The sequence below is a fragment of the Ochrobactrum sp. PL_is501 genome, assembly GCF_055816895.1.
In genome coordinates this window covers 1-87845 of sequence record NZ_JBVPGR010000028.1, presented here as the reverse complement: position 1 = coordinate 87845, position 87845 = coordinate 1, and the positions used below count along the sequence as shown (strand labels likewise).

At 57.0% G+C, this 87845-nt stretch carries 83 protein-coding genes, 3 tRNA genes and 1 pseudogene; 46 read left to right on the top strand and 41 right to left on the bottom strand.

Annotation, left to right across the window (positions count from 1 at the left end):
• The 4 genes from AC0TOF_RS03910 to AC0TOF_RS03895 all read left to right on the top strand — a co-directional run.
• On the top strand, positions 1-502 hold a 502-nt coding region (locus AC0TOF_RS03910), incomplete at its 5' end, for an ATP-binding protein (protein WP_473767292.1).
• Between the two features lie 507 nt (positions 503-1009).
• Positions 1010-1086 (top strand) — tRNA-Pro (locus AC0TOF_RS03905).
• Positions 1087-1238: 152 nt separating this feature from the next.
• Positions 1239-1544 carry an ETC complex I subunit gene (locus AC0TOF_RS03900; RefSeq protein WP_114215733.1) on the top strand — a complete coding sequence of 102 codons (306 nt, stop codon included), beginning with the start codon at positions 1239-1241 and terminating at the stop codon, positions 1542-1544.
• Between the two features lie 113 nt (positions 1545-1657).
• Positions 1658-1734: transfer RNA gene (locus AC0TOF_RS03895), tRNA-Arg, on the top strand.
• Between the two features lie 133 nt (positions 1735-1867).
• Here AC0TOF_RS03895 and AC0TOF_RS03890 read toward each other — a convergent pair.
• Both AC0TOF_RS03890 and AC0TOF_RS03885 read right to left on the bottom strand, forming a co-directional pair.
• The gene (locus AC0TOF_RS03890; RefSeq protein WP_473767291.1) at positions 1868-2371 is read right to left on the bottom strand and encodes an SH3 domain-containing protein; all 504 of its coding nucleotides are present in this window, start codon (positions 2369-2371) and stop codon (positions 1868-1870) included.
• Positions 2372-2511: 140 nt separating this feature from the next.
• Positions 2512-2760 (bottom strand): YMGG-like glycine zipper-containing protein, encoded by a 249-nt coding sequence (locus AC0TOF_RS03885; RefSeq protein WP_122003481.1) that lies wholly within the window; start codon positions 2758-2760, stop codon positions 2512-2514.
• A 408-nt stretch (positions 2761-3168) separates the two neighbouring features.
• On the opposite strand from AC0TOF_RS03885, the gene AC0TOF_RS03880 reads away from it, so the two are divergent.
• The gene (locus AC0TOF_RS03880) at positions 3169-3507 is read left to right on the top strand and encodes an RcnB family protein (protein WP_473767290.1); all 339 of its coding nucleotides are present in this window, start codon (positions 3169-3171) and stop codon (positions 3505-3507) included.
• A gap of 57 nt (positions 3508-3564) precedes the next feature.
• Here the strand turns inward: AC0TOF_RS03880 and AC0TOF_RS03875 are convergent, their stop codons facing one another.
• On the bottom strand, positions 3565-4542 hold the full coding sequence (locus AC0TOF_RS03875; RefSeq protein WP_473767289.1) for a transporter substrate-binding domain-containing protein: 978 nt from the start codon (positions 4540-4542) through the stop codon (positions 3565-3567).
• 349 nt (positions 4543-4891) lie between these two features.
• On the opposite strand from AC0TOF_RS03875, the gene AC0TOF_RS03870 reads away from it, so the two are divergent.
• Positions 4892-6826: an AI-2E family transporter gene (locus AC0TOF_RS03870; protein ID WP_473767288.1), complete on the top strand. Its 1935-nt coding sequence runs from the start codon at positions 4892-4894 to the stop codon at positions 6824-6826.
• Between the two features lie 99 nt (positions 6827-6925).
• On the opposite strand, the gene AC0TOF_RS03865 is transcribed toward AC0TOF_RS03870, so the two are convergent.
• The gene (locus tag AC0TOF_RS03865) at positions 6926-8095 is read right to left on the bottom strand and encodes a cystathionine beta-lyase (protein WP_122003477.1); all 1170 of its coding nucleotides are present in this window, start codon (positions 8093-8095) and stop codon (positions 6926-6928) included.
• A gap of 192 nt (positions 8096-8287) precedes the next feature.
• On the opposite strand from AC0TOF_RS03865, the gene lpxE reads away from it, so the two are divergent.
• The 6 genes from lpxE (at position 8288) to AC0TOF_RS03835 (ending at position 14517) form a co-directional block, all read left to right on the top strand.
• Positions 8288-9055: a lipid A 1-phosphatase LpxE gene (gene lpxE, locus AC0TOF_RS03860; RefSeq protein ID WP_473767287.1), complete on the top strand. Its 768-nt coding sequence runs from the start codon at positions 8288-8290 to the stop codon at positions 9053-9055.
• Between the two features lie 451 nt (positions 9056-9506).
• A complete protein-coding gene (locus AC0TOF_RS03855) occupies positions 9507-10538 on the top strand; it encodes an amino acid ABC transporter substrate-binding protein (RefSeq protein WP_122003490.1) in 1032 nt (343 codons plus the stop codon).
• 313 nt (positions 10539-10851) lie between these two features.
• On the top strand, positions 10852-12045 hold the full coding sequence (locus AC0TOF_RS03850) for an amino acid ABC transporter permease (protein WP_122003475.1): 1194 nt from the start codon (positions 10852-10854) through the stop codon (positions 12043-12045).
• A 2-nt stretch (positions 12046-12047) separates the two neighbouring features.
• Complete coding sequence (locus AC0TOF_RS03845) at positions 12048-13205, top strand: amino acid ABC transporter permease (protein ID WP_473767286.1); 1158 nt, start codon at positions 12048-12050, stop codon at positions 13203-13205.
• Between the two features lie 20 nt (positions 13206-13225).
• Positions 13226-14035, top strand: a complete 810-nt coding sequence (locus AC0TOF_RS03840) for an amino acid ABC transporter ATP-binding protein (protein ID WP_021587807.1) — start codon at positions 13226-13228, stop codon at positions 14033-14035.
• Positions 14036-14109: 74 nt separating this feature from the next.
• Positions 14110-14517, top strand: coding sequence for a GNAT family N-acetyltransferase (locus AC0TOF_RS03835; protein WP_473767285.1), 408 nt, complete (start codon positions 14110-14112; stop codon positions 14515-14517).
• Here AC0TOF_RS03835 and AC0TOF_RS03830 read toward each other — a convergent pair.
• From AC0TOF_RS03830 to AC0TOF_RS03820, 3 genes are all read right to left on the bottom strand, one after another.
• On the bottom strand, positions 14514-14831 hold the full coding sequence (locus AC0TOF_RS03830) for an ArsR/SmtB family transcription factor (RefSeq protein WP_151682525.1): 318 nt from the start codon (positions 14829-14831) through the stop codon (positions 14514-14516). The two genes, AC0TOF_RS03835 and AC0TOF_RS03830, sit on opposite strands and share 4 nt — an antisense overlap.
• 7 nt (positions 14832-14838) lie before the next feature.
• Positions 14839-15300 (bottom strand): SRPBCC family protein, encoded by a 462-nt coding sequence (locus AC0TOF_RS03825; RefSeq protein WP_473767284.1) that lies wholly within the window; start codon positions 15298-15300, stop codon positions 14839-14841.
• 83 nt (positions 15301-15383) lie between these two features.
• Positions 15384-16097, bottom strand: coding sequence for a winged helix-turn-helix transcriptional regulator (locus tag AC0TOF_RS03820; RefSeq protein WP_473767283.1), 714 nt, complete (start codon positions 16095-16097; stop codon positions 15384-15386).
• Between the two features lie 175 nt (positions 16098-16272).
• Between AC0TOF_RS03820 and AC0TOF_RS03815 the strand changes: the two genes are divergently transcribed.
• Together AC0TOF_RS03815 and AC0TOF_RS03810 are read left to right on the top strand one after the other, a co-directional pair.
• Positions 16273-16689: a VOC family protein gene (locus tag AC0TOF_RS03815; RefSeq protein ID WP_473767282.1), complete on the top strand. Its 417-nt coding sequence runs from the start codon at positions 16273-16275 to the stop codon at positions 16687-16689.
• A gap of 39 nt (positions 16690-16728) precedes the next feature.
• Positions 16729-17214, top strand: coding sequence for a VOC family protein (locus tag AC0TOF_RS03810; protein ID WP_473767281.1), 486 nt, complete (start codon positions 16729-16731; stop codon positions 17212-17214).
• On the opposite strand, the gene AC0TOF_RS03805 is transcribed toward AC0TOF_RS03810, so the two are convergent.
• Together AC0TOF_RS03805 and AC0TOF_RS03800 are read right to left on the bottom strand one after the other, a co-directional pair.
• The gene (locus tag AC0TOF_RS03805) at positions 17211-18416 is read right to left on the bottom strand and encodes an FAD-binding protein (protein ID WP_473767280.1); all 1206 of its coding nucleotides are present in this window, start codon (positions 18414-18416) and stop codon (positions 17211-17213) included. The two genes, AC0TOF_RS03810 and AC0TOF_RS03805, sit on opposite strands and share 4 nt — an antisense overlap.
• A gap of 45 nt (positions 18417-18461) precedes the next feature.
• Entirely contained in the window at positions 18462-18716 is a 255-nt protein-coding gene (locus AC0TOF_RS03800) for a zinc-finger domain-containing protein (RefSeq protein WP_122003467.1), read from the bottom strand.
• Positions 18717-19063: 347 nt separating this feature from the next.
• On the opposite strand from AC0TOF_RS03800, the gene AC0TOF_RS03795 reads away from it, so the two are divergent.
• Positions 19064-21295 (top strand): RNA degradosome polyphosphate kinase, encoded by a 2232-nt coding sequence (locus AC0TOF_RS03795; protein ID WP_473767279.1) that lies wholly within the window; start codon positions 19064-19066, stop codon positions 21293-21295.
• Positions 21292-22830, top strand: coding sequence for an exopolyphosphatase (gene ppx, locus AC0TOF_RS03790; protein WP_122003465.1), 1539 nt, complete (start codon positions 21292-21294; stop codon positions 22828-22830). Before AC0TOF_RS03795 ends, ppx begins: the two co-directional genes overlap by 4 nt.
• Before the next feature lie 67 nt (positions 22831-22897).
• Here ppx and rnd read toward each other — a convergent pair whose 3' ends face one another.
• Positions 22898-24055, bottom strand: a complete 1158-nt coding sequence (gene rnd / locus AC0TOF_RS03785; RefSeq protein ID WP_473767278.1) for a ribonuclease D — start codon at positions 24053-24055, stop codon at positions 22898-22900.
• A 225-nt stretch (positions 24056-24280) separates the two neighbouring features.
• Here rnd and aspS point away from each other — a divergent pair, with 225 nt between their 5' ends.
• On the top strand, positions 24281-26068 hold the full coding sequence (gene aspS / locus AC0TOF_RS03780; RefSeq protein ID WP_473767277.1) for an aspartate--tRNA ligase: 1788 nt from the start codon (positions 24281-24283) through the stop codon (positions 26066-26068).
• Between the two features lie 86 nt (positions 26069-26154).
• On the opposite strand, the gene AC0TOF_RS03775 is transcribed toward aspS, so the two are convergent.
• Positions 26155-27351: a hypothetical protein gene (locus AC0TOF_RS03775; RefSeq protein WP_122003462.1), complete on the bottom strand. Its 1197-nt coding sequence runs from the start codon at positions 27349-27351 to the stop codon at positions 26155-26157.
• A gap of 223 nt (positions 27352-27574) precedes the next feature.
• Here AC0TOF_RS03775 and parC point away from each other — a divergent pair, with 223 nt between their 5' ends.
• A complete protein-coding gene (gene parC / locus AC0TOF_RS03770; RefSeq protein WP_473767276.1) occupies positions 27575-29887 on the top strand; it encodes a DNA topoisomerase IV subunit A in 2313 nt (770 codons plus the stop codon).
• Between the two features lie 90 nt (positions 29888-29977).
• A complete protein-coding gene (locus AC0TOF_RS03765; protein WP_473767275.1) occupies positions 29978-30448 on the top strand; it encodes a GNAT family N-acetyltransferase in 471 nt (156 codons plus the stop codon).
• Here the strand turns inward: AC0TOF_RS03765 and AC0TOF_RS03760 are convergent.
• The 3 genes from AC0TOF_RS03760 to hemB form a co-directional block, all read right to left on the bottom strand.
• Complete coding sequence (locus tag AC0TOF_RS03760) at positions 30445-31194, bottom strand: arginyltransferase (protein ID WP_473767274.1); 750 nt, start codon at positions 31192-31194, stop codon at positions 30445-30447. The genes AC0TOF_RS03765 and AC0TOF_RS03760 overlap by 4 nt on opposite strands.
• A gap of 240 nt (positions 31195-31434) precedes the next feature.
• Positions 31435-31905, bottom strand: coding sequence for an RDD family protein (locus AC0TOF_RS03755; protein WP_122003458.1), 471 nt, complete (start codon positions 31903-31905; stop codon positions 31435-31437).
• Positions 31906-32054: 149 nt separating this feature from the next.
• The gene (gene hemB, locus AC0TOF_RS03750) at positions 32055-33098 is read right to left on the bottom strand and encodes a porphobilinogen synthase (RefSeq protein WP_473767273.1); all 1044 of its coding nucleotides are present in this window, start codon (positions 33096-33098) and stop codon (positions 32055-32057) included.
• A 161-nt stretch (positions 33099-33259) separates the two neighbouring features.
• On the opposite strand from hemB, the gene AC0TOF_RS03745 reads away from it, so the two are divergent.
• The gene (locus AC0TOF_RS03745) at positions 33260-34309 is read left to right on the top strand and encodes an enoyl-CoA hydratase/isomerase family protein (RefSeq protein WP_473767272.1); all 1050 of its coding nucleotides are present in this window, start codon (positions 33260-33262) and stop codon (positions 34307-34309) included.
• A 13-nt stretch (positions 34310-34322) separates the two neighbouring features.
• Entirely contained in the window at positions 34323-34757 is a 435-nt protein-coding gene (locus tag AC0TOF_RS03740) for a DUF6163 family protein (protein ID WP_473767271.1), read from the top strand.
• A gap of 3 nt (positions 34758-34760) precedes the next feature.
• Here the strand turns inward: AC0TOF_RS03740 and AC0TOF_RS03735 are convergent, their stop codons facing one another.
• On the bottom strand, positions 34761-35252 hold the full coding sequence (locus AC0TOF_RS03735; RefSeq protein ID WP_473767270.1) for a DUF411 domain-containing protein: 492 nt from the start codon (positions 35250-35252) through the stop codon (positions 34761-34763).
• A gap of 348 nt (positions 35253-35600) precedes the next feature.
• On the opposite strand from AC0TOF_RS03735, the gene ldtR reads away from it, so the two are divergent.
• The 9 genes from ldtR (at position 35601) to AC0TOF_RS03690 (ending at position 45335) form a co-directional block, all read left to right on the top strand.
• Positions 35601-36116, top strand: a complete 516-nt coding sequence (gene ldtR, locus AC0TOF_RS03730; RefSeq protein WP_122003453.1) for a transcriptional regulator LdtR — start codon at positions 35601-35603, stop codon at positions 36114-36116.
• Positions 36117-36405: 289 nt separating this feature from the next.
• Entirely contained in the window at positions 36406-37707 is a 1302-nt protein-coding gene (locus tag AC0TOF_RS03725) for a L,D-transpeptidase family protein (protein WP_122003452.1), read from the top strand.
• A 197-nt stretch (positions 37708-37904) separates the two neighbouring features.
• Positions 37905-39224: a serine hydroxymethyltransferase gene (gene glyA, locus AC0TOF_RS03720; protein WP_006466484.1), complete on the top strand. Its 1320-nt coding sequence runs from the start codon at positions 37905-37907 to the stop codon at positions 39222-39224.
• 227 nt (positions 39225-39451) lie between these two features.
• Positions 39452-39928, top strand: coding sequence for a transcriptional regulator NrdR (nrdR, locus tag AC0TOF_RS03715; RefSeq protein ID WP_006466485.1), 477 nt, complete (start codon positions 39452-39454; stop codon positions 39926-39928).
• A 2-nt stretch (positions 39929-39930) separates the two neighbouring features.
• The gene (ribD, locus tag AC0TOF_RS03710; RefSeq protein WP_473767269.1) at positions 39931-41052 is read left to right on the top strand and encodes a bifunctional diaminohydroxyphosphoribosylaminopyrimidine deaminase/5-amino-6-(5-phosphoribosylamino)uracil reductase RibD; all 1122 of its coding nucleotides are present in this window, start codon (positions 39931-39933) and stop codon (positions 41050-41052) included.
• The gene (locus AC0TOF_RS03705) at positions 41052-41660 is read left to right on the top strand and encodes a riboflavin synthase (protein WP_473767268.1); all 609 of its coding nucleotides are present in this window, start codon (positions 41052-41054) and stop codon (positions 41658-41660) included. Before ribD ends, AC0TOF_RS03705 begins: the two co-directional genes overlap by 1 nt.
• A gap of 96 nt (positions 41661-41756) precedes the next feature.
• A complete protein-coding gene (locus AC0TOF_RS03700) occupies positions 41757-42218 on the top strand; it encodes a 6,7-dimethyl-8-ribityllumazine synthase (protein WP_122003448.1) in 462 nt (153 codons plus the stop codon).
• A gap of 5 nt (positions 42219-42223) precedes the next feature.
• A complete protein-coding gene (nusB, locus tag AC0TOF_RS03695; RefSeq protein ID WP_473767267.1) occupies positions 42224-42730 on the top strand; it encodes a transcription antitermination factor NusB in 507 nt (168 codons plus the stop codon).
• A 448-nt stretch (positions 42731-43178) separates the two neighbouring features.
• On the top strand, positions 43179-45335 hold the full coding sequence (locus tag AC0TOF_RS03690) for a sodium-translocating pyrophosphatase (protein ID WP_473767266.1): 2157 nt from the start codon (positions 43179-43181) through the stop codon (positions 45333-45335).
• Between the two features lie 68 nt (positions 45336-45403).
• Here the strand turns inward: AC0TOF_RS03690 and AC0TOF_RS03685 are convergent, their stop codons facing one another.
• The gene (locus AC0TOF_RS03685; RefSeq protein ID WP_122003446.1) at positions 45404-45931 is read right to left on the bottom strand and encodes an outer membrane protein assembly factor BamE; all 528 of its coding nucleotides are present in this window, start codon (positions 45929-45931) and stop codon (positions 45404-45406) included.
• 101 nt (positions 45932-46032) lie between these two features.
• Here AC0TOF_RS03685 and AC0TOF_RS03680 point away from each other — a divergent pair, with 101 nt between their 5' ends.
• The 6 genes from AC0TOF_RS03680 to AC0TOF_RS03655 all read left to right on the top strand — a co-directional run bounded on the left by AC0TOF_RS03680 (position 46033) and on the right by AC0TOF_RS03655 (position 50916).
• A complete protein-coding gene (locus tag AC0TOF_RS03680; protein ID WP_473767294.1) occupies positions 46033-46581 on the top strand; it encodes a ubiquinol-cytochrome C chaperone family protein in 549 nt (182 codons plus the stop codon).
• Between the two features lie 82 nt (positions 46582-46663).
• Positions 46664-47221 carry a YceD family protein gene (locus AC0TOF_RS03675; protein WP_473767265.1) on the top strand — a complete coding sequence of 186 codons (558 nt, stop codon included), beginning with the start codon at positions 46664-46666 and terminating at the stop codon, positions 47219-47221.
• Between the two features lie 116 nt (positions 47222-47337).
• Positions 47338-48396, top strand: coding sequence for a phosphate acyltransferase PlsX (plsX, locus tag AC0TOF_RS03670; protein ID WP_473767264.1), 1059 nt, complete (start codon positions 47338-47340; stop codon positions 48394-48396).
• Positions 48397-48478: 82 nt separating this feature from the next.
• Positions 48479-49450, top strand: a complete 972-nt coding sequence (locus tag AC0TOF_RS03665) for a beta-ketoacyl-ACP synthase III (protein WP_473767263.1) — start codon at positions 48479-48481, stop codon at positions 49448-49450.
• 117 nt (positions 49451-49567) lie between these two features.
• Positions 49568-49891 carry an integration host factor subunit alpha gene (locus AC0TOF_RS03660; RefSeq protein ID WP_006472791.1) on the top strand — a complete coding sequence of 108 codons (324 nt, stop codon included), beginning with the start codon at positions 49568-49570 and terminating at the stop codon, positions 49889-49891.
• A 485-nt stretch (positions 49892-50376) separates the two neighbouring features.
• Positions 50377-50916, top strand: a complete 540-nt coding sequence (locus AC0TOF_RS03655; RefSeq protein ID WP_121982684.1) for a MerR family transcriptional regulator — start codon at positions 50377-50379, stop codon at positions 50914-50916.
• Positions 50917-50976: 60 nt separating this feature from the next.
• Here AC0TOF_RS03655 and sugE read toward each other — a convergent pair whose 3' ends face one another.
• Together sugE and AC0TOF_RS03645 are read right to left on the bottom strand one after the other, a co-directional pair.
• Positions 50977-51294: a quaternary ammonium compound efflux SMR transporter SugE gene (gene sugE / locus AC0TOF_RS03650; protein ID WP_122003441.1), complete on the bottom strand. Its 318-nt coding sequence runs from the start codon at positions 51292-51294 to the stop codon at positions 50977-50979.
• Between the two features lie 135 nt (positions 51295-51429).
• Positions 51430-51609 carry a hypothetical protein gene (locus AC0TOF_RS03645; protein ID WP_473767262.1) on the bottom strand — a complete coding sequence of 60 codons (180 nt, stop codon included), beginning with the start codon at positions 51607-51609 and terminating at the stop codon, positions 51430-51432.
• Between the two features lie 207 nt (positions 51610-51816).
• On the opposite strand from AC0TOF_RS03645, the gene AC0TOF_RS03640 reads away from it, so the two are divergent.
• A complete protein-coding gene (locus AC0TOF_RS03640; protein WP_473767261.1) occupies positions 51817-52812 on the top strand; it encodes an MBL fold metallo-hydrolase in 996 nt (331 codons plus the stop codon).
• A gap of 14 nt (positions 52813-52826) precedes the next feature.
• Here the strand turns inward: AC0TOF_RS03640 and AC0TOF_RS03635 are convergent, their stop codons facing one another.
• From AC0TOF_RS03635 to AC0TOF_RS03620, 4 genes are all read right to left on the bottom strand, one after another.
• The gene (locus AC0TOF_RS03635; RefSeq protein WP_473767260.1) at positions 52827-53555 is read right to left on the bottom strand and encodes an SDR family oxidoreductase; all 729 of its coding nucleotides are present in this window, start codon (positions 53553-53555) and stop codon (positions 52827-52829) included.
• Positions 53556-53661: 106 nt separating this feature from the next.
• Positions 53662-56115, bottom strand: coding sequence for a putative bifunctional diguanylate cyclase/phosphodiesterase (locus AC0TOF_RS03630; RefSeq protein ID WP_473767259.1), 2454 nt, complete (start codon positions 56113-56115; stop codon positions 53662-53664).
• Between the two features lie 232 nt (positions 56116-56347).
• Complete coding sequence (locus AC0TOF_RS03625; RefSeq protein WP_473767258.1) at positions 56348-60169, bottom strand: autotransporter outer membrane beta-barrel domain-containing protein; 3822 nt, start codon at positions 60167-60169, stop codon at positions 56348-56350.
• Positions 60170-61006: 837 nt separating this feature from the next.
• Positions 61007-61083, bottom strand: a tRNA-Pro gene (locus AC0TOF_RS03620).
• Between the two features lie 222 nt (positions 61084-61305).
• Between AC0TOF_RS03620 and AC0TOF_RS03615 the strand changes: the two genes are divergently transcribed.
• On the top strand, positions 61306-61818 hold the full coding sequence (locus AC0TOF_RS03615; protein WP_473767257.1) for a hypothetical protein: 513 nt from the start codon (positions 61306-61308) through the stop codon (positions 61816-61818).
• Positions 61819-61827: 9 nt separating this feature from the next.
• On the opposite strand, the gene AC0TOF_RS03610 is transcribed toward AC0TOF_RS03615, so the two are convergent.
• From AC0TOF_RS03610 to AC0TOF_RS03590, 5 genes are all read right to left on the bottom strand, one after another.
• Entirely contained in the window at positions 61828-62148 is a 321-nt protein-coding gene (locus AC0TOF_RS03610) for a YnfA family protein (RefSeq protein ID WP_122003435.1), read from the bottom strand.
• Positions 62111-63433: an O-antigen ligase family protein gene (locus tag AC0TOF_RS03605; RefSeq protein WP_473767256.1), complete on the bottom strand. Its 1323-nt coding sequence runs from the start codon at positions 63431-63433 to the stop codon at positions 62111-62113. The genes AC0TOF_RS03610 and AC0TOF_RS03605 overlap by 38 nt, the downstream gene beginning before the upstream one ends.
• Complete coding sequence (locus AC0TOF_RS03600; RefSeq protein WP_473767255.1) at positions 63430-64968, bottom strand: undecaprenyl-phosphate glucose phosphotransferase; 1539 nt, start codon at positions 64966-64968, stop codon at positions 63430-63432. Before AC0TOF_RS03600 ends, AC0TOF_RS03605 begins: the two co-directional genes overlap by 4 nt.
• Before the next feature lie 366 nt (positions 64969-65334).
• A complete protein-coding gene (locus AC0TOF_RS03595) occupies positions 65335-66498 on the bottom strand; it encodes a glycosyltransferase family 4 protein (protein ID WP_473767254.1) in 1164 nt (387 codons plus the stop codon).
• Positions 66499-66507: 9 nt separating this feature from the next.
• Positions 66508-67098, bottom strand: coding sequence for a polysaccharide biosynthesis/export family protein (locus tag AC0TOF_RS03590; protein WP_473767253.1), 591 nt, complete (start codon positions 67096-67098; stop codon positions 66508-66510).
• Between the two features lie 301 nt (positions 67099-67399).
• Between AC0TOF_RS03590 and AC0TOF_RS03585 the strand changes: the two genes are divergently transcribed.
• Entirely contained in the window at positions 67400-69607 is a 2208-nt protein-coding gene (locus AC0TOF_RS03585) for a Wzz/FepE/Etk N-terminal domain-containing protein (protein WP_473767252.1), read from the top strand.
• A 135-nt stretch (positions 69608-69742) separates the two neighbouring features.
• On the opposite strand, the gene AC0TOF_RS03580 is transcribed toward AC0TOF_RS03585, so the two are convergent.
• The gene (locus tag AC0TOF_RS03580) at positions 69743-70867 is read right to left on the bottom strand and encodes a GNAT family N-acetyltransferase (RefSeq protein ID WP_473767251.1); all 1125 of its coding nucleotides are present in this window, start codon (positions 70865-70867) and stop codon (positions 69743-69745) included.
• A gap of 24 nt (positions 70868-70891) precedes the next feature.
• Complete coding sequence (locus AC0TOF_RS03575; RefSeq protein ID WP_122003485.1) at positions 70892-71110, bottom strand: DUF2842 domain-containing protein; 219 nt, start codon at positions 71108-71110, stop codon at positions 70892-70894.
• Between the two features lie 159 nt (positions 71111-71269).
• Between AC0TOF_RS03575 and AC0TOF_RS03570 the strand changes: the two are divergent.
• Together AC0TOF_RS03570 and AC0TOF_RS03565 are read left to right on the top strand one after the other, a co-directional pair.
• Positions 71270-71379, top strand: a pseudogene (locus tag AC0TOF_RS03570) (flagellar basal body P-ring protein FlgI); the annotation flags it as partial.
• Between the two features lie 26 nt (positions 71380-71405).
• Positions 71406-72479: a COX15/CtaA family protein gene (locus AC0TOF_RS03565; protein WP_473767250.1), complete on the top strand. Its 1074-nt coding sequence runs from the start codon at positions 71406-71408 to the stop codon at positions 72477-72479.
• On the opposite strand, the gene AC0TOF_RS03560 is transcribed toward AC0TOF_RS03565, so the two are convergent.
• The 4 genes from AC0TOF_RS03560 to AC0TOF_RS03545 all read right to left on the bottom strand — a co-directional run bounded on the left by AC0TOF_RS03560 (position 72467) and on the right by AC0TOF_RS03545 (position 75666).
• On the bottom strand, positions 72467-73300 hold the full coding sequence (locus tag AC0TOF_RS03560; RefSeq protein ID WP_473767293.1) for an aminoglycoside phosphotransferase family protein: 834 nt from the start codon (positions 73298-73300) through the stop codon (positions 72467-72469). The genes AC0TOF_RS03565 and AC0TOF_RS03560 overlap by 13 nt on opposite strands.
• Positions 73300-74235, bottom strand: coding sequence for an N-acetyl-gamma-glutamyl-phosphate reductase (argC, locus tag AC0TOF_RS03555; RefSeq protein ID WP_122003428.1), 936 nt, complete (start codon positions 74233-74235; stop codon positions 73300-73302). The genes AC0TOF_RS03560 and argC overlap by 1 nt, the downstream gene beginning before the upstream one ends.
• 84 nt (positions 74236-74319) lie before the next feature.
• Positions 74320-75270: an agmatinase gene (gene speB, locus AC0TOF_RS03550; RefSeq protein WP_473767249.1), complete on the bottom strand. Its 951-nt coding sequence runs from the start codon at positions 75268-75270 to the stop codon at positions 74320-74322.
• 39 nt (positions 75271-75309) lie between these two features.
• Positions 75310-75666, bottom strand: coding sequence for an antibiotic biosynthesis monooxygenase family protein (locus AC0TOF_RS03545; protein WP_473767248.1), 357 nt, complete (start codon positions 75664-75666; stop codon positions 75310-75312).
• Positions 75667-75845: 179 nt separating this feature from the next.
• Between AC0TOF_RS03545 and AC0TOF_RS03540 the strand changes: the two genes are divergently transcribed.
• Positions 75846-76655 carry a 5'-nucleotidase, lipoprotein e(P4) family gene (locus AC0TOF_RS03540; RefSeq protein ID WP_473767247.1) on the top strand — a complete coding sequence of 270 codons (810 nt, stop codon included), beginning with the start codon at positions 75846-75848 and terminating at the stop codon, positions 76653-76655.
• A 102-nt stretch (positions 76656-76757) separates the two neighbouring features.
• Here the strand turns inward: AC0TOF_RS03540 and rpsI are convergent, their stop codons facing one another.
• The 3 genes from rpsI to AC0TOF_RS03525 all read right to left on the bottom strand — a co-directional run bounded on the left by rpsI (position 76758) and on the right by AC0TOF_RS03525 (position 78383).
• Positions 76758-77234: a 30S ribosomal protein S9 gene (rpsI, locus tag AC0TOF_RS03535; RefSeq protein WP_002963925.1), complete on the bottom strand. Its 477-nt coding sequence runs from the start codon at positions 77232-77234 to the stop codon at positions 76758-76760.
• 2 nt (positions 77235-77236) lie between these two features.
• The gene (gene rplM / locus AC0TOF_RS03530; protein WP_006472812.1) at positions 77237-77701 is read right to left on the bottom strand and encodes a 50S ribosomal protein L13; all 465 of its coding nucleotides are present in this window, start codon (positions 77699-77701) and stop codon (positions 77237-77239) included.
• Positions 77702-77936: 235 nt separating this feature from the next.
• Positions 77937-78383, bottom strand: a complete 447-nt coding sequence (locus tag AC0TOF_RS03525; RefSeq protein WP_473767246.1) for a PaaI family thioesterase — start codon at positions 78381-78383, stop codon at positions 77937-77939.
• Positions 78384-78429: 46 nt separating this feature from the next.
• Here AC0TOF_RS03525 and AC0TOF_RS03520 point away from each other — a divergent pair, with 46 nt between their 5' ends.
• The 3 genes from AC0TOF_RS03520 (at position 78430) to AC0TOF_RS03510 (ending at position 80748) form a co-directional block, all read left to right on the top strand.
• Positions 78430-78891 carry a CoA-binding protein gene (locus AC0TOF_RS03520; protein ID WP_473767245.1) on the top strand — a complete coding sequence of 154 codons (462 nt, stop codon included), beginning with the start codon at positions 78430-78432 and terminating at the stop codon, positions 78889-78891.
• Between the two features lie 222 nt (positions 78892-79113).
• Positions 79114-80397 (top strand): O-acetylhomoserine aminocarboxypropyltransferase, encoded by a 1284-nt coding sequence (locus AC0TOF_RS03515; protein ID WP_121982980.1) that lies wholly within the window; start codon positions 79114-79116, stop codon positions 80395-80397.
• A 3-nt stretch (positions 80398-80400) separates the two neighbouring features.
• Positions 80401-80748 (top strand): cupin domain-containing protein, encoded by a 348-nt coding sequence (locus tag AC0TOF_RS03510; RefSeq protein ID WP_121982979.1) that lies wholly within the window; start codon positions 80401-80403, stop codon positions 80746-80748.
• 59 nt (positions 80749-80807) lie between these two features.
• Here AC0TOF_RS03510 and AC0TOF_RS03505 read toward each other — a convergent pair whose 3' ends face one another.
• The 5 genes from AC0TOF_RS03505 to AC0TOF_RS03485 all read right to left on the bottom strand — a co-directional run bounded on the left by AC0TOF_RS03505 (position 80808) and on the right by AC0TOF_RS03485 (position 86107).
• The gene (locus AC0TOF_RS03505; RefSeq protein WP_473767244.1) at positions 80808-81194 is read right to left on the bottom strand and encodes a hypothetical protein; all 387 of its coding nucleotides are present in this window, start codon (positions 81192-81194) and stop codon (positions 80808-80810) included.
• Positions 81195-81496: 302 nt separating this feature from the next.
• The gene (locus tag AC0TOF_RS03500) at positions 81497-81676 is read right to left on the bottom strand and encodes a Flp family type IVb pilin (protein ID WP_473767243.1); all 180 of its coding nucleotides are present in this window, start codon (positions 81674-81676) and stop codon (positions 81497-81499) included.
• 258 nt (positions 81677-81934) lie between these two features.
• Positions 81935-82324 carry a pore-forming ESAT-6 family protein gene (locus AC0TOF_RS03495; RefSeq protein WP_122003418.1) on the bottom strand — a complete coding sequence of 130 codons (390 nt, stop codon included), beginning with the start codon at positions 82322-82324 and terminating at the stop codon, positions 81935-81937.
• 163 nt (positions 82325-82487) lie between these two features.
• A complete protein-coding gene (locus AC0TOF_RS03490; RefSeq protein ID WP_473767242.1) occupies positions 82488-84875 on the bottom strand; it encodes a PIG-L family deacetylase in 2388 nt (795 codons plus the stop codon).
• Between the two features lie 2 nt (positions 84876-84877).
• The gene (locus AC0TOF_RS03485) at positions 84878-86107 is read right to left on the bottom strand and encodes an ROK family protein (RefSeq protein WP_473767241.1); all 1230 of its coding nucleotides are present in this window, start codon (positions 86105-86107) and stop codon (positions 84878-84880) included.
• Positions 86108-86401: 294 nt separating this feature from the next.
• Here AC0TOF_RS03485 and AC0TOF_RS03480 point away from each other — a divergent pair, with 294 nt between their 5' ends.
• Positions 86402-87649, top strand: coding sequence for an extracellular solute-binding protein (locus tag AC0TOF_RS03480; RefSeq protein WP_122003415.1), 1248 nt, complete (start codon positions 86402-86404; stop codon positions 87647-87649).
• Positions 87650-87845: the final 196 nt, after the last annotated feature.

Here is an 87845-nt window from a genome sequence, read left to right as displayed (position 1 = left end):
CATCGTTCTGGTCGGTGGCCCCGGCACGGGCAAGGCACATATTGCTACCGCGATAGGTGTTCAGGCCATCGAGCATCACCACAAACGGGTTCGGTTCTTCTCAACGGTCGAGCTGGTCAACGCGCTGGAACAGGAAAAGGCGCAAGGACGGTCTGGGCAGATCGCCAATCGCCTTGTCCACTCCGATCTCGTGATCCTTGATGAGCTTGGATACCTGCCGTCCAGCGCGTCTGGCGGTGCGACGCTCTTCCACCTGCTCAGCAAACTCTACGAGCGAACCAGCGTCATCATCACGACGAACCTCAGCTTCAGCGAATGGGCCAGCGTCTTCGGTGATGCCAAGATGACCACGGCATTGCTTGATCGGCTTATCCACCATTGCCACATCCTTGAAACCGGAAACGACAGCTTCCGCTTCAAGAACAGCTCTGCGCACGACACTAAAACGACAAAGGAGAAAACGAAGAACTTGACCATGGCCGCAGACCCGAAGCATACCTAACAGGCGGGGTTTTTGTGTTTCCGGGACAATCGTCAGAATGCCAGCCAGATCACTCTTGACGTCCGTCTCCACTTTACCCTCAACCGGCGCCAGCACGATCTTGTCGACCTGCGAACGCAAAATGTCGGCCGCCTCATCCGCGTTTCTTCCTCTTCGTACCGCAAGGCTTCGTAGAGCTGCTGGAAACACGCATCGCGCGGCTGGAACTTCAGAACGGTGATGTGCATGACAGAATGACGCGCATGGAAGTCGCCTTGCAGAATATAGTGATCAATCGGGATCGTGTTGCCAGGTTCGTTGATAGCAGGGAGTAGCGGAATGGATAGCCGCGATGACTTCGCCTCGCACGTCCATTGCCCTCTGGAACGATCAAGGAACATCGGTGGGACATTTCGCAGCATCCTGTCCTGCTGTATGCCGTTCATTCCACTTTTTTGGAAAAGTTTGAAAATAGCTCTTGCCTTAAGAATGCGAATTCTCTAGGGAACTCAACGTCCGAAAGGGCCACGGAGCGTAGCGCAGTCTGGTAGCGCACCTGATTTGGGATCAGGGGGTCGCAGGTTCGAATCCTGCCGCTCCGACCATTTTCCCCAAAATCTGAATTGATCAGTATAAGACGGTTGGGCATCGCCTGTAGCGTGCGTCTTTATCGCGTTGACATGCATTCCTGTGTAAACTATTGGCTTGGTTGATTTCAGCTCCCGTGGGAGCAAGAGAGTAGTTCAGGGTTCTTCAAATGGTTGCACGTATTTACCGTCCAGCTAAGACTGCCATGCAGTCCGGTCAGGCCAAGACAGATCAGTGGCTTCTGGAATATGAGCCGGAAAGCCCGCGTATGGTCGAGCCTTTGATGGGCTACACTTCTTCCGGCGATATGAAGAGCCAGATTCGTCTGTTCTTTGCGACTCAGGAAGAAGCCGTCGATTATGCAAAGCGCAATGGTATCGCATATCGCGTCTTCGAGCCGAACGAACCGAAGCGCCGCAAGGTTTCCTATTCGGACAATTTCCGTTTCGACCGGACAATGCCCTGGACGCACTGATTGCCTGTTTAGCCTGACACTTGTTTCAGGCCGGGCAATGCGATAATTCAGTAAGGCTTTGCCTTCAAAGCCTTGCATTCATCGAAATATCTTCGATTTTTATCGAGAGATCAGGTCCCGTAGCTCAGTTGGATAGAGCGTCAGCCTTCTAAGCTGAATGTCGCAGGTTCGAATCCTGCCGGGATCGCCACCATTTTCAATGAGCTGGTTCCTGTTGGTGCAGTGCACTGCCAGTCAATTGAAGCCCGAAGCTTAATGCAATGACAGCACGCCGCGAGGTGGCTCTTTTCGCGGCGTTTGCTGTCTCTACCCGAATTGTCTGTTTACTGCCCGTGCGGGCCGTCTGGTCCGCGCTGCCTCAGGTAAACACGCGGACCGTGATTGCCATGCCAGCGAGGACGGTCGCGCCAGTCGCGGCGATTCCAGTGCCTGTTCCGGTAATAGCGACGGTCGCGATACCAGTAGTCATCACGGTCATTGAGTGCAGAGCCTATGGCTACGCCTGCAATAAGCGGAATGCCGATCAGCGCGGCGGTGCGCCCGAAATCATCGGAGTAACCGCCGGATGTCCCCTCCCGGAATGCCAGATAACGCGACGAAGCCCAACCAAAGTTCGGACCATAGCTGACCTGGCACCAGCCGTAACCCGACGTGCAGCCGCGCACCGTCACTGGCGCACCGGTCGGGATGGAGCCCACCGTCGCATAGCGCGTGCCGGGACCGGTGCGGATATTGAGATTGGTGGTGGATATGGCGTCAGCCGCCTGCGCTGCCGCCGCCGCACATAGGCCCAGCGCGACAAGGGCGACTTTGAGAACAAGCTTCATCGGAATTCTCCTCAACCGTCTCGATTGCGTATAGAACGACATCAGCGGTCAAAGGTTCCAATAAGGGCAGGCAGCGCGAAGATGTTGGAACGCAAAAGCGCCGGAAAACCGGCGCTTTCGATAAATGTTGAATTGCAGGACTATCGCTTGCAGCGAGCCACATAAATGCGGCCATGGCGATCGCGATACTCGCAATTGCCGTTGCGCAGTTCACGCACCAGCAGGCCGCCGAGCGCGCCCGCACCAGCGCCGATCAATGCTCCGCGCCCGCCACCGGCAATGCCGCCGATGATGGCGCCAGCGCCCGTGCCGATGGAAAGATCCTTTTCCGTGGTGGTGCAGCCCGTTATGGCGAGCAGGGCAACTAACCCAAGTGCTACTTTCCGCATTCTTGTCTCCTCCTGAGAAAATATCAGATCAAGCTTAAACGATTGACTTCATGTTCCGTTGCTTTGGAACCGGCGGGCCGATGCGAAAAAGTTCACGGATCGACCCTGCATCAGTGGCGGCGGTGCCGCAGGATGACCGCGATGGCCAGTGCGGCCAGCCCGAACGCGATAACGCCCTGCAGAATGAAAACCCAGTTCATCATGATCCAGTCCTCTGACACTTGCCCCTTTTTCGGGGTGCGCGCGATTTGACTTCTACCTAGCGCATTTCGGGCAAATGGGAAACGCAAGATCGCGCTTTCGTTCCAGGTCTATGAAATCATTAAACTTATTTAATGGTCCCATTCACTTGGCATTCACATTGGCGGGCGCATTGTCCTCCCATCGAATATAACAAAGGAAGCCGATATGAAGCGGATCGTTATTGCTCTCACCGCCCTTTCAGTTCTCGTCGCACCAGCCGCGATGGCACAGCCTTATCCGTCGCATCACGGCAAGCCGTCTCACAGCCAGATGCACAAGGGCGGCCCGAAATATGATGCGCGCAAGTATGACAACCGCCGTCACCACAGCTGGAAGAAGGGTAACCGCCTTCCACCCAACTATCGGGGTCACGTGGTGAACAACTATTCGCGCTACAAGCTGCGCCAGCCGCCACGCGGTTATCATTGGGTCAAGGTCAACAACGACTACCTGCTGATCGGCATCGCAACCGGCATCATTTCGTCCATCGTCGGGGGACGGTAAAAATCCTCTGCGGGAATTAAAAGGCGGCCTATGGTCGCCTTTTTTGCGTCCGTGTCATCAATTCTCGGGGCCGAAATATTTGGCTTTCATCTTGGCGATTTCCTCATTCTCATGGGCGCTGATGATCGCCACGCTCGCTGGCTTGACAAGCTCGCTCTGACGCGGGAAGCCAAAGCCGTACTTGTCCGGGCTGAACACATTGCCGACGAGTTCGACAGGCTGGTCGGCATGCTGATGGGTATAATAGTCCAGGACCGGACCATCACCGACGATTGCCGCAATTTCGTTATTCACGAGTGCCGCGACGGCGTCAGGCATGTGGTCGAAAGGCACGGTCGCGATGGAGCGTGATTTCATAAACTGCTCAGCGACACTGCCGGCACGCACGCCGACGGATTTCCCTTGCAGGTCCGACAGGCTGGAAATGCTGTTGTCGATATGGGCCACGGTCATGACGCTGGTAATCGACGAGGTCACGTAGGCGATAATCGCAATGCCGAAAACCATCCAGAAAGTCTGCCAGATACGTCCCACCCAACCGAACAGGTTTTTGCGCGAGGTTTTGCCCGACGTGGCGATGGAAACCACGTGATAGAAACTCTCCGCCAGCCCCTCGCGCCAGCGCTTCGGAAAGCCTTCGTCGAAACGCCGGTCAAAAATCGTCAGCACCACGGTGGCGGCGATGAGGATGAACAGTATCCATGCATAGGTCGCCAGATGCCCGGCATTATCAAGGCGATTGATGAGGTCGTCCCAGCCGCTGGCCGCCTGGGTGTGGATCATGATGCGCAAGCCGGCATCGAACCATGGATGCGTGAAATCGATGATTTCTGCCCGGCTCTCCGTGATCGTGAGATTGGTGACGGCGGCTTCGACCTTGCCTTCGGAAACAGCTTTCACCAGCTCCCCATAGTTGGGATATTCCACATATTGCGAAGCAAGATTCATGCGCGTGGCGATATCGTGCCAGATGTCGATAGCCATGCCGGAGTAGGAATCGCCCTCCTTGTTGACGAAAGGCTCGCTGACATACACGCCGACCTGAACAGGCCTTGGCGTTTGTTGGGCGTGTGCAAATGAAGAGGTTGCTACCAAAAGTAGAGTAAGCAGAACTTTCCATAAGTGGCGACTAAATAATCTCGTTGCTGGCTTTAACGACACGGCGTCCCCCATAATTCCCTGTAGATGCTCCAATCTGAAAGATTTCTGTATTTAATTTATATTAACATTTACTTCCATTTGGGCCAATTAATTTCTAATAATATTATTATTAGTATCTGCTAATTAAATTTATTATATGCTCCCTTGATCTATGGAACCGAACGCTCCTTTTTCAGTTACCGGCTGACAAGCCGAAACTCATAAAGCGGCAAATGAGGGGTTCATGGAGAGTATGGACAGTCCGGATTCTGCAGTTCGTCCGATCACGTCGGCGCCACCGCGTCTGCCCACACTGGCTGCAATGGCGGTCGCTGTCGCCATTCTCTACTTTGCAAAGGATGTGTTTCTGCCACTGGCCATTGCGGTGCTGCTGACATTCGCGCTGGCGCCGATTGTCGCCTTTCTGCGCCGGGCTGGGCTTCCGCGTCTGTTCGCGGTGATTGCCAGCGTGGCGGGCGGCTTCCTGATCGTAGCCATATTCAGTGCCGTGATTGCCTTTCAGGTTTCCGAAGTCGCGCAGAATGTTACATTCTATCAGTACAACATCATCGAAAAGATCAGGACGCTCAAGGAAGCGGGGTCCGACAACAGTTTCTTCGACAGGCTGAACAGCTTTGCCGAGCGCATCGGCACGGAAATCAACAGGCCTGAGCAGAAAACGCAGACGCTGCCTTCCGATCAGCCTGAGGAAAAGCCCCTCCTTGTCCAGATATTCGCGCCGCGCCATCCGGTGGAAACATTGAGGAGCATCATCGAACCGCTCGTTGGACCGCTGGCGACGACGGGTCTCGTCGTTGTGGTGGTGATTTTCATGCTGCTCGAAAGGGAGGAACTGCGGGACCGCTTCATAAGGCTTGTGGGCTATGGCGATCTTCACCGCACGACCGAAGCCTTGCAGGATGCGGGAAAGCGTGTCGGCCAGTATCTGCTGACCCAGCTTGTGGTGAATATCACCTACGGCGTGCCGCTCGCCTTTGGTCTGTGGGTTCTGGGCATTCCCAATGCGGCCCTGTGGGGAATGCTGGCGATTGTTTTGCGGTTCGTTCCCTATATTGGTCCAGTGATCGCGGCGATCCTGCCGCTGTTCCTTGCCTTTGCCGTGGCGCCGGGTTGGAACCTGCTCCTGTGGACGATCGGACTCTTCGTCGTCATCGAGCTTCTTATAAATAACGTGGTCGAGCCGTGGCTTTATGGCTCGCGCACTGGTCTTTCGCCGCTTGCGATCATCGTGTCGGCCATTTTCTGGACGTGGCTCTGGGGTCCGGTCGGGCTCGTCCTGTCGACGCCACTCACGGTCTGCCTCGTGGTGCTTGGGCGTCACGTTCCGAAATTCGAGTTTCTGGAAATCCTGTTCGGCAACGAGCCGGTGCTTGACCCGAAGGAACGTCTTTATCAGCGCCTCTTGGCAGGCGACCCCGATGAAGCCACCGACAACGCCGAGGAAATGCTGGAGCAGAAATATCTGGTCGAATTCTATGGTTCGGTCGCGGTTCCAGCACTTCTGATGGCAGAACGTGACCGGCTTCGCGGCGTGCTCACCGAGCAGCAGTTGCAGATCGTTACCGAAAGCACGAAAACGCTGGTGGCCAATCTGGAGCAGATTGCCAGCGAGGAGGAGGGCGATGACGAAGAGATCGCGATTGAAAATCCCGATGGTGATGGCAGTAAAGCCGGTCTGGAGTTGCCCTCCGGCGCAGGGCGGTCGCTTCTGACCTTCGGCGGCAGGAGAAGGCTCGACGACACGGCTGCGGCCATGCTGGCGCAGGTGCTTGCCGTGCAAGGAGCATCGGCAGAGGCTCTCGCGCATGATGCACTCGCGCCCGCCAGGCTGAAAGCGCTCGATATTTCCGGCAGGGATACACTGATACTCTGTTTTCTGGATCGGCAGGCGGCACGCCATGCCCGGTTTGCGGTGCGCCGTCTGCGACGGCTGCAACCCGCTGTGAGGATTGGCGTGGTGTTGTGGCACGAGCCGAACGAAGCACGCTCTGTCGACAGGGAGGCGTTGCTGGAAGAGGTGCAGGCGGATTTCGTAGCCTGCACCATGATAGAGGCCGTTATGGAAGGGCTTTCTGAAACGACGCCCAAGCCACTGAAAAAAGCTAAGAAGCCGGTTTCTCCGCGGTCACGCAAGGTGACTGCTGCAAAACCGGCTTAGAGCATTTCCAGCAAAAGTGCGAAGCGGTTTTGCGTTCGGAAATGCGTAAAAACAAAAGCTTGGAGCAGTTCCAAAGGCTCCGTTTTAACCGGAACCGCTTTAGATTGCTGCAAAGCCTTTTTCGAGATCGGCAATGAGGTCCGGCACGTCTTCCAGACCGATCTGCAGTCGGATCACGGGTCCCGCATAGTTCCCCTTGGCTACGGTTCGGTCATCGAGACGGACATGAAGGGCAAGGCTTTCATAGCCGCCCCAGGAATAGCCAAGGCCAAAGATCTCAAGCGCATCGAGGAAGGCATGGGCTTCCTTCTGCCCGCCGCTGGCCAGCACGATGGAGAAAATGCCGGAGGAGCCGGAAAAATCCCGCTTCCAGATTTCATGTCCCGGATGGCTTTCCAGAGCCGGATGCAGAACGCGGTCAACCGCCGGGTGGCCTTCAAGCCAGCGCGCGATTTCCAGTGCGTTCTTGCGGTGCTGCTCCAGCCGCACGCCCATCGTGCGCATGCCGCGCAGGATCTGGTAGGTATCGTCAGCCGACGTGCACAGTCCAAGCGTTCCGTGCGTTTCGAGAAGCTGCGGCCAGCATTTCTCATTGGCCGATACTGTACCGAACAGAATGTCGGAATGGCCGGACGGATATTTGGTCGAGGCATGGATGGAAATATCCACCCCGAAATCGAGCGCCTTGAAGTAAAGCGGGGTGGCCCATGTATTGTCCATCATGACGATGGCGCCGCCCTTGTGCGCCTCTTCGGCGATGGCTGGAATATCCTGCATCTCGAACGTGTTGGACGCAGGCGATTCTGTGAACACGACCTTGGTGTTCGCACGCATCAGCTTCGCGATGCCGGAGCCGATCTCCGGATCGTAATATTCGACATCCACGCCCATGCGCTTGAGGATCGTATCGGCAAAATGGCGGGTCGGATTGTAGATCGAATCGACAAACAGCGCATGATCGCCCGGCGACAGGAAAGCGAGAAGCGGAACCGTGACGGCGGCAAGCCCGGATGGGACGCAGACCGTGCCCGCCGAACCTTCCAGCGCGTCGATTGCCTTGCAAAGCGCATCGCTGGTTGGCGTGCCGCGAGTGCCGTAGGTATATTTCTGATTGCCGGTCGCCATTGTTTCCGCATCGGGGAAAAGCACGGTGGAGGCGCGGACCACGGGTGGGTTGACGAAGCCATGATAGTCGCGCGGCTGATAACCGTCGTGGGTGAGCCGCGTGTTTATACCCAGCTTCTCTGTCTTGCCCTGCTGCTTAGTCACGAAAATGCCTCCAGACCATGTTGCATGCTATCCCGCTGATTCTCGCCGGGCACATCGAGGTCGCCTGCGGCAAAAAGATCTGCGATTCCGTTTGCGGCGGAAACTTTGAATACTTGGATAGAATGCGCGTGTTCCGGATGCAACCTCGCGTGCTATTTGTTGCGTAATAAGCTTGTGAAAGGACATTTCAGTATGGTGGCGGCAGGCATGGGAAGCACCTTTCTTTATCCCTTTCGCGCAGCGCTGGAACTCCTTCAGGCTCTTTTGCGTCCGGCCTACAAGGGCGCGCCATCCTCCTGGACGATGGAAATGACGGCCGTCATCGTGCTTCTGCCCTTCGTCGTTCTCGTGCTGCATCTGTGGGATGCCGACATCATTCGCCTGACCGCGCAAAGCACCAATTTCCTCATGCAATTCCTGCGGACCGTCACGGATGCGATTCGTACCGTCGTCTGGCTTGTAATCGGCATCGTCGTGTGGCTCGCCACGGCGATACTGCTCTCACCAAAACTGCGTTCCGGTGCCAGGTCGTGGCTGGTGAAGCTTCACGGCTGGGCAACGCTCATCCTGACCTCTATCGTTGTCGCAAGCGTGCCGGTCGAAATCGGCAAGCTTGCAATTGGCCGGGCGCGTCCGTTTCTGCTTGATGAAGTCGGTGCGGCCTATTTTTCGCCCTTCAAGGGCAAGTTTCTTTATGAAAGCTTCCCGTCGGGCCACTCCATGATGGCGGGCATCATGATGGTTTCGCTTTGGATATTCCTGCCGCGCTGGCGCATTCCCACTGTTTTCATTGGTATTCTCTTCGGGATCAGCAGGCTCGCTGCCGGAGCCCATTATCCGACAGATGTTGTCGCCGGTCTGGCAATCGGATTCGTGACGACATGGTGGGTCGCCCGCTATATGGCCACGCGAAATATTATTTTTTCTTTGGATGACGAATGCGCGTTTCCACGCGTTTGATTTCTATCAAGGGTTGTTGTTTCCGCTGATTGTCTTGTATGGAAGGGTGGCTAACAACTTGTATTTATATAATTAATTCCACTCCTTTTGCATTCGTGCGGACTGGTTTGCGTCATTAAAGCCGGCTACCCAGAAATCGGGAAATCGTGTAAATTTTCAAATATAGTTCCTTCGTCTTTTTGGGAAGACTGTCGGTTGGATTGCGTTAAAGCCTTGACCAAAGACAAAATTTCGCCTTCGATAGACCCGTGAAGGCGGCAGGTTTGTCATTGCCTCAAAACTAAATCGAAGACCGGGCAGCGGTCTCGGGCGAGGGCATTCTGTTGTAGGGCATGGGCTCGGGAGGTCACGTGACTTATCCATCGGGTTGATGCAAAAAAATAAAGCAACAAGAGACGCTATGGACCAGGGTTTTAGCGCTCTCCAGGGAACGAAAAAGGTTGCAGGCCAGATGAAAAAAACTCTTATGACGGGTGTATTGGGTGCGGCGGCGCTGTTTTGCGCAGCTTCGGGAGCATCCGCTGACACGCTTTCGGACGTGAAGGCGAAAGGTTTTCTGCAGTGCGGCGTGAATACGGGCCTCCTCGGATTTGCCTCGCCTAACGACAAGGGTGAATGGTCCGGCTTTGACGTGGATTATTGCCGCGCTGTGGCTTCTGCTATTTTTGGCGATCCGACCAAGGTGAAGTTTACGCCGCTGAACGCCAAGGAGCGGTTCACGGCCCTGCAGTCGGGTGAAATCGACGTCCTGATCCGTAACACGACCTGGACCATCAGCCGCGACACCGCGCTCGGTCTCGATTTTGCCGGCATCAATTACTTTGATGGCCAGGGCTTCATGATCAATTCGAAGAAGCTATCGGGCATCAATTCTGCATTGCAGCTTTCCGGCGCATCCATCTGCGTTCAGGCCGGTACGACGACCGAAATGAACATGGCCGACTATTTCCGCGCCAACAAGATGGAATATAATCCGGTGGTCTTCGAGAAGATCGAAGAAGCGAACGCCGCTTACGACTCTGGCCGTTGCGACGCCTATACGACCGACCAGTCCAGCCTTTACGGGGTTCGTCTGGCGCTCGCCAACCCGGACGATCATGTCATCCTGCCGGAAATCATCTCCAAGGAACCTTTCGGCCTGACCGTCCGTCAGGGCGATTCCAAGTGGGCAGACGTTGTTCGCTGGACGCATAATGCGCTGCTCAACGCTGAGGAATACGGCATTACGCAGGCCAATGTCGAAGAGATGAAGAAGTCCGACAACCCGGACATCAAGCGCCTTCTCGGTGTGGAAGCGGACACGAAGATCGGCACTGATCTCGGGCTCGACAATGACTGGGTGGTGAAGATCATCAAGGGCGTCGGCAATTACGGCGAAATTTTCGAGCGCAACATCGGCTCCGGCAGCCCGCTCAAGATTGCACGCGGCATCAATGCCCAGTGGAACAAGGGCGGCCTGCAATATGGCGTCCCGGTGCGCTGACGGGCAATATTCTCCGGGCTGATCATCGGCGGGTGCAACAGCATCCGCCGGATTTGTCGGCTCTGCAGTTTGTCCGTTTGCTTTCGGCCCCGCATTTGGCGGGCAGAGGATGCTGACAAGCTGCTTTTTGGGAATTCAACCGCGTCTTGCCGTCCCCGAAAGGCTCCTGACGAGCCTGGATAGGGAACAGCAGGACCGAACGGTTCGGCATTCGATATTCCGATTTCAGGCGTTGTCTTTCAGGCGTTGTCCGGCAAAGGTGGCCTGTCATTTTTCGGAATGGATGCTGTCAGCCGAGAGGCACAGGAAACATATGGCTTCCTATTCTGCAACTGAACGCCGCCAGGATAGCGGCGGAACTTCGCTCCTGTATGATCCGCGGATTCGTGGCATCTTCTATCAGGTGATCGTCTTCGGGGTGGTCATCGGGGCAATCTACTGGATCGTGGGCAACACGATCGCCAATCTTCAGCGTGCAAATATCGCGTCCGGCTTCGGCTTCCTCAATGGCCGTGCCGGTTTCGATATCAGTCAGACGCTCATTCAATACAGCAGCGATTCGAACTATGGCCGGGCCTTTCTGGTCGGACTGATGAATACGCTTTACGTAGCCGCGCTCGGTGTGGTGACGGCTTCGATCATAGGATTTCTGGTCGGTATCGGGCGGCTCTCGCATAATTGGCTGATCCGCAAGATCTGCACGGTCTATGTGGAAGTTTTCCGCAATATCCCCCCGTTGCTCGTCATCTTCTTCTGGTACTTCGGTGTGCTTTCGGTGCTACCGCAGGCTCGTAATAGTATTGCGATGCCGCTCGGTACATATTTGAACAATCGCGGCTTCTTCATGCCCGCGCCGGTATGGGGCGAGGGGGCCTGGCTTCTGCCCGTGGCGCTTCTCATCGGCATCGTGGCCTCGGTCATCGTCGCGCGCTGGGCAAAGCGCCGCCAGATGGCGACAGGCCAGCCGTTTCACACGATACGAGTGGCCGCTGCCCTGATCATCGGCCTGCCGCTCCTGGCGCTGATCGCGACCGGCTTTCCGATTTCGTTCGATTCGCCGAAGCTGGGAACCTTCAATCTGACGGGCGGCGCGCAGGTCAAGCCGGAGTTCCTGGCCCTGTTTCTGGCGCTGTCCTTCTACACGGCGTCCTTCATCGCCGAAACAGTCCGTGCCGGTGTTCTGGGCGTCTCCAAGGGGCAGACGGAGGCAGCCTATGCCGTGGGCTTGCGTCCCGGCCAGACGATGCGCCTCATCATCGTGCCGCAGGCGCTGCGCATCATCATTCCGCCGCTGTCGAGCCAATATCTCAACCTTATCAAGAACTCGTCGCTGGCCATTGCCATTGGCTATCCCGACCTTGTTGCTGTCGGCGGAACGATCCTCAACCAGACCGGTCAGTCGGTCGAGGTCGTGGCGATCTGGATGGTGATCTATCTCGGCATCAGCCTGATTACCTCGGGCCTCATGAACTGGTTCAATGCCAAGATGGCGCTGGTGGAGAGATGACAATGGAAAACGCAAATCTCCAATATGTCCGCACGCAGATGGTGGATGGCGAAGCGCCGCCGCGCTCGGTGCAGGGCATTTCCCACTGGCTGCGCGTCAACCTGTTCGCAACGCCTGTCGATGCGGCGCTGACCATTCTCGGCCTGCTGGTCGTCGCGTGGTTCCTCCCTCCAATCATCGAGTGGCTGTTCGTCAAGGCGGTGTGGACCGGTGCCGATCGCACCGCCTGTCTCACCGTCGCGCAAGGCGGCGCGCAGCCGGAAGGCTGGTCCGGCGCATGCTGGGCGTTCGTGAATGCGAAATACGAGCAGTTTCTCTATGGCCGCTACCCGATTTCGGAGCGCTGGCGCGTCAACCTGACCGCGCTGATCTTCGTGGTTCTTCTGGTGCCGCTCTTGATTCCCAAGGCGCCGAAGAAGGGGCTCAACGCGATCCTGTTCTTCTTCATCTTTCCGATCGTTGCCTTCTTCCTGCTGGTCGGTGGCTCGTTCGGCCTTCCCTATGTGGAAACGCCGCTCTGGGGCGGACTGCTGGTCACGCTCGTTCTGTCCTTTGTCGGCATCGCAGTTTCGCTGCCGCTTGGTATCGTGCTGGCACTCGGGCGGCGCTCGAAGCTGCCGGTCATCAAGACGCTATCCATCATTTTCATTGAAATGGTGCGTGGCGTCCCATTGGTGACGGTGCTGTTCATGGCCAGCGTCATGCTGCCCTTGTTTTTGCCGCCGGGCGTGACTTTCGACAAGCTGCTGCGTGCGCTTATTGGCGTGGCGCTTTTCGCTTCGGCCTATATGGCGGAAGTGGTGCGCGGCGGCCTGCAGGCTATCCCGCGCGGGCAATATGAAGGTGCGGATGCACTCGGTCTCGGCTACTGGCAGAAAACGGGGCTGATCATACTGCCGCAGGCGCTGAAGCTCGTCATTCCGGGAATCGTCAACACTTTCATCGGTCTCTTCAAGGATACGAGCCTTGTCTACATCATCGGCATGTTCGATCTGTTGGGCATCGTCCGTCAGAACTTTTCCGATGCAAACTGGGCTTCTCCACAGACGCCTGCTACCGGCCTGATCTTTGCGGGCTTCGTTTTCTGGATTTTCTGTTTCGCAATGTCGCGATACTCTATATTCATGGAACGACGCCTCGATACGGGTCATAAACGATAAGAATAAAGGGAATAATGGAAATGAGTGCACAAAGCGCCCTCCCGCAATCCGAGCTCGGAGTGGAAGTTGACCGTTCAAAGATGCAGGTTTCCAAAACCGATGTCGCCATCGAAATCACCAACATGCACAAGTGGTACGGGGAGTTCCACGTCCTGCGCGACATCAATCTGAAGGTCATGCGCGGCGAGCGCATCGTTGTGGCCGGCCCGTCGGGCTCCGGCAAATCGACCATGATCCGCTGCATCAACCGTCTGGAAGAACACCAGAAGGGCAAGATCGTCGTCGATAACATCGAACTGACCAATGACCTGAAGAAGATCGACGAAGTGCGCCGCGAAGTCGGCATGGTGTTCCAGCACTTCAACCTTTTCCCGCATCTGACGATTCTGGAAAACTGCACGCTTGCCCCGATCTGGGTGCGCAAGATGCCGAAGAAGCAGGCGGAAGAAATCGCCATGCATTATCTGGCGCGTGTAAAAATTCCGGAACAGGCCAACAAATATCCGGGCCAGCTTTCCGGCGGTCAGCAGCAGCGCGTGGCTATTGCCCGCGCATTGTGCATGAACCCGAAAGTGATGCTGTTCGACGAGCCGACATCGGCTCTCGATCCGGAAATGGTCAAGGAAGTGCTCGATACGATGGTGAGCCTTGCCGCCGAAGGCATGACCATGATCTGCGTGACGCACGAAATGGGCTTCGCCCGTCAGGTCGCCAACCGCGTGATCTTCATGGATCAGGGCCAGATCGTCGAGCAGAACTCGCCGGACGAGTTCTTCGACAATCCGCAGCACGAGCGCACCAAGCTGTTCCTCAGCCAGATCCTGCACTGATCCGGCATTCGGCTTCTGAATTGAAGACACCCGCCAGATCGTCTGGCGGGTGTTTTTGCAAGCACGGAGGGATCGTGAAGAATTTTCAATGGATGGAAGAGATCCCAGTCGAACGATACCATGAATTCCATGCTTTCTATTGCGGGGAATGGTGGACGAAGGAGCGCAGCTTTGAAGACGTCACACACATGCTTGCGCATTGTGACCTGCTTCAGTTCTGTTTCGATGGCGAGGGCCGGATCGCCGGCTTTGCCCGCGTTTTCAGTGATTTCACCTTCAAGGCGATGATTTTCGATGTCATCGTGGCGCAACAGCATCGAGGGCAAGGGGTGGGGCAAGCCTTGGTCGGACGTATCCTCAATCATGAAAAGCTGAAGCGCGTGAAAAGTTTCGAGCTTTATTGCCCCGACCGCCTTGTGCCCTTCTACGAAAAGCTGGGCTTCGTGAAGGGCACGTCTTCGCTTCTATTCAGGCAAATCTAGTCTTCCACGAACCGGCGCAGACGCTGGAGAGCATCATCCCACTGGCTGGAGACGGTTGCGAGATAGGCGCGGGCATCGACAAGCGGGGCGGGGTGAAGCCGAAACCGGCTCTCCCGGCCGACCTTTTCCCGTTCAACCAGATTTGCCTGTTCCAGCACAGATAAATGCTTTGTCACGGCCTGCCGGGTGATGCTGCCATTTTGCGACAGCACCACAATCGAACGGCTTTCGCCGTCGCTCAGGGTTTCGATAAGCGCCAGCCGGGTCGGATCGGCAAGTGCGGCGAAAACCATTGACATATCCGTGCCGGTCATCTCTGGCCTATCGTTCATTTTCGACGTGTCTTTTGATGTTGCCGACCTGCTCCTCCCAGCCGCCGTTGTTCATCCGCAGCGCAATTGGCTTGCGCTCGGCGGGCAGGGCATCGAAACCGCTTTCGGTCACGGTCAGTCGCGTGCCGGTTTCGATAGGCTGCAACCGGAATTCGACGAGCGTCGGCGGTTCGCTAGAATAATCGGTGTCTGGATCCACGGCATAAGGGTGCCAGGTAAAGGCGAAATAGTCGGGCGCATGCATGTCCTTGATGAAGGCCTCCCAACGCACATGCTCGAAGCCCGGATAGGTGGTGCGGCCAAGCGAACGAGTGCCGACGATGAAAGGCCCCTCGATCTTCACCTGAAACCAGCTTCCGAATTCCTCATGGTCGGTCAGGGCGCGCCATACGCGGTCGATCCCGGCGCGAATATCAACAGTCTTCTCAATGCGGTCTGTACTGCTTGTCATGGCCTGCTTCCTCCGTAATTGGCAACTTTATGGTTGCCAATATAAATGCTGAACGAAAATAAGCAACCAAAAAGTTGCATATCTCATTCGGGCAGCTCAGCCTTGTCCGGAAGCGGGAACAGCGTCACGAATTTTTCCGCAAGGGCGCGATCACCTATGATCTTGAGAACATTGGCGCTTTCGAGCGCTGAAAGAGGTTGCCCACCATAGATGGCGGCGGCCAGCATGCGCGGCGAACTTTCGAAATAGAGATCATATTTCTGTGCCGTGCCGCGCTCTATCCGAACTTCGGCTTCGGCTTCGGCTTCGGCAAGGTGAGCCGTGAAATCTTCCCCGTCCAGACGAAGGCCGATTACCGCCTGCAACCCCGCAGACCTGTCGTGGTCGATCATGGTCCGCAACGAAAGCAGGAAGGAAACGGTCGAGATCGGCAGGTTGGGATCATGCTTTGGCGAGCGCGCCGCCCATCGGCCTAGTGCCTGAAGGATCGGCTCGCTTTCGTAGCCCCACTCGGTCAGTTCATAGACCTGCACCGCAGCAGGCGGCGGCAGCTTCGTCTTGCGAAGAATGCCAGCTTCTTCCAGTCCTTCCAGTCTTTGCGTGAGGACATTTGCGCTCACTCCCGGCAGATCAGCCCGCAAGTCACTGAAGCGTTTGGGTCCAAGCATCAATTCGCGCATCACCAGAAGCGCCCACCGTTCCCCAATCAAATCAAGGGCATGGGCCGCAGCGCAGGCATCGTCATAGCTGCGCTTCGCAGGGTGCTTTTCCGACTTGGTTATTTTTTCTAACTTCATGGTTGCTAATTATAACTTATATGCCATTATGTACAAGCGAACTTTGAGTTCATCCGATACCAATTGCGCGAACTGTTTTGCGCGGAAGACCGATCTTATCGCCGGGGAGTCGGGCAGGCGATGATAATCGAAAAAACAAGACCGGGCCGTCTGGCCTATTAACGGAGGAAATCCCATGCCGAAAATGATTTTCGTAAACCTGCCAGTGAAGAATGTCGCGAAGTCGACAAGCTTCTACGAAGCCATCGGCGCCACCAAGAACCCCATGTTCTCGGACGAAACGGCTTCCGGCATGGTCTTTTCAGATACGATCCATGTGATGATCCTCGACCACGAAAAATTCAGCCAGTTCACGCCAAAGAAGATCGCCGATGCCAACACGGTCAGCGAAGTGCTGGTCTGCCTGTCCGCCGAAAGCAAGGCCGAAGTGGATGCGACGGTGGAGAAGGCGGTGAATGCAGGCGGAAAGGCTGATCCCGGCCCGAAGCAGGATTACGGCTTCATGTATGGACGCAGCTTCGAAGATCTCGACGGCCATATATGGGAGATGATGTGGATGGATATGGAAGAAGCCAAGAAGGTCATGGGCTAACGCCCCGGATAATGACCACACAAGGCAAAGGAGGAGAAAATGTCAGGTTTGACGATCTGTCTCTGGTTTGATGGCACTGCCGAAGAAGCCGCGAACCACTATGTCTCGGTCTTCCGCGCGTGCGGGAGACCGGCTTCGATTGATGGCGCGATCAGTTTCACGCATGGCCACCAACAAAACGAGGATCAGCCGGTCACGGTGAACTTTACCCTCGACGGGCAAAAAATATGCGGCCTGAACGGTGGTCCGCAGTTCAAGTTCTCACCGGCTAGTTCGCTGATCGTGCGATGCAGGGATCAGACGGAAGTGGATGCGTTCTGGGAAAAGCTGCTGGAAGGCGGCTCGCCAATGGAATGCAGCTGGCTGACCGACAAATACGGTCTTGCATGGCAGATCGTGCCCGACATGCTGCTGGATATTCTGCAGGATGGTGCGCCGGATGTCCGTCAACGCGTGGCGAACGCCATGATGAAGATGGTCAAGATCGATATTGCGACATTGGAGGCCGCGCGCGACGCGGCTTAATCCCGTATGGCCGCGACGGCGTCATAGCCATAAAGCCAGTCCAGATCCTTAAGAAAGCTGTCTGGGCAGCGCAGGGCGAAAAGCGCGTTGCGGCCAAGCGCAAAAATGCCGGTGGCGTGATAGGCAAACCTGTTCAGCTGGCCGCGTTTGGCGACCGCGGCGATCCGTGCCTTGCGGGCGGCATCAAAGCGCTTGAGCCCGGCTTCGTGGTCGTTGCCGTCCAGCGCTTGCGCCAGCGCTGCTGCATCCTCGATTGCCATGGCGGCACCTTGCGCCGCGAAAGGCGTGACTGCGTGTGAGGCATCTCCGAGAAAAATTGTCCGGTCCGGCCCGACGAATTGAGCATCCGGCATTTCAAAAAGCGGCCAGTAGGTCCAACCATCGGCAGCCGCCAGCACATCGCGGACGGGCGCGCCCCATTCCGAATAGATGGACCGCAGATGCGCCGCATCGCCGGTTCTGGACCAGACTTCACCGGGATTCTCGCCCGTGGTGATGGCGACGAAGTTGAAGAAACCGCCGCCCTTGACCGGATAAGCGATGAAATGCGCCTTGTTGCCGAGCCATGCGGAGACAGATTTGCGTTCCGGCATGGCGTTCAGGAAGGAAGCGGGCAGGGCGCTGGCGGCAAGCGTCGTGCGCCAAGCGATATGGCCGCTGAAACGCGCCTTGCTGAAACCTGCCTTTGATCGTTCCGCCGACCAGACGCCATCGCAGGCGATCAGATAGGCAGCGCCGACAGATTCTTCGGAGTTGGCGTGACGGATGGTTGCCGCAACGGCTCCATTTTCGACGCGATGATTTGTGATTTCAACACCAAGGCTGATCTCGATGTTTGGCTGTTCGCGGCAGGCATCGAGGAGTGCCGATTGAAGGTCGGCGCGATGACAGACTGCATAGGGATGCTGCCAGCGCTGGCGAGCCTTGTCGCCAAGCTTCATTTCCATCAGCGGACGCGCTTTACGTCCATCCATGAGATAGAGCGATTCCGGCGTCACCGCTTGCGTGGAAAGACGGTCTGCGACGCCGAGCCGTTGCAGATGGCGCATCGCGTTGGGGGCGAGTTGTAGGCCAGCGCCGACTTCCGAAAGGGTCTCTGCCTTTTCGACAAGCCGGACGTTCCAGCCGCGTGCTGCCAATTCCAGCGCTGCCGACAGGCCAGCAACTCCGGCCCCGGCAATCAATATGCGACCTCTGCTCATGTCGGTGAGACCCTCCGGAGTTCAGCCCCGGATCAGCAGCCGGGATCAGGCTGCTTTATCGGCAGGTGCTTCGTAAGCGCAGCCAGCCGGAACGGTTTCGTCGGCATGGAGCTTTGCATTGTAGCGATAGAGCGTCGAGCAATACGGGCAAACGACTTCGCTTTCATCGCCCATGTCGAGAAACACGTGCGGATGATCAAAAGGCGGGTTTGCACCGACGCACATGAATTCCTTCACGCCGATTTCGATGGCAGCATGGCCGGCGTCGTTCTGAAAGTGAGGAATGATGTGATCGGACATAACATGCTCCGGTTCTGGTCGATGGGCGGTATGAGCATGGACTTGCACCGGTTGTCGGGCAAGATCATGCGTAGACATTGGCATGCGTGTAGCGCGAAAGTCTTGTTTCCGGAAGCGTTTTCATCAATTCTGAGGACATTTCAAGCTATATGCTATCAAACTGTCATATGACAGCCATAGGCTTATAGCGCACCCCGAAAAGTGTGAAGCGGTTTTCGGGATCAGATGTGCTTAAAGCAAAAAGGCAGAGCCGGAATGTTCCGGCGGAAGTCGGGACAGGAAAAATGAGCGAAAACAGCGTTATGGCGAGCGAAACCCCCAGCGCACTCCAAGGCGGGACACACGAAATGACAGCCGGACAGGCCTCCACTCCACCCATCGTTCCCGACATGGATGCAGCCCCCGACATTCACAAAGCTTTGAATGGCGAGCTGATGGAAAGTGCCGACCGCTTTGTCAATCGCGAGTTTTCCTGGTTGCAATTCAATCGGCGCGTTCTCGATGAAGCCGCGAACATGCGGCAGCCCTTGCTCGAACGCCTCCGCTTCCTGTCCATTTCCGCCGCCAATCTCGATGAATTCTTCATGGTCCGCATCGCCGGTCTTGCCGCGCAGGTGCGCGCTGGTGTGGCGATGCGCAGTGCCGATGGACGCACGCCGCAGGAACAGCTCGATTTCGTTCTGGACGAGGTAGGGCGCTTGCAGGAAGAGCAGCAGCAACGCCTGCGCGCCTTGCGTGAGGAGCTGGAACAGGAAAGCATTGAGATCGTCCGCCCGTCCGCGCTTTCAAAGCCGGAGAAGGAATGGCTCGAAAACCACTTCCTTGAGACGATTTTTCCGGTCCTGACACCGCTTTCCATCGATCCGGCGCATCCGTTTCCATTCATTCCGAACCTTGGTTTTTCCATCGCATTGCAGCTTGCGCGGCGCGCCGATAACCATCCGATGACGGCGCTCCTGCGTATCCCGGTTGCATTGAAGCGCTTTATCCAGCTGCCGACGGATCAGGCCAATGTCTATCGTTTCATCACCATCGAGGATGCAGTGAGCCTGTTCATCGGGCGGCTTTTCCCCGGTTATGAAGTGCGCGGCGCCGGTACGTTCCGCATCATCCGCGACAGCGATATCGAAGTGGAAGAAGAGGCCGAGGATCTGGTTCGCCTCTTCGAGACAGCGCTGAAACGCCGTCGCCGCGGGCAGGTGATCCGTATCGAGTTCGACGGTGAAATGCCCGAAGCGCTGCGCGTTTTCGTGGCGACTGAACTGGGCGTTTCCGAAAACCGCATCAGCGTTCATGAGGGCCTGCTGGCGCTGAACATGATTTCGGAGATCGTTTCGATCCCGCGCGAGGACCTCAAATTCGTATCCTACAACCCGCGTTTCCCCGAGCGCATCCGCGAACATGGCGGCGATTGCTTCGCAGCGATTCGCGAAAAGGACATTGTGGTTCATCACCCTTATGAATCCTTCGACGTCGTGGTGCAGTTCCTGCGGCAGGCCGCAGCCGACCCGGATGTACTGGCCATCAAGCAGACGCTTTATCGCACGTCCAACGATAGCCCGATCGTGCGCGCGCTGGTGGATGCCGCCGAAGCTGGCAAGTCGGTGACGGCGCTGGTCGAGCTGAAAGCCCGTTTCGATGAGGAAGCCAATATTCGCTGGGCGCGCGATCTGGAACGCGCCGGCGTACAGGTGGTGTTCGGCTTTATCGAGTTGAAAACACACGCGAAAATGTCGCTGGTGGTGCGCCGCGAAGACCAGAAGCTGCGCTCCTATGTGCATCTTGGCACCGGCAATTATCACCCGATCACTGCGCGCATCTACACTGACCTGTCGTTCTTCACGTCGGATGCCGATATTGCGCGCGATGTGGCCCATATCTTCAATTTCATCACCGGCTATGCGCAGCCTGCCGAGGAGATGAAGATCGCGATTTCACCTTTCACGCTGCGCGCCCGCATACTGAAACACATCGAGGATGAAGTCGCCCATGCGAAGGCCGGGCGTCCGGCGGCCATCTGGATGAAGATGAATGCGCTGGTTGATCCACAGATTATTGACGCGCTCTATATGGCGAGCCAGGCGGGTGTGCAGATCGATCTCGTCGTACGGGGCATCTGCTGTCTTAGGCCGGGGGTTCCGGGGCTTTCCGACAATATTCGCGCCAAATCGATTGTCGGGCGTTTTCTGGAGCATAGCCGCATTTTCTGCTTTGGAAACGGCAACGACCTGCCGTCCGACAAGGCCATCGTCTATATCGGCTCTGCCGACATGATGCCGCGCAATCTGGATCGCCGCGTGGAGACCCTCGTTCCGATCACAAATGCCACAGTGCACCAGCAAATCCTGTCGCAAATCATGTTTGCCAACATAATTGATAACCAACAGAGCTATCAGCTACTTGCGGACGGCACCTCTCGCCGGATAGAAAAAGAGGCAGGAGAGGAAGCTTTCAACGCGCAGGAATATTTCATGACCAATCCTAGCCTATCGGGTCGCGGAAAGTCGCTGAAGTCTTCGGCCCCCCGCCTTATCGCGCATCGCAAGCGTGCGCAGGCGGAAAGAAAAACGACTGCATGAGTCCAGCTGTAGCACAAGGCCGCCTCAAGGGACTGAAACCCGTTGCGGTCATCGACATTGGCTCGAACTCGATCCGTGTCGTCATCTATGAAGGCATCGTCCGTTCGCCGACGGTGCTTTTCAACGAAAAGATTCTCTGCGGCCTTGGCAAGGGCCTCGCGAAGACCGGCAAGCTCAACGAGAAATCCGTTGAGGCGGCACTTCGCGCGCTGAAACGTTTTCGCGCTCTGGCCGAGCAGGCAGGCGCGGTTTCCATTCACGCGCTGGCAACCGCGGCAGCGCGTGAAGCGAAGAACGGCCCCGACTTCATTGCTCAGGCGGAAGCCATTCTTGGCCGGCACATCGAGGTGCTGTCCGGCAAGGAAGAAGCCTACTATTCAGCGCTCGGCATCATCTCCGGCTTCTACAAGCCGAAGGGTGTGACGGGCGATCTCGGCGGCGGCAGTCTTGAACTGGTCGCCGTGGACGATCACGAGGTCGGCGAGGGGATCACCTTGCCGCTCGGCGGCTTGCGCTTGCAGGATATGTCCAACGAGAAATTGCCCGAGGCGACGAAGATCGCGCGTGCGGAACTGGCGAAGGCGACGCTTCTGAAAGCTCATCAGGGCCAGGTTTTCTATGCGGTTGGCGGCACGTGGCGTAACCTTGCCAAGCTGCATATGACGGCGAAGAATTATCCGCTGCATGTCATGCACGGCTACGAGATGAACCCGGTGGAAGCGCAAAGCTTCCTGAAGCGCGTCGCCAAGGGCAATCTCGACACGATGCGCGGCATCGAGGCAGTTTCGAAGAACCGCCGCCAGCTTTTGTCTTACGGCGCGACGGTGCTGCTTGAGACGATCCGCCTGATGAAGCCCGCCAAAATTGTTTTCTCGGCGCTCGGCGTGCGCGAAGGTTATCTTTATTCGCTTCTACCCAAGAACGAGCAGCTTCTTGATCCGCTCTTGGCTTCGGCGGAAGAGTTTTCCATTCTGCGCTCACGTTCTCCGCGCCATGCCCGGGAGCTCGCGACATGGACGACATTGTCCCTGCCGGTGCTCGGTTTTGACGAAAGCGACGACGAAGCGCGCTACAGGCAGGCCGCCTGCCTCGTGGCCGATATAAGCTGGCGCGCGCACCCCGACTATCGCGGCTCGCAGGCGCTCAACATTATCGCCCACGGTTCGTTCGGCGGTATCGACCATGCGGGACGTTCCTTCATGGCGCTTGCCAATTATTATCGTCACGAAGGGCTGATCGAGGACGAAATCGCGCCGGAGATCGTGCAACTCGCCACGCCGCGCCTGCGCGAACGGGCAAAACTGCTCGGGGCCTTGCTGCGCGTGGTCTATCTTCTGTCCGCTTCGATGCCCGGCGTCATCCCGCGCCTTGTCTGGCGCGAGGAAGAAAACGGCGTTGCGCTGGTCGTTCCCGGCGATCTTGCCGATCTGATTTCGGACCGCCCCGAAGGCCGGTTGCAGCAACTGGCAAAACTGACGGGCAAGAACATCTATTTCGCGGTCGGCGACGGCGCGATTGAGGGAACGAGGGAATAAGGCAGTAAGTGAATAAGGCAGTAAGGCAGTATGTTTAGCGCGAGCATTCACATAATGCCTTACTGCCTTACTGCCCTAACTCCACCGCCTTTATCCGCCGGTTCTCGAATTTGATGCCGATCTTGCCGTCGATGAGGTCGAGGGCCTTCTGGCCGAAAACTTCGCGGCGCCAGCCATGCAGGGCAGGCACGTTTGCCTTGTCGCCCTCCGCGGCGATCTTGTCGATGTCGTCAGAACTCGCCACAATCTTTGCTGCGACCCCGTGTTCTTCGGTGACCAGCTTCAGCAATACCTTGAGAATATCTGCAGCCGCCGCGCTGCCTTCCGGCGAATGGGACGGCTTTGGCAATTTGGGCAAGTCTTCCTTCGGGATTTCAAGCGCCGACTGGATCGCGGCGACGAGACCTGCCGCCTGTGCGGAACGCTCCCAACCTTTCGGGATTGAACGAAGGCGTCCAAGCGCTTCCGCGTCGCGCGGCTGCTGCTGGGCGATTTCGGCAATCGTGTCGTCCTTGATGATGCGTCCGCGCGGCACATTGCGTTCGCGGGCTTCACGTTCGCGCCAGGCGGCGACGGCCTGCACGATTGCCTGCTCGATTGGCTTGCGAACACGCGCCTTGACCCGCCGCCATGCATCGTCTGGATGAAGATCGTAGGTTTCGCGGGAAGTCAGCACCGCCATTTCCTCGTTCACCCACTCGCTGCGACCCTCTTTCTCCAGTTCCTGTTTCAGATAGAGATAAATGTCGCGCAAATAGGTCACGTCCGCCAGCGCATAGTCGAGCTGCTTGTCGGAAAGGGGGCGGCGTCGCCAGTCGGTAAACCGGGACGACTTGTCGATATGCTTGCCGGTGACTTTCTGCACAAGCTGGTCATAGGAAATGGCATCGCCAAAGCCGCAGACCATCGCTGCCACCTGACTGTCGAAGACAGGCGAAGGGATCAGGTCGCCGAGGTGGAAGACGATTTCGATGTCCTGTCGCGCGGCATGGAAAACCTTGACCACTTTTTCGTCGGCCATCAGGCGGAAGAAGGGTGCGAGGTCCAGCCCCGGCGCGAGAGCGTCTACAAGCGCCGTGTGGTCGGGCGAAGCCATCTGGATAAGGCACAATTCCGGCCAGAACGTCGTTTCGCGGATGAATTCCGTGTCGACTGTGACGAAATCGGATTTGGCAAGGGCGGATACGGCCTCTTCGAGGGCCTCTGTCGTCGTAATAAGATGCATGGTTACCTTCTAGAGAAAGCGCGGCCGCTTGTCCCGAAAGAATGCGCAAAACGCGCTGTATAACAAGTGCAAATAGTGTTTTTTGTCGATACTTTGCGTCAAGACGCCGGAACCTCGACGCTTGCAGAGAGTGCAGACTTGACAAAACCCGGGCAAAATGCGCTTTTCCGCCAGAATTTGCAGCGCTTTGCCTGCACTGATTTATCTTACCAAAAGGCAGAAATCATGCATCGTTACCGCAGCCATACCTGCGCAGCCCTTCGCAAGACGGACGTTGGTTCGACTGTCCGTCTGTCCGGCTGGGTTCACCGCGTCCGTGACCATGGCGGCATTCTCTTCATCGATCTTCGCGATCATTACGGCATTACCCAGATCGTGGCCGATCCCGATTCGCCCGCCTTCAAGGTTGCTGAAACCGTTCGCGGCGAATGGGTTATCCGTGTCGATGGTGAAGTGAAGGCCCGCGCAGACGATGCGGTCAACGCCAACCTGCCGACCGGTGAAGTGGAAATCTTCGCAACGGAAATCGAAGTGCTGGCGGCTGCCAAGGAATTGCCGCTGCCGGTCTTTGGCGAGCCGGACTATCCGGAAGACATTCGCCTGAAATACCGCTTCCTCGACCTGCGCCGCGAAACGCTGCACAAGAACATCATGAGCCGCACGAAGATCATCGCCGCGATGCGTCGCCGCATGACCGAAATCGGCTTCAACGAGTTCACCACGCCGATCCTGACGGCTTCCTCGCCGGAAGGCGCGCGCGACTTCCTCGTGCCGAGCCGTATTCACGAAGGCAAGTTCTATGCGCTGCCGCAGGCGCCCCAGCAGTACAAGCAGCTTTTGATGGTTGCCGGTTTCGACCGCTACTTCCAGATTGCGCCGTGCTTCCGCGACGAAGACCCGCGCGCCGACCGTCTGCCGGGCGAGTTCTATCAGCTCGACCTTGAAATGAGCTTCGTGACCCAGGAAGAAGTCTGGGAAACGATGGAACCCGTTATGCGGGGCATTTTCGAAGAGTTCGCCGAAGGCAAGCCGGTCACGCAGAAATTCCGCCGCATCGCCTATGACGATGCGATCCGTACCTATGGTTCGGACAAGCCGGACCTGCGCAACCCGATTGAAATGCAGGCCGTGACCGAACATTTTGCAGGTTCGGGCTTCAAGGTCTTCGCAAACATGATCGCCAACGACCCGAAGGTTGAAGTCTGGGCAATCCCGGCCAAGACGGGCGGAAGCCGCGCATTCTGCGACCGCATGAATTCCTGGGCGCAGGGCGAGGGCCAGCCGGGCCTCGGCTATATCTTCTGGCGCAAGGAAGGCGACAAGCTCGAAGGTGCCGGCCCGATTGCCAAGAACATCGGCGAAGAACGCACCGAAGCGCTGCGCAACCAGCTTGGCCTCGGCGATGGCGATGCCTGCTTCTTCGTTGCCGGTCTGCCCTCCAAGTTCTACAAGTTCGCTGGCGATGCCCGGACCCGCGCAGGCGAGGAACTGAACCTCGTCGATCGCGACCGTTTCGAACTCGCCTGGATCATCGACTTCCCGTTCTACGAATGGGACGAGGACAACAAGAAGCTCGACTTCGCGCACAACCCGTTCTCCATGCCGCAGGGCGGCATGGACGCGCTGGAAAACCAGGATCCGCTCGCCATCAAGGCCTATCAGTACGATCTCGTCTGCAACGGCTTTGAAATTGCGTCCGGCTCGATCCGTAACCAGCTGCCGGACGTGATGGTCAAGGCTTTCGAGAAAGTTGGTCTCAGCCAGCAGGACGTGGAAGAGCGTTTCGGCGGTCTCTACCGTGCGTTCCAGTATGGCGCGCCTCCGCATGGTGGCATGGCTGCCGGTATCGACCGCGTGATCATGCTTCTGGTCGGCGCGAAGAACCTGCGTGAAATTTCGCTGTTCCCGATGAACCAGCAGGCGCTCGATCTTCTGATGAACGCGCCTTCGGATGTGACGCCCGCGCAATTGCGCGACCTGCATATCCGTCTGGCCCCGGTGCAAAAGAGCTGAAGCCCACATGAAAAAAACCCGGCGTCGAGCCGGGTTTTTTATTGCCTTTGAAAAAGTCCGGTGAGGAAACTCACCGGACTTATCGTTTAATTGTTGGCGTCGACGCTGACTTTCAGAAGCTGGATGATCTTCGTCGGGTCCAGCGATGCCGTGGCAACGATGGAAGCGAAGGTCACCGGCTGGTCGGGCGTTGCGCTGATGGTCAGCGACTTCGGATCGTCGAAGAACTTGTCGGATGCGGCCTTGAGCTGCTGGGCAAATTCCGGGTTCTTCAGCTGCGTTGCCATCAGCGGAACCATCATCTTCATCTGCTGGCCAAGCTGCTTGCCATCCGCGCCCTGTTGCTTTCCGTAATAATCCAGAACCTTCTGGGTCAGGGTATCGTTGTCGAAACGGATCGACAGGTTCTTGAGGTTGAGCTGTTCCGCAAGACCAAGAATGGCGAGACCGGCGGCATCCTTGTCCGCATCGGCCTTGCTCATGTTTTCCTGTGTCTTCTGGACGGCCTCGAGGAAAGCCAGATCATACCCGCCAAGGCTGCCGGTGATGTTGATCTTGCCAAGTTCCTTTGCCTCAAGCTCCAGCTGGTCCAGCGACGTGTCGCCGGAAGTCGGCGACCAGCTGCCCTTGGAGGTCAGAGAGCCGTTGAACGTGTTCATATCGAGCGGCGCAAGCGGGTTCTTGCCGCCTTTTTCAAAGGTCGCGTCGATATTGGCTATGTTCCAGACATAGCCGATCTTCTCAGCCTTGTTGGTGGTATCGAGCGACAGGTCGAAGCCCTTCACCGTGGCGCCGTCTTTGCCGGGCGTGCCGAACAGGATTTCGTCGATCTTCAGTTTGTCGTACATCACCATGCTGTCGAGCGGACCCTTGGCCTTTTCCGACGGAATATGCAGGTTCTGCATGACAAGACCCTTCATTTCAGCCTTGTCATTCTTGCCGGATTGACCGGCAAACGCCAGGTCTGGCACGGTGACCTGTTCGATGCTGTAACCGCCGTCCGGTGCATCCTGCACGTTCTGGAGCGTCACGTCGCCGATGGCGGTTTCCTTTTCGCCCACCGTCGGCAGCTTGATCTTGGTGCCCTGAAGCACGATGTCGGAGCCGTTTGCCTGAACATTGGCGAAGCTCAGTTCGCCGCCCTGTTTCGCGTAGAGCGCCTTGATGCGCTCGGCCACCGCATTGGCGTCAGCCGCCATGGCTGCGCTGCCGAATACCAGCGAAAGCGCTGTTCCGGCGGCCAAAACACGTGCCGCTGGCTTGATGTTGACGAAAACCTGCATTCGAAAGCTCCTGCCTAGTCTTTAATGTAGCGCGGCATTCATAGGCAGAAATCATGTGCAACAACAACATGATTTGTTCAGCCTGCGATTGCAGCAGGGGAAATCCAACCGAATAGCTCTATAGGACGCAAATGGCGGCAGGATTGCGACTATTACACACTAATGTACTGGATTGGTTCTCCTGAACTCTTGCTGGCGAATCGCGCAGTTGGTACGAAGAGACATGGGAAAAAGTCTGATTCCGCCGGACGACGGCGAAGAACACATCGAGCGGGTCGATCTCAAATCGGCTCTCGAGGAACGTTACCTCGCTTATGCGTTGTCGACGATCATGCATCGTGCGCTGCCGGACGTGCGCGACGGCCTGAAGCCGGTGCATCGCCGCATCATGCACGCCATGCGCCTGCTGCGCCTCAATCCCGATCAGGCTTATGCGAAATGCGCGCGTATCGTCGGCGACGTGATGGGTAAGTTCCATCCCCACGGCGATGCGTCGATCTACGATGCGCTGGTGCGTCTGGCGCAGGATTTTGCCGTGCGTTATCCGCTAGTGGACGGGCAGGGCAATTTTGGCAATATCGACGGCGATAACGCCGCCGCCATGCGTTATACCGAAGCGCGCATGACGGAAGTGGCAACGCTGCTGCTCGAAGGCATCAACGAAAACGCCATCGATTTTCGTCCGACCTATAATGAGGAAGACGAGGAGCCCATCGTCCTTCCGGGCGCTTTCCCGAACCTGCTGGCCAACGGTTCGGCTGGTATCGCGGTCGGCATGGCGACCAACATTCCGCCGCATAATGTGGCGGAGCTTTGCTCATCGGCGCTTTATCTGATCAATCATCCCGATGCGCCGGTGGAGGAACTCGTTACCTCGCCGGAACAATATGCGGAAATCGAACAGGAAGCGAAGACCGATCCTGCTGCGCTGTTGAAGACCAAGGTACGCGGCCCGGATTTCCCGACCGGCGGCATTCTTGTCGAAGAGCATGGCAATATTGTCGATGCCTATCGCACTGGTCGCGGCGCATTTCGCGTTCGCGCGAAATGGGAAAAGGAGGAGGGCAATCGCGGCACATGGGTGATTGTCGTCACCGAAATTCCCTATCAGGTGCAGAAGTCACGTCTCATCGAAAAAATCGCCGAATTGCTGCTGGCGAAGAAGCTGCCGCTGCTTGACGACATTCGCGACGAGTCGGCGGAAGACATCCGCATCGTTCTGGAGCCGAAGAACCGTACCGTCGATCCTGAGTTGCTGATGGAATCGCTGTTCAAGCTGACCGAGCTTGAAAGCCGCGTTTCGCTCAACATGAACGTGCTGTCGCACGGCAAGGTCCCGAACGTTCTTTCGCTGGGCGCGGTGCTGCGCGAATGGCTCGACCACCGCAAGGAAGTGCTTGTCCGCCGCTCGCAGTTCCGTCTGGCGGAAATCGAAAGACGCCTGGAAATTCTTGGCGGTTTCCTGATTGCCTATCTCAATCTGGATGAGGTGATCCGCATCATCCGTGAGGAGGATGAGCCGAAACAGGACTTGATGCGGACATTCGAACTGACCGACGTTCAGGCCGAGTCGATCCTCAATATGCGTCTGCGTTCGTTACGCAAGCTTGAGGAATTCGAAATCCGCAAGGAGTTCGATGACCTCACCGCCGAGAAGACCGATCTCGAAGGGTTGCTTGCTTCCGGTACACGTCAGTGGAAGAAGATCAGCGCCGAAATCAAGGCCGTGCGCGAAAAATTCGGACCGAAGACCAAGCTTGGTGCGCGCCGTACCCATTTCGCCGAAGCACCGACCCATGATCTGGAAGATATTCATCAGGCGATGATTGAGCGTGAGCCGGTCACGATCGTTGTATCCGATAAGGGCTGGCTGCGTGCGATGAAGGGGCATCTGGCCGATTTCTCGACGCTGTCCTTCAAGGAAGGCGACAAGCTCAAGCTCGCTTTCCATGCGGAAACCACCGACAAGCTTCTGTTCTTCACGACCGGCGGCAAGTTCTTCACCATTGGCGCGAACACGCTGCCGGGCGGTCGCGGTCATGGCGAGCCGATCCGCATTCTTGTCGACATGGAAAACGATCAGGATATCCTGACAGCCTTCGTCCACGATCCGGCGGCGAAACTGCTGCTGGTATCGCATGAAGGTAATGGTTTCATCGTTCCTGAAAGCGAGGCTGTCGCCAACACCCGCAAGGGCAAGCAGGTGATGAACGTCAAGGCGCCGGATGAGGCGAAGCTTTGCCAGCGGGTTTCCGGCGATCATATCGCGGTCGTCGGCGAAAACCGCAAGATGGTGGTCTTCCCGCTTTCCGACATTCCCGAAATGACACGCGGCAAGGGCGTGCGCCTGCAAAAGTACAAGGATGGCGGTGTATCTGACGTCCGCACCTTTGCCATTGCCGAAGGGCTTTCCTGGCAGGATTCGGCAGACCGCACGTTCAATCGCAACAAGGAAGAGCTTGCCGAATGGATCGGCGCGCGTGCTTCCGCGGGCCGGCTGGTGCCGAAGGGTTTCCCGCGTTCAGGCAAGTTTTAAATCGGTCCTGACCCTAGAAGTTGCGGTCGATCTACACCTGATTATTGAATAGCATGGAGTGGATCGCATACCGCGTTCCGGGAGGCTCTCATGCGTATTCGTGCGGCGATACCTGACGATGCCGTCGAGATTTGCAGTGTTTTGAGGCATTCGATTACCGAGCTTTGCACGGCTGATCACGAGGGGCGCGACGATATTCTGTTGCCGTGGCTCGCCAACAAAACGCCTGAAAACGTGGGGAAGTGGATAGAACAACCGTTTCAAACCTTGCTCGTCGCGGAAATCGACAGCGCCATGGCCGGGGTCGGGCTGGCGACGGACGAGGGAGAAATCCTGCTGAATTATGTTTCCCCGGACTATCGTTTTCGCGGTGTCAGCAAGGCGCTCCTGTCGGACTTCGAAAAGCATCTTTTGCTGCGGAGCGTGACGGTTGTCCGACTTGTCAGCACGGAAACGGCGCATCGATTTTATGCAGGACAAGGCTATAAGCCAGTAGGCGAACCGCAAATATGGTGGGGGACGGCGCTGTCATATCCGATGGAGAAGCAGCTCAGCGCCTAACCCTCAAATCGCTGCCAGCCGCGGGGACCCAGGTGTTCCTGCGGGGTGAAGCGGATCTTGTATTGCATCTTGCGTGACCCCTCGACCCAATAGCCGAGATAGACGTGCGGCAAGCCCGCCGCATGTGCCCTCTTGATATGGTCGAGGATCATATAGGTGCCGAGCGACCTGTCATGCATATGCGGTGAGAAGAACGAATAGACCATCGACAGGCCATCGGCCATCACGTCGGTCAAAGCCACGGCGATAAGCTCGCCATCACCTTTCGGATCGATGAAACTATCCGGTCCGCGTCGGCGATATTCGATGATCTGCGTGTTGACGTGAGTGTCCTCGACCATCATCGCATAATCGAGCACGGTCATGTCGGACATGCCGCCCGAGCGATGGCGCGCATCGAGATAATCACGGAAAAGCGCATATTGCTCGGTGCTGGGCTGGGCCTTGTGCACACGCCCGATCAGGTCGCTATTCTGAGCCCAGACGCGACGCATGTTGCGCGTCATCTCGAACTCGCCTGCAAGGATGCGAACGGAAACACAGGCCCTGCACAATTCGCAAGCCGGACGGTAAGCTATGTTCTGGGAACGGCGGAAACCACCCTGGGTCAGAAGATCGTTGATCTCGTTCGCCTTGTCTCCGACCAGATGCGTAAAGACTTTTCGCTCCATCTGGCCTTCAAGATAAGGACAGGGCGACGGAGCTGTCAGAAAGAACTGCGGAGACTGTTGCGGTTGATGGGTCATTCAATATCCACGAAATGGCAATACCGAAACCATCACGATACTGGCTCCAAAGCGGGTCGCATCTAACACACGCATATGACACGCTTTACGCTTTTGTTTTCACGCACGTCTCCCAAAACCGGTTCCCACTTCTGGGAGACATGCTCTAAGGATTGAGCCGACCGCACAAAACGTCAATAGGCATTTTGCGCAGCCGGCTCTGAATTTTTTTGAAGCATCGCCTCAATCGGACAGCGAAGGTCAGCGGTCCGAACGAATGACAGCTGTGCCGAGCAGAAGATCGTGTACTGTGCGCTTGCGGTCGAGAACCAGCGAGGCAAGCAGGATCAGCGGCGTCAGGACAACGTTCAGACCCCAGAACAGGACCGTGTGGACAATTGCGAGCAGGGGATCGACCGTGCCGCCTTCGAGCCTGACGAGCTTGATGTTCATCATCTGCATGCCCTTGGTGGCCTGCTGCGGTCCGCCGAGCGTGCGGGCTACGTAAAACAGCGCCACCATCGGAAACATGATGCCGTAGAGCATCCAGCCGAGGCTGAGCGTGATTATGCCCAGAATTGCGATGACGATTGCTGCGGGGATGCAAAGCAGGAAAACAATCAGGTAATCGATGAGAAAAGCCATAATGCGGCGCGTGCGCACGCCTTCAAAAAATGCGCGGCTTTCATAACGCGGGCCCATGACTTCGCCGTGCAGAATATGGTCGGACATTTTTCCTTCCAGTCGTTTCCAAGGAAGCGTCCGGGGGGATGTGAGAACCGGCGCTGTCCCGCCACCTCGGCGGAACAGTCATCAACATGGGAACCAAAACCGGAGGTTTCAAGGAAATTTGATGATTTCCTGCCGCAAGGGCTTGCCGTTTAACCCTGTTGCTTAAGTTTTTCAGCCACTTCGATTGCGAAGTAGGTGAGAATTCCGTCACAGCCGGCGCGCTTGAAGGCGAGCAGGCTTTCCATCATCACCTTTTCCTCGTCGATCCAGCCATTGATGCCAGCGGCCTTGATCATCGCGTATTCGCCCGACACCTGATAGGCATAGGTTGGAAGGCGGAACTCGCTCTTGAGGCGATGAATGATGTCGAGATAGGGCAGGCCGGGCTTTACCATCAGCATGTCCGCGCCTTCGGCAATGTCCTGCTCGGCCTCGCGCACGGCTTCTTCCGGATTGGCCGGATCGAGATAATAGGTCTTCTTGTCGCCTTTCAGCAGCCCCTGCGTGCCAATGGCATCGCGATATGGACCGTAAAAAGCAGAAGCGAACTTGGTGGCATAGGACATGATCGGTATGTGGCAGAAGCCATGCTCGTCCAGCGCCTGACGGACAGCACCGACGCGGCCGTCCATCATATCGGAAGGTGCGATGATGTCTGCACCGGCTTCAGCCTGCGAAAGCGCGCCGCGCACGACCATGGCAACCGATTCGTCATTGACGATCTCGCCGTTACGCAGGATGCCATCATGGCCATGGGTAGTGAAGGGGTCGAGCGCCGCATCGGTGATGATGCCGATTTCCGGCACTTCCTTCTTGATTGCGCGCACGGCACGATTGATCAGATTATCCGGGCTCGCGACGAAAGAGCCGTCCTCGGTCTTCACTTCCAGCTTTTCGCGCGGGAAGGGGGCAATGGCGGGAATGCCCAGCTTCGCGGCTTTTTCGGCCATGCGCACGGCCATGTCGACCGAGTAACGCTCAACGCCGGGCATTGCTTCCACAGGCTCGGCGACGCCGGTCCCATAGGTCAGGAAGAAAGGCAGGATAAGGTCATCGACCGTCAACCGGGTTTCCTGCACAAGCCTGCGCGACCAGTCGGCCTTGCGCATGCGGCGCAGGCGTCGGCTGCCGGTAACGTCATCGACGTGCTGGCTGATATTGGCGGGCAGATATTTGGACTGACGGTCTGTCATGAAGCTATTCCCGAGAATTGATGCCTTGCGAAATTTCAAGGCTGATATCGGATGCGCCCCGTTTATCATGGGAAAAGTGGTGAAACCAAGAACATTGACCTGTGCAGGATTGACGCGGGGCGTCTCACTTTCTACCCATTTACGGGAACGGGAGACACGACATGCAGATTGACTTCGGCGGTGGCAGCGAAATCAGCTTTGAACGCAAGGGAAAAGCGGGGCTAGTAAAGCTTACGCGAACCGAAGCCCTCAATGCGCTCACGCATAAAATGATTCTGGCGCTCGACCGCGCATTGCAGGCTTGGGAAGACGACCCTGAAGTCGCATGCGTCATTCTCGAAGGCGAGGGGCGGGCATTCTGTGCGGGCGGCGATGTGGTTGCAGCCTACAAGGCAGGTCAGGCCGGAACGCCAGCCTATGAATTCTTCCGCGACGAATATCGGCTCAATGCACGCATTGGCCGTTTTCCAAAGCCTTATATCTCCCTGATCAACGGCATTGTCATGGGCGGTGGCGCTGGCATCTCCGTTCACGGTTCGCATCGCATTGTGACGGAAAACACGATGTTTGCCATGCCGGAAACCGGCATAGGTTTCTTCCCCGATGTAGGCGGCAGCGCTTTCCTGCCGCATCTGCATGATAATTTCGGGTATTATCTGGCGCTGACCGGCAACCGTATCCGCTGGGGCGACTGCTTGCAAAGCGGGATCGCCACCCATGCGGTCGCCGCAAGCGATCTGCATGACCTGCGCGAAGACATCATTGCAACCGCTGATGTTGAAGCCGCTTTGACGCGCAGCCAGTATCCCGATTTTGAAACCTCCGTCGAAACGCGCCAGATCATTGCGGAGTGTTTTTCCGGTGCAACGCTTGCCGCGTGCATGGCCGTGCTGGAAAAGGAAGCCGAAGCAGGCAGCAAGGCCGCAATGGACATCGTGAGGGTGATCGCCACGCGCTCGCCGACCAGCGTCGCTGTCACTTTCCGTCAGATTACCGATGGACGGGCACTCGATCTCGACGATTGCATGCGCATGGAATACCGCATCGCCAACCGTATGCTGGAAGGGCGCGATTTCTACGAGGGCGTTCGTGCATTGCTTATCGACAAGGATGGCGCGCCGACATGGAAGCCTGCAACGCTTGAGGACGTGAAGCCCGAACAGGTCAATGCCTATTTTGCAAATCTGGGCGACAGGGAACTGACCTTGTGATGAGGAACTGCTGATGCATATGAACGAACTGCGCCAGCATATCCAGCCGAGCGGAACCGAATGGGCCTTCACATGGTTCGTCCGGATACTTGCGCTCGTGGCGCTGGCCAGCGGTGTGTTCTACTGGGTCAGGCTGATCGGCATTCACCCCGGACTTCTGTGGCGGTTCGATCTGATGCCATGGACCTGGCAGACAGCCGTCGTCGCTCTGGCCGTCCTGATGCCCGTCGCGGCAACGGGATTGTGGATGCGTGCGCCCTGGGGACCTGTACTCTGGTTCGTGGCAGCGCTCGGCGAAATCGCCATCTATTCCGTTTTTTCACGGCATTTCGAATACAAGCCGCTGACGGTCGGGTTCAATGCGGCATGCATTGCCATTTTTATCGCATTTCGCATTCTGCTCTTCTTCGAGAAGAAACGGCAGGCCCGCGCGAGCCTGCCGATATAGATTTTATAGCGGCTGCGTTCCTTCGTAGCGGGCGAAGGGCTTCGTCAACTGCCCTTTGAAAAGCAGAACGTCATAGGTATCGGCTTTGCTGCCCGGCATTTCCATGCCCGGTGAGCCCATGGGCATTCCTGGTGCGGTCAGTCCCGTTGCCTGTGGACGTTCGGCCAGCAGTCGCTTGACAGCGCCTGCCGGAACATGCCCCTCGATGACATATCCGTCGACGACCGCCGTGTGGCATGATGCAAGATTGGCGGCGACGCCATGCTTTGCCTTCACAGTGTCCATCGCTTCCTCAACCTTGACCGTCACATCGAAGCCCGCGGCCTTCATATGCTCCGCCCAGCCGTCACAGCACCCGCAGTAAGGGTCTTTATACATTGTCACGTGGGTCATTTGCGGGGCGGCAGTAATCGGTTGCGCGTGGGCGAAACTCGTGAAGCCGGTAAAGCTTAACAGTCCGCCGACCACAAAATATTGTGCAAGACGAAGCGCCATGGTCCCTCCAATGGAATGTTGATAGCCCGTAACTAGCTGCTATCCACACAGTTCTCAAATGACGAAAGTTTAATGTTGCGCGGCTTTCCAAGGCCCGGAAAACCGGCATTTTCGCGCCTGAACAGGACTGCCCCGTCGGCTCTCTCAATTGGCGCGGAGTAAGCAAACATTAAGCCTGAATGCTCAATCTCGCCGGTAAGTTACTGTTAAGGCTGACTTTTAAGTCGAATTTTATGCATCTCCCCTAAATTGCTCTCAAGACGGTGAGAAACAATACACCGCATAAAACAGGACAGAGAGCTGCATCATGGTTTCATGGAATGCGGCTCCGACAGAGAGGCAAAAGAAATGATCAACGCACAGCGCAAGACGGACATATCCGCTCCGCTTACGACACCGGAAACCGCACTTCGTTCGCTTTATCTGGAAGCCCTCCAGCTGGTCGAGCGCCTGCATCGCCGCCTGCTCGACGTTGTCAAGGACGAGTTCGACCGCAACGGCCAGAGCGACATCAATGCGACGCAGGCGCTTCTGCTTTTCAACATCGGCAATTCGGAACTGACCGCCGGCGAACTGCGCTCGCGCGGTTATTATCTCGGCTCCAACGTTTCATACAATCTGAAGAAGCTGGTCGAAATGGGCTTCATCCATCATCAGCGCTCACGCGTTGACCGTCGTTCGGTGCGCGTCAGCCTTACCGACAAGGGCAATGAGATCGCCAATCAGGTGGCCGCTCTCTATGAACGCCATATTTCGTCGATCGAGCAGGTCGGCGGCATACAGGTTGATGAATTCATGGCGATGAATAAGTCGCTACAGCGTCTCGACCGCTTCTGGAACGACAGCATTGCTTATCGGCTCTGAATATTGCAGGGTCTCTGCTAACTGATGCGTAGTCTTGTTGCAGAACTGTCACAACAAGCCGCCATTGAGAAGAATAAGGCGCTATGAAGCTCCCAATCGTAAGGCGCATGGCTTGAAATTCCGGCCATGCGACATGATTAAGCCATAAAAACCGACATAAGCGTTTTAAAAATGGCACGGGCAATATTGTGCCAGCGTCGGAAACAGGCCCGATATCGCCTTGATGGCCTGTTGCTGATAATCTCCGGGAATATCCCGCGCGAGCGGTTAGCCTTTTGGGACTAAGCAAATGACCAAGACCGACAGACCAGCCGATGCTTTCAGAGTAGATCGCCGCAGTTTTCTGCGCGGTGCGGCGACAGCCGGCCTTTCCGTGGCAGCCTCCGCCATGGTTTCCTCGGCTTTTGCCCAGCAAGCTCTGACGGATGTTATCGCCGCGCCGCGTCGCGGCAACTGGGATGATCAGTTCGACGCCCGTGCGACGGGCGGTCAGCGGGTCGCGACCAACCAGCCGGTTTTGAGCCCGCAGACGGTCGGCAATTTGCAGACAGCCATTGCGCAATATACCGACATTGCCGGTCGCGGCGGCTGGCCAAGCGTGCCGGGCAATGCAAAGCTCCAGATCGGGGTCACCGATCCTGCCGTGCAGGCGCTGCGCAAGCGCCTCATGATTTCCGGCGACCTGCCGCAGGAAGCCGGGCTTTCCAGTTCGTTCGACACTTATGTCGATGCCGCCGTGAAGCGGTTCCAGTCGCGTCATGGCCTCCCGGCTGATGGCGTCATGGGGCAGTTCACCTATGCGGCCATGAATGTGGACGCCAATACGCGCCTCGGCCAGCTCCAGACCAATCTCCAGCGCCTTTCGCCTCTGGCCAATCAGGGCATGCAGGAACAGCGTTTCGTGATGGTCAACATCCCGGCTGCGCGCATCGAGGCCGTTGAAGGCGGCAGCGTCGTGCAGCGCCATACGGCGGTTGTCGGCAAGATCGACCGCCAGACGCCGATCCTCAATTCGAAGATCCATGAAGTCATTCTCAATCCTTACTGGACTGCGCCGAAGTCGATCATCCAGAAGGATATCATTCCGCTGATGCGGAAGGACCCGCAATATCTGACGAAGAACAAGATTCGTCTTTACGACCAATCCGGTCAGGAGGTCGCGCCTGAAACCGTGGATTGGAACACGGATGATGCAGTGAAGCTGATGTTCCGTCAGGACCCTGGCAAGATTAACGCCATGTCCTCGACCAAGATCAACTTCCACAACCAGCATCAGGTCTATATGCACGACACGCCGCAGAAGAGCTATTTCAACAAGCTCATGCGCTTTGACTCTTCCGGCTGTGTCCGCGTTCAGAATGTTCGCGATCTTGACGTCTGGCTGCTGAAGAATACGGCGGGCTGGGACCGCCAGACCATCGAAAGCACGATCAAGTCCGGTACGAATACGCCGATCCAGCTTGCCGATCCGGTTCCGCTGCACTTTGTCTACATTTCCGCATGGTCCACTGGCGATGGTGTGGTGCAGTTCCGCGACGATATCTACAAGATGGACGGTGCAACGGCCCTTGCGCTCGGCACGGACACCTGATTCTGGCCGGAAATAGAAGTTTTGGAAGCCGCCTGGACGCTTTTCAGGCGGCTTTTTCATTTCCGCTCAATTATCAAATCGGTTTGCCGCATTTTGGAATAAGCTTTTCGCTTTGCGGCCATTGGCCTTGTGCGCTCAAGTGTGATAATGCGCCTCATCCATATAGCTTTTACCGGCTAACCCGGAGGGTGTGAAACATGTCTCAAGCCAACGCCGCCGCCAAGAATGCGTCTTCCGACGTTTTCTTCAATGCAAGCCTCGAGGACATCGATTCCGAGATTTTCGGTGCAATTCGCAACGAGCTCGGTCGTCAGCGTCATGAAATCGAGCTGATCGCCTCGGAAAACATCGTTTCGCGCGCTGTTCTGGAAGCACAGGGTTCCATCCTCACCAACAAATATGCCGAAGGCTATCCGGGCAAGCGCTATTATGGCGGCTGCCAGTATGTCGACGTCGTGGAAGAACTGGCCATTGAACGCGCCAAGAAGCTTTTCGGCGCCGAATTCGCCAACGTTCAGCCGAACTCCGGCAGCCAGATGAACCAGGCCGTGTTCCTGGCGCTGCTGCAGCCGGGCGACACCTTCATGGGTCTCGACCTCAATTCGGGTGGCCACCTGACGCATGGTTCGCCGGTCAACATGTCCGGCAAATGGTTCAATGTCGTTTCCTATGGCGTTCGCAAGGACGACCACCTGCTCGACATGGACGAAGTTGCCCGCCTCGCGCGTGAAAACAAGCCGAAGCTGATCCTCGCAGGCGGCACGGCCTATTCGCGTATCTGGGACTGGAAGCGCTTCCGTGAGATCGCGGACGAAGTCGGTGCCTATCTCATGGTCGATATGGCGCATATCGCCGGTCTGGTTGCCGGTGGCGTTCATCCTTCGCCGGTCCCGCATGCGCATGTCTGCACCACGACGACGCACAAGTCGCTTCGCGGCCCGCGTGGCGGCATGATCCTCACCAACGATGCCGACATTGCCAAGAAGATCAATTCGGCTGTCTTCCCCGGCCTTCAGGGCGGCCCGCTGATGCACGTCATCGCTGGCAAGGCAGTCGCCTTTGCCGAAGCGTTGAAGCCGGAATTCAAGCTCTATGCCAAGAACGTCGTCGACAATGCACGCGCTCTGGCTGAGGAACTGAAGTCTCACGGTCTCGACATCGTTTCGGGCGGCACCGACAACCATCTGATGCTGGTGGATCTGCGCCCGAAGAACGCGACCGGCAAGCGCGCGGAGGCGGCTCTCGGCCGCGCAAACATCACCTGCAACAAGAACGGCATTCCGTTCGACCCTGAAAAGCCGTTTGTCACGTCCGGCGTCCGTCTTGGCACGCCTGCCGGAACGACGCGCGGTTTCGGCGTCGCTGAATTCAAGGAAATCGGTTCGCTGATCGCCGAAGTTCTCGACGGCCTCAAGGTTGCCAATTCCGACGAGGGCAATGCCGCCGTCGAACAGGCCGTGAAGGAAAAGGTCATCGCCCTGACCGACCGTTTCCCGATGTACGGCTATCAGGGATAAGCCGGTTCACTTGATCGAGATAAAACCCCGTTCGACTCTGTTGAGCGGGGTTTTTTCATTCTCGCATCCGGTAGGTGGATTGCCACTAATCGGCTATGATCGACAGGAATCGGCTACTGAGGGTGCGCTCTTGAGTTTCTACGGGGAGTGACCCCACATAAGAGCGGTCATGCCAGTGTTGAAGTTGCCAGTATTGAAGCTGCCGATATTGAGATTGAAAGAGTTCCATGCGTTGTCCCTATTGCCAGTCTGAAGATACGCAAGTGAAGGATTCCCGCCCGGCGGAAGACGGTGCTGTCATTCGTAGGCGCCGTGTCTGCTCGGTTTGCGGCGGGCGTTTCACGACCTTTGAGCGCGTGCAGCTGCGCGACCTGATGGTCGTGAAGAAAAGCGGGCGTCGCGTTCCCTTCGATCGCGACAAGCTCACGCGCTCCATCGAGGTGGCACTGCGCAAGCGCGATGTCGATAATGACCGTGTTGAACGCGCCATTTCTGGCATTGTTCGCCAACTGGAAAGTTCAGGCGAAGCGGAGGTCACGTCCGACGAAATCGGGCGGCTGGCGATGGATGCGCTGAAAGGCATCGACGATATCGCCTATATCCGCTTTGCGTCGGTCTATCGCAATTTCAGCAAGGCCGTCGATTTCCACAACGTCATCGACGAGCTGACGGTTCCTGAAACCGAGGACGATCTGGACGCTTGAGCATGAGTGGCAGCAGGTTTCCGCATTCGAGTGCGACCCCGGATGATGTTCGCTTCATGGAAGCGACGATCCGTTATGCGCGGCGCCACAAGGGACTGACCGGAACCAATCCGTCCGTCGGCACGATCATTGTCAAGGATGGCGTCATCGTCGGGCGCGGCGTGACCGCGCTGGGCGGCAGGCCCCATGCGGAGCCGCAGGCGCTGGCCAATGCGGGAGATGCCGCGCGTGGTGCGACGGCTTATGTGACGCTGGAGCCATGTGCCCATCACGGCCGCACGCCGCCCTGTGCCGAAACGCTGGTGCGGGCAGGGGTGGCGCGTGTCGTCGTTGCCGCGACCGATCCGGATGAGCGTGTCAGTGGAAAGGGCTTTGCCATCTTGCGCCAAGCCGGGATCGAGGTCGTTCCGGGCGTTCTCGCCGATCAGGCCGCTGATGATCTGGCTGGCTATCTCAGTCGGTCTTCCAGGAAACGCCCGGAAGTGATTCTGAAACTTGCTCTTTCTGCTGATGGCATGATTGGCAGGCGGGGCGAAGGACAGGTGGCGATAACGGGACCGATTGCGCGTGCGCAGTCACATATTCTGCGTGCCCAGACCGATATTATCCTGATCGGTATCGAAACCGCGCTGGCCGATGATCCGGTGTTGAACTGCCGCCTGCCGGGGTTGGAGCAGCGTTCGCCGGTTCGCGTGGTGCTTGACGGCGGATTGCGCCTGCCGCTTTCATCAAAACTTGTGCAGACCGCTGATGCACAGCCTTTGTGGATTGCTTGCGGGGAGGAGGCATCGCCGGAGCGGCGTTATGAGTTGACGGCTGCCGGTTGTCGCATTCTCGCGACCGAAGCCGACGATTGCCGCATCGCCTTGCCCGAGCTGATGGACGATCTTGCCGCGCAGGGTATTTCCTCGGTTCTGGTTGAAGGCGGAGCAGGCGTTGCGAAGAGTTTTCTGGACGAGGGGCTGGTGGATCGGCTTGCCATCTTCCGTTCGCCCGTTGAAATCGGCCTGGAACATGGGGTTGCCGTGGGCGGCCTCGAAACCCATATCGCAGACGAATTCAAAATTCTGAGGCAGGCTCGCTATGGTGACGATGCTTATGCGGAATATGTAAGGAAGATTTGATGTTTACAGGCATTATCACAGATATCGGCAAGGTTGACCGGATCAAGCCGCTGAACGAAGGCGTCCTTCTGCGTATTGAAACCGCATATGATCCTGAAACAATCGAGCTTGGCGCATCAATTGCCTGTTCCGGGGTCTGCTTGACGGTCGTTGCCTTGCCCGAAAAGGGAACCAATGCCCGTTGGTTCGAGGTTGAGGCGTGGGAAGAGGCGCTACGCCTGACGACGATCTCCAATTGGCAGAGCGGACGGAACATCAATCTTGAGCGCTCGCTGAAACTCGGCGATGAAATGGGCGGACACCTCGTTTCCGGCCATGTCGACGGACAGGCTGAAATTATCGAGCGAAAGGATGAGGGCGACGCCGTGCGCTTTACCCTGCGCGCACCGGAAGAGCTGGCGCCGTTTATCGCGCAGAAGGGCTCGGTTGCGCTCGATGGCACCTCGCTGACGGTCAATGGCGTCAATGGAAATGAGTTCGATGTGCTCCTGATCCGCCATTCGCTGGAAGTCACGACCTGGGGCGAGCGAAAAGCGGGCGACAAGGTGAATATTGAGATCGACCAGCTGGCACGTTACGCAGCAAGGCTTGCGCAATATCAGAAATAGGCTTACAGCCTAAATTCCCAGGCTGTAAAAGCATATCCCGATTTTGAGCGTTGACCGCAATCGTTGCGGTCCGCAAAATTTGTCATGGAGTCTCTCATGTCCAAGCACGAGGCGCATGCGCCGCATTTGCTTATTGTCGAAGCGCGTTTCTACGATGATCTCGCCGACGCGCTTCTGGATGGCGCAAAGGCAGCCTTGGATGAGGCGGGCGCTACTTACGATGTCGTAACCGTGCCCGGTGCTCTCGAAATTCCGGCGACGATTTCCTTTGCGCTCGATGGCGAGGAAAATGGCGGCACGGAATATGATGGCTATGTCGCGCTTGGTACGGTTATCCGTGGCGAAACCTATCATTTCGACATTGTGTCCAATGAATCCTGCCGCGCGCTTACCGACCTTTCGGTCGAGGAAAGCATCGCCATCGGCAACGGCATCCTGACGGTCGAAAACGAAGAGCAGGCATGGGTTCGCGCCCGCCGCGAAGACAAGGACAAGGGCGGTTTTGCTGCCCGCGCCGCGCTGACCATGATCGATCTGCGCAAGAAGTTCGGAGTCTGATCATTATGAATTCTTCTACCGAAGGACGCCCGACCCCCAATCTGCCGCGCACGGCCAACAAGCGCGGCGTTGCCCGTCTCGCTGCGGTCCAGGCGCTCTATCAGATGGATGTTGCCGGTACGGGCGTTCTGGAAGTGGTGGCCGAATACGAGGCTTTCCGTCTCGGCAAGGAAGTCGACGGCACGCAATATCTCGATGCCGACCCGCAATGGTTCCGCGCCATCGTGTCGGGTGTGGTCGAGGATCAGCTGAAACTCGATCCAATGATCCATCAGGCGCTGACGGAAGACTGGCCGCTGTCGCGTCTCGATTCGACGCTGCGCGCCATTCTGCGCGCTGGCGCATGGGAATTGCAGACGCGCAAGGATGTGCCGACGGCTGTGATCGTGTCGGAATATGTCGATATTGCCAAGGCGTTCTATACCGAGGATGAACCGAAGCTGGTCAATGCAGTGCTGGACCGCCTGGCATTTGTCATTCGTGGCGAGAGCCGTGGCGTGAAGCCGCGCTGACGCATCATCCCCGCAATTGAAATGAAAGAAGGGCTGTGAGAAATCGCGGCCCTTCTTTCATTGTACGCTGGCAAAGAACGACTTGACGTTTGTTAAACCGTTTCGCATGTTGGTTGCGCGGCATTGAGAATGCTGAAATGCAGGGAATCGCGCCAATTGATTGATTCCAAGGCGTAAGTTCCCCAATCAATATACCGTTGAAGCCCGGTATCTCTTATTCGGCTTCAGGCACTTCCATGCCGCTCAGTCGGGTCCGGGGAGGGGTTTTCGGGCCTATCCTGCGCATGCGCCTGCTGGCAATCGCGGTTTGCGGTCTGACGGCAGCCAGCGCGAACTATGGGGCGCGTTTCGGTCTATTGGAAACGGACCGGCGCTCCAATTGGGTGGCCGCGCATTTTCCCGAACCGTTTCTCACTTTTCGGAATGCGCTCAATGGGAGTTGGCCTTTATGCAAATGGGAGTGGCAGTCTTAGTTCTCGTCATTGCCTGCGGTGTGCTTTCCGTTCTTTTCGCCATATGGGCGATCCGTTCGGTTCTCGCAGCCGATCAGGGGACGCAGCGCATGCAGGAAATTGCTGAAGCCATCCGCGAGGGTGCCTCAGCCTATCTCACAAGACAATATTCAACGATTGCGATCGTTGGCGTCGTGGTTTTTCTGGCAGCCTGGTATTTGCTGTCGATCAGCGCCGCGATTGGCTTCCTGATCGGCGCGGTCCTGTCGGGCGTCACGGGTTTCATCGGAATGCATGTGTCGGTCCGTGCCAATGTGCGCACCGCGCAGGCGGCATCGCTCAGCCTCGCCGGAGGGCTTGAGCTCGCCTTCAAGTCCGGGGCCATTACCGGCCTTCTGGTCGCCGGGCTGGCACTTCTCGGTGTCTCGGTCTACTACTTCATTCTCACCGTCTGGCTTGGCTATTCGCCCTCTGACCGCACAGTTATCGACGCGCTGGTGTCGCTCGGTTTCGGCGCTTCGCTGATCTCGATCTTTGCGCGTCTTGGCGGCGGTATCTTTACCAAGGGTGCTGACGTTGGCGGCGATCTTGTAGGCAAGGTGGAAGCCGGTATTCCCGAGGATGATCCGCGCAACCCTGCGACCATTGCGGATAATGTCGGCGACAATGTCGGCGATTGCGCGGGCATGGCGGCGGACCTGTTTGAGACCTACGCGGTGACGGTCGTTGCCACCATGGTTCTCGGCGCGATCTTCTTCAATGGATCGGACGTTCTTTCGAGCGTCATGCTCTATCCGTTGATGATCTGCGGCGCCTGCGTGATTACGTCGATTATCGGCACGTTCTTCGTCAAGCTCAGCGTGGACGGCTCCATCATGGGCGCGCTTTACAAGGGTCTGATCGCAACAGGCCTGCTTTCCATGGTCGGCCTTGCCGTGGCTAACACGCTGACGATTGGCTGGGGCGAGATCGGAACTGTTGCCGGCAAAAGCATCACCGGCACCAATCTCTTCATCTGCGGATTGATCGGTCTCATTGTTACCGGCCTGATCGTGGTGATCACGGAATATTATACCGGCACCAACAAACGCCCGGTCAATTCCATTGCGCAAGCTTCGGTGACGGGGCATGGCACCAATGTCATTCAGGGGCTGGCTGTTTCTCTGGAATCGACCGCGCTTCCGGCAATCGTGATTGTCGGCGGCATTATCTCGACCTACCAGCTTGCGGGCCTGTTCGGCACCGCTATCGCGGTCACCGCCATGCTCGGCATTGCCGGTATGATCGTCGCGCTCGATGCCTTCGGTCCAGTGACCGATAATGCGGGCGGTATTGCGGAAATGGCTGGTCTCGACCCGGAAGTCCGCAAGGCCACCGATGCGCTCGATGCGGTAGGCAACACCACCAAGGCCGTCACCAAGGGCTATGCCATCGGTTCGGCCGGTCTCGGCGCGCTGGTGCTGTTTGCGGCCTATTCCAACGATCTGGCCTATTTTGCCGCCAACGGGCAGACCTATCCCTATTTCGCGGATATGGGGCCGGTCTCCTTCGATCTCTCCAACCCTTATGTGGTTGCGGGGCTGATCTTCGGTGGCCTGATCCCCTATCTGTTTGGCGGCATGGCCATGACGGCCGTGGGCCGGGCAGGCGGCGCGGTGGTGCAGGAAGTGCGCCGCCAGTTCCGCGAAAAGCCGGGAATCATGACTGGCAAGGAGCGTCCGGACTATGCCCGGGCTGTCGATCTTTTGACCAAAGCGGCCATCCGCGAGATGATTATCCCGTCGCTTCTGCCTGTATTGGCGCCGATTGTCGTCTATTTCGGCGTGCTGCTCATTTCAGGCTCGAAGGCTGCGGCCTTTGCAGCGCTTGGCGCATCGCTTCTCGGCGTCATCATCAACGGGCTGTTCGTGGCGATTTCCATGACGTCCGGCGGCGGTGCCTGGGACAATGCCAAGAAGAGCTTCGAGGACGGGTTTACCGACGCCGATGGCGTGAAACACCTGAAAGGGTCGGAAGCGCACAAGGCATCGGTGACCGGCGATACGGTGGGCGATCCCTACAAGGATACGGCAGGTCCGGCGGTCAATCCGGCTATCAAGATCACCAACATCGTGGCTCTTCTGTTGCTGGCCGTGCTGGCGCATATGACGTGATGTAACCAGCCCTAAAAAGGAAAACCCGCCGTAAAGGCGGGTTTTCTGTTCGTATATATCCGTTTCGATCAGTTGTTGGGGCCACCTGAAGCACCCGGCAGCGATGTCGGGGCCTTGGAAACACCCTGAATGATCTGACCGAGGAATGTCTGGTCCTTGCCGCCGGTCGGCGTGGTGCGCGACACGAAATCGAACAGCTTGCCGTCTTTCAGGCCGTAATTGGCGATATGCTCGATCTTGCCATCCTTGTCGAAATAAATGGCGAGGATCCGGCGCTCGATGATTTTCGGCTTCATGAACTGCGCGGCGCGATAACGCTTCTGCGAAATGTAGTAGAACACTTCATTGTCGAAGGTCGCGGTGGTGGACGGCGTACCCAGCGCCAGAAGCACCTGTTCGCGGCTGGAGCCGACCGGAACCGAATCAAGCGCGTTCTGATCGAGCACGTAACCTTCCGTCAGCGTTTCGGACGGATTGAGCGTGGATGCGGTGTTGCACCCGGCAAGAGCGACTGCGACGAGAATTGCCGTGCCTGCAAGAAGGGCACGCTGCTTGCGTACGCCAGAGGATGCATTTGGAAAAATTCGCTGCAACAAAGACCTCTCCATACATTCTAAATCAGCGCGGCACTTTCGCCGTCGGGAGAACTTCGGTAAACCACCTTGCTTATTTATGCAACTGGAACGGTCGTACGGACATGATTCTCCAACTATTCCGCCGCAAATCGAAAGCAAACGAGGCTATTGTGCTTCGCGTTTACGAGGTGATCGTGGCGGCGGCGCGGCAAAAACGGTTTTATGCACAATTTCAGGTGCCGGATACCCCGCTTGGCCGCTATGAAATGCTGTCCCTGCATATTTTTCTCGCGCTTCATCGCATGAGAGGGGAAAACAAGGCGCTTGCCGACCTGGCGCAGGAAATTGCGGACGAGTTTTTCAAGGACGTCGACCATTCGCTGCGCGAACTCGGCATAGGCGATCAAGGCGTGCCGAAACGCATGAAGAAGCTTGCGCGCATGTTTTATGGTCGCGTGGCGGCCTATGGCGAGGCGCTGGATGCAAATGACGCGTACGCGCTGGCAGCGGCGCTAACGCGAAATATCCGGCCAGATCTCGAATTCTGGCCGCATGCCCACCATTTAAGTGAATATGTTCTTGAGTGCCGCGACGGCTTGCAAAAAATTGCGGACGACGCTTTGGCGGCGGGCGACATTTCCTATATGGATGCAGATAAGAGCGCATCCTGAAAAGTGTGAAGCGGTTTTCGGGACAAGATGCGCGTCAAAGATGGCCTTGCGCCAACGAACAATGCTGAAAAGGCCAATAAGAATGACTGATAAACCGGCGCTTACCTATCCTGTTCCGGTTCTTCACCTGCCGCAAAAGGGCGTAACGGTGAAAATAGGCACGGATGAGAAAGAGCGCGCAGCGCTCGCGGCAGATCATGGACTTGAGGCCGTGAATGCTTTTGCCGCAGAATTTCTGATTACGCCCTGGAAAAAGGACGGTATCCGGGTGCGCGGCCGCATCGATGCGGAAATCGTTCAGTCCTGCGTCGTGACGCTGGAGCCGCTGACCAACAGCATCGCCGAAGAAGTCGACACGATCTTCGTGCCGGAAAATTCGCGGCTTGCGCGGATACAGCTTGATGAAAGCGGCGAAATGCTGCTCGATGCGGAAGGGGCTGACAGTCCGGAAGTCTTCGTCGGCGACAAGATCGATGTGGGTGCGATTGCAGAAGAGTTCTTCGATCTCGCCATCGATCCTTATCCGCGCAAGCCCGGACTGCCGGAAGACAGCGAGCCGAAGGTTTTTGGAGACGGTGAGGGAGACGAGAAGCCCGTTTCGCCATTCGCCAAGCTTTCGGAATGGCAAAAGAAGCCGTAATTCGCAGTGGTTTGATAGAATTTGGTTGTGCGGAAACGCAAAAACACTATTTTCGCCGAAAACCTGTCTGCTGCAAGGGCAGGGCAGGGACAGGGATCGCACAGGAATAATCAAGAGTGATCAAAATTTCGATTGACGCTATGGGCGGTGATTTTGGCCCTGAAGTGGTCATCCCCGGCGCAGCGAAGGCGCTTGAGCGTCATCCTGACATCCGCTTCATATTTTTCGGTCTCCCCGCGCAGGTGGAGCCGGTGCTGGCCCGCTTTCCAAAATTGAAGGCCGCGTCCGAGTTCCGCGCGAGCGAGGTTGCCATCAGCATGGATGACAAGCCGAGCCAGGCGCTGCGCGCCGGTCGGGGCAAGTCGTCCATGTGGCAGGCCATCGAGGCTGTAAAGACAGGCGACGCGCAGGCGTGTATCTCCGCCGGCAATACCGGTGCGTTGATGGCCATGTCCAAATTCTGCCTGCGCATGATGTCGGACGTGGAGCGTCCGGCGATTGCGGGCATCTGGCCGACGCTGCGCGGCGAAAGCATTGTGCTCGATATTGGCGCCACGATTGGCGCCGATGCACGGCAGCTCGTCGATTATGCCGTTATGGGTGCCGGTATGGCGCGTGCCTTGTTCGAGGTGCGCAAGCCGACCGTCGGGCTCCTGAATGTCGGCACGGAAGAGGTAAAGGGTCTCGACGAGATCAAGGAAGCTGGCCAGATCCTGCGCGACACGCCGCTGGAAGGGCTGGAATATGCCGGTTTTGTTGAAGGCAACGATATCGGCAAGGGCAGGGTGGATGTGGTCGTGACCGAAGGGTTCACCGGCAATATCGCGCTCAAGACCGCCGAAGGCACCGCGCGCCAGATGGCGTCCCTGCTGCGTCAGGCCATGAGCCGCACGCTGCTTGCCAAGATCGGCTATGTTTTCGCCAAGGGTGCGTTTGATCGCCTGCGCGAAAAGATGGACCCGAACAAGGTCAATGGCGGCGTGTTTCTGGGCTTGAGCGGCATCGTCATCAAGAGTCACGGCGGCGCGAACGCTGAGGGCTTCTGTTCGGCGGTGGAAGTCGGCTATGACATGGTGAGAAACCGCCTTCTGGAAAAGATCGAGGCCGATCTGGCGCATTTCCACCACAGTCATCCGCATGTTTCGTCCGGTGAGGGCGGGGAAGCGGCGAAATAACCTTTGCCCATTTTACAGGGCCAGAATTCTCGACCGTTCAGGCGGAAATGCTTCGGTCGCTTTTGAGGACAGGAAATAAGAGATGATAAGATCTGTCGTGCGGGGTATCGGTTCGGCATTGCCGAAGCGGGTCATGAAGAATACCGATTTCGAAGGTATTATCGAAACCTCGGACGAGTGGATCGTGCAGCGCACCGGCATCCGCGAACGTCATATCGCGGGCGACGATGAAACCACGGTTTCGCTTGGCACGGCGGCGGCGCGCGCAGCAATCGAAAATGCCGGTTTGCAGCCGACCGATATCGATCTCGTTCTTCTGGCCACCTCCACACCCAATCACACCTTCCCGGCAAGTGCTGTCGAAATCCAGCGTGAGCTTGGAATCACGAGCGGTTTTGCGTTCGATATGCAAGCCGTTTGCAGCGGCTTCATCTATGCCATCACGACAGCGGACCTCTATATCCGCGGCGGCATGGCGAAGCGGGTTCTGGTGATCGGCGCGGAAACGTTTTCGCGTATCCTCGACTGGAGCGACCGCACGACCTGTGTTCTGTTCGGCGATGGCGCTGGCGCGCTGGTTCTTGAAGCTGCCGAAGGCAACGGGCTGACTTCCGATCGCGGGGTTCTTGCTGCCAATCTGCGTTCGGACGGCAATCACAAGGAAAAACTTTTTGTGGATGGCGGTCCGTCTACGACCCAGACTGTCGGCCACCTGCGCATGGAAGGCCGTGAAGTCTTCAAGCACGCGGTCGGCATGATTACAGACGTTATCGAGGCTTCCTTCGCGGAAACCGGCCTTACTGCCGAGGATATCGATTGGTTCGTCCCGCACCAGGCCAACAAGCGCATTATTGACGCTTCGGCCAAGAAACTGAATATCGCCGACAACAAGGTGGTCATCACCGTGGACCGCCACGGCAATACCTCGGCGGCATCAGTTCCGCTGGCTCTGGCGACCGCTGTTGCCGACGGTCGCATCAAGAAGGGTGACCTCGTGCTGCTGGAGGCAATGGGCGGCGGATTCACCTGGGGCGCGGTCCTGTTGCGCTGGTAAGTGCAAATTTGATCTGCCGCGAGAGAACTCGCGGCTTGACCGTTGCGCTTTTATTTGTGTAACGTCCTGTCACGTAAGGATATTATCTGTTCAAACGCTAACCAGGCAGGTTTGGTCATGGGAGGTAAGACGGTCACGCGAGCTGATCTGGCAGAGGCTGTCTATCGTAAGGTAGGCCTTTCCAGAACGGAGTCGGCGGCTTTGGTCGAGATGATCCTCGATGAAGTCTGTGACGCTATCGTCAACGGCGAAACCGTGAAATTGTCGTCTTTCGCGACATTTCAGGTTCGCGACAAGAACGAGCGTATTGGCCGCAATCCGAAAACAGGCGAGGAGGTTCCAATTCTTCCCCGCCGTGTGATGACTTTCAAGGCTTCGAACGTTCTCAAGCAGCGTATCTTGCAGGAACACCAGAAGCGCGAAGCCAAAAGCCAGAAATAATTCCTGAAATGCTGTCCAAAGGGCAGCATTTTTGTTTTTGCGCCATCACCTCACGTCGATATACGTTCCTTCCGTGTCTGCCCCAGGGGCAAGTGCGGGGGCGGTTTGTGCTTGGCGCAGGATGCCGTTGCCTGGCTTTCTATGCCGAGGTGCAGGCTGCATTGCCTTCCGTTTTGCGTGAAGGGATGCTTATAAAGCTCTGATATTATATAATGGATTTTACGGAGCGAATCGCTCTGCTAATATTGCAATTCTGAAAAGCGGCAAGTTTTTCAGAACGAGTTTGCGTTGAGCACCGTCCGGTTTTGAATGACGTTGAGCTGTGCCTTTTTGCACGCTGGAGATTGTTAACTCCCGTCCTTTAAAATCCGATGCTGAAACGGCTTTGGTGTAGCAAGCGCGTTTGCGTTGGCGAGTTGAACTATCTGGATCGGCGAGGTTGCGCCGTAATGGCGAAACCCGAACCTCTGGAAAGGGCAAGTGGAATGGACAAGAGCCCTGATGCATTCAGGACGATCAGCGAAGTAGCGGAGGATCTGGATCTTCCGCAGCACGTGCTGCGTTTCTGGGAAACACGCTTTACCCAGATCAAGCCCATGAAGCGTGGCGGCGGCCGTCGATATTATCGGCCGCTCGATGTGGAGTTGCTGAAGGGCATTCGCCACCTGCTCTACGATCAGGGCTATACCATCAAGGGTGTGCAGCGTCTTCTGCGCGAAAACAATGCGCAATTCATCATCGCGCTCGGCAATGGCGACGTTCAGGCCATTGAGGCGATCACCCGCCAGAAGCAGGCCGCTGCTGACAAGCGCGCTGCGGAAGAGGCGGCGGATAATGAAATGGCTCTGCCGAGCGGCATCAAGGCACCGCAACCGGCGCGCAAGCTTTTCGGCCTGTTGAAGGGCGAGGAGGACGGCCCCATCGGAGCCGACGGAAAGCGGCCGTCGAAGGACAACCGCTCGCTCCTGCAGGAAGCCCTGTTCGACCTGCTGGAATGCAAGCGCCTTCTTGATCAGGTGCGCTGAACGACTACGGACCATGTGAGGGAGGCTTTCGCCTCCCTTTGCTTTTGCAGGCGGACGGGATCAGCTGGATGAGAGTTTCAATCCGATGATGCCGGCGAGGATCAGTGTCACACTCGCGACCCGGAAGAAGGTCGCAGCCTCGCCAAGAATGAAGATGCCCACCACAAACGCGCCCACTGCACCGATGCCTGTCCAGATCGCATAGGCGGTTCCAAGCGGCAGGCTGCGCATGGCGATCGACAGCAGAATAAAGCTGCCGATCATCGTTACAATGGTGATCGCGCTTGGCGTTAAAAGAGAAAAGCCTTCCGACTTTTTCATGAAATAAGCCCAGACGACTTCCAGAATCCCGGCCAGTACCAGAAAAATCCATGCCATTTTAATGTTCCATCTTGAGGGTTCTGACGGGGCGTCCCGCCGTTGTTTGAAGAAGCGGGAAGGCCGTCCGTCCCGCAGAGACATGATGCACGCAACGGAAGCAGTGCACCCGTGATGCGTGCGGATTGGGCGAAGCTAGAGCGGTTCCTGTTTTAACGGAATTGCCGGAACTTCTCTAACTATTGGTTTTGTCGAATTTTTCCGGCGCAAAACCGTTTCACGCTTTTGCTCGAAACGCTCTAACCGGCTGCTTGCCGATTGCATCTGTTCAACGAAAAGCTGGATTGCGTATTGTTCGATCATCAGCCCTGCCATAGGACACACTCCTATGGGGCCGTCCCCGATGCGAACACAGGCGCGGGTCGTCCCACGCAGCCACGTAGATAATGATTCTCGGGCGGTGAGGCAAGACCGTCGTCAATTTGGCCGCCAACAGAAACTTGATCACGTATCCCATGTATCAGGGAGCTTTTTCGCGTATTCTGACGTTCTTAACCACAGATTATGCCGGGAGATCGATCGATGACCATCTCAAGACGTAATTTCATTGTTACAGCATCTGCTGTCGGGGCCGGACTGGCCTTGTCGCCGCTGGAGCTTGCCAGGGCAGCAGCCGAAACAGGCGGTTCCAAAGAGCAGAATCCTTCAATGGTAGAAAATCCGGGCTTTCATCGTTTCCAGTTCGGTGAATTCGAGATCACCACGCTTTCCGATGGGCGCAGGGCGGGCGAAGCACCCGAAAAGACATATGCAATCGATCAGGACCCGAAAGCAGTCGCGGCGCTGCTGGAGGAAAATCTTCTGCCAGCCGACCGTTTCGTCAACAGTTTCACGCCGGTGCTTATCAACACGGGCAAGGAACTAGTTCTGTTCGACACCGGCATGGGAGCGGGTGCTCGTGAGGCGGGATTGGGCAGGCTCATCATTGCGCTTGAAGCATCGGGCTACAAGGCTGATGATGTGTCTCTGGTGGTGCTGAGCCATTTCCACCCTGACCATATCGGCGGATTGATGGAAGACGGCAAGCCAGCCTTCGCCAATGCGCGCTACGCCGCCGGACAGAAGGAATTCGATTTCTGGACTGATCCCGCGCGGCTCGACAGCCCGGCAAAAACCGTTGCCGAAATGGTGGCCAGGAACGTCAAGCCACTGGCCGGGAAGATGACGTTCCTGGGCGATGACAGCGAGGTCGTATCGGGCATTAATTCCGTGGCGGCCTATGGCCACACGCCGGGTCATCTGGCGTTCCGCGTCGAAACGGGTGGCAAGTCGCTCATGCTTATATCCGACACGGCAAACCATTTCGTCATCACATTGCAGCGGCCCGAATGGCACGTTTCCTTCGACATTGACAAGGAAGCCGCCGTCCAGACCCGCAAGCGCATGTTCGACATGATCGCAACCGACCGGTTGCCGTTCATCGGCTATCATATGCCGTTTCCGGCGCTGGCCTATCTCAAGCGGGAAGGCGAGGGCTATCGCTATATTGCGGAAACCTATCAGCTACGCGAGAAATAGAAGCGGAGGGCGACTTACCGCCCACCGGCAACATCAATGAAGGTGCCGGTTGCATAGGCGGGGGCGTCGTTGAGCAGCCAGAAAATGGCTTCCGCGACTTCCTCTGCCTTTCCGGCCCGCCCTACCGGCGTGGCGGCGCCCAGTCGCGCCGCGCGATCCGGATTGCCGCCACTGGCATGAATGTCAGTATCGATCAGGCCGGGGCGGACTGCATTGACGCGAATGCCCTTCGCCGCCAGTTCCTTCGACAGGCCGATGGTCAGCGTATCGAGCGCACCTTTCGCTCCGGCATAATCCACATACTCAAAGGGTGAACCAAGGCGTGACGCCATGGAGGAAACGATGACGATGGCGCTGTCCGGCTGCAAGCGTCGCGCCGCTTCGCGGGCACATAGATAGGTACCGTAAACATTCACGTCGAACATGGTTTTCAGGCGCTCGGCGCTCATGTCTGCGAGAGGCATGGTTTGCGCCACGATACCGGCGTTCAGGACCACGCCTTTCAACGGGCCAAGTTCAGCTTCTGCCCTGTCGAACATGGCAATTACGTCCTGCTCGACGGATATGTCGCCCTGAATAGCCAGCGCTTTCGCCCCGAGCTTCGCTGCTTCAGCCACTGTTTGCTGCGCAGCCTGTTCGTTCCCGGAATAATTCAGAGCCACAGACCAACCTTGTGCGGCGCTGCGCAAAGCGGTCGCCCGGCCTATGCCGCGACTTCCGCCAGTAACAAGGACGTTCCTCATGCTCTCCTCCACGCAGTTCATGGCGGAGCTAATCCGATTTGTATATTCCATGCAAAGGAAAATCATATGCAGTCATCAGACCGTGGCGCTCAGTTCCGTTGCGAAACTACTCCTGTGGAACTTCTACGGACGAATTCCAATGTTGCGCGAGCAACTTTTCAATCTCCAATCGCGATACAGGCGGTGAGAGTAAGCATCCCTGAATAAGATCGCAGTTCATTGTGGTGAGGCATTCGAGCTGTTCGTTTTTTTCAACGCCCTCGACGATAATTTTGTAGGACATTGCTTTCGCCAGCTGAACGATGCCTTCAAACAATTTGCGCTGCCTGTCGTCATCTACGATATTACAGACAAAGCTTCGGTCGATTTTAACGCAATCGCAGGGTATGTTCTTTAAATAAGATAACGCTGAGTAACCAGTGCCGAAGTCGTCGATGGCGATCCTGATTCCATCCTCGCGGATTTCAGAGAGACGACGAATATTTTCATTGTCCTGATCGATCAGAATGGACTCGGTCAACTCCAGTTCGAGAAACTGAGCGGGGAATTTTGTGGTCTCCAGGGTGGAGCGCAAAAAGGACGTAAAGCGGTCCGACACGAGTTGTTTAGCAGACAGATTTACCGAGAGTGTTATGGGCTTGAATCCCTTGTCCAGCCACTCTCGTCCATCTGCGCATGTTTTCTGAAGCACATAATCGCCGAGACTGACAATTAATCCGGTTGATTCCGCAATCGGAATAAACTCACCGGGTGATATGGGGCCCAACTCGATATCGGTCCAGCGCGCCAACGCCTCCGCCCCTTTTAGCTCAAGCGTTCGAGCATCGAACTGTGGCTGATAATAGACTTCAATGGCCCCGTTTTCGATGGCGTTCCTTAATTTGATGCTGAGCGCGGCCTTGCGCTGGCTTCGGATGGTGAGTTGTTCCGAGTAGATGCAAAAGCTGCCTTGGCGTGTATTCTTTGCGTCGTGCAGGGCAGCATCAGCTTCCTCGATGGACGCGGATTTTTGCGAGCCAAACTTAAAACTCACGCCCGCCGTGCATGACATATGCAGGTTCAGGGTACTGGTTACCGGTATGGTTTGGCGAACTATCGCCTGAATAGCCTCTATCGTATTCGTTGCTGAAGTCGCGTCGTTGCAGAGATGCAGAATAGCGAATTTGTCGCCACCTATTCGACAGACCAGATCGTAAGGGCCGATGGTTTTATTGCGCTCGCCGTCAAGCCTGCTCCCGATTGTACGAAGAACATGGTCGCCAGTTTCGTATCCGTAGGAGTGATTAATGTCCTTGAACGCATCAAGATCAATTATGACCAATGCATAGTGTTCTTGTTCGATGTCACGGAGGGATTCTGCCAAGAAGCGACGATTGGGGAGGCCCGTCAGTCGATCATACAGCGCGAGATGGCGAAGTTGTTCGCGCGTTTCTTTCTGCTCCGTTATATCGGTCAGTGAATATACATATGCGCCAATGTCTTCGCCTTTCTCCCGGATTGGCGTGATGGAGAGGATACCTGTTCGCTCTGCGGCTTTGCCAAAAGACACTTCGTTGCGCCATTGGGTTTCCTGCAGGGTAGGAATTTCCAGCGGAGCGCCGTTATTTCGGAATGCTGTCCGTACATTCCAAAAATTGTTTCTGCCCGCTTCCACCATTTTGTGGAAGGCAGCGTTGGCTTGATGAATGACGCCCCTCGCGTCGACGATCGCGAGGCCTTCGGATGCATTTCTGAAGATTGTGTCTCCACGTTGTATATCCCGATCTTTCTCTTTCATCTCCAGCAAAAGGTCGGTGCTGCTGATCGTTAGAAGGCGCCATTGCAGCGTGTCGGCTCGTAGATAATTTCTGAATGCCGTGCGTTGCCATGCCATGAATATGGCCAGCGATATGCTGAATGCAGCAGCGACGATTATCTTCCCGGCAAGCCCTCCAAAAGTAAGCGAAATGATGCCCTTACTGGAACCGCTTGCAATGATTTCAAATATCACCCCATCCAGTACAAGCACGGCAACAAAAGCGAATATATAAATAAACCCGTTAACGAGCCCATCGACAATGTGTTTTTTGGAGAGCTCGAAGATCAAGAATAGAATAAGAAGCTCAATTAAAATCATGAATCCACCAATGATGATAAGATGGGTGGAAACTTCAAATAAATGAAAAGAAACGTGGTGCGGGTTTATAATCCCGATCGTTTGCAGGATTGAACTTGTGAGGAAAGAAAATACAACGTTGAATAAGTTTACGAGGATAACCAAGCGCGCCAGATGCTTTAGAATAAAGGCATCATTTTCTATCCAGACGAACATTACGGCAGTAGCCATAAATGCTCCATAGCAGAGGTTGCCTCCGGAAATGATTATTCCGTCAGCAATCTTCATTGTATAAATATTTCCCATGAAACCTCCGATGAGGAGGAGGAGCGACAGGAAAACATAAAAGTGAACTTGTCTTACGGGAGAAATCAGCCGGGTGAAGTAGAGTGGAAACGCTGTTAACGCTGTGATCTGCGCCAGTAATAGAAAATACAATGAGAGAGATTGCGGCCAGCTTGCCATGATTATACGCCAAAGCACCCAGAATGCTCTGCCAGTTGTTTTACCTGGAAAGAAATAGCTCCGGTCAGAGGGTGCGTAAGCTGACGGAGGAAGAGGCTCGACGGCCAAGGCAGCCCCCTCCCGCGCTGAATGGAGAGCGAGGGAGGGGGAGACGTTTCAAGCGATTATGGCAGAGGCAACAGACTTGGCATCCCAGGGGGAAATTGCCGAGAGCCCGTCGTTTTGCTGCCCTTTACCACTTCACGCGGAACCCAACATTACCTTTCAGCGAATAGCTGTCGGCGAAGTTGTTAAGGCTGGTGTTGATCAGGCCTTCACCGTAAATGGAATACTTGTCGTCATTCCAGTTGTAAGATCCGCCCAGGCCGACACCGCCCCAGGCACGGTCATTGCGATTAGCAAAGCTTACGTCTGCGACCTCGACCTTCGTACCCTCAAGGAACTCGTAGTAGAGGTTGGCGATGCCATATACATGAGCCCGGTTCAGCATGCCGTTAGCATTCTGCCACGAGCTTTCATGATCGAGTGTGAGGCCAATTCGACCTTGCAGGCTGTCGCCCTTGCTGAGATGGATCGCAGTGCCGGTCATATCTTCACTGAAATCATCGAAATCGACGCTGGAATAGACCAGTTGCGCTTGCGGCGTGAGCGACCATGCCTGATCAAGCGCAAAGCGCTTGCCGCTTTCGATGGAAAGCGCGTAGCCAAAGCCGTCATTGCCGTCCACGAGGGACTGATTGCCTCCGGAAAAGCTCAGATCGCTGTTGTACCAGGTAGCTTGTGCCTGCGCATCGACGTAGAATCCGCTCTCGCCATACCAGGTAAGCGATCCGCCAAGGCCATATCCTTCTGTACTGATCCGGCCCCCGCCGACCGACGTGTCGTAAATGGATGCGGTTTTGGTAAGCCCGTGCGCATAGTGGACACTCACGCCGCCGATCAGCTTCCCGCTTTCATTCTCCATGAACATGCCGTCAACGCCGGCCTGCAATTTGAAGATATTCTGGTCATAATCGACATCCGTTGTTGAGCGGCCGGTCTCAATGTGATTGTGCGCCCCTTCCACGCGTCCCCACACCCCGTTCCCTTCGATATGCACGCCGGCTTCTTCGGGAGCGGCATAAGGGGTTTCGATCGCATCGGCCCCTTGGGCAATCACCTTGTTTCCATTGCCGGCCCAAACGCGGTTTCCGACGCGCTGCTGCAGCGTGGAAACACCGTTCAGGGCGAGGAGAGACTGCGGATAGGCCTCGTAGACGGGGACGCCGGCCTGATAGCGGGGAGCGTCGGGTTCTTGCGGCACTCCCGGAGTTTCTGGGTTTGGGATCTGGAGCGGAGGGATGAAACGTGAACGCAGGTACCAATCGCCATCAGTAGGTGTACTAATGCCATTCTTTTCCAGCGTATATGCGTAAGCCCCGCCTCTCACAGCCTGCTTGCCGTCGATCGTCTGGTATTCGCCGAGCAGGGTAAATGTCGCGCCCGAAGCTCCCTGGATATCGATGACTTTGATACCTTCGACAGTCTGCGCGCCGGTACCATTGGTGTTCTTAACGGCCACAATCCCGGTGCCGCTCGTGTTGCCATTTACGAGGAGACTGTCCGTAGCCGAACTGTCACCACCCAGAGCAGTCCACAGAGCAAGTGTGCCGCCGTTGCCAACATAGTCTTCGGTAACGGTGAGTCTGGTTCCAGCCTGGGGGCCGAAATCAACTATGCCTGCATTGCTGAGCGAAGAAATCGACTGGCTGAAGTCGTTAAGGGCAAGTTTCGCTCCCGCCGCCACTTCAAAATCGGAAGCTCCGCTGAGATAGTTTTCTCCCCCTGCAGCGAGAATTCCTTCATTGACCGTTGTTGCGCCTGAATAGTTGCTCTGAGCGTTGATATTCAGGGTGCCAAGCCCAGTCTTTGTCAGGCTGCCCGCGCCAGTGATCGTGGACGCATAATTGAGCTCTGTTCCTGCGAGGGTTTCAAATGTGCCGCCCAGACCTTGTAATTCCGTCGCTCGATCTATCGTGAAGCTCGCCGTGGTGCGCAACGTGCCGTCATCAAGCGTCACGCCGCCGCCTGCTGCGCCAAGGTTGGAATTGTTAGAAACCTGCACGATACCGCCTTGGATAGCGGTGCCACCCGTATAGGTGTTCGCGCCATTCAAGACGAGAGTGCCCAAATCGCTTTTTACAAGTTGCGTGTTGCCCGTCAGGGCCGAATTGATCGTCGCAGTGAACGCCGCGCCCGCCTCCGTGCCATCCCCAACGCGAATAGTTGAAGTTGGTGAACCTACGAGACTGATGGCGTCTCCTTCAACAACATAACCATCGCTGGCGAATTGCATGCCGGAAGCCGTTACCGCGCCCAGACTGTCATCGACAGTTACTGTACCAGCTGTCGCCATGAAAATCGCGATAGCACCGTCCTGATACGGGGCGTTGATCACGCCTGTCTGTTCTGCCCAGTTGGTGTTGAGGCCACCTGACGCCGAGCTTTGCCAGATGCCTGTGCCACCATTGACCTGCCCGTTAAATTGCGGTCCGACGTCCCAGAAATTGAGCGTGAGACCGCTCGTGTTGACAAGGTTGACCTGTTTGTCGACCGACGTCTGGACGTAGTAGTTGCTCGCGGGAATAGTGCCAATGTCAAGGATGTTGTTTGTCAGCGCGCCGTCATAGCTTATAACCCGGTAAACGCCTGTATCGAATGAGCCTCCCGGTGTTGTGACGACGTTGATCGTGCCGTCGAGCACCAGATCACCCTTGACAATCGTATGATCGTTCAGGGCTCCGCCGACGGTATTTGCTTTACCAAAGCTGTATTGCAGCGACGATCCACCGCTAAGATTCAGATCGCCGTTGATAGTAAGAGTTCCAGGCGTGCTGCCGGCAGGGCCGGGAGACAGCTGGCCATTATCCTGTATCGCGACATCACCGCCAATAATGCCGGTCCCGCCCAAGGTCGCCCCGGCCTGAACCGTTGTCGTGCCCGTCGCCGCAGTCTGGTCGCCCATAACGTAGAGCGTACCCGCTGATACCGTCGTCGCTCCGGTGTAATTGTTATTGCCGCGGAGAGTTAGCGTTCCGGAACCAGTTTTGGTCAGACCGCCTACACCGCCCATGACCGCTTGCGTGCCAACATCGAATGACTGAGTGTCAATGGTTCCACCTTGCGATTGAAACAGGATGGTTCCCGGAACAAACCCCGAGAAAAGTGAGGGTTGACTATTTGCCAGCTGAAAAATGCCGCCATCGAACGAAAGGCTCCCGCCGTTGACGCGCTGGATCTGGAGCGCGGTCAATACACCCGAACTGTTTAGCTGCACATCTCCACGCGAACCGGATTGGTACCCAAGATACAGCTGAGATGTAATCATATGGCCTTGATCACTTATCGTGATTACGCCATTGCCGCGTTCTCCCACATGGGGCCCGGTGCTTGCGTTCCAGGTACTGCCAGCGCCAGAGATTGTTACTGTGCCTGTAACGCCAGAGCCCAGTCCTATATAAGTTTGACCGTTTGTGGTTAGCCTTCCGCCACCTGTTGCTGTGACAGAACTTGGCCCATCTTCCCCGACGTAAAGATAAGTTGTAGTCAAAGCGGACCCGGCACCGTCAATTGTGATATTCCCGCTCGTTGGAACCGGCACGTGTCCCAATTCTATTGAATTGGCTACAACATTACCGCCATTCGTGATGCGCAGAGTGCCTGTCGCCTTGTAGCCGATGTAAAGATAACCCGCAGTAAAACGCGAGCCGACACCGTCGACGGTCATCAAGCCGTCGCCGCCAAAATATCCTATGACGGCGTTGTATCCTGGTGTGATGGCAACAGTTCCGCCATTTGCTATCGCAAGCGTGCCTGCTGTCCCGTTGCCGACATACAATGAATTAGGAACCGTCCAGGTCGGCGAAGGATTGGGTGTCAATGTAGGGCTGACGGTTCCGGTGACGGTAACCGATTGTGCGTTTACGCCGGTTGCTGTCGCGATAGCTATTGCAAGAGCCGAAACGGTAACTTGCAGGGAGGAAACAGTCGCCTTTTTCGCGGTATGCATTCTCATTTATTCTATTCCCCATAAGAGAAAAGCTTGTATATTCACAATACATCAAGCGCTTTTCGGACTGCATAATTCTAAGAAAGCAAAAATTACTTGCGCATCAAATGAATAATACAATTCTTATAAGGATGTGATTACGTATTATTTGGTTTAATGTGTTTGTTTTCTTTCTTTTGCTACTATTCCGGTAGTGATTGCGACCGAGATAAAGTTTGTGGAAAGAACAGAGCTCAAGCTAGTTACGAAATAATCCTCACAGGAAAAATTCTGATGAGGATTGCATTTGATTTTGTTAAGTTATTGTTATTGTTGTATTTTGTGCGAATCGCTTCAGCGTCTGTTTCCTTTCACTGTATATACTACATTAGTATTTGCTGAAATAAAGAGGTTTCGTTGTTTGGCGGGGGCAGGTGCATCTCTGAATGCTCCAGCCACCCTGATATCGTGATCGACTTGGGGTTGAGTTTCAGCCGCCATTATACTGGCGGGCGCCCTTCTTCATTGATTTGAATCAATGAACCGAATTAATTCCATCTGGCGCACCGGGGCCTGACGACAATAGGCGTGTGAGGCTGTTCCAAATTTGGATATGAGGCTGCAACAACGACAAGTATTCAGTTAACGGAGGGGGCCCCATGAACCCGAGTCTGTTTGAAATGCTGTCTCGCAGGATACTGGTGCAAAATCCCGCTGCTGGTATTTCCCATTCGCCGGTCATGTCGGTGAATAAAATCAGATGACCGGCACTACAGTCAGGATTGCCAGAACACTCCAGGCAATGCGCCGGTTATTTTCAAAAATATCCAGCAATCAAAGATGGTAGCTAAGTCTTTGATTTAATGGTCGGAGCGGCGGGATTCGAACCCACGACCCCTTGACCCCCAGTCAAGTGCGCTACCGGGCTGCGCTACGCTCCGAGCCGGGGAAAGCCGTAGAATATAACGACTTGGCACGCAAGGGCTAATTTCCGGAAACTGACAAATTGCACACCGGCGTTAATTCGCCTGCTGAGCGCCGAACAGGTCCTCAACCTGGCGTGGTTCCATTGTGACGGAATTATGAATAAATTGTGACAATCTGTCACCTTCGATGATATGTCTGTCTTTCCTAATAAATTGGGAAAGGAGAGTCGCCGAGGGATGAGAATCAGTCACCTTTTCAGCACAATGGATTTCTGGCGGGCACATCTGGCCGTTAACCGTGAACCGGTTTGGGAGAACATATTGCCGTTGTTCTTTTACCATCGGGACGGCGTGCTTGCGATCCAGCGGCTGGCGCGTGAATGGACGCGGCTTTATGGGCTTCGGCAGGTCGACGTGTTTCGCGGGAATATCGTCCGCGAGAAATGGTCTAACCGCCGCATAGGTCAGGTTCTCGATCATATGCAGAAAACCAGCGATGCCCGCTCTGCCGGAATACGTGTGCGAACGCAGGAAATGCCCCGTTATGTGGAAGGAAGCCTCGTTGTGGTCCGCACGCAGGAGAGGGACATTCTGATCGACGGGCGGCGTCGCGCGAATTTCTGGTGCAACATGCCGGGCGAATATGATGTCTGGGTTATCGAAGTGGAACCGCGTCCGTCGTGGCTTCTTGAGCTGTTGGGTGCGAATTCCAACGCCCTCGATAAAGAGCGGGGCAGACTTCGCGGCTGAACATCGCGTTCAGGATCGTGGTGCAAAAAGGATGATGCATGTACCGGCAAATGCTGTGCATGCGCCAACCACATCCCAGCGATCGGGGCGGGCGCCCTCGGCAAACCAGATCCACAGAATCGACGCGATGATATAGATGCCGCCATAGGCGGCGTAAGCGCGGCCCGCAACATTGCTTTCAATCAGGGTCAGAAGATAGGCGAACAAGGCAAGGCACGCCATGCCGGGCACCAGCCACAACGCTGACTTGCCGAGCTTCAGCCATGCCCAGAATGCGAAGCATCCGGCGATTTCAAACAGGGCCGCTGCGGCATATATCGCGAATTGCAAGGTTCTGCTCTCCTGACTGATCCTTGAGCTTGAGCGAAAGCTGATACTTGTATTCCAGCCCCGCACAACCCCAGATGATCCCGAAAAGCAGGTAAAAGTGACGCCAGTGATCGGTGTCGATGACATTCCCGATCAGGACGTGACCGAGATAGGTTGCGTAGGCGACCAGAAGAAACGGCTGCCACGGGCGGTTGCGGAACAGAAGCTTGAAGCCGATCCCGAGGGTCAGGAATGTCAGCGTCAGAAAGGCGATGAAGCCGGTCCAGCCATAATCGAGCACGGCCTTGAGCCAGATATTGTGCGTGTCTTCCCCGAACATGGGGCCGAATTCCAGCGGGCCTATGCCGAGCGGGTGTTGCGTTGCGAGGATCATTCCGAGCCAATGCCGGGCGAAACGCCCAAGCCGCGCGCTGTCATAGCTTTGTTCAAGCCGGGCGCGCTCACGGAAGAATTCGCCCACACCGGGAATTTGCAGCATGATCAGGATCGCGAGGATGATCGCAACAAGGGCAAGCAGGCCGATCGCGATCAGGCGAAGCCGAAAGCGGTTGCTGTTGCTTTGCAGAAAAAGCACGCCGAACAGCAGGGCGAAGGAGAGGGGAACCATCGCCCAAGCGGCGCGCGAGAAGGACACCAGAACGCCGAGCGTGAGCAGGCAGCAGAAAGGCAGATAGACGACAACATCGCGGAAACCTCCGCGCATGATGCGGTAGAGTGTCCAGGTCAGCGGCAATATCAGGAATGGCCCATAGACATTTGAGTCCTGAAATGCGCCCCGCGCGCGGCCATAGCGGGTGAATATCTCGGCACCGGGAAACAGGCCGAGATAACCGGCGATACCCAGGAGCGACGACAGCACGCCGACGAGAAGATAGGCGTTGAAGATCGTCTTGAGACGCCTGTAATCCGCCTCAATGATGGCTGCGAAAAAGACCGATGTGAAAGCCAGAAACAGCGAAACGGCAATATAGAGCGGGGCCTTCTTCACATCGGCCATCTGCATGACGGAGATTATGCCGCCGAAATTGAACACGGCAAAAAGCGCCAGCAGCACCAGGCTGGTGCGGGTCAGCCGCAAGCCGAACAGCAGCGCCAGCGCGATCAGGCCGACCATGTAGAGTTCATAAGGCGCAGGCTCGCTCATCACGAAGCCCAGCAGAAAAACGCCGAGACCGATTGCCGTATTGGCAATGAGGCGGTTGAGTGCACGTTTGCGCGCTACATCTGCCCGCAGCCCCATGGCTGGGGGCAGATTGCCGTCAAAGCTGTGCGCCACGCTGGTCAATAGGCGTTTTCCGTATTGAGAAGCCGTATGGGTGTGAGGAACAGGATTTTGAGATCAAGCCAGAGCGACCAGTTTTCGATGTAATAAAGATCGAATTCGGTGCGCATACGGATCTTGTTTTCATTGTCGATTTCGCCGCGCCAGCCATTGATCTGCGCCCAGCCGGTGACACCCGGTTTCACGCGATGGCGCGCGAAATAACCGTCGACAACCTCGTTATAAAGCACATTGTGCGAATGGGCTGCGACCGCATGCGGGCGCGGGCCGACCAGTGACAGCGAGCCTGCCAGAACATTGAAGAACTGCGGCAGCTCGTCGAGGGAAGCCTTGCGAATGAAGCGCCCGACACGCGTGACGCGAGGGTCGTTTTTGGTAACGGCCTGCTTCGCAGAAGGGTCACACATCTCGGTATACATCGACCGGAACTTCCAGACGTTGATGATTTCATTATTGAAGCCATGCCGCTTCTGCTTGAAGATCACGGGGCCCTTGCTGTCCAGCTTGATGGCAATCGCCGTGCCGATCATGATAGGCGACAGCAGGGCGATGCCCAAAATGCTGAACACCACGTCGAAGACGCGTTTGGCGACAGAATCCCAATCGTTGATGGGCCTGTCGAAAATATCCAGCATTGGCACCGCGCCCACATAGGAATAGGCGCGCGGGCGGAAGCGCAGGTGATTGTTGAGCGCCGAAAGACGAATATCGACCGGGAGGACCCACAGCTTTTTCAGCAGAGCCAGCACGCGGGCTTCGGCGCTGATGGGCAGGGACACGATCAGCATGTCGATATGAGCGATGCGGGCGAACTCGATCAACTCATTGATATTGCCAAGCTTCGGGTATCCCGCAACGATGGGGGGCGAGCGCTTGTCGTCGCGGTCGTCAAAGATGCCGCAAATACGAATATCGTTGTCGGGCTGCTGTTCCAGCGAGCGGATGAGCGCTTCGGCATTCGGACCGCCGCCCACGATGACGGCGCGGCGTTCCATCGTGCCGTTGCGCGCCCAGCGCTTGATTTTCCAGGCGATGAAGAGCCGCGAGAGCAAAAGCAGTACGCAGGCGCCCAGTGCCCAGTACAGGAACCAGCCGCGTGAGAAATCGGAGGAGGACTTCATCAGAAAACCGGCGATAGCCAGCGTTCCGAGCACGGCAGCCCAACTGATGAAAAGTCGCCGCAGATAGCGAGCGGGACTGCGCAACACATTGATCTGATAGCCGTCGTTGATTTCCATCAACAGGACAAAAAGCGCGCCGCCGGCAATGACGACGAGCGGGTAATAGAAGATGAGTTGCGTTTCAATGCCGACATAAAGCAGAAAGCTCGCAATACCCGCGAGGACAATCAGTCCGAACTCCGCAATGCGCATGACGCCGCTCAGCATCAGCGGTGAGAACGTGTCGCGCTGGTATTGCTCGGCCATCTGGCGCGCAAGGGGACTGAGCTCCACCGGGCCTTGCGGCTTGGCCGCCTGCACATCGCTGGCTTCTATGGCTTCGCGGCCAAAAGGAGAGCGCGCATCACTATTTCGCACAACATTGCCCCTGATCGTAAAATGACGGCGTAACAATTAGACCGAGAGTCCTAAGCAGAATATAAACGTCGCATGACGAGCTTTTGACCTAGGTAAACACTCAATTAAATACATGGCTGAAGGCTGTTGCCATTAGCGATGACTAATATAATATGGTTTCTGTCCATACTGCTGCAGCACTGTTGGCGAAGGCCGATAGCATATCTTTATTACACCCGTCCCGGTTGCCGCAAGCCAGGAAAACACGAGCTTTGCCTTTGCTTGATAACAATAGGTTATAGAAAAAGTCCCGAGCGACGGTATCCCCAGACCCTGTTCCAAAAGTCGCCATTTGCAGACCGGCCTGCCGCTTTTTGATTCAGGCTCTCAGTCTGCCGGTGCTGCCCGGTCAGGATGGGCTTCAAAATAGATCGTTTCGATCGAATGTGCCATGGATTGCAGGTTGAAACGCTCGCGCATCCGTGGCGCATCGGGCATCGTGGCGCGAAACGCGGTGAGGTCATCGGCGGCAACCAGCATCTTGTCCGAAAGCGCTTCGTCATCCGGCTCCACCAGCGCGGAAGAGCGGGGGCCGAATATTTCGGGAATCCCCCCGACATTGCTGGCGATGACTGGCTTTCCGGCGGCAAGCGCCTCCAGCACGATATAGGGAAATGCTTCGGCGCGCGATGGAACCACCATTATCCGCCCCATGGCGAAAGCTTCCCGCGCTGCCGTTCCCGGCAGAAAGCGGATTTGCGCGGACATTCCAAGCTCGTCGGCCAGGGCTATAAAATCCGGCTTTTCTGGGCCGTCTCCCACCATGGTCGCGGTAAAGGCGCGCTGGTTCTGGTCGCGCAGGCGCGCAAGGGCGCGGATCAGCAAGTCCGGCCCCTTCAGGTCGCGCATCGTGCCGACGAAAAGAAAATCGCTGCCATCAGGCGCGTCGGCGACAGGGATGAACTCGTCTTCGGACAAGCCATTGTAAACGACGGCATGGAGGCCATAGGGCCGCCCTACCTTTTCTTCATAAATGCGCTTTTCGAAGTTGGAAACGAACAACACCGCGTCGGCCATGGGAGCCAGCATCCTTTCGACCAGAAAGACAGCGCCGCCACGGCGTGTCTTCCGGTCGAAATGCAGGCTGCCGCCATGCGGTGAATAGATACGGGCTACGCGAGACCTAAAAACCCGTAAGACTGAGCCGAACAATCGCGCATAGACGCCACCTTTGGCGCCATGTCCGTGCAATATGTCCGGCCGCAATTTCTTGATGATGCGATATGCTTTGTACGCTGCCGCTGCGTCGCCCAGTCCGACGTGGCGCTGCATGGCAATGCGATGAAGGCCGAGCGCGAGCTTTGGCCGCAATTCTTCCAGAAGCGCGTCTTCCCGAGGCCCGCCAGTCGTCGCATCACAGACAATGCCGACCGCGTGGCCTGCGTCCGCCTGCATGCCCACGAGATCGCGAACATGGCGGAACAGCCCGCCGGTCGGCTCACGGAAGCAGTGGACGATGCGTAGTGGGGAGACGTGGGTGTCATCAGCCATCAATCGCCATCAGAACAGACGTTCGCGCACATAGATCGTGTCGCCCGGCAGGATCGGATCGGAAATCAGCACACGGCCGGTCAGAACCTTGCCGTTGAACTGGCGCGTGATATCGACATTCTCCTGAGTGGCGCGCGGGCTGAAACCGCCAGCAGCGGCGATTGCCTTCTGCGCGGTCATGCCCGGAACGTAGGAATATTGGCCGGCGGCACCCACTTCACCCATCACGAAGATCGGGCGATAGCGGTCGATTTCCGCGCTCACATCGGGGTCGCGCAGATAGCCGCCACGCAGTTTCGATGCGATGATGCCTTCAAGCTGCTTGGATGTCTTGCCGCGCGCCGGAATGCTGCCGACGAGCGGGAAGGCGATGTAGCCAGCCTGATCGACGCTATAGGTGTTGGTGAGGCTTGGCTGCTCGAAAACCGTGATGCGCACGCGATCGCCAGCGTCCAGCATATAGGGCTGGTTCAGCGCCTCGTGGAAAGCGGGTGGGGCAGGCCGATAGCTGGAGCAGGCGGAAAGCGTCATGGCGGCAAGGCCCAGCGCCACCAGCAGAGTATGGCCTTTGCGCTTGTTCTGAATTGTCTTCGCCGTCATCTTCCGCCTCGGTTCTTCCGAAAAGCAATAGTCTTAACGCTCGCAATCGGCGCGCTACGCAGCGCGCGATTACGAATATCGGTTGCAAGCGTTATCGATTGATTAGGGTTAATGGCTGGTAAAGAAGACAGGGTTCGGCGGAAAAACTTTGCATCTCGCCAGAGTTGGGAGCTTATCTGGTTTAACCCTCTGGTTACCTTGTTCCTTTACTGTTCCGGCTGGAAAACGGGGGGCATTCCCCCACGCGGGCGAGAGCGATCATGCGCACAGGCGCATTCGCAAAGCCCATGGAGAATGGGGAATGGCAGAAGTCGATCCGTTATCAAGGGACGCAGATATCGATATCGGCGCGCTGTTTGCCAGCCTGCGCCGTCACTGGCTGTTCATTGTCGTCGGCGCGCTTCTCATGGCGGCGTTCGCATGGGCCATCTGCCTTCTTCTGACGCCGGATTATCGCGCGGAAGCCCGCATTATCATTGAGGCCCGCGAGTCCATCTATACGCGTCCCAACGGGGAGGCCGGAACCGAGCGGCCCCTGTTCGACGCTGAAGGCGTGAAGAGCCAGGTTGAAGTATTTTCCTCCGGCGATCTTCTGCGGAAGGTTTCCGAAGAACTCAAGCTCACCAGCAACGAAGCCTTCACGACGACGGACGTGAAGCCGTGGACCCGCGTTCTCATCATGCTCGGCATGCGGACTGATCCCGCGCAACTGACCCCGGAAGAGCGCGTCTTGCAGAAGCTGCGCAAGAATATGCAGGTTTTTGCCGTTACCGCCTCGCGGGTCATCGTTGTGCAATATAATTCGGCGAATCCCGAGACAGCCAAAAACGTCGCCAATGCGCTCGCCAGCCAGTACATCCTGTTTCAACGGGCCGCAAAGCTGGAATCGAACGACGATGCCACTGGCTGGCTGGCCCCTGAAATCGACGACCTGCGCAACCGTGTCCGCGATGCGGAAAGGAAGGTCGCGGATTATCGTGCTTCGCGGGGGCTTTTGACCGGGCAGAGCAACAGCACGATTGCGACGCAGCAGCTTTCGGAAGTTTCCACCGAACTCACGCGGGTCCGCACCAGCCGCGCTTCGGCGGAAGCAAAGGCCCAAAGCATTCGCAAGGCGCTTTCCTCCGGCGCGCCCATCGACACGCTGCCGGATGTGCTTGCTTCCGGCATGATGCAGCGCCTTGCCGAAAGGCGCGTCCAGCTCAATGCCCAGATCGCCGATCTTTCAACGACGCTTCTGGACGGCCATCCGCGCATCAAGGCGTTGCGATCGCAGCTTGCCGATCTCGATCAGCAGATCAGAAACGAAGGCCGCAAGCTTGTCGCCAGCCTCGATAACGAAGTTTCCGCGGCAAAGCTGCGCGAGGACGAACTCAATAGTGAACTCAATCGCGTGAAGGCGCAAGCCGCGCAGGCAGGCGATCAGGAAGTCGAATTGCGCGCATTGGAGCGCGAGGCGGCGGCGCAGCGCCAGCTTCTGGAAACCTATCTCACGCGCTATCGGGAAGCCGCATCGCGCACCGACCGCAACTATGTGCCGGTCGATGCCCGAATCTTTTCTTCTGCCGAAACCCCGGCAGTGCCCTATTATCCGATGATATTGCCGATTGTCGGTGCAGCCTTTGCGGCTGGCCTGCTTTTGCTGTCGATCTTTGTTCTGCTGCGTGAATTGTTCAGCGGGCGTGCTTTCGTGACGGCAGATGGCCAAAGGGTTGCCGCCGTCGAGGAAATCGAGATGCCGGTAATTGCCGCTGCCGCCGAAGCCGCAGCGGTGCCGCCATCCAGGTCAGAACGTATGGATACTGTTTCCGAGGAAACAATTGTGGCGCCGCGCCGTTCATGGACCATGCCGTTTGCCGCAAAACCGCCGGTTTCCGAGACAAGGAAAGCCGAGGAGGAGTTTCCCATGATCAGGCAAAGCAAGACGAAGCCGCATAATCCCAATGGTGTGGAAGCCGTTGCCGATCTGCTCGCGGACGGACAGCATAAGCGCATCGTGATGGTGTCTCCCGAGGGCGATCAAGCATCGGCTGGAGCGGTGCGCCTGCTGCGCGAATTCGCCGACCGTGGCAAGCGGGCAGTCCTCGTGGACATGACCGCAAAGGGAACCCTTGGCATTGCCATGCTGGACGGTGCGCATCTGCCCGGTATTACCGAGCTTCTGTCCGGCGCGCGCCGCTTCAATGAAGTCATCCACAGCGACCGCTTTTCGCAGGCTCATGTCATTCCGCTTGGAGAGGCCGACCCGGAAATCGCCATGCGCTCCGCCGATCGCCTGCCGCTCATTCTGGATGCGCTGGAAACGGTCTATGATTTTGTTGTTGTAGAGTGCGGCCCGTCGTCTTCGGAACAGATCGCGCGCATTGCCGATGGACCTGCCTCCGTTGTGATGAGCATCGTCGATCCGGACGACAAGGGCGTGGCGCTGGCCGCTCTCGATCTGGATCAGGGCGGTTATGAGGACGTTGTCATTCTGATGGAAGAAACCGATTCAGAAACAGCTTATTAGAGCATTTCCAGCAAAAGTGTGGAGCGGTTTTGCGTTCGGAAATGCGGAAAAAACAAATAGATAGAGCGGTTCCAACGATTCCGTTAAAACAGGAACCGCTCTAGGCTGCGTTCCTGAAACAGCTATCCAACGGCTCTACCGCTGTGCAAGCCTGCTGCGCAATGTCTTGGCGAAGCCCCACAGGCGGGGATTGCGCTTGAGTCCCCCGGCAATTCCGTTGCGAACTGACTGAAGAGCGGTGAAAAACCTGCCCTTGGCGGAAAGCGGCACCAGCGTGTCATAGATCGTGCGCTCGATGTCGCACCATTCGCGCTTGTAGGGCTCGTCCCCGATGCCGAAACTGTAGACCGAGCGGCCTTCGTCACAACTGCGGCTGATATCCTCGAAGAAGAGAAACTCACCGGGACTTGCCGCCGTCAGCTCGTCCTCCGCGATTGCGCCGAATTCAACGGTCGGTCCCGTATCGCAGAACAGCTTGCCGATGATCGAGCGCACGGTCCCACCAACTTCGAGAAAGCGCAACTCGTTCATTCCCGGACCTTTCGCCAGCCCTTCTCCGAAGAGAGCCTTGAAGAAGTTGCGCACATTTTCATCGGCGAATGGATCACTGATCCCCATCTTCTGGAAGCGCTGTGCCTTCATCGCGAAATAGAGATCGAGAATCTTGTCTGATTCCGCCCGGCTTTGCGGCCCGGCAATTCTCCAGCCTCCGCTTTCTTCATAGCGGCGACCATGCTGCCGGTGTTTTTTGAGCTTCCGCTTGCGATTGGCGCGATCAAGCACGGCGTCGAAGCCGCCACCGAGCGACGCAGCGAGAACCGGATTTGGGTTGGGCGCTTTCCCAAGGGCAAGCAGCGGATTGGACGTGCCTTGCAGTTCTGAAAGCTGGCGTGTCAGCGAAAGCGCATCGATGTCGGGCCGCGCCCTGCGGATTGCATCAATCAGCTGCCGGAGCACCTCGCGTCCGAGGACCGGGCCATATTCCTGCCGCAGCCATGGGAAATTGCAATTGGCGTGGCTTCCGCCGGGATAACGCGCAATTTTCGCGCCGTTCTGGCGGACGACTTCCAACGGCACAGCCAAGATTGGACCATCGCCGTCAAAAAGCCCGACAACGAAACTGTCGGCATTGACGATTGCGCGCCAGTTATCGATCCAGGCGAATGATTGCGGCGCGCCGTGAATGGCGGCGGCGCCGTTCCAGAGCCGCCCGATCTCACCGAAATCCGTCAGAATGCGCGCCGCGACTTCTCCCGCCATCGTCTGCAGCATCCTCGATCAAGACTAATGTTGTTTATTGCGTGGGGGCTGCGCCATCCACCAGATGATGCCCATGGCAGGCAGTACCCAAAGAATGCCGGTCACGAAGAAATAAAGCAGATGCACCCAGGCGCTCGACTGGGCGAGATGCGCCACGGCGATGATGGTCGCAAACACCGCATAGATGATGACCAGTGAAACCAGCAAGAAAGTGCCGATCAGTTTCTTCAGCCGGACGGGCATGCGCATTCTCCTTTTCCCGGTACATCACTAACCGGTGAAGGGGGCCAGCGAAAGGGCAAAAACGCGGCGGCATGTCGCGTGACGCCAACTTGTAACTGCTCGGCCTATGCTGCATGTATCCATCGTGTCTGTTCCGAAAATCGCCATGCCGGTCTGCAAATGGCAATTTGTCTGCGTTCCGGTGCTCACGTACCTTTAAGTACGCTGCGCTCCTGTACTCGAAAATTACCATTTTCGCCGCGGCCTGCCGCTTTTTGATTCAGACACTTGAGCTCATTATCGAAGGGTGAACGGCATGACGACAGCAGCGGCGCAGCGTATGGGGCAGGGTTCGAGGTCATCCAAAGAGGACCACGACCGCCGCCTTGTGCGTTACTGGCTCTATGCGGTTTTCGTCGTGCTGATCGCTATCGTCATGGTCGGCGGAGCTACCCGCATGACCGGGTCTGGCCTGTCGATCACCGAATGGAAACCCATCCATGGGGTTATTCCGCCGCTCAACCACGCCGAATGGGTGGAAGAATTCGACAAATATCGCCAGATCCCGCAATACCAGCAGATCAACAAGGGCATGTCGCTGGAAGAGTTTCAGTACATCTTCTGGTGGGAATGGGCGCACCGCCTGCTTGCGCGTTTTGTCGGGTTTCTGGTTGCCGTTCCGCTGGCCTTCTTCTGGGTGACGGGGCGTCTCAAGGGCGGCTTGAAATATCGTATGCTGGGCCTGCTCGCGCTGGGTGGCTTGCAGGGCGCCATCGGCTGGTGGATGGTCGCATCCGGCCTCAGCGAGCTTACCAGCGTCAGCCAGTATCGTCTGGCAATTCACCTGACGACGGCGTGTATCATCATAACGGCGGTGTTTTACATCGCGCGCGGGCTTGTCACCTATAGCGAGCGACCGGCGGAGCGCTCCATCCAGCGCTTTGCCGGATGGATCGTGTTCGCGGTTCTGGTGCAGATTTATCTGGGTGGTCTGGTGGCGGGCCTGCATGCGGGATTGACCTACAATACCTGGCCGCTGATGGACGGTGCTGTCATTCCGTCCGATCTGTTCATCCAGTCGCCCTGGTGGCGCAACCTGTTCGAAAACCCGAAAACGGTGCAGTTCGTGCACCGCATGTTCGCCTATACGGTTCTGGTTCTGGCGGTCCTGCATGCCTTGCAGGTCTGGAAACAGGCTCCCGGCACCACCCATGCGCGCCGCACCATCGTTCTCCTCGGGCTCGTTCTCGTGCAGGCTGTCATCGGCATTGCCACGCTTTTGATGAGCGTTCCGCTGCATCTGGGCCTGACGCACCAGTTTGTTGCGCTGATCGTGCTGGCTTTCGCGGTGGCGCACTGGCGCGCGGCCAAGGGTGCTTACGAGGGATAAGCGCTGTGGCGCAATTGCCGGAGTGCGGAGGCGATTTTCAGTTCCCGCGCTTCATCCGCGTCATTGCCGTCTTCACGGTGCCATGCGGCTGACAGGCAGCCATAGGCGAAGGCATAATCCAGAATATAGGCCGGTTCGCGCCCGATGATCGGCGCGAAATGTTCGGCCATGTGCCGGGCGCGTTCAAGGTCGAGGCAAAGGTCGTCCCGATCAAGCGGATTATAGAAGATATTGGCCGCGTCGAAGGCGGCATCGCCGACCAGCCCGTGCGGATCGATGGCGAGCCAGCCGCGCGGTCCCTCGATGATATTCTCATGATGAATATCACCATGCAGCGGAATGGCCTTGTGCGGAGTGGCCAGCAGACGCTTGGCGACCGCCGTGCCATCTGCATAGATCGGGCTTTCATGCGCTACCGCAAAGAGGCCGGAAAAGTGCTTGTCCAGCGGCTGCAGGTCAGCCGGTATCGGGGCGGGAGAGGGCGTGTGCAGCGCTCTCAGCACCTCGCCGAAGATGTGCAGGCATTCGGCATCCTTGCCGCGCTTCAGATGCTCATCAAGGTGATAGTCGCCGGCATATTCGAGCAGCATCGATGTGCCCTTGAGGCCGTATAATCGTGCCGCACCATGGCCGTCCTGCCAGTCCAGATAATGCGCGCCGCGCAGCTCTTCCATCCCGGCTGGTTTCAACTGTTTGACGACAAAAACCTCGCCCGGATGATCGATGCGTTCGACCTTCCAGACGAGGCTTGAATGTGTATCAGCCAGAGGCTCATGGGAGCCGATATTCCATTCGACAGGAAACACCGGCTTCGTCGGCATCATGCCTTGCCAAGCATGAGATTCATGTTCTGGACGGCGGCGCCCGATGCGCCTTTGCCGAGATTATCGAGCAGCGCCACGAGATTGACCTCACCGTCGCCTTCAGTGCCGAAGACGAAAAGCTTCATGCCGTCCTTGCCTGCGAACTCTTCCGCATCGACGCGCGGCAGCTTCGCGCTTTCTTCAAGCGGCACGACCTCGACAATATCCTGACCGGCATAATGCTCCGTCAACGCGGCATGAACCGTGGCAAGCGACGGCGATCCTTCGAGTTCGCTCAGGAACAGCGGAACCTGCACGATCATGCCCTGCGGGAAGCGTCCCACGCTGGGCGAAAAGATCGGGCGGCGATCCAGGCGGCCATGCAATTGCAGTTCCGGCACGTGCTTGTGACGCAGCGGAAGGCCATAGAGGAAGTTGTTAGCGGCAAGATGCTCCGGATGGTTCTTGTCTTCCATCTGGGCGATGAGCTGCTTGCCGCCGCCAGTGTAGCCGGAAACAGCGTTGACGCTGACCGGATAATCGGCAGGCAGCAGGCCCGCATCGCGCAGCGGGCGCACAAGTGCAATCGCCCCGGTCGGGTAGCAGCCCGGATTGGCAACAAGGCGCGCCTCGGCAATGCGTTCGCGCTGGCCCTTGGCCAGTTCCGCAAAGCCATAGGCCCAGTCCGGGTGCACGCGATAGGCGGTCGAAGTATCGATGATACGGGTCGCGTTATGACCTTCGAGCAGGGAAACCGCTTCCTTGGAGGCATCGTCCGGCAGGCACAGGATCGCAATGTCGGCAGCGCGCAGATAGTCGGCGCGCAAATCCTTGTTGCGCCGCTCGGCTTCCGGGATGGAAATCACTTCGAGATCGTCGCGCTCGGCCAGACGGGTGCGGATCTGCAAGCCCGTGGTGCCGTGTTCGCCATCGATGAAGATTTTCGGTTTCATGCGTTTTGCCTTTGAATTCAGAAAGTTACGACAATGGGTGGAATGGCTGTTCGAGATGCTTGAATCACTTTGTGAGCAAGCGTCTCATCGTCGTTCTTTCCGTTCGGCCACAAGGCCCAGATAGTACATTGCGATCGTCGCTCCCGCGATGGCTGTTATATCGGCATGGTCATAGGCCGGTGCAACCTCGACCACATCGGCGCCCACGAAGTCAAGTGCCGTCAGCTTGCGCAGCACCGAAAGCATCTTGGCCGAGGAAGGGCCGCCCGCGACCGGCGTGCCGGTTCCCGGCGCAAAGGCCGGATCGAGGCAGTCGATATCGAAGGTCAGATAGGCCTTCCTGCCATTGGTGCGCTTCAGGATTTCATCGGCAATCGCCGCCGCCGACATGTCCTCCACCTCGTGGCCGTAAATGATCCTGATGCCGCAATCTTCCGGTGCGTGCGTGCGGATGCCGATCTGGATCGAATGGTCGGGATCGATAATGCCATCGCGCACCGCGCGGGCCACGAAGGAGCCGTGATCGATCCGCTTGCCATCATCGAACCACGTATCCTGATGCGCATCGAACTGCACCAGCGCCAGCGGGCCATATTTCGCGGCATGCGCCTTGAGCAGCGGCCATGTGATGAAATGATCGCCGCCAAGCGTTAGCAGGAATGCGTCGGATTTCAGGATTTTCGCCGCTTCGCGCTCGATGGTGGCAGGGGTCTTGGTGTGATTGCCGTAGTCGAGCAGGCAGTCCCCATAATCGATGACGGCGAGTTTCTCGAACAGATCGCGTTGAAACGGATATTGCGGATCATTGTCAAAGATTGCCGAGGCCCGCCGGATCGCCTGCGGGCCGAAGCGCGCGCCCGGCCGGTTGGAAACGGCGGCATCGAAGGGAATGCCCCAGACAACCGCTTCTGCGCCCTTGAGCGACTTCGTATATACCCGGCGCATGAAAGACAGCACGCCCGCATGGGTAGGATCGGTCGCGGCGCTGGTCAGGCTGCGGGCCGTGATCGCGTGGTCGATGGTCTTTGAAGGCATGGCTGTTATCCGGATGGTGTTCTGGCTTCTATAGCGCTTTCATTCGCTCTTGGCATCAAATCCATAGGCGCGCTCCACGCGACCGATACGCACGCGATAGGTTTCATACCATTTCTGGCGCCCGAGCTTCTGCGCCACCAGATGATCCACATCGCGCTTCCATGCGCGGATGCTTTCCTCGTCAGCCCAGAAGGAATTGGTGATGCCAAATCCTTCCGCGTCGCGGGCGCTCTCGATACCGAGATAGCCGGGCTGTTTCGCTGCAAGTTCGCCCATCCGGACCGCCATGTCGCCATAGCCATCGTCGTCGCCGATGACCCGTTGTGAAGCAAAGGTGACGATCAGATAGGGCGGTTCCGGTGTGGCTGCGAAACGGCTGGATGCAGGCGAGGACATGGGCTTATCCGTACGTAAAGGTGGCCGGGAGATGCTTCGGTCGTTCATATTCATGACGACTATCGAACCGGCTTGCAACTGTGACGAAGTCGCGCTGTCGCCCAATATATTGCGGACACAGAACAGCAATTGAGGTGCGGGAAGCCTTCAGCGCTAATGGCTTTCTTTCATGGAGGGACATGATGCGAAAGACATTTCTTGTCATCTCGGCCATTCTTGGCTGTTCGGCTTCACTTTCGGGCTGTGCAACGAACCAGAGTGGCGCGCGCTTTCAACTGGAGCAGCAGAATGTAAGCGCGATCAACTGGATGCAACAGTCCGGCGAATATGACGCGCTGGCCTATCAGGCGTTTAATGGCGCACGTCAGGCCTTCGATGCGGCAAAACCCGCGAAGGGGAGGAAAAAGGCCGTAATCGTCGATCTCGATGAGACGATGATCGATAATAGTGCCTATGCCGGTTGGCGCGTCAGGCAAAGCATGCCCTACACAGAGAAGACGTGGGCGCGCTGGATGGCTGCCGAGCAGGCACGTCCGATTGCTGGCGCTGTGGAGTTTGCAAGGCATGTGAACGCGAATGGCGGCACGATGTTCTATGTCACGAACCGCGACGCGCGATCATTTCAGCCTACCGCAGCAAACATTAAGAAGCTTGGATTTCCCGGCGTGTCGGCAAAAACGCTTTTGCTGAACAGCGGTCAGTCAAACAAGCAGGCGCGTTTCGATAGTATCAAGGCTGAGGGATATGATGTTGTCATCTATATGGGTGATAATCTCAACGACTTCGGAACTGCGACTTATCACAAGAACAATCAGCAGCGACGCGCATTCGTCGAGGCCAATCGAGAAGCGTTCGGCACGAAGTTTTTCATGTTGCCCAATCCCAGCTATGGCGATTGGGTCTCAGGCATGGCGCAGGATTATTACAAACAGACGCCGAAAAAGCAGCTTGAGATCAATCGCAAGTCCCTCCGCAGTTGGGCAGGCTGACAAGCAGCACTGCTCGCAACAAAAAAGCGGACCCGAAGGCCCGCTTTTCTGTAAGCTCTGAAGCGATAGATATTAGCGCTTGGAGAACTGGCCCTAAGCGCGTTAGCGCTTGGAGAACTGGAACGAGCGGCGGGCCTTGGCCTTACCGTACTTCTTACGTTCGACGACGCGGCTGTCGCGGGTCAGGAAGCCACCCTTCTTGAGAACCGTGCGCAGGCCCGGTTCGTAGTAGGTGAGGGCCTTGGAGATGCCGTGACGAACGGCACCGGCCTGACCGGAGAGACCACCACCGGCAACGGTGGCGACGATGTCGAACTGACCAGCGCGGTTCGAAGCGACGATCGGCTGCTGCAGGATCATCTGCAGGACCGGACGCGCGAAATACTTTTCGAACTCCTTGTCGTTGACGGTGATCTTGCCGGTGCCCGGCTTGACCCATACGCGTGCAACGGCGTCCTTGCGCTTGCCGGTGGCATAGGCGCGGCCCTGTGCGTCCAGCTTCTGGACGTGAACCGGAGCGGCAGCTTCGGTCTTGGCAACGGTGCCGAGTTCTTCGAGCGAGTTGATGCTCTCAGCCATGATTATGCATTCCCTTTGTTCTTGCGGTTCAGCGCTGCGACGTCGAGGACTTCCGGCTGCTGAGCTTCGTGCTGATGGTTCGGGCCTGCATAAACGCGCAGGTTCTTCATCTGGCGACGGCCGAGCGGACCGCGCGGGATCATGCGCTCGATTGCCTTCTCAAGAACGCGTTCCGGGAAACGGCCTTCGAGGATCTGGCGAGCAGTGCGCTCCTTGATGCCGCCCGGATGGCCGGTGTGCCAGTAATATTTCTTGTCGGCATACTTGTTGCCGGTCAGAACAACCTTGTCGGCATTGATGATGATGACATTGTCGCCATCGTCAACATGCGGGGTGAAGGTTGCTTTGTGCTTGCCACGCAGGCGATTGGCGACGAGCGATGCGAGACGGCCGACGACGAGACCTTCGGCGTCGATCAGCACCCACTTCTTCACCACTTCGGCCGGCTTCTGGGAGAAAGTTGCCATTGAAGTCTTCCTTGACTTGATCCCTGTCCTTGCGAACCGGGCTTTTTTTGTTGCTTGTGTTGGATATTCTCCAACCCGAACGGGCGTGCGAAAGTTGCCTTTCACGCGCTTCCGGCGGGTCGATATACAATGTTGGCGCTTCCGTCAAGCCCTATATTTGAAGCTTCTTTTAAAAAGAATAACAAAATCAATATGTTGCGTATTTGGTATTATAATACCGCATCTTTTTGGCCGCTTATCGCGGTGGAATCGAATAGGTGGCGGTGGCATGGGCGACCAGCTCGCCGCTTGCGCCATCGGTCAGGCTGATATCGAGGACCGCAAGGCGCTTGCCGAGTTTCAGGAGGCGCGCCACGGCCTCGACCGTGCCGGGGGAGGGCTTGCGCAGAAAGTTGATATTGAGGTTGGTCGTGACAGCCAGGGCAACCGGGCCGATATGGGCGAGAATGGCGGCATAGGCGGCAACGTCGGCCAGCGCAAACAGCGAAGGGCCGGAAACCGTCCCGCCCGGGCGCAGATGTTGCTCATCGGCGTGAAGGCGCATTGCCGCCGAGCCTTCATCCACGGCCACGACCTCGAAAGCATCGCCAAGCTGTGGAAATTCACGCTTCATGAAGGCCCGCAATTCATCGAGGCTCATGACGGGGCTGACGCTTGTGCGATGTGCGGTATTGATATTCATGCATTCCTCCCAAATTTAATAATCAATAGAGGCTGCGGCGGCTTTCATGCAAGCGCTGGCTCAGGCGATTGAAGAGGACAAGATGCGAAACCCATCCGACGACCAGATCCGCGAAATCCTCCTTTCCGTGAAAACGATTGCGCTTCTCGGCGCATCGCCGAAGCCGGAACGCCCGAGCAATGGCGTGATGGAATTCCTGCTCTCCAGGGGATACCGCGTGATTCCGGTCAATCCGGGGCAGGCGGGCAAGGATATTCACGGCCAGCGTGTCGTGGCCCGACTGGCGGATATCGAGGAACCGGTGGACATGGTCGACGTCTTCCGCGAACCCTATTCCCTGCCGGGCATCGTGGACGAAGTTCTGGCGATGAACCATCGGCCAAAGGTCTTGTGGACGCAGCTTGGCGTCGTGCACGAAGAGGCCGGAAACCGCGCCAGTGATGCCGGTTTGACGGTCGTCATGGACCGCTGTCCGGCCATCGAATATCCCCGCCTGATTTCTGAATAGGAAGTTTTGGATTTAATTTCTGCGATTCCGCCATTTGGCGGAAAATCCGCCTTTGCTTTCCTGGCGGCAACGCCTAACGTCCTGTCATCATTGGGGCTTAGAGCGACCTTTGTGCATCCTTACGGACGTACAAAGGTCGCTCTAAGTTATTGAATCGACGCATCGTGCTTCCGAAAATCAATTCCGATTTTCGGGCCGATGCTCTAGACGCTGGAGGAAATCATGTCGAAACGTTCGCCCGGAATTGAAACGCTGGCTGTCCACGCAGGCGCGAAGCCCGATCCGACGACGGGTGCGCGCGCAACACCGATCTATCAGACGACTTCGTTTGTGTTCGATGATGCGGATCATGCGGCATCGCTGTTTGGCCTTCAGGCTTTTGGCAATATCTATACGCGCATCACAAACCCGACGACGGCCGTTCTGGAAGAACGCATCGCCGCACTTGAAGGCGGAACGGCGGCGGTCGCGACGGCATCGGGCCATGCGGCACAGCTGCTCGTGTTCCACACGCTTCTGCGGCCGGGCGACAATTTCATCGCCGCGCGCCAGCTCTATGGCGGCTCGATCAACCAGTTCGGCCAGTCGTTCAAGTCTTTCGACTGGCATGTGCGCTGGGCCGACGCCACCAACCCGACCGATTTCGCCAAGCAGATCGATGACAGGACGCGCGCCATCTTCATCGAAAGCTTCGCCAATCCGGGCGGGATTGTCGTGGATATCGAGGCCATTGCCGAAATCGCTCACAAGCATGGCCTGCCGCTGATCGTGGACAACACGCTGGCCTCGCCCTATCTGGTGCGCCCGATCGAGCACGGCGCGGATATCGTCGTCCACTCGCTGACCAAGTTCATCGGCGGTCACGGCAATTCGATGGGCGGCATTCTGGTCGATGGCGGCACGTTCGATTGGGCCAAATCCGGCAACTACCCGCTTCTGACCGAACCGCGCCCGGATTATGCCGGTCTGGAGTTGCACAAGACATTCGGCAATATTTCCTTTGCTATCGCTGCCCGTGTTCTGGGCTTGCGGGATCTCGGTCCGGCCATTTCACCATTCAATGCGTTCCAGATACTAACAGGCGTGGAAACGCTGCCGCTGCGTATACAGCGTCATAGCGACAACGCATTGAAGGTTGCCTCCTGGCTGCACGGCCATGACAAGGTGTCGTGGGTCAATTATGCCGGATTGCCGCATGATAAATTCCACGCGCTCCAGCAGAAATATGCGCCGAAAGGGGCGGGCTCCGTGTTCACTTTCGGTCTCAAGGGCGGTTACGACGCGGGCGTTAAATTCGTCGACAGCCTCGACCTGTTCTCGCTGCTTGCCAATATCGGCGACACGCGCTCGCTGGTCATCCATCCGGCATCCACCACCCATCGCCAGTTGACCGACGAGCAGAAGGTGGCGGCAGGCGCGGGACCGGACGTGGTACGCCTTTCCATCGGCATCGAGGATGCCGACGATATCATCGCCGATCTGGAACAGGCGCTGGCAAAGGTCTGATCGATGAGCCGTTTTCTCGCTTTCGACCTTACCGGCATCGAACCGGAGGAAGGCGCTCCCTTGGCGGAGCGCATTCTTTCAGGCAGCCCCAAATTCCGCACGTGGAATCTGGAGGAGAATGCCGAAGGCACGCTTTACGCTGGCATATGGGAAGCGACGCCCGGCAAGTGGCGGATCGAATATGACGAATGGGAGTTCTGCCACATTCTGTCGGGCCGGTCGGTCATCCACGAAGAGGGCGGCGAAACCCGCGAGGTCAAGGCTGGCGACAGTTTTGTCATACGCCCCGGTTTCAGGGGAAGCTGGGAAGTGATCGAGACGACCCGCAAGGAATATGTCATCAAGTTATAAGGCCGATGAAAAACACCCGCCGAGGGCTTCGGCGGGTGTTTTGCTTGAAATATCCGTTATCAATTATGCGATTCGCGCCTGATCGGGCGGAATGGCGGAACCGTGTTCGGTCCCGGACGCTCCACGCTGGGTGTGTTGAACGACGGACGATCCGGACGCGGCGGGCGAGGGCGATCCGGCCTGTTGTAGCTCGGACGGTTGCGATCCCTGTCACGGTAACGATAATTGTCGCGATAGCGATAACGAGAGTCCCGATAATAGCGCGGATAGCGGCGATAATCGCGATAATAGCCGCCGCTGTCATAGATAACGCCGGTGCCGATATAGCTGCCGCGCGAATAATAGGGATCGTACCCATCGCCGTAATAGCCTTCGGACACGCAACCGCTGAGTGTAAGGCTCGCAGCGCCGATGCCGAGCGCCAGTAGAATAGATTTCAATGACATGTCCGCTACTCCAGTAATGCCGGTGTCAGCGCTGGAATACGCAACAACCACGCGGCGAACCACTATTTAGAGGGATTATGCGCATTTTTGCACCACGCCCATAATCAATAAAGATTGCAGATCGTTAGCTTGGTTAGCTTACTTCACATCTCCACGTCCACGCTGCTCAATTTCGATCCAATGCTGCAAGCCTGTTAAATAACGCAACAACGTTCCAAAAGTTGCTTCGGGCAAGTGAAAGGCGCCCCAAAAGACAAAACCGCCCCGGAGGGCGGTTGAGGTTTTCGGCTTGTTATCAGAGATTACTCAGACTTCGCAGCACCGATCTTTGTAGCGATTTCGGTGAACTGGGTTTTGATATTGGTTCCCAGCGTCGTCGTCGCGCCGATGATGACAACAGCGATCAGGGCGGCGATGAGGCCGTATTCGATGGCAGTTGCGCCGGATTCGTTTTTACGAAAGCGTGCGATAAGCTTGGTCATGTGTTGCTCCTGAGATCATTCTTGTTTGTTTAGTGGTCGCTGTGACCTGCGAGCAAACTATCCGCCAATTATGTTCACCCTCTTAAGTTGCATGGTAAACGGAAGGTGAGTATTTCATATGATTAATAAAGTGCTGAATATAAAATGAAATTTGAAAGTTCGGCACGAGCTGATCTCAAGCAACATTGAATGTGGAGTTTCAGATAGCAAAGAGCCCCGCTTGCGCGAGGCTCCATTTCCATACGGATTGTGATCCGCTTACTGCGGCAGCTGCGCGCCAGCCTGTTTGACGGCATCGGCCATCGTCTGGCAGAGCTTTTCCTCGGAGATGTTCTGCGCCTTTGCGCTGGTGGCGATATCCTGCTCCATACCCATCGCAGAGACCTTGCCCTGCTTGCCGGTTGCTTCGGCAGCATCGGCCTTGGAAGTGTCGGAAGGAGCGGGGATAAGCGCAATCATTTTCGTCTGGATTTCGATAGCGCCGCCATCGGTATAACCCTTTTCCTGGCAGTACTGGAGTACGCCAAGCTGATTGCGGGCGGCGTTATAGGCCATTTCCATCTGCTCCGGCGTTGCCTGAGCGAAGGCCGTGGCAAGATTTGCGCCAAGAAAAAGACCGGTCAAAGAAACACGTACCAGATTGCGCATGATAATTTCATCTCCATGAGTCAAATACACGTTGTGATAGAGCGAAATTTTTCCGCCATGGAAACTCAATAAAAATTAATTAGTGAAATGAAATATAAGGGAAAATGTTTCCCGCAAGGAACATATAGGCGTCATAAATATTTCATCTTGCCTGCATGCGCGATTATCCCGCCGGTTGCATGAGATTTGCGATCAAACGGAAAGCACCGGGGACGAGCTTGTCGAGTTGATGATGCAGGACGAGGCTCGCATGCGTATGGCGGCCTTTGCCAATTCGGGCTGAAACCAGTGCGCCATAGAGCGGCTGTTCTCCGTCGTCGTGCATGGAAAGCAACGGCTGATAAGCATCATCCCATGCGGAGGCGAAATAAAGTCCGCGTTCCTTGTGCCAGCCCTGCCAGTCGCTTTCATAGATGCTGTTGGGATAGGCAAGCAGGGGGTGTTCAGGGACAAGAACCGTAACCGCCGCATGCGGGTTCGTAACGCGCCAGCGCAGTGACGGCGATCCGATGGTCAGTTTTCGCGGCGGCGTCTGGTCTGGATGCCAGCCATCCGACGGCCGGTGATAGAGCGTCACAAGATGCCCGCCATCCTCGATAAAGCGGTGCAGTTTTTCCGTCGCCGCAGCAAGATCATCCCGCAGACCAAAGGCAAATATGCCGACCACGATGGTCGTGAAGCCGGATAGATCACCGGCAAGGTGATGCGGCTCGATGTCGGTGACGTCAAACCCCATGCGTTTCAGCCACAGGCCGACATTGTCGGCACCGCCGCCAATATAGCCGATATGCGCATCGGGCAGCTTCATGTCGAGCGCCAGCACCGGCAGCGCGGCAGGCTCACGCCAGACGGTTTTGCCTGTATGCGGATAGCTGGAAAAATGTGTTTGCCACGCCGGAGTTCCATCAACCAGTGCTGGAAGAACGGTCAGGCCGGGTGCCGGATCGGAGGGACCATGCAAGATGGCATTTTGTCCGTCTTTGCTGACGCTCCAGCCGTTCTGCGACACGAAGGTGATCTGTCTTGCCGGGCCATTGGCCAGAATCCGGATCGGCAATGGTTCCCATTTGCCCGACAGGATGACGGCTGGCGGGTCGATCTGCAACGAGACAGGCGGCACGATAATGAGGGGTTCTTCAAGGTCGAAGCTGCACTCCGCCAGATGTTCGTCAAACTGCGCTTTCAATCGGATATAGGCTTGTCCATTGCCCCCGAGCGACCGCCATGCCGGTTCAAAAAGCGGGGACGGTGCCGCGTCTTCTGCCAGCGCCACATCCAGAATTTCCCGTTCCGGCGTCCGGTGCGCTCGGGCGGTTGAACAGCTTTCCGGCAGGACGGGTTGCGCCGTTGCTGCAACATCTGCCGCACCCGGCCCATATTCGACAACAAGGCGGGTTTCGCCGCCCGTTGGCAATATAGGGGCTTCCAGATAAGCCCGCTCGAACAGCGTGGCCGCTTCGATCAGCGCGGCATCTATTTCATGCAGCTTGCGTTGCAGCCTGTGTCTGTGGCGCACAAGAAAATCTTCCGGTGCGCTGGCCAGAACAGTTTTCAGGCTTTTCGCAGCCTCGACCAGATTTTTGATGATGGCTTTTCTATCGGGAAAAGCTGCGATTGCCGCTTCAACAGACAGATGCGCATCAAGAAGCTGCTTGCGATTTTCAAATGCCAGGCTATCGGCGAGAACGGCTAGGGTTTCCGGGAACCCGTCAAAAATCGTCTTTTCCGAACGGCTTTCCGGCAGTTTCAGATGCAGCGGCCATTCGACCTTGGGCTTTTCCGGCCAGCGGCCCATGCCTTGCGTCGCATGGCAAGCCCGCGACCATTCACCGATCCGGTCGTATTCCGCGCCGGTTGCCTCGTCCCGCCCGGTCGCCCTGATCGTCAGCGTTGTATCGGGTGGCGGAAGCTCGTCATCGTAAGTGTCGCCGCCGCCCGGCCAGGCGGGAAGATAGAATTTCGCCACCTGCCACGGCGTCAGCCCTTCGGCAAGATGTTCTGTAAAGGCATGGGGATCAGCGGCAAGCCGTATGGCCGTTTCCGCCGCCCGCGTCATGGCGCGATGGTGGCCGTGCTGGCCGGGAACATCGAGAAAGGTCGGCAGCACGATATCGGGGCGTTCGGCGCGATAGGCGCGGACCAGCCGCTCGACGGTCTTCTCCTCGCCCCAATGGGCGAAGGTGCCGTCGCCATCCTTGGAGAAGCCGAAATCGTGGACGGAATCGTCAGGGCCATGCCCAAGCCAATGCACGTCGCAATCGAGAATGCGCGCTGCTTCTTCCATCTCGCGGCTGCGGATCGTGCCAAGCGCGCCGCCGCGTTCCGGGCCGAGTGCATTTTGCCCGCCTTCGCCGCGCGTCGAGCAGGCAATCACCACCTTCATGCCGAGCCCGAAACGCAGATAGGCCATCAGGCCGCTTTGCTCGTCGTCGGGGTGTGCGCCCGTATGCATCAGCGTCACGGTAGAGCGCAGCCTGTTCAGCGCCCGGTGCAGGCGGACAAGGGCGGAAGACGATTTCTGGCGCTCTATGCGCTGAAGGGCGGTAAGCATGGTCAGACTTCCGAATTGGTGTCGAGCTTCGGCGTCATGGCCTCGAACATGGGGAGCGATGCAGCGCCGAGCGCGGCGGTAAACTGTCCCGTCTGGCCGCGAATGACACGTGGAAGCGCGCGGGCGCGGCGGCTTGCGACCGAAATCGGCAGGCCCCCCATGTGCCAGATCAGGTCATCAATGATCGCATCGGGCAACATGCCGCCCAGAATGATCGTCTCGGGATCGAGAATGTTTTCGATCATGGCAATCATTGGCGCCAGATGGTCGGCGGCTTCCTGCACCCAGCCCATCAGGACCGGGTTGCGGTCTTCGTGCAGTTTCTGGAGCGCGTCGAAATCGGTGTCGTCAATCCCTGCCGCGTGAAGCTTCTCGCGCAGGGCGTGAAGCGAGGCATAGGTTTCAAGGCAGCCCTTCTGGCCGCAGGCGCAGGCGCGTCCATTGGGCGTGATGACGACATGGCCGATTTCTCCGGCATTGCCGAAAGCGCCGCGAAACGGCGCGCCGTCCTGGATCATGCCAAGCCCGATACCGGCGCCGAAATAAATCATCGCGAAACTGGAAATCGCATGGCCTGCGCCGAACAGGCGCTCGCCGACGGCGGCGGCATTGGCGTCGTTTTCGACCAGAACCGGCTCGCCGCAGGCTTCGCTCAGAACCGCCGCCGCATCGATGCCGGACCAGCCGGGCAGGGTGGTCGGGCCAACCGAACTCATGCCTTCAATGTCGAACGGTCCCGGCATCACGACGCCTATGCCGAGCAGGCGCGCGGGAAATGAAGCTTTCACGGCGTCGACTTCTTTTCGTAACTGTGCGGAAAGCCTGTCGGGGCTGACATCGTGGATCGGGCGCACATGCTGCTTGCGCGGCTTGCCGGACAGGTCGAGCACTGTCGTCACCATATGCGTCGAACCCATTTCAACGCCGATGGTCATCGCGCCTTCGGGATTGACGGCAAACTGGATCGGCGGTTGGCCGCGTCCTGTTTTCAGCCGTCCGAGCTGCATGAGCAAATTCTCTGACACCAGCTCATCGACGATATTGGCGATGGCCTGCGCGGTCAGATGGGTAAGGCGGGCGATATGCATCCGGCCAAGCGCACCGTGGCGGCGAACGACATCAAGCACCACGCGCCGGTTATGGTCGCGGATTCGCTCGGGATTCTTGCCAAGGGTGACAGCCTGCGCAGCGGCCCGCATGGTTGCCGATGCATCTTGCGATTTCGATGTCATGGTCCCTCCTGTCTCCCGTCCAAAAGAGATAGCGCGGGCCGCTTTTAACAGCAATATATTAATTCAACTAAATTATCTTATTGACAAAAGGCTCACAACATTGAACCGTAAAGGCAGGGTGGTGAAGGCTGCTCTGGCTCATGTCGGGGAAGTGGGTTCCCGCATGGGAAAATGGGCGCCGCGCATGTTCTGCGCGGCATGTGGTGGAAGAATATGCGGACGGTGCGAGGCACTGCCGCAGCCGTGCCTGGCGACCGCATTCGAACCGGTGGGCGGGGCATTAGGGAGGTTTAAATGCGTAAGCTGTTATTGGCAGGTCTGGTCGCGGGTCTCAGCACCTTTGCGATCAATGCCGCTCAGGCTGTCGAGATCGAATATTGGCAGTATGTCTTCGAGACGCGCGTCAAGGCGATGGACAAGCTGATCGAGAATTTCGAAAAGGCCAATCCGGACATCAAGGTCAAGCAGGTCACGTTCCCATACGACGACTATCAGACGCGCGTGATCGCCGCGAAGATGGCGGGCAAGAGCCCGGACGTGATGCAGCTTTTCTACGGCTGGCTGGACAAGTTCGTGGCTGGCGGCATCTTGCAGCCGCTGCCGCAGGACGCATTCCCGCATGACAAGATCGAAAGCGAATTCTTCCCGATCGTTTCGGCGATGAAGCGCGGCGATGAATATTACGGCCTGCCGACGGCTGTGCGTTCGCTGGCGCTTTTCTACAACAAGAAGCTGTTCACCGAAGCTGGCCTCGACCCGAACAATCCGCCCAAGACGCTGGATGAAATGGTCGAAGCCGCCAAGAAGACGACGAAGCGCGACGCTTCCGGCAATCTTCTGGCCGAAGGCATCACGCTCGACATGCCGGGGCAGGACCAGCATTGGTGGCGTGAGGTTCTGGTGCGCCAGTTCGGCGGCCAGCCTTACACCGACAACGACCGCAAGGTCGCCTATAACGACGCTGCCGGCGAAAAGGCGCTTGCCTTCTACACCAGCCTCCAGACCGAACATAAGGTCGGCGAAGTCAAGTTCATGGATGAAGGCCAGGCTGCTTTCCGCGCTGGCATGGCGGCGATGACCATCGACGGCACATTCCGTCTCGGTTCGTTCCGCACCATCAAGGACTTCGAATGGGGCGTGACCGAGCTTCCGGCCAATGCGGAAGGCGTGCGCTCCAACTATGCGAGCTACTTCGCCAACGGCATCAGCGCCAAGGCAAGCGGCGAGAAACTCGAAGCCGCCAAGAAGTTCCTGAACTACATCTCCTCGCCGGAAGCCATGGAAATCTGGCTGAAGGATGTGGGCGAACTGCCTGCGCGCCGTTCCGCGGCCCTGACGGAAACGAACCTTGCCGATCCGATCTACGGCCCGTTCCTGAAAGGTCTGGAATATGCGCACACGACCATGTTCGTGGACGAGCTGAAGCAGCGCCAGGTCGCTGTTGACATGGCCAACCGCGTGATCCTCGAAAAGCAGGCGGTCAAGGACTCTCTCGAGCAAGCCGCCAAGTCCGAGCAGGAAGTGCTCGACGCGGCCAAGTAAGGCAATCGTGAAAGAGGAAGTGGCTGGAAACAGTTCTGGCCACTTCCTCTCATCCTGCCTTCTAGAGCATTTCCAGCAAAAGTGTGAAACGGTTTTGCGTTGGAAAATGCGACAAAACAAATAGTTAGAGCGGTTCCGGCGATTCCGTTAAAACAGGAACCGCTCTAGAGCATTTCCAGCAAAAGTGTGAAACGGT

Coding starts and splice junctions, on each gene's coding strand:
- rnd (WP_473767278.1), bottom strand. CDS start 24,055: ATGCATCTTATTACGACGACAGAGGCCCTCGAAGAGGCCGTATCCGCC.
- AC0TOF_RS03660 (WP_006472791.1), top strand. CDS start 49,568: ATGGGAGGTAAGACGGTCACGCGAGCTGATCTGGCAGAGGCTGTCTAT.
- AC0TOF_RS03745 (WP_473767272.1), top strand. CDS start 33,260: ATGCAGATTGACTTCGGCGGTGGCAGCGAAATCAGCTTTGAACGCAAG.
- AC0TOF_RS03885 (WP_122003481.1), bottom strand. CDS start 2,760: ATGCGGAAAGTAGCACTTGGGTTAGTTGCCCTGCTCGCCATAACGGGC.
- AC0TOF_RS03765 (WP_473767275.1), top strand. CDS start 29,978: ATGCGTATTCGTGCGGCGATACCTGACGATGCCGTCGAGATTTGCAGT.
- AC0TOF_RS03495 (WP_122003418.1), bottom strand. CDS start 82,324: ATGCGCAATCTGGTACGTGTTTCTTTGACCGGTCTTTTTCTTGGCGCA.
- AC0TOF_RS03635 (WP_473767260.1), bottom strand. CDS start 53,555: ATGAGGAACGTCCTTGTTACTGGCGGAAGTCGCGGCATAGGCCGGGCG.
- AC0TOF_RS03855 (WP_122003490.1), top strand. CDS start 9,507: ATGAAAAAAACTCTTATGACGGGTGTATTGGGTGCGGCGGCGCTGTTT.
- AC0TOF_RS03760 (WP_473767274.1), bottom strand. CDS start 31,194: ATGACCCATCAACCGCAACAGTCTCCGCAGTTCTTTCTGACAGCTCCG.
- AC0TOF_RS03690 (WP_473767266.1), top strand. CDS start 43,179: ATGCAAATGGGAGTGGCAGTCTTAGTTCTCGTCATTGCCTGCGGTGTG.
- AC0TOF_RS03545 (WP_473767248.1), bottom strand. CDS start 75,666: ATGTCCTCGCCTGCATCCAGCCGTTTCGCAGCCACACCGGAACCGCCC.
- sugE (WP_122003441.1), bottom strand. CDS start 51,294: ATGGCATGGATTTTTCTGGTACTGGCCGGGATTCTGGAAGTCGTCTGG.
- AC0TOF_RS03735 (WP_473767270.1), bottom strand. CDS start 35,252: ATGGCGCTTCGTCTTGCACAATATTTTGTGGTCGGCGGACTGTTAAGC.
- AC0TOF_RS03725 (WP_122003452.1), top strand. CDS start 36,406: ATGACCAAGACCGACAGACCAGCCGATGCTTTCAGAGTAGATCGCCGC.
- speB (WP_473767249.1), bottom strand. CDS start 75,270: ATGCCTTCAAAGACCATCGACCACGCGATCACGGCCCGCAGCCTGACC.
- AC0TOF_RS03870 (WP_473767288.1), top strand. CDS start 4,892: ATGGAGAGTATGGACAGTCCGGATTCTGCAGTTCGTCCGATCACGTCG.
- AC0TOF_RS03510 (WP_121982979.1), top strand. CDS start 80,401: ATGAGCCGTTTTCTCGCTTTCGACCTTACCGGCATCGAACCGGAGGAA.
- AC0TOF_RS03655 (WP_121982684.1), top strand. CDS start 50,377: ATGGACAAGAGCCCTGATGCATTCAGGACGATCAGCGAAGTAGCGGAG.
- ribD (WP_473767269.1), top strand. CDS start 39,931: ATGAGTGGCAGCAGGTTTCCGCATTCGAGTGCGACCCCGGATGATGTT.
- AC0TOF_RS03625 (WP_473767258.1), bottom strand. CDS start 60,169: ATGAGAATGCATACCGCGAAAAAGGCGACTGTTTCCTCCCTGCAAGTT.
- AC0TOF_RS03800 (WP_122003467.1), bottom strand. CDS start 18,716: ATGTCCGATCACATCATTCCTCACTTTCAGAACGACGCCGGCCATGCT.
- parC (WP_473767276.1), top strand. CDS start 27,575: ATGGGAAAAAGTCTGATTCCGCCGGACGACGGCGAAGAACACATCGAG.
- AC0TOF_RS03575 (WP_122003485.1), bottom strand. CDS start 71,110: ATGCCCGTCCGGCTGAAGAAACTGATCGGCACTTTCTTGCTGGTTTCA.
- AC0TOF_RS03500 (WP_473767243.1), bottom strand. CDS start 81,676: ATGACCAAGCTTATCGCACGCTTTCGTAAAAACGAATCCGGCGCAACT.
- AC0TOF_RS03880 (WP_473767290.1), top strand. CDS start 3,169: ATGAAGCGGATCGTTATTGCTCTCACCGCCCTTTCAGTTCTCGTCGCA.
- AC0TOF_RS03490 (WP_473767242.1), bottom strand. CDS start 84,875: ATGCTTACCGCCCTTCAGCGCATAGAGCGCCAGAAATCGTCTTCCGCC.
- glyA (WP_006466484.1), top strand. CDS start 37,905: ATGTCTCAAGCCAACGCCGCCGCCAAGAATGCGTCTTCCGACGTTTTC.
- AC0TOF_RS03615 (WP_473767257.1), top strand. CDS start 61,306: ATGAGAATCAGTCACCTTTTCAGCACAATGGATTTCTGGCGGGCACAT.
- rpsI (WP_002963925.1), bottom strand. CDS start 77,234: ATGGCTGAGAGCATCAACTCGCTCGAAGAACTCGGCACCGTTGCCAAG.
- AC0TOF_RS03820 (WP_473767283.1), bottom strand. CDS start 16,097: ATGAAGTTAGAAAAAATAACCAAGTCGGAAAAGCACCCTGCGAAGCGC.
- ldtR (WP_122003453.1), top strand. CDS start 35,601: ATGATCAACGCACAGCGCAAGACGGACATATCCGCTCCGCTTACGACA.
- AC0TOF_RS03585 (WP_473767252.1), top strand. CDS start 67,400: ATGGCAGAAGTCGATCCGTTATCAAGGGACGCAGATATCGATATCGGC.
- AC0TOF_RS03640 (WP_473767261.1), top strand. CDS start 51,817: ATGACCATCTCAAGACGTAATTTCATTGTTACAGCATCTGCTGTCGGG.
- AC0TOF_RS03630 (WP_473767259.1), bottom strand. CDS start 56,115: ATGGCAAGCTGGCCGCAATCTCTCTCATTGTATTTTCTATTACTGGCG.
- AC0TOF_RS03900 (WP_114215733.1), top strand. CDS start 1,239: ATGGTTGCACGTATTTACCGTCCAGCTAAGACTGCCATGCAGTCCGGT.
- AC0TOF_RS03845 (WP_473767286.1), top strand. CDS start 12,048: ATGGAAAACGCAAATCTCCAATATGTCCGCACGCAGATGGTGGATGGC.
- AC0TOF_RS03515 (WP_121982980.1), top strand. CDS start 79,114: ATGTCGAAACGTTCGCCCGGAATTGAAACGCTGGCTGTCCACGCAGGC.
- AC0TOF_RS03795 (WP_473767279.1), top strand. CDS start 19,064: ATGACAGCCGGACAGGCCTCCACTCCACCCATCGTTCCCGACATGGAT.
- AC0TOF_RS03830 (WP_151682525.1), bottom strand. CDS start 14,831: ATGACCGGCACGGATATGTCAATGGTTTTCGCCGCACTTGCCGATCCG.
- AC0TOF_RS03480 (WP_122003415.1), top strand. CDS start 86,402: ATGCGTAAGCTGTTATTGGCAGGTCTGGTCGCGGGTCTCAGCACCTTT.
- AC0TOF_RS03850 (WP_122003475.1), top strand. CDS start 10,852: ATGGCTTCCTATTCTGCAACTGAACGCCGCCAGGATAGCGGCGGAACT.
- rplM (WP_006472812.1), bottom strand. CDS start 77,701: ATGGCAACTTTCTCCCAGAAGCCGGCCGAAGTGGTGAAGAAGTGGGTG.
- AC0TOF_RS03590 (WP_473767253.1), bottom strand. CDS start 67,098: ATGACGGCGAAGACAATTCAGAACAAGCGCAAAGGCCATACTCTGCTG.
- lpxE (WP_473767287.1), top strand. CDS start 8,288: ATGGTGGCGGCAGGCATGGGAAGCACCTTTCTTTATCCCTTTCGCGCA.
- AC0TOF_RS03680 (WP_473767294.1), top strand. CDS start 46,033: ATGATTCTCCAACTATTCCGCCGCAAATCGAAAGCAAACGAGGCTATT.
- argC (WP_122003428.1), bottom strand. CDS start 74,235: ATGAAACCGAAAATCTTCATCGATGGCGAACACGGCACCACGGGCTTG.
- AC0TOF_RS03740 (WP_473767271.1), top strand. CDS start 34,323: ATGCATATGAACGAACTGCGCCAGCATATCCAGCCGAGCGGAACCGAA.
- AC0TOF_RS03665 (WP_473767263.1), top strand. CDS start 48,479: ATGATAAGATCTGTCGTGCGGGGTATCGGTTCGGCATTGCCGAAGCGG.
- AC0TOF_RS03485 (WP_473767241.1), bottom strand. CDS start 86,107: ATGACATCGAAATCGCAAGATGCATCGGCAACCATGCGGGCCGCTGCG.
- AC0TOF_RS03560 (WP_473767293.1), bottom strand. CDS start 73,300: ATGCCGACGAAGCCGGTGTTTCCTGTCGAATGGAATATCGGCTCCCAT.
- AC0TOF_RS03825 (WP_473767284.1), bottom strand. CDS start 15,300: ATGACAAGCAGTACAGACCGCATTGAGAAGACTGTTGATATTCGCGCC.
- AC0TOF_RS03540 (WP_473767247.1), top strand. CDS start 75,846: ATGATGCGAAAGACATTTCTTGTCATCTCGGCCATTCTTGGCTGTTCG.
- AC0TOF_RS03525 (WP_473767246.1), bottom strand. CDS start 78,383: ATGAATATCAATACCGCACATCGCACAAGCGTCAGCCCCGTCATGAGC.
- AC0TOF_RS03805 (WP_473767280.1), bottom strand. CDS start 18,416: ATGAGCAGAGGTCGCATATTGATTGCCGGGGCCGGAGTTGCTGGCCTG.
- ppx (WP_122003465.1), top strand. CDS start 21,292: ATGAGTCCAGCTGTAGCACAAGGCCGCCTCAAGGGACTGAAACCCGTT.
- AC0TOF_RS03675 (WP_473767265.1), top strand. CDS start 46,664: ATGACTGATAAACCGGCGCTTACCTATCCTGTTCCGGTTCTTCACCTG.
- AC0TOF_RS03840 (WP_021587807.1), top strand. CDS start 13,226: ATGAGTGCACAAAGCGCCCTCCCGCAATCCGAGCTCGGAGTGGAAGTT.
- AC0TOF_RS03580 (WP_473767251.1), bottom strand. CDS start 70,867: ATGGCGGGAGAAGTCGCGGCGCGCATTCTGACGGATTTCGGTGAGATC.
- AC0TOF_RS03755 (WP_122003458.1), bottom strand. CDS start 31,905: ATGTCCGACCATATTCTGCACGGCGAAGTCATGGGCCCGCGTTATGAA.
- AC0TOF_RS03815 (WP_473767282.1), top strand. CDS start 16,273: ATGCCGAAAATGATTTTCGTAAACCTGCCAGTGAAGAATGTCGCGAAG.
- AC0TOF_RS03645 (WP_473767262.1), bottom strand. CDS start 51,609: ATGGCAGGGCTGATGATCGAACAATACGCAATCCAGCTTTTCGTTGAA.
- AC0TOF_RS03505 (WP_473767244.1), bottom strand. CDS start 81,194: ATGTCATTGAAATCTATTCTACTGGCGCTCGGCATCGGCGCTGCGAGC.
- AC0TOF_RS03705 (WP_473767268.1), top strand. CDS start 41,052: ATGTTTACAGGCATTATCACAGATATCGGCAAGGTTGACCGGATCAAG.
- AC0TOF_RS03520 (WP_473767245.1), top strand. CDS start 78,430: ATGCAAGCGCTGGCTCAGGCGATTGAAGAGGACAAGATGCGAAACCCA.
- nusB (WP_473767267.1), top strand. CDS start 42,224: ATGAATTCTTCTACCGAAGGACGCCCGACCCCCAATCTGCCGCGCACG.
- AC0TOF_RS03595 (WP_473767254.1), bottom strand. CDS start 66,498: ATGGCTGATGACACCCACGTCTCCCCACTACGCATCGTCCACTGCTTC.
- AC0TOF_RS03810 (WP_473767281.1), top strand. CDS start 16,729: ATGTCAGGTTTGACGATCTGTCTCTGGTTTGATGGCACTGCCGAAGAA.
- AC0TOF_RS03890 (WP_473767291.1), bottom strand. CDS start 2,371: ATGAAGCTTGTTCTCAAAGTCGCCCTTGTCGCGCTGGGCCTATGTGCG.
- nrdR (WP_006466485.1), top strand. CDS start 39,452: ATGCGTTGTCCCTATTGCCAGTCTGAAGATACGCAAGTGAAGGATTCC.
- hemB (WP_473767273.1), bottom strand. CDS start 33,098: ATGACAGACCGTCAGTCCAAATATCTGCCCGCCAATATCAGCCAGCAC.
- aspS (WP_473767277.1), top strand. CDS start 24,281: ATGCATCGTTACCGCAGCCATACCTGCGCAGCCCTTCGCAAGACGGAC.
- AC0TOF_RS03775 (WP_122003462.1), bottom strand. CDS start 27,351: ATGCAGGTTTTCGTCAACATCAAGCCAGCGGCACGTGTTTTGGCCGCC.
- AC0TOF_RS03565 (WP_473767250.1), top strand. CDS start 71,406: ATGACGACAGCAGCGGCGCAGCGTATGGGGCAGGGTTCGAGGTCATCC.
- AC0TOF_RS03700 (WP_122003448.1), top strand. CDS start 41,757: ATGTCCAAGCACGAGGCGCATGCGCCGCATTTGCTTATTGTCGAAGCG.